This window comes from Acinetobacter lactucae, from assembly GCF_013122135.1.
Classification (GTDB): Bacteria; Pseudomonadota; Gammaproteobacteria; order Pseudomonadales; family Moraxellaceae; genus Acinetobacter; species Acinetobacter lactucae.
In genome coordinates this window covers 288,017-403,359 of sequence record NZ_CP053391.1, presented here as the reverse complement: position 1 = coordinate 403,359, position 115,343 = coordinate 288,017, and the positions used below count along the sequence as shown (strand labels likewise).

The 115,343-nt window shown below is 39.1% G+C and carries 108 protein-coding genes and 4 tRNA genes (2 of these 112 running past the window's edge); 40 read left to right on the top strand and 72 right to left on the bottom strand.

What is annotated here, in order from left to right:
* On the bottom strand, positions 1-1,031 hold the 5' portion of the coding sequence (locus HLV59_RS01910; protein ID WP_171429232.1) for a putative DNA modification/repair radical SAM protein. Its footprint begins 232 nt before the window's first position; 1,031 of the gene's 1,263 nt are visible here — the first part of the coding sequence; it begins with the start codon at positions 1,029-1,031; its stop codon lies off the left edge, out of view.
* 109 nt (positions 1,032-1,140) lie between these two features.
* Positions 1,141-1,557: a lysozyme inhibitor LprI family protein gene (locus HLV59_RS01905; protein ID WP_171429231.1), complete on the bottom strand. Its 417-nt coding sequence runs from the start codon at positions 1,555-1,557 to the stop codon at positions 1,141-1,143.
* A 28-nt stretch (positions 1,558-1,585) separates the two neighbouring features.
* Here HLV59_RS01905 and HLV59_RS01900 point away from each other — a divergent pair, with 28 nt between their 5' ends.
* From HLV59_RS01900 to HLV59_RS01885, 4 genes are all read left to right on the top strand, one after another.
* On the top strand, positions 1,586-2,011 hold the full coding sequence (locus tag HLV59_RS01900) for a hypothetical protein (protein WP_171429230.1): 426 nt from the start codon (positions 1,586-1,588) through the stop codon (positions 2,009-2,011).
* A gap of 89 nt (positions 2,012-2,100) precedes the next feature.
* A complete protein-coding gene (glyQ, locus tag HLV59_RS01895; RefSeq protein WP_002044989.1) occupies positions 2,101-3,078 on the top strand; it encodes a glycine--tRNA ligase subunit alpha in 978 nt (325 codons plus the stop codon).
* On the top strand, positions 3,078-5,147 hold the full coding sequence (glyS, locus tag HLV59_RS01890) for a glycine--tRNA ligase subunit beta (RefSeq protein WP_171429229.1): 2,070 nt from the start codon (positions 3,078-3,080) through the stop codon (positions 5,145-5,147). The genes glyQ and glyS overlap by 1 nt, the downstream gene beginning before the upstream one ends.
* Positions 5,148-5,370: 223 nt before the next feature.
* Positions 5,371-6,201: a hypothetical protein gene (locus HLV59_RS01885; protein WP_163119947.1), complete on the top strand. Its 831-nt coding sequence runs from the start codon at positions 5,371-5,373 to the stop codon at positions 6,199-6,201.
* A 67-nt stretch (positions 6,202-6,268) separates the two neighbouring features.
* On the opposite strand, the gene HLV59_RS01880 is transcribed toward HLV59_RS01885, so the two are convergent.
* On the bottom strand, positions 6,269-6,553 hold the full coding sequence (locus tag HLV59_RS01880; RefSeq protein WP_163119948.1) for a YciI family protein: 285 nt from the start codon (positions 6,551-6,553) through the stop codon (positions 6,269-6,271).
* A gap of 67 nt (positions 6,554-6,620) precedes the next feature.
* Entirely contained in the window at positions 6,621-7,523 is a 903-nt protein-coding gene (locus tag HLV59_RS01875; protein WP_171429228.1) for a DMT family transporter, read from the bottom strand.
* Between the two features lie 108 nt (positions 7,524-7,631).
* Between HLV59_RS01875 and HLV59_RS01870 the strand changes: the two genes are divergently transcribed.
* The 3 genes from HLV59_RS01870 to HLV59_RS01860 all read left to right on the top strand — a co-directional run bounded on the left by HLV59_RS01870 (position 7,632) and on the right by HLV59_RS01860 (position 9,598).
* Entirely contained in the window at positions 7,632-8,498 is an 867-nt protein-coding gene (locus tag HLV59_RS01870) for a LysR family transcriptional regulator (RefSeq protein WP_171429227.1), read from the top strand.
* A gap of 147 nt (positions 8,499-8,645) precedes the next feature.
* Positions 8,646-9,065: a hypothetical protein gene (locus tag HLV59_RS01865; protein WP_057106044.1), complete on the top strand. Its 420-nt coding sequence runs from the start codon at positions 8,646-8,648 to the stop codon at positions 9,063-9,065.
* 95 nt (positions 9,066-9,160) lie between these two features.
* Positions 9,161-9,598: a hypothetical protein gene (locus HLV59_RS01860; protein WP_016143603.1), complete on the top strand. Its 438-nt coding sequence runs from the start codon at positions 9,161-9,163 to the stop codon at positions 9,596-9,598.
* Positions 9,599-9,700: 102 nt separating this feature from the next.
* On the opposite strand, the gene HLV59_RS01855 is transcribed toward HLV59_RS01860, so the two are convergent.
* Together HLV59_RS01855 and HLV59_RS01850 are read right to left on the bottom strand one after the other, a co-directional pair.
* Positions 9,701-11,047 carry a S8 family peptidase gene (locus HLV59_RS01855; protein WP_171429226.1) on the bottom strand — a complete coding sequence of 449 codons (1,347 nt, stop codon included), beginning with the start codon at positions 11,045-11,047 and terminating at the stop codon, positions 9,701-9,703.
* A 74-nt stretch (positions 11,048-11,121) separates the two neighbouring features.
* A complete protein-coding gene (locus tag HLV59_RS01850; protein ID WP_171430565.1) occupies positions 11,122-11,430 on the bottom strand; it encodes a hypothetical protein in 309 nt (102 codons plus the stop codon).
* 592 nt (positions 11,431-12,022) lie between these two features.
* On the opposite strand from HLV59_RS01850, the gene HLV59_RS01845 reads away from it, so the two are divergent.
* On the top strand, positions 12,023-12,823 hold the full coding sequence (locus HLV59_RS01845; protein ID WP_062850189.1) for a hypothetical protein: 801 nt from the start codon (positions 12,023-12,025) through the stop codon (positions 12,821-12,823).
* 62 nt (positions 12,824-12,885) lie between these two features.
* Here the strand turns inward: HLV59_RS01845 and astE are convergent, their stop codons facing one another.
* The 8 genes from astE to HLV59_RS01805 all read right to left on the bottom strand — a co-directional run bounded on the left by astE (position 12,886) and on the right by HLV59_RS01805 (position 24,530).
* Positions 12,886-13,860 carry a succinylglutamate desuccinylase gene (gene astE / locus HLV59_RS01840; RefSeq protein WP_171429225.1) on the bottom strand — a complete coding sequence of 325 codons (975 nt, stop codon included), beginning with the start codon at positions 13,858-13,860 and terminating at the stop codon, positions 12,886-12,888.
* A gap of 12 nt (positions 13,861-13,872) precedes the next feature.
* Positions 13,873-15,216 (bottom strand): N-succinylarginine dihydrolase, encoded by a 1,344-nt coding sequence (astB, locus tag HLV59_RS01835; protein WP_171429224.1) that lies wholly within the window; start codon positions 15,214-15,216, stop codon positions 13,873-13,875.
* Between the two features lie 18 nt (positions 15,217-15,234).
* A complete protein-coding gene (gene astD / locus HLV59_RS01830; protein ID WP_171429223.1) occupies positions 15,235-16,704 on the bottom strand; it encodes a succinylglutamate-semialdehyde dehydrogenase in 1,470 nt (489 codons plus the stop codon).
* Positions 16,704-17,735 carry an arginine N-succinyltransferase gene (gene astA, locus HLV59_RS01825; RefSeq protein WP_061876017.1) on the bottom strand — a complete coding sequence of 344 codons (1,032 nt, stop codon included), beginning with the start codon at positions 17,733-17,735 and terminating at the stop codon, positions 16,704-16,706. Before astA ends, astD begins: the two co-directional genes overlap by 1 nt.
* A gap of 18 nt (positions 17,736-17,753) precedes the next feature.
* Positions 17,754-18,968, bottom strand: a complete 1,215-nt coding sequence (locus tag HLV59_RS01820) for an aspartate aminotransferase family protein (RefSeq protein WP_171429222.1) — start codon at positions 18,966-18,968, stop codon at positions 17,754-17,756.
* A 133-nt stretch (positions 18,969-19,101) separates the two neighbouring features.
* Complete coding sequence (locus HLV59_RS01815) at positions 19,102-20,373, bottom strand: Glu/Leu/Phe/Val family dehydrogenase (protein WP_171429221.1); 1,272 nt, start codon at positions 20,371-20,373, stop codon at positions 19,102-19,104.
* Between the two features lie 1,032 nt (positions 20,374-21,405).
* Complete coding sequence (locus HLV59_RS01810; protein WP_171429220.1) at positions 21,406-22,839, bottom strand: amino acid permease; 1,434 nt, start codon at positions 22,837-22,839, stop codon at positions 21,406-21,408.
* A gap of 413 nt (positions 22,840-23,252) precedes the next feature.
* Positions 23,253-24,530: a hypothetical protein gene (locus HLV59_RS01805; protein ID WP_016143614.1), complete on the bottom strand. Its 1,278-nt coding sequence runs from the start codon at positions 24,528-24,530 to the stop codon at positions 23,253-23,255.
* A 127-nt stretch (positions 24,531-24,657) separates the two neighbouring features.
* Here HLV59_RS01805 and HLV59_RS01800 point away from each other — a divergent pair, with 127 nt between their 5' ends.
* Positions 24,658-25,446 carry a class I SAM-dependent methyltransferase gene (locus HLV59_RS01800; RefSeq protein ID WP_087089554.1) on the top strand — a complete coding sequence of 263 codons (789 nt, stop codon included), beginning with the start codon at positions 24,658-24,660 and terminating at the stop codon, positions 25,444-25,446.
* A gap of 27 nt (positions 25,447-25,473) precedes the next feature.
* The gene (locus HLV59_RS01795; RefSeq protein WP_016143616.1) at positions 25,474-26,007 is read left to right on the top strand and encodes a hypothetical protein; all 534 of its coding nucleotides are present in this window, start codon (positions 25,474-25,476) and stop codon (positions 26,005-26,007) included.
* 50 nt (positions 26,008-26,057) lie between these two features.
* Here the strand turns inward: HLV59_RS01795 and HLV59_RS01790 are convergent, their stop codons facing one another.
* Together HLV59_RS01790 and HLV59_RS01785 are read right to left on the bottom strand one after the other, a co-directional pair.
* Positions 26,058-26,621, bottom strand: a complete 564-nt coding sequence (locus HLV59_RS01790) for a hypothetical protein (protein ID WP_057105825.1) — start codon at positions 26,619-26,621, stop codon at positions 26,058-26,060.
* Positions 26,622-26,760: 139 nt separating this feature from the next.
* Positions 26,761-27,228 (bottom strand): Holliday junction resolvase-like protein, encoded by a 468-nt coding sequence (locus HLV59_RS01785; RefSeq protein ID WP_031949477.1) that lies wholly within the window; start codon positions 27,226-27,228, stop codon positions 26,761-26,763.
* Positions 27,229-27,388: 160 nt separating this feature from the next.
* Between HLV59_RS01785 and HLV59_RS01780 the strand changes: the two genes are divergently transcribed.
* The 4 genes from HLV59_RS01780 to yccS all read left to right on the top strand — a co-directional run bounded on the left by HLV59_RS01780 (position 27,389) and on the right by yccS (position 32,326).
* Positions 27,389-28,033 (top strand): ParA family protein, encoded by a 645-nt coding sequence (locus HLV59_RS01780; RefSeq protein ID WP_031949478.1) that lies wholly within the window; start codon positions 27,389-27,391, stop codon positions 28,031-28,033.
* Positions 28,034-28,157: 124 nt separating this feature from the next.
* Complete coding sequence (locus tag HLV59_RS01775; RefSeq protein ID WP_125698010.1) at positions 28,158-29,276, top strand: AI-2E family transporter; 1,119 nt, start codon at positions 28,158-28,160, stop codon at positions 29,274-29,276.
* Positions 29,277-29,401: 125 nt separating this feature from the next.
* Entirely contained in the window at positions 29,402-29,971 is a 570-nt protein-coding gene (sodC, locus tag HLV59_RS01770; protein WP_079748571.1) for a superoxide dismutase family protein, read from the top strand.
* Positions 29,972-30,175: 204 nt separating this feature from the next.
* Entirely contained in the window at positions 30,176-32,326 is a 2,151-nt protein-coding gene (gene yccS / locus HLV59_RS01765; RefSeq protein WP_171429218.1) for a YccS family putative transporter, read from the top strand.
* A gap of 40 nt (positions 32,327-32,366) precedes the next feature.
* Here the strand turns inward: yccS and craA are convergent, their stop codons facing one another.
* A complete protein-coding gene (gene craA, locus HLV59_RS01760; RefSeq protein ID WP_171429216.1) occupies positions 32,367-33,596 on the bottom strand; it encodes a chloramphenicol efflux MFS transporter CraA in 1,230 nt (409 codons plus the stop codon).
* Between the two features lie 368 nt (positions 33,597-33,964).
* On the bottom strand, positions 33,965-34,333 hold the full coding sequence (locus HLV59_RS01755) for a hypothetical protein (protein WP_086399350.1): 369 nt from the start codon (positions 34,331-34,333) through the stop codon (positions 33,965-33,967).
* A gap of 237 nt (positions 34,334-34,570) precedes the next feature.
* Between HLV59_RS01755 and HLV59_RS01750 the strand changes: the two genes are divergently transcribed.
* A complete protein-coding gene (locus HLV59_RS01750; protein WP_171429214.1) occupies positions 34,571-35,158 on the top strand; it encodes an NAD(P)H-dependent oxidoreductase in 588 nt (195 codons plus the stop codon).
* Positions 35,159-35,171: 13 nt separating this feature from the next.
* A complete protein-coding gene (locus HLV59_RS01745) occupies positions 35,172-35,486 on the top strand; it encodes a putative quinol monooxygenase (RefSeq protein WP_057105819.1) in 315 nt (104 codons plus the stop codon).
* A gap of 47 nt (positions 35,487-35,533) precedes the next feature.
* Here the strand turns inward: HLV59_RS01745 and HLV59_RS01740 are convergent, their stop codons facing one another.
* Positions 35,534-35,902 carry a hypothetical protein gene (locus tag HLV59_RS01740; protein WP_062850201.1) on the bottom strand — a complete coding sequence of 123 codons (369 nt, stop codon included), beginning with the start codon at positions 35,900-35,902 and terminating at the stop codon, positions 35,534-35,536.
* A gap of 94 nt (positions 35,903-35,996) precedes the next feature.
* Complete coding sequence (locus HLV59_RS01735) at positions 35,997-37,406, bottom strand: FAD-binding oxidoreductase (protein WP_002116692.1); 1,410 nt, start codon at positions 37,404-37,406, stop codon at positions 35,997-35,999.
* A gap of 380 nt (positions 37,407-37,786) precedes the next feature.
* Here HLV59_RS01735 and serA point away from each other — a divergent pair, with 380 nt between their 5' ends.
* The 3 genes from serA (at position 37,787) to HLV59_RS01720 (ending at position 40,956) form a co-directional block, all read left to right on the top strand.
* Positions 37,787-39,019 carry a phosphoglycerate dehydrogenase gene (gene serA, locus HLV59_RS01730; protein WP_016143629.1) on the top strand — a complete coding sequence of 411 codons (1,233 nt, stop codon included), beginning with the start codon at positions 37,787-37,789 and terminating at the stop codon, positions 39,017-39,019.
* Positions 39,020-39,117: 98 nt separating this feature from the next.
* Positions 39,118-40,002, top strand: coding sequence for an EamA family transporter (locus HLV59_RS01725; RefSeq protein WP_057105828.1), 885 nt, complete (start codon positions 39,118-39,120; stop codon positions 40,000-40,002).
* 90 nt (positions 40,003-40,092) lie between these two features.
* Complete coding sequence (locus HLV59_RS01720; protein ID WP_061875216.1) at positions 40,093-40,956, top strand: EamA family transporter; 864 nt, start codon at positions 40,093-40,095, stop codon at positions 40,954-40,956.
* 7 nt (positions 40,957-40,963) lie between these two features.
* On the opposite strand, the gene HLV59_RS01715 is transcribed toward HLV59_RS01720, so the two are convergent.
* From HLV59_RS01715 to truB, 3 genes are all read right to left on the bottom strand, one after another.
* Positions 40,964-41,407: a hemerythrin domain-containing protein gene (locus HLV59_RS01715; RefSeq protein WP_001019905.1), complete on the bottom strand. Its 444-nt coding sequence runs from the start codon at positions 41,405-41,407 to the stop codon at positions 40,964-40,966.
* A gap of 219 nt (positions 41,408-41,626) precedes the next feature.
* Positions 41,627-42,403, bottom strand: a complete 777-nt coding sequence (locus HLV59_RS01710; RefSeq protein ID WP_016143633.1) for a sulfite exporter TauE/SafE family protein — start codon at positions 42,401-42,403, stop codon at positions 41,627-41,629.
* Between the two features lie 19 nt (positions 42,404-42,422).
* Positions 42,423-43,328, bottom strand: a complete 906-nt coding sequence (truB, locus tag HLV59_RS01705) for a tRNA pseudouridine(55) synthase TruB (RefSeq protein ID WP_032004865.1) — start codon at positions 43,326-43,328, stop codon at positions 42,423-42,425.
* A 153-nt stretch (positions 43,329-43,481) separates the two neighbouring features.
* Here truB and HLV59_RS01700 point away from each other — a divergent pair, with 153 nt between their 5' ends.
* Positions 43,482-44,513, top strand: coding sequence for a lipase secretion chaperone (locus tag HLV59_RS01700; protein WP_171429213.1), 1,032 nt, complete (start codon positions 43,482-43,484; stop codon positions 44,511-44,513).
* 115 nt (positions 44,514-44,628) lie between these two features.
* Positions 44,629-45,570, top strand: coding sequence for a lipase family alpha/beta hydrolase (locus tag HLV59_RS01695; protein ID WP_171430564.1), 942 nt, complete (start codon positions 44,629-44,631; stop codon positions 45,568-45,570).
* A 51-nt stretch (positions 45,571-45,621) separates the two neighbouring features.
* Here HLV59_RS01695 and rplS read toward each other — a convergent pair whose 3' ends face one another.
* The 12 genes from rplS to ispH form a co-directional block, all read right to left on the bottom strand.
* Positions 45,622-45,990: a 50S ribosomal protein L19 gene (rplS, locus tag HLV59_RS01690; RefSeq protein ID WP_002116654.1), complete on the bottom strand. Its 369-nt coding sequence runs from the start codon at positions 45,988-45,990 to the stop codon at positions 45,622-45,624.
* A 219-nt stretch (positions 45,991-46,209) separates the two neighbouring features.
* Entirely contained in the window at positions 46,210-46,965 is a 756-nt protein-coding gene (gene trmD, locus HLV59_RS01685; RefSeq protein ID WP_057105812.1) for a tRNA (guanosine(37)-N1)-methyltransferase TrmD, read from the bottom strand.
* A gap of 42 nt (positions 46,966-47,007) precedes the next feature.
* A complete protein-coding gene (gene rimM, locus HLV59_RS01680; protein ID WP_002116736.1) occupies positions 47,008-47,556 on the bottom strand; it encodes a ribosome maturation factor RimM in 549 nt (182 codons plus the stop codon).
* Between the two features lie 19 nt (positions 47,557-47,575).
* Entirely contained in the window at positions 47,576-47,827 is a 252-nt protein-coding gene (gene rpsP, locus HLV59_RS01675) for a 30S ribosomal protein S16 (RefSeq protein ID WP_000260334.1), read from the bottom strand.
* Positions 47,828-47,974: 147 nt separating this feature from the next.
* Positions 47,975-48,400, bottom strand: a complete 426-nt coding sequence (locus tag HLV59_RS01670; protein ID WP_171429211.1) for a type IV pilin protein — start codon at positions 48,398-48,400, stop codon at positions 47,975-47,977.
* Positions 48,397-48,879: a type IV pilin protein gene (locus tag HLV59_RS01665; RefSeq protein WP_171429209.1), complete on the bottom strand. Its 483-nt coding sequence runs from the start codon at positions 48,877-48,879 to the stop codon at positions 48,397-48,399. The genes HLV59_RS01670 and HLV59_RS01665 overlap by 4 nt, the downstream gene beginning before the upstream one ends.
* Positions 48,880-48,889: 10 nt before the next feature.
* Entirely contained in the window at positions 48,890-52,744 is a 3,855-nt protein-coding gene (locus HLV59_RS01660) for a PilC/PilY family type IV pilus protein (RefSeq protein ID WP_171429206.1), read from the bottom strand.
* An 11-nt stretch (positions 52,745-52,755) separates the two neighbouring features.
* Positions 52,756-53,565 carry a PilX N-terminal domain-containing pilus assembly protein gene (locus HLV59_RS01655; protein ID WP_171429205.1) on the bottom strand — a complete coding sequence of 270 codons (810 nt, stop codon included), beginning with the start codon at positions 53,563-53,565 and terminating at the stop codon, positions 52,756-52,758.
* Positions 53,562-54,563 carry a PilW family protein gene (locus tag HLV59_RS01650; protein WP_171429203.1) on the bottom strand — a complete coding sequence of 334 codons (1,002 nt, stop codon included), beginning with the start codon at positions 54,561-54,563 and terminating at the stop codon, positions 53,562-53,564. Before HLV59_RS01650 ends, HLV59_RS01655 begins: the two co-directional genes overlap by 4 nt.
* Positions 54,563-55,123 carry a type IV pilus modification protein PilV gene (gene pilV, locus HLV59_RS01645; RefSeq protein ID WP_079748555.1) on the bottom strand — a complete coding sequence of 187 codons (561 nt, stop codon included), beginning with the start codon at positions 55,121-55,123 and terminating at the stop codon, positions 54,563-54,565. The genes HLV59_RS01650 and pilV overlap by 1 nt, the downstream gene beginning before the upstream one ends.
* On the bottom strand, positions 55,117-55,590 hold the full coding sequence (locus HLV59_RS01640; protein ID WP_031949497.1) for a pilus assembly FimT family protein: 474 nt from the start codon (positions 55,588-55,590) through the stop codon (positions 55,117-55,119). Before HLV59_RS01640 ends, pilV begins: the two co-directional genes overlap by 7 nt.
* 170 nt (positions 55,591-55,760) lie before the next feature.
* Positions 55,761-56,711, bottom strand: coding sequence for a 4-hydroxy-3-methylbut-2-enyl diphosphate reductase (gene ispH / locus HLV59_RS01635; protein ID WP_016143645.1), 951 nt, complete (start codon positions 56,709-56,711; stop codon positions 55,761-55,763).
* 122 nt (positions 56,712-56,833) lie between these two features.
* Here ispH and gmk point away from each other — a divergent pair, with 122 nt between their 5' ends.
* From gmk to bfr, 7 genes are all read left to right on the top strand, one after another.
* Positions 56,834-57,463: a guanylate kinase gene (gmk, locus tag HLV59_RS01630; RefSeq protein WP_125698033.1), complete on the top strand. Its 630-nt coding sequence runs from the start codon at positions 56,834-56,836 to the stop codon at positions 57,461-57,463.
* Positions 57,464-57,535: 72 nt separating this feature from the next.
* Positions 57,536-57,814, top strand: coding sequence for a DNA-directed RNA polymerase subunit omega (gene rpoZ, locus HLV59_RS01625; protein WP_002116990.1), 279 nt, complete (start codon positions 57,536-57,538; stop codon positions 57,812-57,814).
* A gap of 38 nt (positions 57,815-57,852) precedes the next feature.
* Positions 57,853-58,008, top strand: a complete 156-nt coding sequence (locus HLV59_RS01620) for a hypothetical protein (protein WP_014207816.1) — start codon at positions 57,853-57,855, stop codon at positions 58,006-58,008.
* 15 nt (positions 58,009-58,023) lie between these two features.
* A complete protein-coding gene (locus HLV59_RS01615) occupies positions 58,024-60,129 on the top strand; it encodes a RelA/SpoT family protein (RefSeq protein WP_057105808.1) in 2,106 nt (701 codons plus the stop codon).
* A gap of 146 nt (positions 60,130-60,275) precedes the next feature.
* Positions 60,276-60,659 carry a RidA family protein gene (locus tag HLV59_RS01610; protein WP_002116996.1) on the top strand — a complete coding sequence of 128 codons (384 nt, stop codon included), beginning with the start codon at positions 60,276-60,278 and terminating at the stop codon, positions 60,657-60,659.
* Between the two features lie 219 nt (positions 60,660-60,878).
* Positions 60,879-61,073: a bacterioferritin-associated ferredoxin gene (locus HLV59_RS01605; RefSeq protein ID WP_000289091.1), complete on the top strand. Its 195-nt coding sequence runs from the start codon at positions 60,879-60,881 to the stop codon at positions 61,071-61,073.
* A gap of 243 nt (positions 61,074-61,316) precedes the next feature.
* Positions 61,317-61,781, top strand: coding sequence for a heteropolymeric bacterioferritin subunit Bfr (gene bfr, locus HLV59_RS01600; protein WP_016143648.1), 465 nt, complete (start codon positions 61,317-61,319; stop codon positions 61,779-61,781).
* A gap of 44 nt (positions 61,782-61,825) precedes the next feature.
* Here bfr and HLV59_RS01595 read toward each other — a convergent pair whose 3' ends face one another.
* From HLV59_RS01595 to HLV59_RS01515, 17 genes are all read right to left on the bottom strand, one after another.
* Positions 61,826-63,454, bottom strand: a complete 1,629-nt coding sequence (locus HLV59_RS01595; RefSeq protein WP_171429201.1) for a PglL family O-oligosaccharyltransferase — start codon at positions 63,452-63,454, stop codon at positions 61,826-61,828.
* Positions 63,455-63,557: 103 nt separating this feature from the next.
* Positions 63,558-64,871: an O-antigen ligase family protein gene (locus HLV59_RS01590; protein ID WP_125698037.1), complete on the bottom strand. Its 1,314-nt coding sequence runs from the start codon at positions 64,869-64,871 to the stop codon at positions 63,558-63,560.
* A gap of 53 nt (positions 64,872-64,924) precedes the next feature.
* Positions 64,925-65,353 (bottom strand): pilin, encoded by a 429-nt coding sequence (locus tag HLV59_RS01585; RefSeq protein WP_171429200.1) that lies wholly within the window; start codon positions 65,351-65,353, stop codon positions 64,925-64,927.
* A 349-nt stretch (positions 65,354-65,702) separates the two neighbouring features.
* Positions 65,703-66,263 carry a TPM domain-containing protein gene (locus HLV59_RS01580; protein WP_171429198.1) on the bottom strand — a complete coding sequence of 187 codons (561 nt, stop codon included), beginning with the start codon at positions 66,261-66,263 and terminating at the stop codon, positions 65,703-65,705.
* Positions 66,257-67,339 (bottom strand): TPM domain-containing protein, encoded by a 1,083-nt coding sequence (locus HLV59_RS01575; RefSeq protein WP_171429197.1) that lies wholly within the window; start codon positions 67,337-67,339, stop codon positions 66,257-66,259. Before HLV59_RS01575 ends, HLV59_RS01580 begins: the two co-directional genes overlap by 7 nt.
* A 21-nt stretch (positions 67,340-67,360) precedes the next feature.
* Positions 67,361-67,951, bottom strand: coding sequence for a LemA family protein (locus HLV59_RS01570; protein ID WP_039765214.1), 591 nt, complete (start codon positions 67,949-67,951; stop codon positions 67,361-67,363).
* Positions 67,952-68,081: 130 nt separating this feature from the next.
* On the bottom strand, positions 68,082-68,969 hold the full coding sequence (locus HLV59_RS01565) for a metal-dependent hydrolase (RefSeq protein ID WP_171429196.1): 888 nt from the start codon (positions 68,967-68,969) through the stop codon (positions 68,082-68,084).
* Positions 68,970-69,142: 173 nt separating this feature from the next.
* Positions 69,143-70,564, bottom strand: coding sequence for a glutamate synthase subunit beta (locus HLV59_RS01560; RefSeq protein ID WP_002117101.1), 1,422 nt, complete (start codon positions 70,562-70,564; stop codon positions 69,143-69,145).
* 69 nt (positions 70,565-70,633) lie between these two features.
* On the bottom strand, positions 70,634-75,109 hold the full coding sequence (gene gltB / locus HLV59_RS01555; RefSeq protein ID WP_171068065.1) for a glutamate synthase large subunit: 4,476 nt from the start codon (positions 75,107-75,109) through the stop codon (positions 70,634-70,636).
* A gap of 461 nt (positions 75,110-75,570) precedes the next feature.
* A complete protein-coding gene (locus HLV59_RS01550; protein ID WP_171429194.1) occupies positions 75,571-76,452 on the bottom strand; it encodes a hypothetical protein in 882 nt (293 codons plus the stop codon).
* Positions 76,453-76,468: 16 nt separating this feature from the next.
* Complete coding sequence (gene aroB / locus HLV59_RS01545) at positions 76,469-77,551, bottom strand: 3-dehydroquinate synthase (protein ID WP_171429192.1); 1,083 nt, start codon at positions 77,549-77,551, stop codon at positions 76,469-76,471.
* A 28-nt stretch (positions 77,552-77,579) separates the two neighbouring features.
* Entirely contained in the window at positions 77,580-78,149 is a 570-nt protein-coding gene (gene aroK, locus HLV59_RS01540) for a shikimate kinase AroK (RefSeq protein WP_016142884.1), read from the bottom strand.
* Positions 78,150-78,160: 11 nt separating this feature from the next.
* Positions 78,161-80,326, bottom strand: a complete 2,166-nt coding sequence (gene pilQ, locus HLV59_RS01535) for a type IV pilus secretin PilQ (protein WP_171429190.1) — start codon at positions 80,324-80,326, stop codon at positions 78,161-78,163.
* 62 nt (positions 80,327-80,388) lie between these two features.
* Positions 80,389-80,916: a pilus assembly protein PilP gene (locus tag HLV59_RS01530; protein ID WP_171429189.1), complete on the bottom strand. Its 528-nt coding sequence runs from the start codon at positions 80,914-80,916 to the stop codon at positions 80,389-80,391.
* A gap of 11 nt (positions 80,917-80,927) precedes the next feature.
* Positions 80,928-81,707: a type IV pilus inner membrane component PilO gene (locus HLV59_RS01525; RefSeq protein ID WP_061875199.1), complete on the bottom strand. Its 780-nt coding sequence runs from the start codon at positions 81,705-81,707 to the stop codon at positions 80,928-80,930.
* Entirely contained in the window at positions 81,704-82,345 is a 642-nt protein-coding gene (locus tag HLV59_RS01520) for a PilN domain-containing protein (RefSeq protein WP_016143661.1), read from the bottom strand. The genes HLV59_RS01525 and HLV59_RS01520 overlap by 4 nt, the downstream gene beginning before the upstream one ends.
* A complete protein-coding gene (locus HLV59_RS01515; protein WP_016143662.1) occupies positions 82,345-83,403 on the bottom strand; it encodes a pilus assembly protein PilM in 1,059 nt (352 codons plus the stop codon). The genes HLV59_RS01520 and HLV59_RS01515 overlap by 1 nt, the downstream gene beginning before the upstream one ends.
* A 160-nt stretch (positions 83,404-83,563) precedes the next feature.
* Here HLV59_RS01515 and ponA point away from each other — a divergent pair, with 160 nt between their 5' ends.
* On the top strand, positions 83,564-86,125 hold the full coding sequence (gene ponA / locus HLV59_RS01510; RefSeq protein WP_171429187.1) for a penicillin-binding protein PBP1a: 2,562 nt from the start codon (positions 83,564-83,566) through the stop codon (positions 86,123-86,125).
* Positions 86,126-86,140: 15 nt separating this feature from the next.
* On the opposite strand, the gene HLV59_RS01505 is transcribed toward ponA, so the two are convergent.
* From HLV59_RS01505 to HLV59_RS01465, 9 genes are all read right to left on the bottom strand, one after another.
* The gene (locus HLV59_RS01505) at positions 86,141-86,965 is read right to left on the bottom strand and encodes a putative RNA methyltransferase (protein WP_171429186.1); all 825 of its coding nucleotides are present in this window, start codon (positions 86,963-86,965) and stop codon (positions 86,141-86,143) included.
* A gap of 2 nt (positions 86,966-86,967) precedes the next feature.
* Positions 86,968-87,300 (bottom strand): DUF7709 family protein, encoded by a 333-nt coding sequence (locus HLV59_RS01500; protein WP_016143665.1) that lies wholly within the window; start codon positions 87,298-87,300, stop codon positions 86,968-86,970.
* A 59-nt stretch (positions 87,301-87,359) separates the two neighbouring features.
* Positions 87,360-88,478, bottom strand: coding sequence for a phospho-N-acetylmuramoyl-pentapeptide-transferase (gene mraY / locus HLV59_RS01495; RefSeq protein WP_031949516.1), 1,119 nt, complete (start codon positions 88,476-88,478; stop codon positions 87,360-87,362).
* Positions 88,479-89,879: a UDP-N-acetylmuramoyl-tripeptide--D-alanyl-D-alanine ligase gene (locus HLV59_RS01490; protein WP_171429184.1), complete on the bottom strand. Its 1,401-nt coding sequence runs from the start codon at positions 89,877-89,879 to the stop codon at positions 88,479-88,481.
* 8 nt (positions 89,880-89,887) lie between these two features.
* A complete protein-coding gene (locus tag HLV59_RS01485) occupies positions 89,888-91,387 on the bottom strand; it encodes a UDP-N-acetylmuramoyl-L-alanyl-D-glutamate--2,6-diaminopimelate ligase (protein ID WP_171429182.1) in 1,500 nt (499 codons plus the stop codon).
* A gap of 3 nt (positions 91,388-91,390) precedes the next feature.
* Positions 91,391-93,223 carry a penicillin-binding protein PBP3 gene (ftsI, locus tag HLV59_RS01480; RefSeq protein ID WP_031949519.1) on the bottom strand — a complete coding sequence of 611 codons (1,833 nt, stop codon included), beginning with the start codon at positions 93,221-93,223 and terminating at the stop codon, positions 91,391-91,393.
* An 11-nt stretch (positions 93,224-93,234) separates the two neighbouring features.
* A complete protein-coding gene (gene ftsL, locus HLV59_RS01475; protein ID WP_016142872.1) occupies positions 93,235-93,567 on the bottom strand; it encodes a cell division protein FtsL in 333 nt (110 codons plus the stop codon).
* Positions 93,567-94,490 (bottom strand): 16S rRNA (cytosine(1402)-N(4))-methyltransferase RsmH, encoded by a 924-nt coding sequence (rsmH, locus tag HLV59_RS01470; RefSeq protein ID WP_016143670.1) that lies wholly within the window; start codon positions 94,488-94,490, stop codon positions 93,567-93,569. Before rsmH ends, ftsL begins: the two co-directional genes overlap by 1 nt.
* 231 nt (positions 94,491-94,721) lie before the next feature.
* Entirely contained in the window at positions 94,722-95,723 is a 1,002-nt protein-coding gene (locus HLV59_RS01465; RefSeq protein ID WP_016143671.1) for a sulfate ABC transporter substrate-binding protein, read from the bottom strand.
* Positions 95,724-96,122: 399 nt separating this feature from the next.
* On the opposite strand from HLV59_RS01465, the gene HLV59_RS01460 reads away from it, so the two are divergent.
* From HLV59_RS01460 to HLV59_RS01425, 8 genes are all read left to right on the top strand, one after another.
* Positions 96,123-96,422, top strand: coding sequence for a DUF4179 domain-containing protein (locus HLV59_RS01460; protein WP_171429181.1), 300 nt, complete (start codon positions 96,123-96,125; stop codon positions 96,420-96,422).
* Positions 96,423-96,538: 116 nt separating this feature from the next.
* Positions 96,539-98,047 carry a glutamate--tRNA ligase gene (gene gltX, locus HLV59_RS01455; protein WP_057106348.1) on the top strand — a complete coding sequence of 503 codons (1,509 nt, stop codon included), beginning with the start codon at positions 96,539-96,541 and terminating at the stop codon, positions 98,045-98,047.
* A 57-nt stretch (positions 98,048-98,104) separates the two neighbouring features.
* Positions 98,105-98,180, top strand: a tRNA-Ala gene (locus tag HLV59_RS01450).
* A gap of 25 nt (positions 98,181-98,205) precedes the next feature.
* Positions 98,206-98,281: transfer RNA gene (locus tag HLV59_RS01445), tRNA-Glu, on the top strand.
* 128 nt (positions 98,282-98,409) lie between these two features.
* Complete coding sequence (locus HLV59_RS01440) at positions 98,410-99,831, top strand: amino acid permease (RefSeq protein WP_171429179.1); 1,422 nt, start codon at positions 98,410-98,412, stop codon at positions 99,829-99,831.
* A 120-nt stretch (positions 99,832-99,951) separates the two neighbouring features.
* The gene (locus HLV59_RS01435) at positions 99,952-100,851 is read left to right on the top strand and encodes a lipase family protein (protein WP_016143675.1); all 900 of its coding nucleotides are present in this window, start codon (positions 99,952-99,954) and stop codon (positions 100,849-100,851) included.
* Between the two features lie 121 nt (positions 100,852-100,972).
* Positions 100,973-101,048: transfer RNA gene (locus HLV59_RS01430), tRNA-Glu, on the top strand.
* Positions 101,049-101,077: 29 nt separating this feature from the next.
* Positions 101,078-101,153, top strand: a tRNA-Glu gene (locus HLV59_RS01425).
* Between the two features lie 92 nt (positions 101,154-101,245).
* On the opposite strand, the gene HLV59_RS01420 is transcribed toward HLV59_RS01425, so the two are convergent.
* Complete coding sequence (locus HLV59_RS01420) at positions 101,246-102,193, bottom strand: hypothetical protein (RefSeq protein WP_016143676.1); 948 nt, start codon at positions 102,191-102,193, stop codon at positions 101,246-101,248.
* A 275-nt stretch (positions 102,194-102,468) separates the two neighbouring features.
* On the opposite strand from HLV59_RS01420, the gene HLV59_RS01415 reads away from it, so the two are divergent.
* A complete protein-coding gene (locus tag HLV59_RS01415) occupies positions 102,469-102,807 on the top strand; it encodes a hypothetical protein (RefSeq protein ID WP_002117013.1) in 339 nt (112 codons plus the stop codon).
* Between the two features lie 18 nt (positions 102,808-102,825).
* On the opposite strand, the gene HLV59_RS01410 is transcribed toward HLV59_RS01415, so the two are convergent.
* From HLV59_RS01410 to HLV59_RS01370, 9 genes are all read right to left on the bottom strand, one after another.
* Positions 102,826-103,776 carry a cation diffusion facilitator family transporter gene (locus HLV59_RS01410; protein ID WP_031949525.1) on the bottom strand — a complete coding sequence of 317 codons (951 nt, stop codon included), beginning with the start codon at positions 103,774-103,776 and terminating at the stop codon, positions 102,826-102,828.
* A 132-nt stretch (positions 103,777-103,908) separates the two neighbouring features.
* Positions 103,909-107,067 (bottom strand): efflux RND transporter permease subunit, encoded by a 3,159-nt coding sequence (locus HLV59_RS01405; RefSeq protein ID WP_171429177.1) that lies wholly within the window; start codon positions 107,065-107,067, stop codon positions 103,909-103,911.
* Positions 107,057-108,274, bottom strand: coding sequence for an efflux RND transporter periplasmic adaptor subunit (locus HLV59_RS01400; RefSeq protein WP_171429176.1), 1,218 nt, complete (start codon positions 108,272-108,274; stop codon positions 107,057-107,059). The genes HLV59_RS01405 and HLV59_RS01400 overlap by 11 nt, the downstream gene beginning before the upstream one ends.
* Positions 108,275-108,276: 2 nt before the next feature.
* On the bottom strand, positions 108,277-109,692 hold the full coding sequence (locus tag HLV59_RS01395) for a TolC family protein (RefSeq protein WP_171429175.1): 1,416 nt from the start codon (positions 109,690-109,692) through the stop codon (positions 108,277-108,279).
* Between the two features lie 54 nt (positions 109,693-109,746).
* Positions 109,747-110,145, bottom strand: a complete 399-nt coding sequence (locus tag HLV59_RS01390) for a cation efflux protein, CzcI-like (RefSeq protein ID WP_171429174.1) — start codon at positions 110,143-110,145, stop codon at positions 109,747-109,749.
* Between the two features lie 198 nt (positions 110,146-110,343).
* Positions 110,344-110,517 carry a hypothetical protein gene (locus HLV59_RS01385; protein WP_171429173.1) on the bottom strand — a complete coding sequence of 58 codons (174 nt, stop codon included), beginning with the start codon at positions 110,515-110,517 and terminating at the stop codon, positions 110,344-110,346.
* A 145-nt stretch (positions 110,518-110,662) separates the two neighbouring features.
* On the bottom strand, positions 110,663-111,280 hold the full coding sequence (locus HLV59_RS01380) for a methyltransferase family protein (RefSeq protein WP_171429172.1): 618 nt from the start codon (positions 111,278-111,280) through the stop codon (positions 110,663-110,665).
* Entirely contained in the window at positions 111,271-111,465 is a 195-nt protein-coding gene (locus tag HLV59_RS01375) for a hypothetical protein (protein WP_031946965.1), read from the bottom strand. The genes HLV59_RS01380 and HLV59_RS01375 overlap by 10 nt, the downstream gene beginning before the upstream one ends.
* A 56-nt stretch (positions 111,466-111,521) precedes the next feature.
* Positions 111,522-111,920, bottom strand: coding sequence for a cation efflux protein, CzcI-like (locus tag HLV59_RS01370; protein WP_216606751.1), 399 nt, complete (start codon positions 111,918-111,920; stop codon positions 111,522-111,524).
* 158 nt (positions 111,921-112,078) lie between these two features.
* On the opposite strand from HLV59_RS01370, the gene HLV59_RS01365 reads away from it, so the two are divergent.
* The gene (locus HLV59_RS01365) at positions 112,079-112,771 is read left to right on the top strand and encodes a YidX family protein (protein ID WP_171430562.1); all 693 of its coding nucleotides are present in this window, start codon (positions 112,079-112,081) and stop codon (positions 112,769-112,771) included.
* 59 nt (positions 112,772-112,830) lie between these two features.
* On the opposite strand, the gene ettA is transcribed toward HLV59_RS01365, so the two are convergent.
* On the bottom strand, positions 112,831-114,492 hold the full coding sequence (gene ettA, locus HLV59_RS01360) for an energy-dependent translational throttle protein EttA (RefSeq protein ID WP_005067029.1): 1,662 nt from the start codon (positions 114,490-114,492) through the stop codon (positions 112,831-112,833).
* A gap of 295 nt (positions 114,493-114,787) precedes the next feature.
* On the opposite strand from ettA, the gene HLV59_RS01355 reads away from it, so the two are divergent.
* A protein-coding gene (locus HLV59_RS01355) for an O-acetylhomoserine aminocarboxypropyltransferase/cysteine synthase family protein (protein WP_031949531.1) crosses the window boundary here: on the top strand, positions 114,788-115,343 show its start. 722 nt of this gene lie beyond the right edge of the window; 556 of the gene's 1,278 nt are visible here — the first part of the coding sequence; the start codon lies at positions 114,788-114,790; its stop codon lies beyond the right edge, outside the window.

Here is a 115,343-nt window from a genome sequence, read left to right as displayed (position 1 = left end):
CCAATGCCCGGTACACGCAAAATCATTTGATAGTCGGCACGATTTAAATCTACTGGAAACTGCTCGGGATGCCTTAACGCCCAGCTTAATTTCGGGTCAACATCAAGGTCTAAGTTTGGGTGTTTTTCATTGACGATTTCATCAACCTGAAAGCCATAAAAACGCATCAGCCAATCGCTTTGATAGAGACGATTTTCACGCAGCAAAGGCGGTGCAGAACCCACTGCCGGCAAGTAATTATTTTCGGTATTAATTGGTATATAACCCGAGAAATAGACGCGTTTGAGTTTAAATTCTTTATAGTGCTTGTCTGCCATAAACAAGACATCTTGGTCTGACTCTTGATGGGCGCCAACCACCATTTGAGTAGTCTGCCCTGCTGGTACATATTTCGGCACATGCTTAATAATTTGTCGCTCATCTTTAAGCTGAATCAGCCTATCACGGACCAAACCTAAATCTTTTTGCACTTCCTGATGTGATTTTTCTGGGGCAAAAGTTTTTAGCCCTACCTCGGTCGGCATCTCTAAATTAATACTCATCCGGTCAGCATATAAACCTGCCTCATGAATCAGTTCAGGCGATGCTCCCGGAATCGTTTTTAAGTGAATATAACCATTAAAATTTTCTTCAAGGCGCAACTTCTTTACGACTTGAAGCATACGCTCCATCGTGTGATCTGCCGATTTAAAAATGCCTGAGCTTAAAAATAAGCCCTCAATATAATTACGGCGGTAAAAATTAATGGTTAAATCCACCACCTCTTGCACCGTAAATGCTGCACGCTGGACATCATTAGAACGACGTGAAACACAGTAGGCACAGTCAAAAATACAAACATTACTAAATAGAATTTTTAAGAGAGACACACAGCGGCCATCTTCAGTATAGCTATGGCAAATACCTGAATGACTGGCATCTCCCAAACCTTTATCTTTATTTTTACGGTCACTGCCACTTGATGAACAAGACACATCATATTTAGCAGCATCAGCAAGAATCTGTAGTTTTTCTCGAATGCGATCAGACATATCAAACGACTCATTTATGGCATCGTTTAAAAAATATCATTTTGCATGCGTAAATTTAATCTAGTGAAGTACGCTCGGCGTCATGAGGTGACGTTTAAAATAATCTGTCTTAATTAACGTATTCTTCTAGTTGCTTTATACGCTCGGCATATTCTTGCATTGGGCAATATGAATACATCGGTGAGCCAATGTATGAGCCTGCATTATTACATTCCTGATCTACATACGCTTTCCAAAGTCGCTGAGATTTTAGAATATCTTGGTAACGCTCTGGCTGTTTGTATTCTTCGCTTTGTGTGCGAATTTGATCAATCAGAGCAACTATTTTTTCCTCATAAGTCTTTTTAGCTTGTTCAGAACAACTATGCACAACCATGTTGTTAATACTTTCAAGCTGCATTTCCTTAATGGTCCGCTCTACACATTGGTTGTATTCATCTTGCTCATCAGCATCGGTCTGTGCATAAAGCCATGTACTACAAAAAAGGCTGGATAAAACAAGGAGTTTGCAGCAAAATTTCAGCATAATTTTTCTCGATTCTATAATTTTTAATATGCTTCAATATAGCAAAAAAACGATTATTCGCGCACTTGCGCTAGCTCCCATCCCTTTGTTGAGTATATCCGCCTTAGGAATAATTATATTAAATGCAGAATTTAGCCTTTATTCGGTTGCAGCTATTTTTCTAGCCCATTTCTTATTTTATTTACTTTCTTATGGCCTTCTGGTTATTCCTTTCGCATATATCACTTCATATTTTCTCGCGCGTAAAAATCGTTTAAATCTGATGAGTATTTTTATCTGCGCAACTGTCATCTGGATTTTGATTAGCCCTATTGTACGCTTGATTTTTGTCGGTTCATTCCCTTCTCCTTGGTGGCATATTTATAAGATATACAGTTTTTACCTTATGATTTTATTTACTAGCTTTTGCTACTGGCTGAGCTTGAAATGGTTGAGGCGAAAACAAATAGGCTAATCACACATTCCTATGATTAAGCCTTTGCCACTCCCCCACAAAATCCTTATACTTAGTGGCAATTTTTCTCATAAATTCGTGGATGCTACATGAGTCGCGCCATCTCGCACATTGATACATTTCAGGGCTTAATTCTTGCCCTACAAAACTATTGGGCCGAACAAGGCTGCGTCGTACTACAACCTTACGACATGGAAATGGGCGCTGGAACATTCCACACCGCAACATTCTTACGTGCTTTAGGGCCTGAGACTTGGAACGCGGCATACGTTCAACCTTCACGTCGTCCAAAAGATGGCCGCTATGGTGAAAACCCGAACCGTTTGCAACATTACTATCAGTTCCAAGTGGTACTTAAGCCAAATCCAGACAACATCCAACAGCTTTATCTCGATTCTTTAAAAGCAATCGGGATCGATACGCTTACTCACGACATCCGCTTCGTAGAAGACAACTGGGAATCTCCGACGCTAGGTGCTTGGGGCTTAGGTTGGGAAGTTTGGCTTAACGGTATGGAAGTGACTCAGTTCACTTACTTCCAACAAGTCGGTGGTGTTGAATGTTACCCAGTAACAGGTGAAATCACTTACGGTTTAGAACGTCTTGCAATGTACCTTCAAGGTGTTGACTCGGTTTATGACCTTGTTTGGACGAAAGGCCAATTTGGTACTGTGACTTACGGTGACGTATTCCATCAAAATGAAGTTGAGCAATCAACTTACAACTTTGAATACGCTCCAGTTGAAAAACTATTTGAACTGTTTGATTTTTACGAATCAGAAGCAAACCGTTTAATTGAAGCAAAACTTTCTCTTCCTGCGTATGAGCAAGTTGTTAAAGCGTCTCATACCTTTAACTTGCTAGATGCACGTGGCGCAATTTCTGTGACTGAGCGTCAACGTTACATTTTACGTGTACGTACTTTAGCGCGTGCAATTGCACAAAGTTATGTACAAGCACGCGCAGAGCTTGGCTTCCCAATGGCAGAACCACACTTACGTGATGAAGTATTGGCACAGCTAAAAGCACAAGCTGAAAGTGAAGCAGCAAAGGCGGAGAAAAACTAATGAGCAAGCATACTGTTTTATTCGAACTTGGCTGTGAAGAGCTTCCACCAAAAAGCTTAAAAACGTTACGTGATGCTTTACAGGCAGAAACGGTAAAAGGCTTAAAAGATGCGGGCTTAAACTTCGCATCAATTGAAGCTTATGCTGCTCCACGTCGTTTAGCGCTTAAAATTGTTGATATCGATGCTGCTCAAGCAGACACACAAAAACGTTTTGATGGTCCTGCTGTTCAAGCGGCTTATGATGCAGAAGGCAAACCGACTAAAGCGCTCGAAGGCTTTATGCGTGGTCAAGGCATTACTGTTGATCAGCTTTCTACTTTCCAAGCAGGTAAAGTTGAAAAAGTTTGCTATCTAAAAGATGTGAAAGGTCAAAGCCTTGACGCTTTACTTCCACAGATTTTACAAACTGCATTAGACAATTTACCAATTGCGAAACGTATGCGTTCTGCTGCAAGCCGTACCGAATTCGTACGTCCAGTGAAATGGGTTCTCTTACTCAAAGACGACCAAATTGTTGACGCAACTATTCAAGATCACAAAGCTGGTAATGTGACTTATGGTCACCGTTTCCATGCACCTGAGGCTGTGACTTTAGCGCATGCAAATGACTACTTAGCCGCTTTAGAAAAAGCTTACGTCGTTGCTAACTTTGAAAAGCGTCAAGCGACTATTCAAGAACAAGTGAAAAAGTTAGCTGATGAAGTGAATGCAACTGCGATTGTTCCAGCTGACTTACTTGATGAAGTAACAAGTCTGGTTGAATGGCCTGTGGCGTTACGTGCAACTTTTGAAGAGCGCTACTTAGCTGTTCCTCAAGAAGCTCTTATTACGACGATGCAAGACAACCAGAAGTATTTCTGTTTGATCAATGCGGAAGGTAAATTACAGCCTTACTTCATTACTGTTTCAAACATTGAGTCTAAAGATCCAACTCAAATTATTGAAGGTAACGAAAAAGTCGTTCGTCCTCGTTTGTCTGATGCTGAGTTCTTCTTCTTACAAGATCAAAAGCAACCACTTGCATCTCGTAAAGAAAAATTGGCAAACATGGTATTCCAAGCACAGCTTGGTACGCTTTGGGATAAATCAACACGTATTGCAAAACTTGCTGTTGCATTATCTTCAATCACTGGTGCAAACCCAGCCGATGCTGAAAAAGCTGCATTACTTGCTAAATGCGACTTAACCTCTGAGCTTGTTGGTGAATTCCCAGAACTTCAAGGTATTGCTGGTACTTACTACGCACGTATTGAAGGTGAAAACACTGAAGTTTCAGAAGCTTTAGGTGAGCAATATTTACCAAAATTTGCGGGTGATGTTTTACCTAAAACCAAAACTGGTACAACGATTGCCCTTGCTGACCGTTTAGATACACTTGTTGGTATTTTCGGTATTGGACAAGCGCCTACAGGTTCTAAAGACCCATTTGCGCTTCGTCGTTCAGCAATTGGTATCTTACGTCTAATCATTGAAAATGAGCTAGACGTAACAATTGAAGAATTAGTTAATCTTGCACTTCAAGGTTATGGCGATATCGTTAAAGACCACGATAAAACTCGTGCTGATGCTGTTGCATTCTTGGAAGGCCGTTACCGTGCTAAGTACGAAGACCAAGGTGTTGCTGTTGACGTACTTCAAGCCGTTCAAGCTCTTGCACCAAAATCTCCACTTGATTTTGACAAGCGTGTAAATGCAGTAAATCACTTCCGTACATTACCTGAAGCTGCTGCACTTGCTGCTGCGAACAAACGTGTTGCTAACATTCTTGCCAAAGAAGCAACTCCTGAAGGTTCTGTAGTTGAAGCAAACTTGGTTGAAGATGCTGAAAAAGCATTATTTGCTGAACTTCAAGCAGTGACACCTGTAGTTGAACCATTACTTGCAGCAAAAGACTACACTGCTGCTCTTTCTAAGCTTGCAGCACTTCGCGCGCCGATTGATGCATTCTTTGATGGTGTAATGGTAATGGCGGATGATGCTGACCTAAAAGCAAACCGTTTACGTTTATTGGCTCAGTTACGTAACTTGTTTACTGCTGTAGCTGATGTGAGTGTGTTGCAGGGTTAAGATTATATAGAAATTAATTTTCGTATAATTAAAGCTTATTAAAACCATGTTTTCATTCTAGTTGGAAACATGGTTTTTTTATTGAAGAATTTCATTCGATATAATTATAAATGATTATTTTGCAGCCAATTAATAAATAAGAATTATTTACTTCCTTCACATTTCATCCATAGTTCAATAAACTAAAACAAATAATTACCAAACTTCACAAAGTACCAATGCAATGAAAAATTTAAATTTATTACTTATATCAACATTATTATTTACTGGATGTGCAACGACTAAATCGATTCAATATCCAGTTGCGGGTAAACAAACCTCTCTTTCTGTTTCTTCAGAACAATTATCGTCAATGACTGAATCAGGTGCAGGTGATTACTTTGTAAAAGACAGCCAAATATTAGTTGGTGATTCAAGCAATGCTTCGGCCAGCCCAGTTTCTGGAATGTTCGGTCTTATCGGAGTAGGTGTTGCAATGGCAATTGATAAAAATGCAAATAGTTCAGCCATTGAAAAAAGCTCTCTTAATCAACCTATTAAATTTGACCAGTTAATACATCAAAAAATTAACGATTCTTTCGCCCAAAATAAAGCAGATCCAACACTTAAACTACTTGATTTAAATCAGGCATCTGAAGTTAAAATTGTGCCTTATTCACGTCTTTCTTTCCGTGAAAAGCCAGTTGTAAAAGTGAATTTTGGTTTAAAGACCCAATTTAAAAATGCGGCAGACAATAATGCAGATACAAAACGCTTATATCACTATGTAAGTAAGGAACGTATTTCTTTATCTGAATGGGAAGCCCAAAATAATTTATTATTTATGAAAAAAGCAGATCAAGCATTTAGCGCTCTTAGCCAAGTATTCACTTTAGATTTACAACATCAATTAAATTTAAAAGCATTTGATGAGAACAAGCAAAAGAGCTGTAAAACTAATGCAGATACATCCTTAGTTTCTTTTATTCAAACCCCTGACAATTTATGTGTTGGCGTAGTTAAAACAAGCAAAGGCGAGGTATTTCAAAATAGTATTTATATCGTTGAACAATAATAAAAACTACTAATTAACATCAAATAAAAGAGAGAACTACTTAAGCTTAAGTAGTTCTCTAATGTAGTTAAATAAACGCTTTAATTTCTTCTAAACTTTTCGATGGCTCAAACCACATAAAATCATAATCGGCCACATCATGAATATAAAACGGGTCATTTTTCATGATTTCTTCAGCTTCTTGAATCGAAGAGCTTAGAACTAAAATTACCCCACCTACTCTATTTTCTCGACGTCCAGATGCCAGAAATTTCTTTTGCTCATAGTAATGGTCTAAAAATGCAATATGCTCTTTGAGTACAGCATCAACTTCGGCTAATGGTTTTTTATAGGTTAGGGTAACAACAATCATCTCATTCTCTTAAAATAAGCAGCACATGACAGAACATCGATCTACAGATAGTTTAATGATCTATAGCTTATTCGATAGTACGCCTATTCCCCCAATTCATCCACACCAAACTCCCCACAATAATTACTCCACCTAGCAGCACCATCATGGATGGTTTTTCATTTAAGAAAAGCACTGCCAAACTCATTGCGACAATAGGCGAGCAATATAAAAAATTCGATGCAATCGTTAACGGCATATTTTTAAGTACATAGCCCCAAAGCACATAAGCCATCGCACTTGGGAAAAGACCCAGCAAGACAATCGACATATTGGCTTGCCAAGTAGCATGTAAAATTTCACTAGGTAAATGAGCACTATAAAATAGTAAAGGAATAGTCCCGAACCAAATGATGTAGCACATCATGCTTAAAGCATCATAATTTAAAGCAAATTTCTTATATAAATTAAAGTAGAGACCCCATGCAATTGCAGCTAAAACAATCAATAAACTATAAGGACTCGGTACACCAAAACCATGATCTCCACTGACCACCAATACGGCACCGCAAAGTCCTAGCAAAATACACAACCACTGCTTAAAACTGATTTTTTCTTTAAAAAGCAAAGCTGAAATAATAAAGGTAAATAACGGAATAGATTGACTTAAAATGCTGGAAGCAACTGCAGTCACATATTGTTGGCCTGTATTTATTAGCAAATGATGCAGCGTCACAGAGAAAAAACCTAATACAGCAAGCGCAGGAGCATCTTTCCACTTTAAAGGCTGAATGCCTTTTTTCATGACCAAAAGCAGTAAAAAAAACGATGCAATCAAAAAGCGGAGCAAGGCAATGTGCTGCGGTGTATATGAATGCAAAGCACTATGTACACCAATAGGTGAATAGCCCCAACAAAAAACGGTCACAGCAATACATAAATAGAGCTTAAATGCTGGAGGCTGAGTTACGGCAGCAAGAGAAATTGCCATGTTAAATCTGCACTAACGAATTGGAACTCTTTCATCATATGCGCATGGATAGTTGAATAAAATTAACTTATATTAAGTTAAATATTCATTAAAAGTGAATGATAAAACATGGATATCGCTCAGTTAAAAATGTTCCAAACCGTGGTTGAATGCGGAACAATGGCTAAAGCATCAATGCAACTGCATTGCGTACCATCCAACATCACAACACGGATTAAACAACTCGAAGAAGAACTGGGTGCACCGCTGTTTTACCGAGAAGGGAAAAGTTTAAAACTCACCCCATCTGGAGAAATCTTCCTCAATTATTGCCATAAAATTTTAGCGCTATGTGATGAGGCAAAACGTAGTATTCACCCTGATGCCCCACCTTCTGGCCCATTAAAAATTGGAGCAATTGAATCTTCTGCCACAACTCGCCTACCTAATTTGCTGGCGAAATACCATCAACGTTTTCCAGAAGTTTCCATTCAAATTATTACTGGCACGTGGAAACAGTTATTACTCGATATTTCTCAGCATAAACTTGATGGTGCGATTGTCGCGGGTAATATTGATTTTCCAATGCTTAATAAACTCAGCATTTACCAAGAAGACATGGTCTTAATCGCATCTCACTCTTTGGGAGAGATTCATTGCCAAGAAGACCTGATTGGTAAAGAAATTTTTATGTGGACTGAAGGCTGTCCTTACCGTGCAGCCCTCGAAGAATGGCTTAAACTGAAAAATATCTCTCTTCCCATTACTAGCATTACCAGCTATGCCACGATTATTGGCTGTGTGAGTGCAGGCTCAGGGGTGGCCTTAGTACCTAAGAGTATTTATGAGCAATATAAGAATTTAGCCCATATTCAAAGTTATAAGTTTGAATATCTTTCCTTTATGCAAAATCACTTTTTCTGGCACAAAAATGTGAGTAACCATAAAGCTCGAGATATGTTTATAGAATTAATTAAGTCTGAATTTTGTTTGTGAGTCCTTGGTCTCATTGTTTTACTGCTATTAAATGATGATTTATCGTAATCAAATCGTATGGGTTTTATCTCATTGCAGTACAAGCTTTATTTTTAACAGTAAGATCACCACTTCATCTTTTGATTCTGGTTGGGGAGATTGATCCATATGAAAACCTTACAAGTGTTATGCGTTGCAAGTTCTATATTGGCTTCATCAACCTTATTTGCAGAAACAACACAGCCACAACAAGTTGTTGAAACGACACCCAAAACACAACCTTATGGTGACAATCCTAGCTTAGGGCGCGTACTATTGTATAAAACAGGCAAAGGCATACAAAATTTAGGAAACTCTATTCAAGGTGCTTCTGAAAAAACATCGAATAAAATTAGTGAGAAATGGCAAGACACCAAAGAATTTACTGCTGAAAAAGCAGAAGTCGTTCAACAAAAAGCAGATACAGCCAAAGTATTTACTGAACAGAAAATAGAGCAAGCCAAACAAAATATGACCAGTAGCCGAAATGGTGAAAATATTCCGATCGAGCAAGGTGAATTAAGTAAGTCGAGCACAACAGCTAACTAATTTTTTGGATAGCGCGATAACTTCGCGCGCTTATAAACACAGATATTCATCTAGAAATAATGTCATTAACTATAAGAAAGCTAGGAATCTGCCCTATGAATAGTCAAAAACTCCTCTTTTCAACATTATGCTGTTTAGCATTAACTGCATGTGCGACCTCTGCACCTCCTTCTTCTTCCTCTTATTCTCAAGCGCAAGTTTTAGAACAAGATACGAATATTGAGGCTTATCCATCCACCACAGGTAATGTAGCCAAACTCATTAAACAAGATAAACAAGCTTGTATGATTGAATTTACAGGATACTTAGGAGGTGGACATGTGACTGAACACTGGGTATTTAATGATAAAGGACTAATTTCAGCTACATCTTTCACCCAACAATACCCTGATGAGTCAGGCATATTAAATCAAGCAACAAACTCTACAACCAAAAGCTCAACCACTTTTAACATTCAAGATCCAGAAATTCAGAATAATTTTAAAAAGCTTCAAAACAACTTTAATCCCGCGAATTTAGAAAAGTGTCATTAATACTTTTTCATAAAAAGCCCGTTGCAGAAGTTACCTTTTGCAACGGGTTATAGCTATTTTAAAAATTTCTTGGACCTTATTTTAAAAATTATAAATAAGCTATTAATTAATGGTTAAACCATTTGTTGCTGCCAGTAAATCAATACGAGGGAAAACTAAGCCTGTTCTTGAATCAGTAACTGGCTTACCTGTCGTTTTTAAACGGCTAATGGTTTGATCAATAGTTTCTGCTGGACTCACACTATTCGCTCGTAATAAAGCAAACGTACCTGCCACATGTGGTGCCGCTTGAGATGTACCGCCCATGGTATAGCCCCCTGCGGTAATCAATGCACCTGGGGCTAATAAAGTCACCAGCTTACCTCCATTACTAAAGCATGTTACCTTGTCGGCTGCTGTAGTTGTATCCGTACAATTACTCCATGATAAACCACCTAGGTTACTGTCATAGACAGCACCCACTCTTACTGCGCCAGCAACACAAGCAGGAGATGAAATTCCATCTGAAAATGCATCATTACCTGAAGCTACCACCGGGACCACGCCTGCAGCTCTCGCATTAGAAAATGCGGTTGCATAACTGCTATTACTACACTCTGAAGTGTATTTAACGCCCGGTACGCCCAGGCTTAAATTCACCGCTTTGATGTTATAAGTTTGGGCATTATTTACAGCCCAGTTAATCCCCGCAAGAATATCACTATCATAGGCAGTACTAACCCATTTACCTTGGGATCTGACCTTTCTAAAAACATCAATGCCTATAATTTTAGTCTTAGATGCAACTTTAGAGACAATCCCTGAAACATTACTACCATGACCATCATCATCTAAAGTGCTGTCATCTGGTGCACTATCAAATGAATAAGCAACCCGACATGTGTTTGATGGTGTATTTACTGCCGTACACCCAAAGTCAGAGTGAAGATAATTTACGCCTGTATCAATCACTGCCACACTAGAGCCCTCACCCGTAAAACCATTGGTGTTTGCTTGTGGTTGATTAATTAAAGGTAAACTTTCATTGGTTGTAGTACGGTTAATACGATTTGGATAAACCGCTTTAACATTCGGATCATTTAATAAAGAGACTAAAGCTTCGCGATTACTAATCCGATAAAAAGCTAAAGGCAGATTATTATAGTCTCGAAGCACTTGGATGCCGCCAGCCCGGTTAAATCTTGCCTGTATATTCTTTTTATTCGTTGCAATATAACTTCGCCGTTCTAAACCGGAAGGCACACTCACCGAAGGAATATTATATTCAACAATTAAATCATTAGATTCATTGGTGACCAAGGCATCTAAATCGATTTTACCCTGAAGCACTTTTTGTTTTGCTGCCTGATTTAACTGCTGTTTGGCTCCCTTAGAATCCAAAGGAAGAGCGAAAGCTGTTGTACTTAATATTGTAGATAGACCTAATAGTAATAACGTTTTACTTTGCATTATTTTTCTCCGCAGTTCTCTGGTAAAGAACATTTGAACGTCTAGTATTTCTTGGATAAAGAAGACTAGATTATTTAAAGTGTTTTAATTTCATTAGCAGGATCTTTTTCTGGAGCAATCGGTTGAATAGAAAGATCACTTTTTGTGTCATAAAAAGGAACAGTATCTGCAGATACTGGTTTAGGTTGTGTTGAATTTAAAGGTACGTTTTTAAGTTGAGTAGGCTCCTTAAGTTTAGAATGTAAAGATGAAGTGTCTGATTGTGATGAATTCGGCTTGTGTAAAGCAGAATTGAACACATCAGATGCACCGCTTGATGGCTTAAAATAGAGAACAACGGCGACTAAGCCGAGTAATACGACAAGGGAAGCAATAATTTTCATCATTTAAGATCTCTGTTTTTTTGTTTATAGACATCTATTTTTATTTTTGATTATTCGAAATAAAGTGCTATTTCTTTAGATACATTTCATGTGAAATTTCTATTTCATAAAATATAAACATTAGAAAAGCTAAAGTACCTTTTCCCGAATAAGCAAAAATATAGTTCTGCCCTGTGCATTTATATTTCTGGCAGAATATGGTTCAAAAAAGTGCTAAAAACGCTTTATTCACATAATAAGCAATAACTATGCCGTTTCCACTAACAAATAATGAGACTCAAATCATAATTAGAGATATAGGTACAGGATAATAAAGAAGAGTAATTTTCAGAAAAGTTAAAATTTGCTGTTAAAAAGAGAAAAGACAAAATTAGACCAGTTTAATTAGCATAACTAACAAATAAACATTCTTTTTCACTTTATTATTAATTTTTATTAATCTTCACAATTTATCCCTAGTCTGTTTACTAAGCGTAACACTGTTGTAACATTTTGATGAAGTGAGTTCCCAAGCCTATATCACCTTGGCTATGATTCGTTTGCGTTTATGAAATACCTCACTAAAAAGGTATATTCTTTGAAGGATATCGCAATGAAAATGATGAAAACAGCTATCGTTACTGCAAGTGTTCTTGCTTCTGCCTCTATTTTTGCACAAAGTGCAGGCGTTAATGCAGGTGCTTCTGCTCAAGTAAATGTACAACCGGGTGGTCTTGTTAGTGGCGTAGCCAATACAGTCAAAAATACTGCACACACTGTAGGTAGCACAGCTAAGCATGCTGGTCATGTAGCTGCTGACACTACGGTTAAAGCAACTAAAAAAACAACAGGAAAAGTGACTGAACTTTCTTCTAAAGCTGCAAATGGCACTAAGCATTTTGCTAGCGAAGCTGCGACAGGTACTAAAAATGTAGCAACTAAAGCTGCAACTGGTACTAAACATTTTGCTACCGAAGCAGTAACAGGAACTAAAAATGTAGCGACTAAAGCTGTAAACGGTACTAAAAATCTAGCAGTTGAAGCAAAAGCTGATACAAAAGCAAGTGTTGATGCTGTAAAAGCTAAAGTTGCAGAAAAACAAGCTGACCAAAAAGAATTTACTGCTGAAAAACAAGCTAATGCTCAAGCGCATGTAGATGCAGTAAAAACTCGTGTAGCTCAAAACCAAGCTGAGCAAAAAGAATTTGTAGCTGACACTAAAGCTGATGCTCAAGCAAAGTTAAATGCAGCTCAACCAGCACATGCAATTAACGCTCAAACTGGTGTAAATGTGGGTGTTAACGTTGGCCCTGTTGGTGTTAACACCAACGCAAATGTAAATGCTGGTGCTCAAGCGTCTACACAAAAAGCTGAAAAGAAATCTTGGGTTAAAGGTCTTTTCGGTACTAACTAATAAATCACATAAATAAAAAAGGGCAATTCATTGCCCTTTTTTATTTCTCAAAAATCAAGCATTCAACTCATTTCAGTTAAAACTAAACCCGCACGCAAACCAATTTTCACATTTGGATTTGGAAATAAAATCCAGACCTGATCTTGCTCAACCACATAATTACCAGAAGGTTGAGTCGCAATGATTTCGCCTTTAGTAAAAGTCGAAAAATTTGGAGCCTCAGCCGATAAATTCATCTGAAAATCTTCATCTTTTTTAATTAAAGAATCAGATACTTTAAAGACCCGAATTTTTGTTTTATTACGTGGTGGCAAAGCTTGATCAGAAACCACATGTCGAATAACTTCATCAATTGCTGCAAACTGGCTCAGGTCATTTTGTCCAAATGGTAAGGCTTTGCCTAACTCTAAAGTTGCACTCGCAGCCTTAAAATTTTCACTCGTAAAATGTGTAAACGTTTTACCTACCGCATTGTGATAAACCAAAGCATCTAAATCAGCTGCTTCCAGACTTGCTTTTAAATCTGCATCATAGCCATGCGTTTGATATGGAAATAAAGCGAAAGTAGGCAATAAAGAGGCACGAATTGCGGTGTGCAAATCATAGTGATAACGTTTTGCCTGACTCGAACTTTCCTGAAAGAAAGTGGCAACTGTCTGCTCTAAAACTTCAGCGCGCTTAGATTCTTCAGTCACAGGCAGATTTTTATACCCACCACAGAACATGCGGTTTACATCGTCATGCACATAGCGTTTGCCTTGACGCATTGCATAAGGGTTACCCAATACAAGCAGCAACCTCACAGCAAGCTTTAAACGTCCTGCGAATAAATCTGTGCAAAGATGAGATAATAATTCAATTGGTGCTGTTTCATTACCATGTACTCCAGCTGACAGTACGACGGCTTTGTCGTACTGTGTGTTTGGCGTACATTCAAGAAGTCCCTCACCCAGCCAACGCCAAGAAAAATTATCTTGTTTTCCTTCGCGGGTTGTAGGCTGCTCACCTTGTAAGGTTAATGCTAGAAAATCTTGCATGTCACCTCCTCATTATTTTTGGAAAGGATAAACCGAACCCAAACCTAAAATTTTGGTTAGCTCGTCAAGTGCCATACGGCTTTCCATTAACAAATGCGGATCAGCCAAATCTTCTTGTGCTAAACGATCACGATAATGTTTATCTACCCATTGATTGAGCGTGCTAAACAATTGATCATTCATTAGTACTTTTGGATTTACAGCGTTTAACTCAGTTTCGTTTAAAGCTACACGTAAACGTAAGCAAGCCGGACCACCACCATTACGCATACTTTCACGTAAGTCATATACCTGAATAGCATCAATTGGTGTGCCCATCTGAATCATGTCATTCAAATAGCCCCACACTGCTGCATTTTGACGAGACTCTTCTGGTACAACAATGGTCATTCCCCCATCTGGACGAGTCAAAATTTGGCTATTAAATAAATAGGTTGCTACGGCATCATCAACGGTAACACGGTTTTCAGGGACTTCAATTGAAATAAAGTCTTCACCGATGCTTGCCATTTTTTGACGAATTTCAGCAAAAGCCTGATCTTGATTTAAAAAGGCATGTTGATGATGGAATAAAACCTGTTGGTTACTTACTGCGATCACATCGTTATGGAAAACGCCCTGATCAATCACATCAGGATTTTGCTGAACAAAAACGGTATATGCATCATCTAAACGGTGCAAACGTGCAATTGCTTCACTCGCCTCGCGCGTCTGACGAGCCGGATAACGTTTTGGTCCCGGTAGGCCATTATTTAAATGTTGTTGACCATAAACAAACACCTGAACACCGCGCTTAGCATAATCACCACCTAAACGATTGTGATTTGCTGCACCTTCATCACCAAACAAAGCCACTTGTGGCAATGCTTCATGGTGTACAAAGTGGCGTTCATTTTTAAAGATGGCTTGTAAAACTTGGCTTGTAGTTTCAGCTTCAATTGAACGATGAAACTTATTGTTCAGGTTCGCTGCTGTAAAATGCACGCGCTCATCTTGACTATCTGCCGAAGGTGAAACAGTAGCTGCATTGGCAGTCCACATTGGAGAAGCAGAACTTAAAGATGATAATAGTTCAGGTGAATGACGCATTGCTTGAGCAATAACACTAATGTCATCTCCCGTAAAACCTAAACGACGTAACATTGGAACATGTGGACGCTCATGCGGAACAAGTACACCTTGTTTCATTCCCATGTCAGCCAAAGCTTTCATCTTTAGCAAACCTTGTTTAGCTGCTAATTTGGGGTTCGAGGTATTATTACGGTTTTTCGTCGATGCTTCATTACCAAAAGACAAACCCGCGTAGTGATGCGTTGGCCCCACTAAACCATCGAAATTTACTTCATATCCTTTCATTTTTTCTTTCCTTAGTGTTTAAGGCAACACAATCCCTGGAGATAATTTTTCTGGTAAGGTTAAGCTGTCACTTTCAAGTGATGCCATCGGCCAAGCACAATAGTCAGCAGCGTAAAAAGCACTCGCGCGGTGATTACCAGATGCTCCGACACCACCAAATGGTGCAGCACTTGAAGCACCAGTTAATGGCTTATTCCAATTCACAATACCTGCACGCGCTTCAATGAGTAAGTCATCAAACAGTTCACGCTTTGGAGAAACCAAACCAACCGACAAACCAAAACGAGTTGCATTAGCAATTTTTAATGCTTCTTCAAAGTTGTCATAACGCTGAATTGTGGTAAGCGGACCAAAATATTCTTCATCCGGAATATCTTTCACGCCTGTGACATCAACAATACCCGGGGTAAGTAATGAGCTCTCTTGTTGTGGACGCGTCATTGCTAGTAAACTTTTTGCACCAAGCTCAAGTAACTTTTGTTGAGCATTCATCATGTTTGTTGCAGCAACTGACGAGATTACCCCACCCATAAATGGTTGTTGCTCATCGTTCCAACGACCAACTTTTAGGTTTTTAGCAACTTCAACAAAACGTTGAATAAATGCATCACCTTCAGCACCATTTTTTACCAAGATGCGACGCGCACATGTACAACGCTGACCTGCCGAAACAAAAGCAGATTGAATCGCAAGATTCACTACAGCATCGACATCAACAATTTCATCAATAATCAATGCATTATTGCCGCCCATTTCAAGCGCAAGAATTTTTTCAGGTGCACCCGCCATTTGTTTGTGTAGGTGATAACCTGTGTTCGCACTTCCGGTAAACAATAAACCATCAATTTCATGTGAGGCAGCCAAGGCTTCACCTGTGGTGCGTCCACCTTGCACCAAATTCATCACACCATTTGGCAGACCAGCTTGTTGCCAAAGTTTTACAGTTTCTTCAGCACTCCAAGGCGTTAATTCACTTGGTTTAAAAACAACTGTATTGCCAGCAAGCAATGCAGGAACAATATGCCCATTTGGTAGATGGCCCGGGAAGTTATATGGACCGAAAACTGCAAGTACACCATGCGGACGATGACGTAAAGATGCTACACCATCGGCCATTTCAGTTGAGCTTTCGCCTGTACGCTGGTGGTAAGCACGAATTGAAATCGCAACTTTACCAATCATTGATTGAACTTCAGTTAATGTTTCCCAAAATGGCTTACTGGTTTCTTGGCTAATGACTTCTGCTAAATGCTTTTTATTTTCTTCAAGCAAAGCCGCGAATTTTTCAACAATCGCCACACGCTCTGTAAGTGGTAAACGCGCCCAAGGTGGAAATGCAGTACGCGCTGCCTGACAAGCTTGCTCTACATCAGCAGCAGTAGCCTCGGCACCTGACCATACAGTTTGGTTATCAACTGGATTTGTTTTTTCAAATGTTGCACCGCTGCCTTGTAACCAGACACCGTTTATAAATAAAGAGTTTGACATCAGGATACTTCCATTGGATTTAGTGATAGCACACGAACAACGTGACCTTCTTGTATACCGAGTTTGTCAGCTTGTTCATGTGTTAAATTTATTGTGTTATCAACAAGATCAAGCTTTAACAACATTGCCTTGTAGTCATGATAATTATCATTGGCAACGAGATATTGGGTCTTACCGACCGCAGCTTCACTTGTAATTTTGACGTTTAGTAACTGACTTTCTTTTACTGCTCTCAATTCATCAATATTGGCTTCAATGGTTGGACCCGCATCAAAAATATCGACATATCCTTGATAGCGTAAGCCTTCCGACTCAAGCACATGATAAGCAGGCAAAGTTTGTGGATGCATTTTTCCAATCACCTCTTGCGCGTCTTTTGGCAAGAGATCTACATAGACTGGAAAACGAGGCATAAGCTCTGCAATAAATACTTTTTGCCCAATTCCACTCAAATAGTCTGCTGTTGAGAAATCCATATTAAAGAAATGGTGACCAATCGCGTCCCAAAATGGAGAACATCCATTTTCATCTGAGAAACCGCGCATTTCAGCAATTAATTTTTTCTCAAAATATTGTTTAAAGGCAGCGATAAACATAAAACGGATTTTCGATAAGAATTTACCGTTTTGGTTTTCACGACGCTCTGGATCTAAAAATAATGTACAGAGTTCGCTACTACCTGTTCTGTCATTACTTAAAAATAAAGTAGGGAGTGACTTATAAACATTTAATGCTTTTGAAGCGTGTACCTGAGTACCAACATGAAAGTTGTACCAAGGTTCAATGAGCCCTACAGCAACTTCAATTGCACTTAACCCAATAACACGTTGAGCTTCTGTATCTTCAAGAACAAACAGATAGCCTTGTTCACTTTTATGGACATTGCCATTTAAAGTATTGCGAGTACGTGAAATTCGAGCCGAAAGTGTATCCATATTTTGTGGCAAGGAAGTCAGGCCTACACCCGACTTACCTGCTAATTTATAAATATCTTCAAGGTCTCGAAACTCGGCATGACGGACGATCATCATGGCTAGCTTTCCTTTTTTTTATTTAGCCAACTTTGCCAATGCGCGTTTTAAACGAGCAATTCCTTCATCAATATCTTGTTCAGGAATAATCAGAGACGGTGTAAAACGAACTACATTCGGGCCTGCAATTAAAGCAAGTAAACCTTCTTCACCTGCCCAAGTCGTAATATCTTTCGCTTTCCCTGCATATTCAGCTTTTAATTCACAACCAATCAGTAAGCCTTGACCACGAATTTCTTGAAAAATCGGGTATTCAGCATTTAATTTATTTAATGCGTCAAGGAAATATTGATGGCGGTGCCTTACACCTTCAAGTACTTCCGGCGTATTAATAAATTCAAATACTGCACCCGCAACCGCACTTGCTAGCGGGTTACCACCATAAGTCGTACCATGTGTGCCTACAGAAAAATGCGGAGCAAACTTATCTGTTGTTAGCATTGCACCAACTGGGAAACCGCCACCTAGCGCTTTTGCAGTGGTTAATACATCCGGAATAACACCAGAGTTCATGTAGGCATAAAGTGCACCTGTACGGCCTACACCCGTTTGTACTTCATCAAAAATCAGTAAAGCACCGAACTGATCACACAGTGCACGCAAACCTTTTAAAAATTCGATATCAGCAGGAATAACGCCGCCTTCACCTTGGATCGGTTCAACAATCACGGCACAAGTTTGCTCATTAATGACCGCTTTTGCAGCTTCTAAATCGTTAAAGGCAACGTGGTTAATTCCGTTTGGAAGTGGTGCAAAGTCTTGTGAATATTTAGGTTGACCACCCGCTGAAACGGTAAATAAGGTACGGCCGTGGAAAGCATTATTAAATGCCACAATGCCACTTTTGCCAGCAACACCGCTATCTAAACCAACTTTACGAGCCAGTTTTAATGCAGCTTCGTTCGCTTCAGCACCTGAGTTACAGAAGAAAACCTTGTCTGCAAATGTATTTTCGGTGAGTTGTTTTGCAAGGCGTAGAACAGGTTCATTGGTATAACCGTTACCTACATGCCAAAGTTTTGTTGCTTGTTCTGTTAAAGCATTCACTGCCACTGGATGCGCATGACCTAATGCGTTTACTGCAATCCCGCCTGCAAAATCAATATATTCTTTATTTTCTTGATCCCAAATACGTGAACCTTCGCCACGTACCGGAATGAAATTTGCCGGTGCAAAAACTGGAACCATCCAGTCGTTAAAGTTGCTTCGAGTTACAGAAATTGGCTGTTCCATGCTTACCTCAGTATTTATTTAATATATTCGATAACACTTAAATTTGAATAATTTAGAAAAAGGGAGTGAGCAAATAAACCCTATAACATCCTTTATTTGCTCAAACCACTTTTTCTAAAGTAATTTCCGCAGATTAGCCTGGGAAAATACCGCGCTCTTTACGAGCTTTTAAGATACGCTCACATGCCAAGATGTAAGCTGCTGTACGTAAAGTACAAGCGTTGCTGTTTGCTGTATTCCAAACGTCCTCCATAGCTTGAACCATCAATTTGTCTAAACGCTCATTGATTTCTTCTTCAGTCCAGAAGTAGCTCGCCATGTCTTGAACCCATTCGAAGTAACTTACAGTTACACCGCCGGCATTACATACCACGTCAGGAACGACAACAATGCCACGCTCAACTAAAACGTCTTCAGCTTTCGGATAAGTCGGGCCGTTTGCGCCTTCTAAAATCAACTTAGCTTTAAGTTTTTGAGCACGTTCAACAGTGATTTGGCCTTCCAATGCAGCAGGAACAATAATGTCAACTTCAGCTGTCCAGAAATCTTCATCAGCAATTGATTGAGCACCAGCAAAGCCACCAACACCTTGGTTTGCATTTACGTGATCACGTAATGCTTCAAGATCAATACCATCAGCATTGAAAATTGTGCCAGTGTGGTCTTGAACATGTGTAACTTTCGCTTTTGATTCAACAAATAAGAAAGCCGCTTCACTACCTACGTTACCAAAACCTTGAATAGCGATTTTCGCACCTTCAATTGGTAAATTGATTTTTGCAGCTACTTCACGACCTGTAACGAACACACCACGACCAGTCGCTTTTACACGACCTAAAGAACCACCTAAGTGAACTGGTTTACCAGTTACAACACCTGTTACTGTATAACCTTGGCTTGTAGAATAAGTATCCATCATCCAACCCATGATATTGGCATTCGTACCAACGTCTGGAGCAGGAATATCTTTTTGAGGCCCAATAATGTGACCAATTTCAGTCGTATAACGACGAGTCAAACGCTCTAATTCACGATTAGATAATTTACGTGGATCAACACGAATACCACCTTTCGCACCGCCAAATGGCAAGTTCAAAACAGCAGTTTTAATTGTCATCCATGCAGACAACGCCATCACTTCATTCAAATCAACATTTGGATGGTAACGAACACCACCTTTACCAGGACCACGAGACAAGTTGTGTTGTACACGGTAGCCTTCAAAATGTTGGATAGTACCGTCGTCCATTACGATTGGCACGTCTACAATAAGTGCACGTTTTGGACGTTTTAAAGTGTCGATAAACTCAGCTAAGTGGTCTAAGTACGGAGCAACACGGTCAATTTGTGCCAAGTAAGTTTGCCATGCATCGCTGTGTTCGTTTACGTATGAAAGATCTGACATCTTTTTTCCTATATACCTTCATAGACTCAGATTTGATAAATCCGTAGTCTTTATTATTCAGCAACCAAAACCTTGCAATAACAAAGTCTTAGTTTATTTACTAAACCTTCTGCTCTTCTAAAGCATTTGGTTTTTTAAATTCCATTTGTTGATACTAAAAGTATGATCTACTTTTATATATCGATATCTTTTACAAGCTTTCTTTCATTTAACTTACTGTTTATAAAGCTATCTTTATAAAAGCAAAGTTTAACCACAACCCACTTAATCCAGTCGGCTGAAATATAAATACAAAAGAAATGGCATAACCGTTTGGGAGTTAAAAAGAACGATGATTTATCAAAAAATCAGTGTCCATAAAAATTATTTTGACTAATCGATAGATCCCTCCATTAGTCTTTTTAAAAATAAACATTGTTCAATAATGCTACAGATTAATTATCTCTACAGATACCAACTAAAATTGAGGTGGCACATAGCGATAAAATCTTCCAATAAATATAGCATATAGCACACTCATTTAGAACATTTTAAAATAAATAAGCAGAGAAAAAATAATCAAATCGCACTGTTTCTTATAATAAAAAAACAACAAATATTAAAAAAACCTTAACTTTAATAAAAAAATTTTATAGAAAACATAAAATCATAATTTAAAAAAATACACCAAATTAAAATTATAAATAACAATAACTTAAAAATTATTCACCATTATTAAATTGTCAAAAATTTATACCTCCTCTACATTAAATCTATAATAAGTCCATTTCTAATTCATATTTCATAAAATCCAAAAAACCGCTTTATCAAATAACCAAGCTAAACATAGACTTAATCAAATATTAATAATAAATAAATATTAATAAGAATCCGATAAATGGTAATTTTATAAAACAATATTTGTTTTCATGATTAAAAATAAAACTTCATTTTTAAAAAAAATACAGAAACTCTCTCTTTTGTAGTTCCTGTAAGGCACAAAAAAGGCCCCTTTCGGGACCTTTAAAAACACATTTTTTCAACTAAAAAAGCTTAGTCTTGCACTAGATCTTTTTTTCGATAAAAAATGAAATAGCTTGCATAGCAAAGAAGAATAAAAATAATGCAACTAATAAAACCAACGTGCATGGATGGATCAAACACCATACTGATACAGGTAATGATACAGAATAGCCCACCCACAATTGGAGTAAGAGGAAAAAGAGGTGCTGCGAAACGTAAATCTTTTGCTGTTTTGCCTGACTTATACCATTGTCTACGGAAGTTAAATTGTGAAACACAAATCGCAATCCAAACCACAACCATTGTAAAAGCTGCAACACCCAACAAATTCTTAAAAATTGTTTCTGGTGCAAATTGTTCTGAAAGCAAGCCAGGGATTGCCCCAAACATAGTTACAGTAATTGCAACAATAGGTGTTCCCGAAGGAGTTAATTTAGAAAATATTTTTGGTAATTGATTTTTTGCAGAAAGTGACCACATCATGCGTGAGGCAGCAAACAAACCAGAATTTGCAGCAGAAAGTAAAGCGGTAATAATTACAAAGCGAATAATGTCTTCTGCGTAGGGAATACCAATATAATTAAATACAGTCACAAAAGGGCTATTACTTACCTCATTCGCACTAAGTCCTGCGAGTTGGTACGGTAGTAATGAACTAATCACCACAATTGTACCCACAAAGAAAATTAGTAGACGCCAAATAGCTGCGTTGATTGCCTTAGGAACTGTCTGTGCTGGATTCTCAGCTTCCCCAGCCGCCACTCCAATTAATTCTGTACCGGAAAAAGCAAAGTTAACAATAAGCATGGTGGCAAAAATTGGGAAGAGACCATTTGGAAACCAACCGTGAGCAGTTAAGTTACTGAATAATGGCGCTGTCTCATGTCCTTGGTAAGGAATGAAACCGAATATCGCCAATAAACCCAAACCAATAAAACAGATAATAGTGACAACTTTGACGAGGGCCAACCAGAATTCAGATTCGGCAAATAATCGAGTTGAACTGATATTAAGAAAAAAGACTAAGGCGCCAAAAAAAAGAGTCCAAGCCCATACCGAGGTAGATGGAAACCACTCCTGTACCAATAAAGCCGCAGCGGTAAACTCAGTTCCTAAAGTTGCAGTCCAAGTTAACCAATAGAGCCAAGTAATCATATAGCCCGTACCTGGACCGATATAACGACGAGCGTACTCCCCAAAAGAACCCGATTCCGGCACATGGACCGCCAGTTCACCAAGACACAACATCACGGTATAGGCAATTAAACCGCCCAAAAAATAAGAAATAATTGCGCCAATTGGGCCTGCTTGGGAAATTACATCACCAGACCCTAAAAAAAGACCTGTACCTATGGCACCGCCAAGGGAGATCATCACCAAATGTCGAGTACTCATTGCTCGTTTCAAAGGTGCAGAACTTCCATGTTGCGATGCATCATTATTCCGATAATTTAATGATTGCATATAAAAAACTGTAACGACAATTTAGTAAAAAATCATTTTAGGAGAAAAAAATAAATATGCAATTATCTTTGAATAGTGAACTTATTTTAACCAAAACCTCCACGTTAAAATAAAATATATATTAAAAACATCTATTTATATATTTTTATAGTTATAACTGTATTTTAATTAACCCTGCATTATTTCTTCAATTTATATCACTTAAAAACCCATTTATTTCCAAATATAATATTTATATATATTACTAGATATGACTACTTTTAATACGCTGAATATGCACACAATAACCGTACTATTTATTTAAATAATGAATTTAAAAAAAATATATAAATAAGTTTATAAAAAAATATTTTTTAAGCAAAAAATAAAGCTCAAACCTAAAGGTCTGAGCTTTATTTAAACACTATCAAGTTTTAATAGTTGATGGTGGTCAACTGTTCTGTAGATTGAATCGAACCTTCTGTAAATTCACACAGCCCTTGTTCATCACAAGATAAATTTAGTTGCTTATAGCTAATCGCAAAAGAGTCAGAATATTTTTTGACTACAAACGGGCTCATATCCGACGTTAAAGGCTCTTCACTCTTGAACAATTTAATGATCTTACGGTCATTCATCGCTAACAAATAAATTTCATTATTTAATTCAATATGCACTACACCTGTGTGTTCAGCCACAATTGGAACCAAATAAGATTTATTCACCAGCAGAGTATCTACCATATAACTTTCAATCTTTGAATTGATGAGGTTGAATACCAAAACTGAACCAAAGCTGGTCTGCAGACCTTCTTTATAATTTGCAGCTTCTTGAATTCGCTGTACTTTAATACCCAATTTTTGAAAGTCTAGCTCAGTTGCTTGCTTCGTCTTTATCAGGCTACGCGTAATAGCCTGTTTAAGCGGGTTATCAAAATAACGTTCCTCGAGCTGAAAATCGTTCTGACGCAATATTTTTAACAACATTTCGTCATGATGGGTAAGAACATGCGCAAGTACATTACGGAAGTAAAATTTACTTTGCTTTTTGACCTTACGGACCTGCTGATAAAAATAGATTTCATCAAAGTCATGTTCAATAAAATCATGTAATAAACTTGAACTTGCCAACACAGACAATGCTTCATGACCAGTAAATGGCAAATGAATCGTATGTAAGTTTGGTAGCAGCTCTTTTATTTTTAGATAATGTTCACGGTCAGTCGCAAAATACGGATCATAAACAATAACGTATTCACGTGCAGCATCCACATCTTGTGGCTGGATTTGCATGTCTTTGTTTGCTATAGCATCAAAAAACTCGGCATAGCGTCGATCTTCAACCTGCTCAGGATCAATTGAATATTGAGGCACAAATGCAATCACACGATTCATATTCAATAAATTAGAATATTTGATTGCTGCATAGCCGCCCATTGAACCGCCATAACCTACAATATTTTTAAAACCTTCTAAAATAGGCGTAATCGCTTTTGCCAGCTCAATCATGCTCGCTTGAGGAAACCATGATTTTTGTTTTGGCATTACCCCGATAACATTATATTGGTATTTAATTAGGGACTTTTCAGCATTGATAGATAAGCCACTCGCTCGGGTAATCAAATCGCCAAAAGAGAGAACCAATGTATTAGAATCGCCTGGTAAAAAAATGGCTCTAATGTGTTCGTCTTCAAAAATAATTTGCTTATCCATGCTCACACCGAAAGAAAATTTACTCCCACATACAACGTCAAAAATGAAACAAAATAGGTGTTTTGCCAATTTATGATTGCGGAGTATCTTATTTTATAGATGCCAGTCAGATTAAAAAGCGCAAAATATGACACAATCCTTACATCCTGCCGCTCAAAAAGGCTTCAGCTCAGCTGCTGAACTTTATCAGCAAGTTAGACCCAATTATCCCGCAGAAATAGTAAGTTGGCTGCAAAATTGCCTACAAATACAGGAAAACTCTACTGTTATCGATCTTGGATCAGGTACTGGCAAATTCTTACCCTACTTAAAACAAACACATGCTGATGTTATTGCAGTTGAGCCAATTGGCGAGATGTTACAGCAGCTTCAACAAGTTTATCCTGATATCAAAACATTACAGGCTTTTAGCCATTCAATTCCTGTAGCAGACCATGAAATTGATGCGATTATTTGTGCACAATCTTTTCATTGGTTTGACAACCTCGATACCCTAACAGAAATGCATAGAGTATTAAAACCAAAAGGTCATTTAGGGCTCGTTTGGAATCAACGCGACGAACGTACGGACTGGGTAAAAGCCTTAGCTGATTTTCTACTTCCACTTGAAGGAGACACACCTCGTTATCATAGTGAAAAGTGGAAACGTGTATTTGAACAACAAGATTTGTTTGTATTTGATAGCCTACACACATTCACACAGTCACAACACGGTTCTGTCGAACAAGTCGTGAGTAATCGTTTACTCTCTACGAGTTTTATTGCTGCAATGACTGAAAAAGATCAATTACAACTCAAAGCACAGTTTGAAAAAATTGTTTATGATTTTACGGGATTAGGTCCTCAAGATCAGATTGATTTCCCATATGTTACATATGCATATCACTTTCAGAAAAGTACGTTACCCGTTAAATAATTAGTGAATAGGTTTGGTTGAAAAGTTATGAAGAAGAAAACATCTCAAATCATTTTAATGTCTTTGCTTTGCTCTAGCCTATTTCTTACTGCTTGTAAAAAAGCAGATGAGCCTGCTAAGACGGAGCAACCTTCTGCCACCTCATCTACCGATCAGGTGTTAGAAAAACTGAATGAAAGACCTGTTAAGACATTCCCTGCCACTGCTGATGATGCACACGATATTGCACTGTTAGAGGATTATGACCGTCGCTTTACAGAAATGAGTGACGAGATGGAAAGTGAATTAGCAAAAATGCATGAAGCTGGAACCCTGACTACAGAGTTTGAGCAACAACGTACTCTTGATAATGTGCGCTCTTCTCTGACCATGTTAAAAGATCTAGATTTAAAAACTGAACAAGGCCGTTACATTCAGGGTCTACTTTATCAATATTGGGAAAACCAAGAAAAACACTTGAGTGATAAGCAAGCCAATAAAGATGAACAGATCAATGATCTTGCCGACTATTTACAAGCGCAAAATCAATTAAAATATTGGAAAGCATCGCAACAGAAATAAGCAATATAGTGCTTATAAAAAAGCCTTCATATTTATGAAGGCTTTTTAAATTATATATTTTGCTTTTCAACCCAATGAATAGATTGCACACGAAATAGTTCACAAGCACCATCACCTGTATCAGTCGGCGTAAGCGACGATTTCCAGACTAAATTTTTGTCTTTAATCTCGACAAGGTCACCTTTTAGATAAACTAAATCACCACGTTTAACTTGTTTAATCTGCTGAGCAATCTCAGGATTTGCAGGAATGATGTGCATGTTAGACACCATTTGCATTGCTTGCTCTGCTGGAACAGGTAATTTAGGAATTTTCCAGTTTAAATAACGGTCATATTGTTTCACTGAAATATGACGTGCGATTTCAGGCTGGGCAAACAATCCCCAACTTACTGCATAGTCGATAGGAGAAAATTTAGCTTGTTCATCATTTTGATAAACTTTTGAACCCAGGATTCTGAAATTTCCTTGAAAAGGCTGTAATACAGAAATAGATTGGTCTTTTTCTATCGGGCTCAAACCGTTGGCAATATTGTATGCGCTTGAGGTCGATGCAAATGCTGAACTCATGCCAATAGCAGCTAGTAAGCCCATCATCAAACGTTGTTTTTTCATCGTGTTACACCTCAAATATTGCTAGATCAAAATTAATAGATCTTCAATTTATAATAGCTTTAAGCGATGAAAAAAATATCGAAATTTAGTAACAATACAGATCAATTTCGTCTATTTTTGTGCTGAATTAAACAGCTTGTTAATCTTCGAAATCTATTCTCAAAGTCTCAAATCGAACCCTACCTTGTTGTACAGCTTGAGCAATTGCCTGTTGGCCTTTCGTAAGTCTAGCACCGCCACTTTTTACATCGAGTAAAATAATATTGATGTCTTCTGCCGTACCATCGCCATCGCGAAAATCGGTATATCCATCAAAAATAATATAGTCCACCGGATCACCCATGAATTTTGCATCACTTGGTAAATATTGAAATTCAGGTAAAACTGGAGCAAATTGTTCTGCCATTTTTCCTTTCAATACCGCACGACTTGTATTTACACTTCTCTTTTGCGCTTGAGTAAGGGCTTGTTGATGCTCTAGTTCAAGTTCAGCGATATATTGCTCATATTCAGCCCGAATTCGTCCATTACGTGTATTTGATAAAATAAGAGTCGTGAGAATAATTCCAATACCAGCACCAATAAGCATGGCAAGCCATACAGACATAAATTTTCCTTAGCAAACACAAATCAACATGACAGATCTGCAATCATATCTAAAATAACGAAACAGCTTAAACTTTTGTCAAATGCGGTCATCTACTTCTAACAAAAAGATGCTAAGGTATAAAACATAAACAAATGTGCTGCTGAAAATAATTGGATTTATGAAAACGATACTTATTGCAAATCAAAAGGGCGGATGCGGAAAAACCATGACGGCCATTACGTTGGCAACGGCATTGGCACAAAAAGGATATAAAGTAGCATTAGCAGATTCAGATAATCAGAAGTCAGCTTTACAATGGTTAAAACAGCGCCCTGATACAGTTGCGGCGATCCAAAGCCTAGACTGGCGTCATGAAAAATCAATTGGCGATGCTCCAAAAAATCTGGACTATTTAATTATTGATGCACCTGGTGCTCTTTCAGGTGAACATGCTGAACAGCTCATTAGTGAAGCTCACGCCATTATTACCCCACTTCAGCCTTCATTTTTTGATATAGATAGTACTCGTCGCTTTTTGAAGCATTTACAAGATATTAAACGTATTCGCAAAGGCAAAGTTCAGATTTTACTTCTTGCTAATCGCGTAAAACCGAATAGTGCCAGCTCAAAAGATATTCAACAGTTTTTTGAAAAAATTGAACAAGAACCTGTGGCATGGATTGCTGAACGCACTGCATATGGCAGTTTGGCAATGCAGGGCTTGAGTATTTTTGATAAACCGCAAAAAAACTTTATTACTATTCAAAATCAATGGCAACCCGTTCTAAACAAGTTGATTGAAGATAAAGCTGAATGGTTTTAAAAGACTTTTGTCCTCTAAAACTGCATGTATAAGGTTCTTTACATTAGAGCCTTAAAATTTGCCTCAGGTTATTTTTCAGTTAATATGACTTTATTCTATGTAGAAAATTAGAGAAATATTGTTCGTGCATCCATACGCTCCTAATTTACAGCGCGTTTTATTGTTTGGGCTGTTTTTTATTTTGATTTTTTTAGGATTTAATATCCTGAAATATTTTATTGTTCCTGTACTTTGGGCTGCCATCATTGCTTATATGACTTGGCCTATTTATTTAAGAATTCAGCGTTTTTTTGGAGAAAGCCGTAATACTTTAAATGCAACACTCATGATTAGTCTGGTCATTTTGGTTGTTGGTATCCCTTTTACATGTGCTATTTTCATTTTACAGCATGAAGGACGCAACTTATATTTTGACTTACAACGTCAGGTTTTTTCTGGTCATTTAAGCGTTCCGGATTTTATACGTAACCTTCCTTTTGTCGGTAAAGAAATTTCTCGTACACTCAATGAGTTAAATAACGATCCTAATAGTACGATTCAAAATATTGCAGCTTGGGTACAAAGCCATTTAAGTTATGGCCGCGTGTTGCTCGGTGAAATTAGTAAAAATATTGTCAAACTTGGCTTTGCCGTATTTAGCCTATTTTTCTTCTATCGTGATGGTCAGCTCATTTTATCTCAGGTGAGCAAAGCTTTAGAGATGATCATTGGCCCACGAATTCATCATTATCTTGATACGATTTCCGAGACAACTCGTGCAGTCGTTTATGGGGTAGGTTTAACTGCTATTGCTCAAGCTGTTTTAGCTGGATTAAGTTACTTCGTAGCAGGTGTACCAAACCCTATGGTCCTCACCATTGCTACTTTCTTATTGGCTTTAATTCCATTTGGTACTCCAATTTCCTATTTAGGTGTTGGCTTATGGTTGTTCTCTCAGGGACAAACTATGGAAGCGATTGGTGTTGTCGTTTGGGGTGTATTGATTGTCAGTAGTTCAGATAATGTTATTAGACCACTTGTGATTTCTGGTGCCACCAAAATTCCATTCTTATTAATTATGTTTGGTGTGTTGGGTGGTATTGCGAGTTTTGGCTTAGTAGGTCTATTTATTGGTCCTGTAATTTTAGCTATTTTATTAGCAATTTGGCGTGAATGGCTACATGAAACGATTGAGCCTGAACCTATGCCAAAAACCACCATGATTTATGATTCTGATAATGAGTCTTCAACTGATAAAGAGTGACTTCATTATTTAATTTAAAAATGTTTCTAGATACAAATTAACTATTTAAATTAACTTGTAGGTTAGACCTGCGTTTGTTTGAATCAAACAATCATATAAATTTATAAGGACATCCAATCATGCAGATGTTTAATAAAATTGGTGCAGTTTGTGCGCTTACGGCTCTTTTCACGGTTGGCTGTAGCTCAGTCACAAAAACTGTATCCGATACGGCTCAAGCATTAACCACAATGCATACAAAAAAAGTGGTTGATGTAAATGAAGTAACTGCTAACGGTATTGGTAAAAAAATAGGTACGATTAGCTTTCAAGATAGCGACAAAGGTTTAATTATCACCCCTGCTCTTGCTGACTTACCAAGTGGTACTCGTGGTTTCCATATTCATGAAAACGCCTCTTGTGCACCTGCTGTAAAAGATGGGAAACCTGGTGCTGCTTTAGCTGCTGGTAGTCACTATAACCCGAACCAAGCACCTCATCACGGTACTCCAACCACTGGCCATTTAGGTGATCTACCTGTTTTAGTGGTCGACAACACAGGTGTTGCGACAACTGCCGTAATCGCACCTCGATTGAAACTTGCTGATATTAAGGGTCGAGCTATTATGATCCATGCGGGTGGCGACAATTACTCAGACTCACCTCAACCTCTTGGCGGTGGCGGAGCACGAATTGCGTGTGGTGTGATTAAATAATTGATGCCCTTATTTAATTGTGGGTATCTAAAAAGATATCCACAATTTTGTTAATTTATTAATCGTTACAACTTGGTTTAAGCCTTATAAAATTTTAAAAAATGACTGACTTTTGTAGATAAAAAGAATAATATTTTTGAAGTAATAAAAATTTAAAGTTACATACTGCTTTCTCACGTATTCTCTAATTTAGAACAAAAAGCCGTGAATTATCTGACCCAAATATTTAATAGCTTTAAGACAAACTCTATTTTAATTTATTGCCTGCAAATTCTGATTGTACTCACTGGCACAACTTTAGGTTTGCTTTGGCTGGGCTATAATCAACTGATTGTTCCAGTAACCTTAGGGGCAATTGCAGCAGCATTAACAGACTTTGATGATCGCTTAAGCATTCGATTACGCAACTTGGTCTATGTCTGTCTGCTCTTTTTTACAGTCAGTAGTATTCTCGGCTTTTTAGCTCCTTACAAAATTTTCTTTATTTTATATCTCTCTATCTCAAGTGCTTTTTTCATATTACTAGGCGCATTAGGGCAACGTTATGCCACGATTTCTTTTGGTACAATTTTGCTTTCTATTTATAGTATGTTCGGTTTAGGCGAATATGTTCATTGGTACCAACAACCCACCTACTTTGTTTATGGTGCTCTGTGGTACGGTTTAACTTCTATTTTATTTTTTATTATTAAACCTACACTTCCCTTACAAGACAAACTCTCACAAATCTTTCAAGAAATTTCTGCTCTACTGCAAGCGAAAGCACGTTTGTTTGATCCAGACAATAAAGAGAATGTAGAACAGCTTTTATATGAACTGTCCTTACAAAATACGCAAGTTGCCCAAAGTCTTAATCAAATACGCAGTTCACTCCTTACTCGACTCAAAGCTTCAAGAGTCAGTAATAAAAGTATCTATTGGCTAAACCTATATTTTTTCGCACGAGATATTCACGAGCAAGCAACTTCAAATTATTTACATTACGAACATATTCAACAGAATTTTAGCCGTAGTGATCTTATTTTCCGTTTCCAGAAAAATCTACGCTTACAAGCACAAGCGTGCCAAGATCTAGCTCAGTGTATTTTGCATAATCGACCATCTCAGCCATCGCTAGAAAGCCGAACCGTATTAAACCATTTAGAAAGTTCTTTAAAGGACTGGATACAACAGCATCCACAAAATTTTGAAGTTAAAAATTTAAAACTTATTTTTGATAATTTAAAAGGAATGCATGAACAGTTTGAACAACTACAATATGCACAACCCGTCCCTGAAAATAATACCCAAACAAGACAAGAACACTTAAATTTACTTGATGATGATATTCAAGGATTTTCAGATCTTATCTTAAAACTTCGGCAACAACTTACGCCGCAGTCAGCCCTGTTTAGACATGCCATACGGATTGCTGTGGTTTTTGCCGCAGGTTATGCGATTTCGTTATTACCCTTTGCGCAGCATGGATACTGGATTTTACTGACCAGTTTGTTTGTTTGTCAGATTACTTATTTTGCGACTAAAAGCCGACTTAAATTAAGAACGATTGGTACCGTACTTGGTGTTTTATTAGGAATACCTATTTTATATTTTGTACCGAGTATTGAAGGCCAGCTCATTCTTACCATTATTTGTGGAGTTAGCTTTTTCTACTTACGCCAGAAGAAATATGCTTTAGCCACAGTCATGGCTACCCTTATGGTATTGCTCATTTTCAACTTAAAAGGTGCAGGTTACAGCATTATTTTACCTCGCCTAATCGATACCTTATTAGGCTGCTTTATTGCATGGCTTGCCGTAAACTTTATTTGGCCCGACTGGAACTTTCGAAACATCCCCAATAATATTAATAAAAGCAGCAAAGCCACATTAGATTATTTCAATGTGATTGTTGAACAATATCAATATGGAAAAAATCAGGATATAGAGTACCGCCGAATTCGTCGTGCTGCGCATAATGCTCAAATCGAGCTATCCAACATGATTTCGAGTTTAAGTGCTGAGCCCAACCCGAACCCTCAACTCATCCATTATGCCTTTCGTTATTTGGTTTATAGCCACAGCCAACTGAGTTATGTGGCAGCGTTAGGAAGTCAGCGTCAAAAAATTGATGATGAGCAGATTTTGCAATTATTGTTACGCTGCCAGCAAATTATAAGCCAGAGTGTTCTTGAGCAGTCACTTCCCGCCCCGAAGCTTATTGAACAAACCTTACAAGAAATTCAAAGCATAACTGAACATGAACACCTTTCTGAAAAATATATATTAGTCTTGAAACAAATCACTTTATTGTTAGAAACTTTGCCTGAATTATTAACGCTTAAAGGCAAACTTTTAGAACAAGAGATTAAGTAGAATAAAAAATACCGGAATATAAATTCCGGTATTTTTTTATTTAATTATTGCCTTGTTGCAGCCTTTCTTGCATTTCCTGCTTTAAAGCACTTCGCGGTTGGTTAAACCAAAGAGCAATAAAGGAAAATGCAGACAATGCAAAAGCCCATAAATGAAATTGCGTATAGAGATAACGTACTAGCTCAATCATTGCAAAGAAACTCATCATCAGCAACATCGAAACTGCTGCGGCAACCGTTCCTTTTGATACTTCAGATGACATGAGTGCAAAACGATATAAGACTGAGAAACTAATCCCTTCACCAAAACAAATCAGAGTCATACCTGTAAGCAAACAAGGTATGAGATAGGTTTGCCATACCACACCTAGTATTAAAATAAGTGTACCCAACAGCATAATAGGCAAACCCATCATGACCGTTCTACCCAAAGGCAAACGGTCAATAATTTTGATTAAGACAATGTTGCCTACAATTAAACCCAAAAATACGGGGAATTGAGCTAAGCCATATTGCACACTGGTGAGCTTTAATTCATCTACTAAAATGATTGGAGATAAAGCAATCCATAGCATTAAAGGCATGCCCACTAAGGGTAATGCAAGGCTTAGACCCAAAAAACGGCGGTTGGTAAACACCTTCTTAAAGTCATCAAAAAGATAACTAAAGGGTTGCTTAGTTACACTGACTTGCTGGCTTGGCATCTGTTTTTTCAACCCGATCCAACTGAGTAATGCCAATACAGCGATGGCGACAAAGCCCCAATGCCATGACACATAATCAATTAAGAAAGCGCCAAGTACAGGTCCGAGCAAGGGCGCAAGCAATGAGATATTTGCCATGAGTGCCATGACTTTAATTGCATCACGCTCAGCAAAACTTTCTTGAATGGCCGCATAACCAACAGCTGAAATTACGGTTAAGCCAATTCCTTGCAAAAATCTTAAAGCTAGAAATTGCTCGATTTGCGTCGTAAGTAAAATTAAAAAGCAGCATAGAGCAAAGAATAAAACTCCTGCTAATAGTACTTTTTTACGTCCGAGACGGTCCGACAAAGGTCCAAGTAACCATGCAACTGTAGCGCCGCCTAATAAATAAAATGACATTGAAGAGGGTGCCCAAGTTGCACTTACACCAAAATCTTCAGTAATTGCCAACATGGCTGGCTGAATCAGGTCATTACCAATATAAACCGCAAATTCAAATAGCACTAAGGCCAAAGGAAACATCAACGTTGTACGGTTCAACGTTGCCGTTTGAATATTTTTCATGAGTTGTACACTTCAAAATAGCAGCCATATGTCTCTATGACTACCTATAAAATAAGATGTAGTCATGACGATGACATGTATGGTCAATCAATCTTTAGTTAAGTTGTTATATGCCGTGAGAGTGCATGTTTAGAGTGTGAAACACCGTATTCACAAGGTGTCTAAAACGAGAAAAAATATATGACGTGAGATTCGGTAATTTTTACCAATTGGCACAATTGCCGAGCGCAACAATAGCACTTTTTAAATTGATCAGCAATCATGCAATTTCAAGAAGCTTAAATTTCAGTTTTTTACACAAAAAGGCATGCAAATTATGGTTGTGCACAAACTCAAAGTTATCCACATATTTGATAAAAAATTAAGCATCATGGACAAGGGTTAACTTGAAAGTCTGTAGTTTCCTCCCCTTTTGTACATTGATAGCTTTGCTTTTTATTCACAATTTTCCAAACTTGCTGATCTCGTTTTAATAAATATTCAGTACGTGTTTTCGAGACAGCATCTGGACTAGGCTCTGTTTGTAAAATAGTAACTTGCGCATTGGAAGGATCATCTGCAGCATTCATTTGCTGTGAAATATCTAAATTGGTTGCATCATTTAAAAGATCTGGTTGATCAAGTAATACAGCCTGTATCGGACTATCAGCAAGTTGAGTTGAAGAATTTTGAGGCGGAGCACAAGCCGTTAATATGCTTAAGCTGAAAATAATCAACAAACAATTTTTTTTCATTATCCTACCCCTCTATTTACCCAAAATTAATGCTAAAGCTAATAGGCCACTTTTTCCTTTTGAGCTTTGTAAACATCCATAAAATGATTAATATGAAAGAGATAGGAAGTTTTTAAAAAGAAAAAACTTAGTAATTATTGATTTTTAATCAATAATATTTTTCCAATTCATGCATTTTTCTACAACAGTAAATCCCATAGAGTATGTCTCAAATACAGGAATTTAATGAGAGCAACTCCCATGAGTAAGATTTTAGTGATTAATGGCGCTAAACAATTTGCCCATTCGAATGGTGAATTAAATGACACATTAACCACACTCGCAACAACCCATCTCACTGAACTAGGCCACGAAGTTCAAGTCACCCGTGCAGATAGCGATTATGATGCTGAAAGTGAAGTTGAAAAATACTTGTGGGCAGATGTTGTTATTTACCAGATGCCAGGCTGGTGGATGGGTGCACCATGGACAGTTAAAAAGTATATTGATGATGTCTTTACCACGGGCCATGGTTCACTTTATGCAAGTGATGGCCGTAGCCGCTCTGATGCCTCGAAGAAATATGGTTCAGGTGGTCTAATTCATGATAAAAAATATATGCTCTCACTCACCTGGAATGCACCGATGGAAGCATTTGACGATGCAGATCAGTTCTTCCATGGCATAGGGGTAGACGGCGTTTATTTACCATTTCATAAAGCCAATCAATTCTTAGGCATGAGTACGCTTCCAACGTTTATTGTAAACGACGTAATTAAAATGCCTAACGTTGATAGTTATGTTGAAGAATATAAAGCACATTTAAATACTGTATTTGCAGCAGCCTAATAAGGAGAAATCCATGCTAACCATTATTGCGGAAATTCGTACTCAATCGGGTGGACAACATCGCCAGAATGTATTGGATGCCTTTCAAAAAATCATTCCCACTGTTTTAGCAGAAGATGGTTGTCATGGTTATGAACCTTTAATTGATCACATTTCAAATGCGAGCTTCCAGACTCAAGAACCTGATACGATTGTCATGCTAGAAAAATGGGAAAGTGTTGCTCATCTTGAGGCACATTTGGCTACACCTCATATGCAAGCACATCATGCAGCTGTTAAAGATGATGTTGTGGATGTCAAAATTAAAATTTTGGAAAGTGGCGTATAACTTAGCCTATAAAAAAGACGATATATTTATCGTCTTTTTTTTATATTTTAAGAACAAAGCTGGGTTTGGAACCCTCTAGAGCCTTTCCCTCTCGCACATTGGTAGCTCTTTTGCTTATTTTGCAATTGCCACTTTTCATCAATCAATTTAAATGAATATTCTGTTCGGATTGCAGAAACAGAATCATCCATTAAACCAGTTTGAATCACGGTAATACGGGAAACAGTTGGAGATTCTACGCGGTTAAATACTTGCTGAACTGATGTATTGTTGTGCTCTTTTGCAATCTCGGGTTGAGCTTTAAGTACTTGTTGCATTGGGGTATCAGAACCCACAAAAGGAATTAATTTACTGGTCGTCGCACACCCAGTGAAAAGTCCAGCACAAAGCGCTGAAATTAAAAATAAACGTTGCATTCTTATCACCAAAAACAAAAGCCATAGCTTTATGATGCTATGGCTTTGTCGGTTACTCTGTAGAAACTATGTAGTCCTACAAAATAGATCTAATTTAAAGATCAAATAATTTACCTGGGTTCATCAAACCATTTGGATCAAATACTTTCTTCAAAGCTTTCATATATTCAATTTCTTCAGGCGAACGTGAATATTCCAAATATGGCTTTTTCGTCATACCGACACCATGTTCAGCAGAGATTGAACCGTCATATTTTTTGACGGTATCAAACACATATTTATTCACAACCTGACATTTCGCAAAGAACTCATCTTTGGTTAAGTTTTCAGGTTTTAAAATATTTAAGTGCAAGTTACCGTCACCGATATGACCGAACCAACAGATTTCAAAGTCTGGATAGTTTTCTTGAACAATCGCATCAATTTCACGAATAAATGCAGGCACGTGAGTAATTAATACTGAGATATCGTTTTTATATGGAATAAACGGCGCGATTGATTCAGAGATATCTTCACGTAAACGCCATAAACTTTCTACTTGGTCAAGGCTCTGGCTCATTACGCCATCAAGTACCCAACCCTGCTCCATACAATGCTCGAAAATTTCCATTGCTTTATCGAGAATCGGCTCATATGGTGCTTCAAACTCAAGTAATACATAGAACGGACATTGAGTTTCAAATGGGCGTTGTACATGTCCATGATCTAAAACTTTTTGCATTGCAAGTTCACCAAAGAACTCAAATGCCGTTAAATCGATATCTTTTTGGAACGCATGTAATACAGGCATTACTGCATCAAAGTCAGGAACACCTAAAACTAAAACTTGTAAGTTTTGTGGTTGACGCTCAAGTTTAATTTCTGCTTCAGTGACTAAACCTAATGTGCCCTCACCACCAATAAACAAATGCTGTAATGCATAACCAGTTGCATTTTTAACCATACCTTTGTTTAAACGTAGAATATCGCCTTTACCAGTCACTACGGTTAAACCAAGCACCCAGTTACGTGTCATGCCATATTTAATAACTTTAATCCCACCAGCATTTGTTCCGATATTACCGCCAATCTGGCTAGAACCTGCTGACGCAAAGTCCACTGGATAATACATGCCTTGTTCTTCTGCATAATTCTGCAATTGCTCAGTCACAACACCAGCTTGTACACGAACCATACGATCTGCCGGGAAGAACTCAAGAATTTGGTTCATTTTGTCCATGCTAATGACAATTTCACCATTGGTTGCTACCGCACCAGCAGAGAGACCGGTACGACCACCTGACGGTGTAATCGCAACATTAAACTGATTCGCAAGCTTTACAACTGCCTGAACTTGTTCAGTGGTTGATGGAAAAACGATGACCGATGGGTTCGGATTAAAATGCTTGGTATGATCTTTACCCCAGTTTTCGAGACTATCAGCATCGGTTTTAATACGGTTTTCACCGACGATTGCTGTTAATTGGGTGAGTAACTCAGGTGTTAAAGCGACTGGAGCATTCATCGTTTGCAGACCTAGCAAGAAGTAAACTGTGGTGGGACTATGACCTTATAATTCTCAAGGTTCTCACCTGAGCAAAGCCATAATGTTCAAGGAACTCCTATATTCTACATGTATCCGCGCAAGCGATAAAGTTCAGAATAGAGATACTGTCACTACAAAACATGTTTAACGTAAATAAATACTTCCTATGGGGGTTTCAGAGAAAAATCACATTTAAGTAACAACCAAAGCATATTTTAAAATGCTCGACAAGCCCATAAACAGAAGTGATTAGACATAGATAAAATTGCCATAAGGCGATGGTATAAACGAAATATCTATAGCGCTGCCCAGTATGTTATTATACCGCCACCAAATTTGGCCTTTGTAGCGGAGCCGTAATGAGCCAACATCTTTCACTACCTAAAGATAAAATCCGTTTCCTTTTGTTAGAAGGCGTTCATCAAAACGCAGTCGATACTCTAAACGCTGCGGGTTACACCAATATTGACTATCGTAAAACTGCTCTTGAAGGCGAAGCGCTTAAAGAAGCAATTAAAGAAGCTCACTTTATTGGTATTCGTTCGCGTACCCAATTGACTGAAGAAGTTTTCGAAGCTGCAAATAAATTGATCGCTGTAGGTTGTTTCTGTATCGGAACAAACCAAGTTGATCTTAAAGCAGCGATGGCACGTGGTATTCCTGTATTTAACGCACCGTATTCAAATACGCGTTCGGTTGCAGAGCTTGTACTTGCCCAAACAATTCTTCTTCTTCGCCGTGTTCCTGAAAAATCGGCGGCTTGTCATCGTGGTGGTTGGGACAAGTCTGCTGTCGGTTCTTTTGAAACTCGTGGCAAAACTTTAGGTATTGTGGGTTACGGTTCCATCGGTTCTCAACTTTCAGTTCTTGCTGAAAGCCTAGGTATGCATGTCATTTATTATGATGCAGTAACTAAATTACCAATGGGTAATGCTCGCCAAGTTGGTTCTCTAGATGAGCTTTTAGCAACTGCAGATGTTGTAACGTTACATGTGCCAGATGTTCCATCTACACGCAACTTCTTCACTAAAGAACAATTTGCGAAAATGAAAGAAGGCGCAATTTTCTTAAATGCTGCACGTGGTACATGTGTAGTGATTGAAGATTTAGCTGATGCAATCAAATCTGGTCATATTGCTGGTGCAGCGGTTGACGTATTCCCGAAAGAGCCAAAAGCAAATGGTGAAGAATTCCAGTCTCCACTTCGCGGCTTAGACAACGTGATTTTAACTCCTCACGTTGGCGGTTCAACTATGGAAGCGCAAGCAAACATCGGTTTAGAAGTTGCAGAGAAATTTGTTGCTTACTCTGACAAAGGTATGACACTTTCTGCGGTTAACTTCCCAGAAATCGCATTGCCATTGACAGCTGGCCAACACCGTTTATTGCACATCCACAAAAACGTGCCAGGCGTATTGTCTAAAATCAACAACTTGTTTGCTGAACAAGGCATCAACATTTCTGGTCAATCACTTATGACTAAAGGTGACATCGGTTACTTGGTCATGGACGTTGACGCTTCTGCTTCTCAAGAAGCTTTAGATATGTTGCATGAAGTTGAAGGTACAATTCGCGTGCGCGTATTGTTCTAATACGAACTGTAAATTAAAAAGCCACAGCAATGTCTGTGGCTTTTTTATAGGCATTTACATTATCATGTGAAAAGTATACCAATCGATCAAATAATAAAATGTCTAGTTCGACTCAGAAATCTCAGCTACATGCTTTGGGCTTTCTTATTCTCGCTATGCTAAGCGTACAAAGCAGTGCATCTTTAGCAAAAATTCTGTTTCAGAACTTTCCTGTGCTCACTGTCTCTGCAATGCGCTTATGTCTAGGTGCAATTATTCTTGCCTTTATTTTTAGAATTTGGCGAATTAATTTTAGTCAGGTTCGTTGGAAAGCAATCTTGGCTTATGGATTTGCGCTTGCAGGAATGAACGCACTATTTTATCTATCGATCGAACGCTTACCGATTGGAATTGCGGTTGCTTTTGAATTTATTGGCCCTTTAAGTGTGGCGTTATACCACGCACGCCAAAAATATGATTTTGTTTGGGTGAGCTTCGCAATTATTGGGCTGATTTTACTTTTTCCTTTCAATCAGGCTCATAGTCTAGATTGGATCGGCGTCTTATTTGCCATTAGCGCAGGCGCGTGTTGGGCACTTTATATTATTGCTGGGCAAAAACCTTCTGGCATTTCAGGCAATCATACGGTGTGTTTGGGAATGAGTGTGGGTGCATGCATCTTATTACCCATTACCTTTTTTTCAGGGTCAATTGCACAAGTTATAGAACTTCCCAATCTTTTTTATTTTATTGGTTTAGCCATTTTAGCCAGTGCTCTCCCATTCTCTTTAGAAATGTTGGCACTCCGCAATTTGACGCCCTTAAGTTTTGGAACATTGATGAGCCTAGAACCCGCAGTTGCAGCGCTATCTGGTTTTATCTTTTTAGGCGAATATCTGTTATGGAACCAATGGCTAGCACTTGCAACCATTATTACAGCTTCCGTTGGTTGTACCATAACCACCCAAAAAGCTCGTCAAGAACGTGAAAAAACAGCAAGTTAATTTAATGAAATCTGCCAGCTAAAACACAGTATTCGTTATAATTGTCCGCCATTATTTTTAGATATCAGATGAAGCGCTAGAGTATTTTCCATGCAAAATCTTCCAATTATTGCTGTGCTGTATATGATTTTGTCGATGGTTTCATACCAAATCAGCGCTTCATTTGCTAAACAGCTCATTGCGACATTAGACCCGCTCACCGTTACAGTTTTGAGACTAAGCTTTGCAACAATCATAGTCGCGATCATGTTCCGCTCTTGGAAAATCTGGTCACGCTTACCCTATTTAAAATGGCGTGATTTATTGATGTACTGCGCTTCTTTAGGGCTAATGAATATCTTATTTTATACGTCGCTTGGAAAATTACCCCAAGGTATCGCCGTAGGCTTAGAGTTTATTGGTCCATTAGGTCTTGCGCTCCTTTCTATCAAACAAAAGAGTGATTACATTTGGGTAGCACTTGCCATGTTAGGCATTGCACTCATGGTACCTTGGCAAAACCCAGTTCAACACAATTTTTCCTATATTGGCGCAGCATGTGCGCTAGGGGCTGGACTTTGTTGGGCCTTCTATATTTATTTTGGTCATAAAGTTGTGACCCAAAATATCGGGATGCATGCATTAACAATTGGGATCGGTGTTTCTGCAATTGCCTTATTGCCAATTGGAATCTGGCATAATGCTCCTGCATTACTTGAGACACAGTACTGGGGTAAAGCCTTACTTATTGCTGTGTTAGCGACTGCAATTCCATATGCACTCGATTTAATGGCTCTCAAACAACTCAATAAATTAACTTATGGGACTCTAACGAGTTTAGCACCAGCATTGGCAGCATTAACGGGTTTCTTATTACTTCACGAAGAAATCAGCATGCTGCAATGGGTGGCTTTGGCTTGCGTAATGCTGGCCTCAATTGGTGTCACTTTAAGAAGTACTAAAAAAGCTGCATAGGTTTACTCTACTGCTGCTTTTTATACTTTTTATATTCCTTTAAATATTTATTACCCAGCGTTTCTTTTTCGCTGTCTTTAAGAATTTTTCCGGCTTGCTGGAAAAATTTATGTTCTTCTTCTTTTAAATGATGATGGACTTTTTCACTCAACTGTTTGGCGGTTGCTAACCAGCTTGGACTACTCATATCAGTTTTTTCAAGTTGTTCGACCAACTCATCCATTTCATGATGTTCGGATAAAGCATGTCTCGTAATATCTAGCCCCACATCATCAAACATTAAAGGAATATAGAGGTAACGGTCTTCGGCAACTGAATGGGCATAAAGTTCATTTTTTAATGCATCAAATAATTCTTTTCTTTCTTCGGTTAAACCGTGTGTCTGAATGAGTTGTTCAGAAAGGTTACGTTGATTTTCATGGCTTTCTCTTAATGCTTCGAAAATATTCATTCTCTTCCTCATTTTTTAGCTAAAAAATCTTTTTTATTTCAAAGTTTATCATACGTTGAAATTTATAATGTTTAAGTAGCTTAAAATGAGACTATTTTTTACACAGTTTTCTTTCTAGTAAATTTCTGTAATGATTTTTATATTTATAGCTTTAAATGATACATAAAAGTATGAACTGCTTTCTAAGATCAGCTCATACTTTTACTTTTTTTATTTGATTTAGCCTGTAACAAACATTTGATAGCCCAGACGGCAAATCAGGATACTCACCAAAATTAAAAAGATAATACGGACAAAACCACTACCGTATTTAAGCGCAGTACGTACCCCAACAATAGAACCTAGCACGTTAGCTACCGCCATCATTAAACCAATATGTAAAATCGCGTGTCCAGTTGGAATGAGGAAACTCAATGCAGCCAAGTTCGTCATAAAATTACCGATTTTAGACAAAGCTGAAGCATGTAAGAAATCAACTTGTAAAAAACGGATAAAGAAGAAAATAAAGAAGCTACCTGTACCCGGCCCAAAAATACCGTCATAAAAACCAATGGCCAAACTACCAATAGCAGCTAAAATTAACATTTTCGTGGTAATTTTTTGCTCGGTATGAACTTGACCGAAGTTCTTTTTAACTAGGGTATAAATTGCGATCACAATCAACATGACGAAAACGAAAGGACGCAATACAGATTGTGGAATAAGTGACAAACATGCAGCGCCGGCAAAAGAACTAATCAAGGCACAAATGGCAATAACGGCTAAAAGCTTCCATTGCAACTTTACTTTCTTAGCAAAGGTATAAGCCGCCGACGCCGTACCAAAAATAGATGAGACTTTATTGGTACCAATCACGGTAGCAGTCGACATGTTAGGAAAAGTACTCATGATCCCGGGAATCTGGATGAGTCCACCGCCGCCTACAGCAGCATCAATTGCTCCTGCAGTAAACGCAAAAAAGATCAAACTAAGGATAACATCCCATTCCATGCCCATGTTCTATACTCTACATCTACTACAAATTTAAGATACGCTTAGGTACCAACCGTTTTTTATCGGTAATCTCGGCTAAGCCTAAACAGCGCTCACCCGAAAACACCAAAACTTCTGCTTCTGCAGAATGTTCAATATTGCTTTCCAAACCGTTGCAAAAGTATTTTTCACGCCCTTCTGGAACCTGAATTTTCAAGAAATGGTCAACCGGAGCATAAACTGGAAGTAGCAAGGCTTCTCTTTGCTCTTCTGTTAAGCTTTCTAGATATTCAATGGTATAACTCGGTATAAGCTCAAAATGTCCTGTTTGAGTCCGGTTTAGCATCGTTAAATGCCCACCACAGCCAAGTGCCTCACCAATATCTTCACCTAATACACGGATGTATGTCCCTTTAGAACAGGTTACATCCAGAGTGATACTATTTTCGGTAAACTCAATAAGCTCTAAAGCATAAATCGTGACTGGACGCGCTTCTCGCTCAATCTCTATACCTTTTCTCGCCAACTCATATAACGGCTTACCTTCTTTTTTCAAAGCTGAATACATGGGCGGAACTTGTTGAATATCGCCTCTAAACTTTTCTAAAGTTTGTTCAATAAGCTCTTGGTTAAGAACAGGAATAGGGCGCTCTTGTAAAATCTCCCCTTCCACATCACCTGTTGTTGTGGTCTGTCCCAATCGAACAGTGGTTTGATAACGCTTTGTTGAGTCCAGCAAATAATGTGAGAACTTGGTCGCTTCTCCCAAACAAATCGGGAGCAAACCAGTCGCCAAGGGGTCTAACGCTCCAGTATGGCCTGCTTTTTGAGCGCGATATAACCAACGCACTTTTTGCAAAGCCGCATTTGAACTTAAGCCTAATGGTTTATTTAATAGAAATACACCACTGATATGGCGACGAGAAATTTTTTGATTTTTTGTCGTCATTTTTACTGGAACACAAAGCTAGAAAAAAGTGCCGACATGTTAGCAAATTCGGCAAGATATTTTCACAATATTTAGGTGCCTTTTCACTTATTTTATGGCACATTAATGATCGAGTAAAAAAACAACAAATTAAAACTTAAGGAAGATATCTTTATGCAAGGGATGCAGAAGAAGGTATTGTGGTGCGTGTTCGGATTTTTTATTCTGGGCCTCATTGCATGTGTATATTGGCTAAGCCCAGAATCAAAAAATACATCGACTCAAATAAATCAGGATGAAGCTAAAAGCTTAGCATCTGTTCCACCTACAAGTCATTCATCGCTAAATGCAGATGCTTACCATAGTAAAAGTCAGCAAGATACCCAAGTTAACTGTCAGTTAAAAATTGATAGTTCTCAACATTTGGTCGTTAATAGTCAAACACGTGACTGCTTTGAATATTTTATTACCCAATATGGAGAAAATGATTTAGAGCAAATTAAAAATCACTTTAGACAATTTATTCAGGGAAAATATTTAGAGCCAGCTCGCACACAGATTCTGGATTTATGGACCCGTTACTTAAAATACCGTGAACAGCTTGCTCAAATCCAAACACCTTCATCAAAACAACAAGATAAAAATTATTTTCAAAAGATTTTTAATTCAATTCAAGATCTAAGAAAACGTTTCTTTTCAACTTCTGAAATTGAAGGACTCTTCTCAACTGAAGATATCTATCAGAACTACACGTTAGATCGTATGCAAATACTTGAGGACTCGTCTTTAAGCGAAATTGAAAAGGCACAAAAACTTAAAGAACGCTTTGAACAACTACCAGAAGACTGGCAACAAAACCTACAAGAGCTCTCAAAACTTGATGATTTACATACACTGACCAAACAAATTAAAGCACGCAATGGTTCAGCAGAAGAACTTAGACAAATGCGTACAGCACTCGTTGGAGCTGAAGCAACGCAAAGACTAGAAACATTAGATACACAACGTAGTGCTTGGCAGCAAAGGGTCACAAGTTACCTGAGTGGACGAGATGAAATTATTAAAAGCAATATGAGTGATAGCGCTAAAAACCAAGCCATACAACAATTACGCCAACAACAATTTAACTCATCACAAGAACAATTAAGACTTCGAACTTTTGAAACGGTCCATGATCAGGGAGGTGAACTGCCATTTAATTATTAAGCCTTTCCTTTTAGGGACTGGCTAAAAATTCACTAGCAGTAAGAAGCTGCTTTTCATACAAAATAAAAATAGTGAGTAAAAAATGAAAAGGAAGTTAATGTATTTTTGCGCTGCGATGCTCTCAGGACTGAGTATTTCAGCGGCCCATGCCACAAATGCTGAACAAGTTAAAAACTCGTTCGTTTATTCATCTTACGCACAAACCAAATATCCAATGGTTTTTAACCATGGTATGGCAGGTTTTAACCGAGTTGGAACAGATACCCTTGGTCTCGATTACTGGTACCAAATCCTTCCAGACCTTGCTCGTAATGGAGGAAATGTTTGGGCGACAAGAGTATCCCCATTTAACTCAACAGAAGTGCGTGGAGAACAACTTGCCCAGCAAGTAGAAGAGATCATTGCCATTACTGGCAAACCTAAAGTCAACTTAATCGGTCATAGCCATGGGGGCCCGACAATTCGTTATGTGGCCGGTATCATGCCAGAAAAAATTGCCTCACTCACCACAATTGGTGCACCTCATAAGGGATCACCAATGGCAGATGTCATACTGAATGTTGAGGGTACTCCTCTTTCAGGCGTAGCAACGTTAGTAAACTGGTTTTCAGCAGCCATTACTTGGGCAGGAGGCTTAGATCCAACAAGCTATCCACACGATTCTTTAGCAGGCGCTCATAGCTTATCTACGCAAGGTTCTGCAAAATTTAATGCTCAGTTCCCAATGGGTATACCAACTACTTCTTGTGGTGAAGGGACATATCAAGAGAAAGGTATCTATATGTATTCTTTCTCAGGAAATAAAGCTCTCACCAATCCATTAGACCCATTTGATATTGCGCTAACTGGCAGTAGTTTAGTAGTCGATCCATTCGGTGATAATGATGGACTTGTTTCCCGATGCAGTGCCAAATTTGGTAAAACAATTCGTGATGATTACAACTGGAATCATTTAGATGAAGTGAACCAAGTACTTGGGGTACGTTCTATTTTTGCTTCCGATCCTGTCTCGGTTTACCGTCAACATGCCAACCGTTTAAAACTTCAAGGATTATAGTTTTTAAACAAAAAATGCGCCAAAAGGCGCATTTTTTTACTCGCTATAAGCTTACGCTTTACGAGCTGGTAATTTTTCACGAATACGTGCAGCTTTACCAGACAAGTCACGAAGGTAGTAAAGTTTAGCACGACGAACGTCACCACGACGTTTCACTTCGATTTTAGCAACAACTGGTGAATGAGTTTGGAATACACGCTCAACACCAACACCGCTAGAAATTTTACGTACTGTGAACGCAGAGTTCAAACCACGGTTTTTCTTAGCGATTACAACACCTTCAAATGCTTGAAGACGTTCACGATCACCCTCTTTTACTTTTACTTGAACGATGACAGTGTCACCAGGAGCAAAAGCAGGGATATCAGATTTTAACTGTGCATTTTCAACAGCTTGAACTAAAGGATGTTTACCACTCATTGTGGGAATCTCCAATATGTGCGGAGTCAGAAGAGGTCTGAATTTCCGCTGGGGATAGAGGCTAAAGCGCATATCAACCCGTTTATCTTTCCCTTTACGACAATATGTCTATAAAGAGCCTTTAAATTTACATAAAACTATTCATTAAATAGAATTATGCTTTAACTCGAAGCATTGCTTCTCGTCTTGTTGCAGAACTTTCGTTCTTGAGAATAACGATTAAGAGTTACCGCCATTCTCTTGCGTATCTTTTAGCCATTTTTTTTGCTGCTTAGTCAACTCAACCTTTTCGACCAACTCTGGTCGGCGCTCTAGAGTTCGTTGATATCGCTGCAAAAAGCGCCATTTTTCAATGTTGCCATGATGTCCAGATTTTAATACCTCTGGCACATCCAGCCCTTCAAAATGGTCAGGCTTTGTATATTGTGGACAATCTAAAAGACCGTCAACAAAAGAATCTTGTACTGCTGATTGTTCATCTGACATTACATTCGGCAAACGGCGAATAATACTGTCAAGTAACACCATAGCGGGCAGTTCACCACCAGATAAAACATAATCACCAATTGACCATTCTTGATCAACATAATGCTGGATCAAACGTTCATCTACTCCCTCATAACGTCCACACAGTACAATTAAGCCGTCATAATCGACAAACTGCTGTACTGCCTGTTCATTTAAGGTTTTGCCTTGTGGGGACATATACACCACAGGGACATGAACATGTCCTGCTTGTGAGGCAAGTTGTTTGGCATGTGCAATTGCTTTCGCCAAAGGCTCAGCCATCATCACCATACCGGGGCCACCACCAAATGGACGTTCATCCACTCTTCTGTAGTTTCCCTCAGCAAAATCACGAGGATTAATACAAGTGACTTGTACAATATCTCGTTTTGCCGCACGTCCGCTGATGCCGTAAGCTGTAATCGCTTCAAACATTTCAGGAAAAAGCGTAATGACTGCAAAAAACATTACAGACTCCTCTATTTTCCTGCTGTATTAATCCTAAAAGGATTAATAATCTACGCCCCAATTGACGTAAATACGACCAGCTTCAAGATCAACACGTTGTACTACATCTTTATGCCAAGGAATCATGCGCTCTTCTGAATCAATGCTGTCTGGGGTAGCATGCACCACCATCACATCATTAGCTCCAGTTTCAAACAACTCATGAATTTTCCCTAAGTTTACTTCCTGTTCTTCTTCATCAAGACCTAACACGGTTAAGCCCTTCAAATCTGACCAGTAGTACTCATCCACATCTGCTTTTGGCAGTTGAGACTTAGCAATCCAGATATTAGCGCCAACCAAGCTTTCCGCTCCAGTGCGATCACTCACACCCTTCAACGCGACAACTAGGCCTTTGCCATGGGGTTTCCAACGTTTTACATCTATTGTTTGCCAACCGGCCTTGGTCTCAATGTACCAAGGCAGGTAGTCAAACATGTTGCTCATAGGTTCTGTATTTGAATACACCCAGAGCCACCCATTCAATCCATAAGCTGAACGTAACTGTCCAATCTGAATACGATCTTCGGGAACATTCTGTGTTGATGTCATGGGCTACCTACTACAAAAATTATGCAGTAGCTTTTTTAGCTTGAGCAGCTAAAGAAGCAACACGTTCAGAAGGTTGAGCACCTTGAGAAACCCAGTGAGCAAAACGGTCAGCGTCTAAACGAAGTTTTTCTGCTTGACCTTGTGCAGTCGGGTTAAAGAAACCGATACGCTCGATGAAACGACCATCACGTGCATTGCGGCTGTCAGTCACAACGATTTGATAGAATGGACGTTTTTTTGCGCCGCCACGTGCTAAACGAATAACAACCATGATAAAAGCCTTATAATTCTTACGGATTATCCCTGCGCCGACCATCGGCAACACTTCAAACCCCTTTCATAGAGGGCGACATTCTACGTGATTTTCGCCCTGAAAGAAAGATTATTTTTTGAGTTATCCGCAGTTTTGAATTTAAAATTACTGTAGCCAATTTGATGTGGCAGATAATGCACAATCAGTTGCACCTTTTGCCCAAAATTTTTGCCCTTGATCATTAAGACAAATGATCCCATCACCAGCTTGAGAAGTAGTAGCAATAGGCGTAGCAGTTAACACCCAGCTTGAATCAGTTATGCTGGCAAAAGCTAAGTTATATAAAGCTTGGCCTTGTTGAGGACTGACACTAGAACCATAAATCGAAGTAATCGTCGCATTCGATGGATAGCGATTGTGAACTATTTTTTCTGCTTCTAATGTTTGGGCAATATTCATCATTTCAGATTGAACAGCTGTACGATGTCCTTTGCGTAAATACTGCAAATACGAAGGTGTCGCTATAGCTGCTAAAATTGCAATTATTGCGACTACTATCATGAGCTCTATTAAGGTAAAACCATTCTTCATTGCCAATTCTCACTATTTGTTTCACATACATTGCAAGTGACTGTTCCACCACAGTCATTATCAACAGCCGTAGCTGTTAAACTTTGGCAACGCAAACCTGAATTCTTAGCAATAAAATTAATGTTTCTTGAATCTGTAGTTGTCGCTTTAATGACCCATGTTTGCCCATTTGCAGCAGCATTCGTCAATAAATTTCCTGTCGTCGTATCATCACTAATTTCAATCGTATAACCACCCCGTGGCAAAGTTACAGATGTGGTGGTAAATCCTCTATAGGTAAAGTTCTTGGATTTATGCCGTTCCAACTGTTCCGCCAATTTTAGAATTTCGCCTTTGGCAGCAGAGGCGGTCGCTCTGCGGCTATAACTTTGATATGAAGGGATAGCAATCGAAGCAGAAATAGCGACAATCACGATGACAACCATGAGCTCAATCAAGGTAACACCCTGATTAAACCGCAGAATATAGTATTTATTCATCAGTCATCCCTTAGCGATAACGCTCATACCAGCGCGCAGGAACTAAGTGACTTGTACATTGCCACTCGCCCGTTCCACTCTCGTTTCCAGACAGTTGTAATTTCCCACAACTATTAGTCACTGGAGGTACATCTCTTTTTGGAACGAATGCTATGCCACGAATACCTGAGCCAATGATATTTGTATTACATTCAGAAGCTCCTACTGGGCAATTAGTACCAGTTTTTGTTCTGAATCCACTTCCATTCTCTTTATTCTGATCAATTGATCCATCAGAATTAAGGCAGGCGCCAAATGGTAAACAGAACGTCTGCTGGTCAGTTTCACCTACTACCCGAGGTAAACATGGGTCTGCCGCTACAATACCTGTTCCCTGTGGATCATAAACAGGCACAATTAAAGTCCCTGTAATTGCCATAGGCTCTTCAAAAGCTTTGAGACCTCCTTTAATACGGAAACTATTATTAGCTTTCTCGGTACCATCGCTCATACTAGAAAGTGAACGATACCAACCATTTTGTCCCGTCCCAGAGTTTGGAAAGAAAATCTGTGCTACTCGTGTTTCCCCAGATCGTAAAATTTGTGGATTTTTTCGAAGCGTCGATCGAGTAATATCTTTCGTTTCAAGCTCGCTATCCGTTAAAGACATTAAATTCTTTTTAATAAAATCTTTGTCGATAATTCCATAGATGTTGTTTACAGGTCTTCCGCTTAATGCTGTGCTTGGTGACATCCCCTCACGACCTGTAAGCGGATAAACATCTAAAGGTGTACTACGGTCACCTGACGCAATACCTACAGTAATAAAAGTGCGGATTCCATAATCGTGAATTGTCACTGTTGGCGGTTCATAAAAACGCGGCGCATTCCCAGCTGTATAGTCGTTCGAGCTATCATAAGTAGCATCATTCGTTGCCAAATTGGCTAATCGAACAACTCGAACCCCGAAACTGCTATAAGTCGAATTTGTTTTGGTCTGGTTATTATTAAGATCGATACGGAAAACTTGTCCACCTAAATCGCCAAAATATAAATGGTCTACTAAACCATCAGCATCTCGATCTAAGGTACTAATACGACTCACAATACTGTGCTTCATATTAGAGTTATCTACACTAGAGCCTGTATCACTAGTCCACCATAAGCGTTCCCCAGTTTTAGCATCAATAATATAGACAGCGTTTCCTTTTGCTTTTCCATTCGTAAAGCAAGAGTTACTCAAGGTAATATTCGGGTTTTCATAACATTGGTCGTAGCCACCACCAACAATCATGACCCGTTTAATCATCCCGTTATAACGTATATTTGCAAGTACAGGTTTAGACCAACTCTGCCCCATACGACTATAATCAGTTTGGTCTGCACCTACTCTAAAGAGGAGCTTAGGTGAAGCAGGATTTAAGACATTTAAGCCATAATAACTGCTGCCCCCCATTCGCATGCCACCATAAATATTCATTTGCTTTGCAGTCACTTTTGATACTGCGGAGCTACCACTTCCCGTTGTAGTAATACTATATGCAGGGTCAGATACCCAAGCCCCATCCATACCGTGAGCAGGAGCTGTAGCATCACTTTGACCAACAACTAAAGCTTTTGAAGCGACTGGATCATTTAAAATATCGGCAGGAACGAAAGCCATTTGTTCTATACCAGTTGAGGCATCCACAATATGCAAACCGCCTTCCATCGTTCCATAGAGAATGGATTGTTCACGCGCAGATGTTAAATTCCCATTTTCATCTAATGTTCCATTATAGGTAAGCTGTACCGGTAAAGAATGAATACTACCGCCCATCGATAAATAGGGTTCATTCGATGTAACTAATGAGGAAGGTAAAGTCGTAGCGCTAATATCAGTTGAATAACCTAGATAATTTAATATTTTTAATTTCAAGCTAATTGGGAAAGCTTTTAAAATATCTTGTCCAGTCGATGCATTAAATTTTCCTAAAACATAACTTGCTGTATTAGCCACACTATCAAAAGGATTAGTTCCTTCTGGTGGAGCAGCAGGGATTCTTAGCAAATTAGTTCCAGAAGTCGATATTTTCGTTAAGCTACCATCTGATGCAACGGCGGAAACATCAGTAAATAAGTTGCGGATTTTAGTTTGTACTGCGTAATAATATTTTATGATATTTCCATCTTCATCACGTGTTTCATTTTGTCCCACAATTGGTACAGGAACTTTCGCATATGAACCACCTAAAAAGACGTTACCTCCATCATTATAATTAGAGCTATTCCAATAATCTTTCGTACCCGTTCTAAAAGCACCAGTTGCGTTGTAAACCAACCCACCAGTGTTAGCTTCAAAAGCACCAGCATTTGTTCCCGATAAAACAACATGATATTTCTTTAAATTTCCACGCCATGTTAAGTAGGTGTTAGCTGGGTTTGGCTCTAAAGCCCGTAAGTAACCATATTCCTGTAAATTTTTAGGGTTTAGTGCATCATAAGGAACTGAGATAGCGCCAGTGGTTAAGGGCTGTAACGGAACTTTTTCTAAGTTATTAATAAATGCAATAACGCTGTCTGTTACACCTTGCGCACTTTGGGTAGGGAAAAAACCTCCATTCCCATAACCAGGTGCAGCGATCGCATTTGTGGTCTGATTGGGTGAACATGCATCATCTCCTTTTCGGTCAGATTGGGTTCTCGAACTTAAACGGCAGGCATTTTTTACATCAGAAGAACTTAAACTAGAAAAGTCACTACCAAAACCCACAAATGCTGTTTGAATAGAAACTCCGGCAGGATTCTTTGTTTTATCAAATAGTCGTTTTGCAAACTCCCCCATACAGGCCCAACCAGAGTCTGCTGTAGTGTTAGACAAACCTCCAGAACAAGTAAAATTTGCTCCTAAAGTAGTGCCTAAGGCCGTCGACATGACACTTGCCGAACGTGTATTTGTTGTATTGTTCGGCTCCCCATCTGATAAAAAGTAAATACCCTGCCCATCACAGCTTTGACGATTGGCCACTGCAGGTAAAGGAGATTGGTAAATAGCATTTAAGTTAGTAGCATTTCTATCTACAACAATATTTGGATTGCTTGTCGTATCATTTGTTTTTGATTTTGGAATGCCACTATCTGCGTTTGCTATCGCATAATTAAAAGTGGTGTAGTAATAAGTATAAGAATAGGTCCAATCCGACGAAGTATCATAAGCAGTTGCCGTATCCACACCCGGATTAGAAGTTGACCAGTTACTCCAATAGTTATTAGAACGACAAGGTTGCCATAGATTTGTAGTATCGATTTGTGAATCGCGATAATTCGTACAATATGAGTATTCCGTTCTATTATCGGATTTTCGCACACGCTTTACATAGCTATCTTTTCGAATAGTATAATTCGCCTCTGAATAGGTTGTTGTACCCATCAAATAAGCAGCAGCTTCTGCATAAGCATGCGCTGAAGGTGTTGACCCACCAGCAGTTAAATTTGCAACAGCCTGTTTTAATTTATAACGCTGAGAACCTACTGTATTTAAAGTACTCGCATCTCCTAAAGGAGCAGCAGCCACTAGAACCTGCCCACTTCGGCTATCACCATTGGCAGAGAAATTTCCCAAGCCCACACGAGTATCATTTAAAACAGGATTATTGCTGGCTAAAAAAGCATTCATACCATTTTTAAGCAGGGCCAAACGGTTTTCACCATAACTATTGTTGGTCATACTTCCTGATGTATCCAGCATCATCACAATGGTTTTTTTACCCGCTGTAGGGGAAGCATAAATTTGTAAATCACTCGCCTGCACCACAGAACTTGTCATTAGCCATGTAAAAGCAACCGAACTCGAACAGATGGCATACCATAAATTATTTGGCTTAAAATCCTTCAATTTTAGTTTCATGATATTCCCCATTATGAACCTGGTGCCGTAATTTGAGTGAGTTTATTGGTATAGTTAAATTCTTGAACTTGAGTACTAAAAGGCACGTTATGATTTGCCAAACACTCCGCCAATGTTTGTTTAGCCGCTAATGCGGTATCAAAATTGTCGCTAATTTTTGCGGAACTCGTGCTTAAGCAATCTCTTTGTAAAATTTCAATAGAGGTAGATGCATAGGCTGGCAAAAAAGCAGTTGTAATCACTCGAATACGTTGCATAGACAACATGCTTTTAGGAAGTTGCGTACCTTCCGAGGTGTTTGTTCCTCGTGGTAAATTTGAACCTGGAATATCGCTAGCAGCATCTGTTGGAATACTTACAGCAACTTGAGTAACCACTGCTTGGCGATTACTTCCATAGTCAGTTGTTAAATCACAGAAACCCGCTACTCCGCCACCTTCGACAACCGCATTATTGGCACTTCCTGCTCGAAGTAAACTTGCGCCTCTGGTCTGAGCAAAATTTGTTGATGTAGAAACAGGCTTATAACAAAAATTGTATTCTGCACCTGGGTTACTTTCATGCTCTTTAAGCGCGGCACCAATCACATTTGTAATATTAGTTAGGGTGGTAGGATTCATCTGCACAATGAGTTCTAAAGGAGTGTCAGATGACTGAAAATTTAATTGGCTAACTTGGCTATTGGTAGCAACTTTTAAAGAAACAATAGCCACTCTTATTGCTAAAACGCCTACAGAAATAACAATCAATAAAATAATAAGCACAACAATAAGGGTTGCCCCTTTTTCTTTAGACCTACTTTTATGAGTTAAATGGGTCATAGACTTTCCCCCATCGCATTTCGTAGAGCAATTGTTACGTTATAAGTACGGCGTAAGAATCGAGTTGTATTATCAGAAGCGTGCACAGTTTGATCTAACATAAAAAAAGACTGCGCCGGATCTATTGCTTTGTTTTGAGCATTATTAGTAGAGCGCGCTAATACAGATATTTGTATTGAAAGAATTCGTGGCGGCATCACAGATGGTGTGGCATCTCGGGCAGCCTGTGCAGCAGCGCGGTATTGGGGAATGGTATAGTAAGCAAAATTGCCAGCCGCATTTTTTGCACCAAACAGCACATGAAAATGATCAATACGCGGCAATACAATTTGACCAGCGTCGCCTAACCCAGCAATAGTTGTCGGTTGAGCTGTGGCTACAATAGAGGGAGTATTTGCATCACATGCGAGTGCATAATCTTGCTGTGAACTACCATTGCTATCAAGACGTAAAAAATAACGCTCTACAATTAAATCTCCTGCAAGTACATTCACACCTTCACAATTGGTCATATTCGTAGGAGAAATAAATTGGATAGTCAATTGATCACTTTGCACAGCTGCATTTGAACTGTTCTGTATATTTGAAAGACCTTTCCAGTGATTGCTCACTGTACTTACCGTATCTCCTGCGCCACGACTGAGTAATGTGTTAGCAATATAGGTATTTGCTCCGACATTAGGGACAAAATTAACAGTGTTATTATTAGTTGCTGTTGAACCAGTTAGCACAACGCCGCCCCAAGGCGTCATATCAGTTAAGATTGGGTTGGTTACATTTCCATAATTTAGAAGGCGTATATCACGGGCAATATATTCCAAACCAAAAATACCGCTATCTTGTATTTCAGCATTTGCTTTTTGTAGACGGCTTGATAAAAGTCCACCAATAAATAATTGAGTTGCTGCAGCTACTAAAATTAGGCCTAAAGCCAATGCAACCATAAGCTCAATTAATGTAAAGCCCCGTTGTTTCCACGATACAAATGAGTGAGCCATTAATATGCCTCCATCATCAAACAATTTGAATTATTGGCATAAACACCATCTGTACTCATACAACTCGACACATCCGCGCTAGTGACTCCTTCAGTTGTTGTAATTACTGGAGAGGTTTTTCCCCAAAAAACAAACAGACATTGTCTCTGCTGAGCCATTGTGCTTGTAACCCCAGGGCAATTTGTCATTGTGATTTTCATGCCAAGTTGATCAGCATTTCTTGCTGCTTGATATGCATCAAATTGAGCAAGTTGAGAAGGTGTACAAGCTGAATTGAAACAGGAAGTCGGAGCTGCGGTAGTAGATGAATAATTGCTATAACTACGAACAAACGCAGGATATTGACTAGCTTGAGCACTATTTACGCGAATGTTTTCTGCTAATCCTCTCATAATCATCATGGCTTGAGATTTGCTTAATGCCTCTGAAGAAGCATCCATAGCCCGGACTTGCAAGGCAACATATCCTAAAACCCCTACCGCAAGTAAAATTAAGGCAACCAACACTTCTAATAAACCCACCCCAACTTGAGCTTTTTGTTTAGAGCTCCGCATTAGCATGTCTCCTCAGCTTTAAAAATTAATGTGCCAAGCTTTGTTAAAATAAGAATTTTCTTTTTATTTGTTTTTGAATTACAAATAGATAAAAGTGTATCTTGGGTAATATTAGTCACCACTCCATTTGCATTAAAAGTTAAAGTCGTCGCTGTTGATGAGCTCTGTGTACCGTTAGCAGCGATATTTTTAAGCTCAAGAGTGCTATTGGAAGCAGCTTTCCAATTAAAAGAAGTTGGTGTATTTGAGGCTGTTGAATTCAGATTAATGGATACATCTTGTCGACCAAGTATCGCTTGAGTCTTTGCTTCCGACAAAGTATTGATCAGGTCTCGTTGATTTTCATCTAATCGTTTGCTTTCTAATAAATTCGACATAGATGGCGCGGCCATCATCGCGATAATAGCCATGACCGCAATCGTCACCATAAGCTCAACTAAGGTGAACCCGTCTTGCGGAATAATTCCCCTCATCCCCAGAACCCCAAATAAACTTAAAAATTTTTTATTTATTAATTAAATTTTACGCTTTATGTTTACAAAAAAAATACAAAGCAGATAAAGGGTATAAAAAAACAGATAACTGTCATATCAACAATTATCTGTTTAACTTTTTAAAATCAGTATGTTAAATAAGTCACACTTTATGCTTGAGTTACATGAATGCGTAATTCTTTAGGAAGACTAAAGGTTATGTTCTCTTCGCGCCCTTCTAATTCTTTCGGTGCTTGAGCACCCCAATCTTGTAAACGTTGAATAACTTGTTTAATCAAGATTTCTGGCGCAGAAGCACCAGCGGTAACACCAATCTTACAAGTCTCATTGAACCATGACTGCTCTAACTGATCAGCATTATCAACAAGATAAGCAGCTTTACCCATACGTTCTGCAAGCTCACGTAATCGATTTGAATTTGATGAGTTAGGTGAACCTACAACTAAAACCACATCACACTTCTCAGCTAAATCACGCACAGCATCTTGTCTGTTTTGTGTAGCATAGCAAATGTCATCTTTACGTGGGCCCTGAATATGCGGAAATTTAGCACGCAGAGCATCAATAACTTTAGCTGTATCATCAATAGATAGCGTTGTTTGTGTTACGAAAGCAAGTTTTTCAGGATGTCGTACGGTAAGTGCAGCAACATCTTCTTCATCTTCAACCAGATAAATATCACCGCCTTTTAATTTGTCATATTGACCCATTGTGCCTTCGACTTCCGGGTGCCCTTCATGACCAATTAAAATAGCTTCAGTACCTTCACGCGCATATTTAGTCACTTCAATATGAACTTTAGTCACTAAAGGACAAGTTGCATCGAAAACTTTTAAACCTCGGCGTTCAGCTTCTTGTTGAACTGCTTTTGAAACACCGTGCGCACTAAAAATTACAATTGAGTCATCTGGAACCTGATCTAGCTCATCAACAAAAACGGCCCCTCTCTGACGTAAGTCATCAACCACAAATTTATTGTGTACAACTTCATGACGTACATAAATAGGAGGGTTGAAACATTCCAAAGCCCGATTGACGATTGCTATGGCTCGATCAACACCGGCACAAAAACCACGCGGATTAGCTAACACAATTTCCATAACAGCCTCAAAATTAATAAAACAGGGGAATTTCTCTTGAATATTTGCAATTAAAACTATTCAGTTTAAACGCACGGTACACTACAATAGCGAAGATATTTTATCATATCAGGAAAAATATCATGTCGGGTCTATTGTTTGTCGTTTCTGCTGCATCAGGAACGGGCAAAACATCTTTGGTAAAAGCCCTGCTTGACCGTGTGAGCAATTTACATGTTTCAGTCTCGCATACAACCCGAGGTCAACGTCCCGGTGAGTTAGATGGTGTTCACTATCACTTCACTACAAAAGATGAATTCCTAGACCAAGTCAACCATGATGGTTTTATCGAATACGCTGAAGTATTTGGTAACTACTATGGCACTTCTCAAGCTACTGTAAAACAACAGTTAGCTCAAGGACACGATGTCTTACTTGAAATTGATTGGCAAGGTGCAGAACAAGTACGCAAACTTTTCCCTGAATCCAAACAAATATTTATTTTACCTCCGACTCAATTTGATCTGCGTCAGCGTTTATCTAATCGCGGCACTGACTCAGTTGAAGTCATTGAGCATCGTTTAAGCTGTGCAGTAGAAGATATGCAGCACTACACGAACTTTGATTACATCATTATCAATGATGATTTTAATAAAGCCTTACATGAGCTTGAAGCTGTGATTACAGCGAACCGTTTAGTGCTATCTCAGCAAGCAAAACGTCATCAAACATTAATCCAAGACTTGATTACTCATCAACCAAAACAGGAATAACTTGAGTCTAGATCGAAAGCCTTTTATACTATTTAGTCTGTTCAAATTCACCATTCCAAAACGAGAACTTTTATGGCACGCGTCACCGTTGAAGATTGTTTAGATCATGTAGACAACCGTTTTGAGCTTGTGCTCGTTGCAAGTAAACGTGCTCGTCAATTGGCACGTCAAGGCATGGAGCCAACTGTAGAATGGGATAACGACAAACCAACTGTAGTTTCTTTGCGCGAAATCGCGGCAGGGCACGTTACGAAAGAAATTCTTAAACAACGTGAGCAAGATTACCAAACTTCTAGTCTTGATCTTGCCCTTTCTACAAACAGCTTGAATTTAGAAGGTTTTTCTTTCTAATTCACTCTGTTTCATAAAAAAACCATCGTTTTTTTGCGATGGTTTTTTATTTGGCTTTGCGCCATATTCAAACATATTGGGAAAAGCAATTATTTTCATTGAAAAAAAAATACACTTTTTCAAATGAAAAAATTGACAAGTTCCGCAATATGCTTTTCATTAAGAAGCAGATAGATTTAGTTTTTCAGCAATAGGAAAAAGGGTGATTTATGCCAGGCGAAGAGGTCAGCCAAGCCAAGCAACAGCTCAAATTAATTATCGACCCTTACTTATCGGTAAGCGAAGTCGAAAAAGTGCTTGCTGCCTGCGATTTTGCCGATCTAGCGCACACTGGCATTACACGTAAAAGTGGCGAACCTTATATTTTGCACCCGATTGCGGTAAGCTGCATCCTTGCAAACATGCGTTTAGATGCTGAAACTTTAATGGCAGCACTTTTGCATGATGTTATTGAAGATACTCAATATACAAAAGAAGATATTATTGAGAAATTTGGTCTAACTGTTGCCGAGCTAGTCGATGGTGTAACCAAACTTAGTCAATCAAGCGATAAAGAATATAACAAGGCAGCTTCATTCCGAAAAATCTTGCAAGCGACCTTACAAGATCCACGTGTCATCATTATTAAATTAGCAGATCGCTATCATAATATGACAACTCTAGGTGCTTTACGTCCAGATAAACGTGCCCGTATTGCTCAAGAGACTTTTGATATATTTGTACCGATGGCAAGATTAGTCGGCATGAATGAAATGGGCGATAATCTAGAGAATCTCTGTTATCAAAACCTTGATCTAGATATGTTTGATAACGTTCAAAATGCACTACTTCAAACAAAGCCAGAACGCTGTAAATATCAAAGTATTTGGGAACAAAACCTCGCTGAACTTCTGCATAATTATCATATTCAAGGCCGTATTAAAAAGAAAAATAACAATATCGAATTATTACGCCATTTCGTTAAAAACGAGATGGATCTCCAAGAGCTTACCCATAGTCATGCTTTTGAAATCGTTTTACAGTCTATTGCCGACTGTGACCGCTTGGTAGAAGCATTAAGAGAAAACTTTCAGGTTATCCAGTATCAGGACCATATTCGTCGCCCATTACCCGGCGGCAACCAGTCTTTACTGATTAAACTAAAAGGCGAAAAAACGACGCTATCTCTTACTATTCAAACCGAGTTGATGCGTAAAGCTGCTCGTTTTGGTGTCGTGTTAGGCGAAAATGCGCCGCAAACTTGTCGCTCTGCCATTCAGGCTTCAATGCAAAACTTAAATACATTGATTGATGGCGAATGTGCTAAAACAACTTTTAATGATTTACTTGATTACCTACACCAAGAAAAAATCTGGGTATATACACCGCATGGTCAACTGCATGAGCTGCCACAAGGCGCCACCGTAGTTGATTTTGCTTATTCAGCAAGTTTATTTTTAGGTAACCATGCCGTTGGCGCAAAAGTCGATGGTGAGATTAAACCACTTTCTACCCCATTAGTTAGCGGTCAGGTTATTGAGATTATTACAGATGTTTTAGCCACACCGAACCCAGACTGGCTAAGTTTTATTAATACGCAGAAAGCTCGTCGTGCTTTACAGCATGTGCTTAAAGATCAAGATATCGAAGAACAACGTCTAGTTGGAGCACAAGCCCTTTCTCGTGCACTGAAACTCTTTAATCGTTCAATCAATGATCTTTCTGAAGCCGACTGGCTAGATCTATTGCAATGGCGTCATATCGATAATAAAAATACATTGTTTGAACAAATTGCGGTTGGCGATTTATTACCTCAACTTGTAGCAAATCACCTGTTTGCGCATGATAAACACCCACAAGTAGAAAACTCAGATCGACTTATTCAAAGCACTGAAGGAGTCGACGTTAAATATGCACACTGCTGCAATCCAATTTTAGGCGATCCAATTCAAGGACACTTAACACGTCGTGGATTAATTGTGCATCGCATCCGCTGTCATAACTTACTACATGAACAGCATCTACACCCTGAAAATATCATGCCGCTTCAATGGAAAGCAGATGATGTAGATGATGTCCGTTTTACTGCCTACCTTGCTATTTATATGGCGATGAATGATGAACAGGTATCAGATCTGATTTATCAATGCCGTAAAAATAACGCTGGGGTAGAGATGGTTCACTCAAATGAGCAAAGAACTTTTGTGAATATTGTAGTGAATAACCGTAAGCACATTGCAAAAGTCATTCGTGATTTACGCATGCACTATGGTTTCCCACGTATTGAACGTTTAGATGCCCCTGCTCCACAAATGGAAATTTCAAAAGTAAGCTAAGACTTTATAGAGACTAATGGCTATAAATTTTTGTTTCCTTAACAAAATCAAACTTTCCAATTCCACTTAATCAATTAAATCGATGATACTTTTGTCCAAAGCTATCATCGATTATGATGGAAATAGATTTAATCAAGGAGAACCAAATGTCCCGCCAAGTCATTCATACTGAAAATGCCCCTGCTGCTATCGGCACCTATTCTCAAGCTATTTTAGTAGATAATACGCTATATCTTTCAGGGCAAATTGGTTTAGACCCATACAGTATGGAACTTGTAGAAGGTATTGAAGCTCAAATTCGCCGTGTATTTGATAATTTAAAAGCAGTTTGTGAAGCTGCTGGTGGTTCACTTGCAGATATTGCTAAACTCAATATTTTTTTAACTGACCTATCAAATTTCCAACTTGTAAACCAAATCATGGGTGAATATTTTGCTCAACCCTACCCTGCACGTGCAGCTCTTGGTGTAGCAAGCTTACCAAAAGGTGCATTAGTTGAAATGGATGGAATTGTAATTATTAATCAATAAGGTATAAAAAATCAAAATATCTAGCTCTAAATATTTGGTTTTAAAAATATGAACCACCTTGGTGTAAAAATCTAATTTCTTCTTAGATTTCCGCTTAGGTGGTCTTTTTTTATCCAAAATCCCAATAAGGATAAATGAGATTTTAAATGAATTTCATTGACAAACGATAATAATTATCAATAATATCAATTATCGCATTTATATTTGGGGATCACTCCCATGTACGTTTGCTTGTGTCGTGGCATTACTGATCAGGATATTAAAGACGCTATCGAAAATGGCGCTGAAAGCTATCGTGAAATTCGCGACTTGCTTGATCTTGGTACATGCTGTGGACGCTGTGCACCAGAAGCTCGTGCTATCATTAGCGAAGAATTAGCAGAAATCGCTGCTCGCATTTCTGTAGCTGCATAATAAAAATGAATATTTAACAAAATTTATTGACTCCTCCACCGCTTTTTGCGGAACGTTCATAGTTCCTCATTCAAGCGGTTTTTTTTGGCATAAAAACCTTCTTTCTAATATTGTGTTGTTTTTGATTGCGATTTTCATTTGCTGTTCCATAAATTACTCGCCATCTCTATGATTGTTCACTAAAATGGATTTATAGATTGCCTTAATTAAATTTGAGGCAGAAATTGTTTTGGAGTAGCTACAATGAAAGGCAATCGTGATGTCATTAATCAGCTCAATCAAGTGCTGTATCATCATTTAACTGCAATTAATCAATACTTTTTGCATTCACGCATGTTTAATGACTGGGGAATTGAGCAACTTGGTTCTGCTGAATATAAAGAATCAATTCGTCAAATGAAACATGCTGATAAAATCATTGAACGTATTTTATTTTTAGAAGGTCTACCTAACCTTCAGCATTTAGGCAAGCTTTATATTGGTCAACACACAGAAGAAGTTCTGCACTGTGACATTCGTAAAGTAAAAGAAAATATAGAGGCAATTCAAAAAGCGGTTGCTTTAGCTGAAACAGAGCAAGACTATGTCACCCGTGACCTTGTTCAAGAAATTTTAGAAAAAGAAGAAGAATATTGGGACTGGTTAGATACTCAAATTGATCTTATTGGTAGTGTGGGTATTGAAAATTATATCCAGAGCCAAATGTAATTTTTCTTAAAAAAAATCCCCTTGAGTACAAGGGGATTTTTTTATTACTTCTCTTTTAATAACTCTGGTAGGGTTACTTTTTGCCTATAGAGATGCTGTAAAATTAGTATCTGCTGTTGTGCTTGCTGCACTTTCCCATTGTAAGCGAGAAGTTTTGCGTATTTACGTAAGTTGTATGGAGTTGCTTTATTCTTTACTAAATTCCCCCACTCCACTAAATCACTCTCAGATAAGGTAGTTTTAGGATTAAGTTCAATCCAACGTAAACGCTGCTCAAACTGCGTTAAAACAAAGATTTTACCACTTCCCATAAATTCAGCATTTGGACGCTTATTATTAAAGAGCAAATTACTATTTAAAACATAGACATTATAATCACGTAAAATCGCAATAATAAGCAGTAAACTTACAGCCGATGACAAACGAAGAAGATGCTTATTAAGAATGATTCCTTTAAGTACAGGAGTCTGCGCTTGAACAATACCCAGTAGGAACCCACAAGTAAGCAAGAAATAAGCGTAACGCTGTGGAAACTCAAACATTGCATGAATGAGCACTGCACAGACCATCATAATCGCTATCATCGAAATAGTATCTTTAGCCTGTTGATTTAACCACACAAACCAGCAAGCAAAGTAGGTAATGATTACAGCACCCAATGGAATACCATTCCAGATAATTAAATCCAGTATTACATTATGAGCACTATTAAACCATACATGCACTGTACCATATTGGATACTATCAACTACAGCGACGCTAGTTTGACTCCATCCATATCCCAGCCATGGCTGCTGAGCTATAGCATGTAATATTTGTATCCACATCCCTATACGCTCATGACCCGATCCCGCACGAGCAATAAATGAACTTGTTTCAGTAATTTCGGTATTTACAGATAATTCAATAAATTGAGTGATATAAGGTAAGATAAAGCCAGCAATTAGAAAAAAAGATAAGCTCCACAAGAGACCTTGAGTAAATCCAAATCTTTTTTGTTTTCCAAATTGTTTAACCATCCAGTAGATGAATAAGAATGGAAAAACGATCCATGAAGTGCGTGACTGACTCAATGCGATCGTAAACAAAATAATCAATGCTGAAGGCAATAATAACCATAGAGTTACTTTATTCTTTTCATATAAGTATAAACATCCTAACAACCCAATAATTAAAAAAGTTGCCATGTTGTTGGGTTGACCAAAATTACCGTAAGGACGGTTACCAATCAGATGAAGCGTATAAATTAGGTGAGATTCAATATTTAGCCACTGGAGAATTGCTATAAGACTGGTTAATAGCGAAGTAATAATTATCAGTAAACTAAAACCTGAAAAAATTTGATCTCTTTTTTGTTGATCTAAAGATAGGTTGTAACCTGCCAAGACCATGAACCAAAAGCCTAACAAGTAAAATGAACTTAGTAAGGCCGTACTCAAATCAAAAACCAGACCAAAACCCCACTGTACTAGCGGAACTAAAGTAAATGGCAACAATAAGAGCTGTGCTCTAGGAATTTTAATATTTTGTTGAATTAGGGCGGCTAATACGCACAACCCAGCCCCAAATGTACTCACTTCACTTGAGAACATGACCCAAGGGCTATAGTGAAATGGCGACAACCATGCAAAACCCAACAGGATTGCAGCGAGGAATAGGAAGAATACTTGCATAGCGATAGGTTAAAGATCAAAATTTGAGAGAATTATACATGGAACATCAAAGAACCGTTTAGATTCCCTATGTATGACTCTTTTGCATTCACACAACATATCGTTAAGGAATCTGATCAGCGGGAATGAGATGTTCGGCTCCACCATAAAACCAAAAATTTGGTGCCATCCTTCCGAAATAACTACCACACCCCCAGCACATTAAATCTTGTCCTAAATACATGATCGTAATATACAAAAATAAAGCTCCCCACAAACCAATTAATAGTTTTGTCGCTCTATAAGAATATTTCAAATATTCTTTAGACTGCTGCCGTTGAGAAAAAGCAAATGCTAAGAATAATATACAGGCCATTTGTGAAGCGGGATAAACCATACTTCCTGAGAACATCGCATCAAGTAGAATTGCAGCTAAGCCAGCTTTCGCAATAGGTAAAACATTCTTATCTCGAAACAACTTAACAACTTGATATATCATCCAAACTAAAAAAATCCATCCAACGACTCCCCATTCAAAAATTAACCTTAAATATAAGTTATGTATGTGATGTCCATATTTATATTGAATTTCTGAGAGATATCCTCCCCTCACTCCAGACCATGGGTTTTCTTTCCATTGCTCAAAAACGAAACTCCACATCTCTGCACGCATGGATGTCCCCACTCTCATTACGGTCATGATATTTTTATCAGCGAAATAAATCGTAGTTTTATAAACTAAAAAAGCTAAAAAAATGTAAATACAGCTTTGCAAAATGAGCTTTCGATTTTCTCGTGAGTATATAAAGAAAATCAACAATCCTATCGCTACAGCAAGTAAAGCGGATCTGGCTCCATCAAAAAACCATGCTAGAGCAAAAAAGAAACTAGCAAACGGATAAAAGTAATGAAAATAAGGATAGTTTTTATTTTTTAAAAAAATTAGAAAAAAGAATATAGGCACGATAACACTGTCATAAATTCGGATCGTGCCAGAGTTAAATTGCCAGTCAAACCATTGTTTGTACAAAATAAAATTAATGATAGAAATACAAATAAATAAACAAGGAATAAATGCTGAAACAACGATTAATGCTAAACCATGTTCTATCTTCTTTATATTCCTTAACTCATACTTTAAAGCAGAAAATATAAATAGTAATGCTATCGCAGACCAAAGTTCTTGAAACTGAAAAACACTATAAGTTGTTATCTGTATAGCAATTAATGCGCCAATCAGAAAAAAAATAATTTGAGTGAAAATTGAAGATTCTATTTTTCTTATAAAAATCAAAATTAATAACGCATATAGTCCCAATGGAAACTGTAATAAACGAAGTTCATCATATTGGAAAACTGACCAGCCAATTTGATAACCTAATAAAGCAGTAATAAGATAAAGTGCTATTAGCAGAAACAGTATATTTTTATTTAACATTTTTATTTTCTTCAATAAAAAGAGAGGTCTAAGCCTCTCTTTTTATTTTTAACTTATGAAGCTGTAAAAGATTGTGGAAGTAACTCAACTGGTGCATCCGTATCACTATTTTTTGTCAGGATACCTGTTTCACTTACATTCATTCCAATCTTTTTAGATGTAAGCTTATTTGATACACCTGAAGATTTAAATGTGTAGGTAATTGTACAGCTCGGAGCTGAACCACCAATCACTGCTTCCCCATATTTACCACCTACTTTATCAGCTGCTGTTGCTGCATTAGCGCCACCTGCAAAACAAGTTCCAGCTTGTAGATTAGTATTAATCGTTGTTTTCAATCCATCTGCTAAAGTAAATGCTTCAGATGCTTGAGATCTAGCAATATAATTTTGATACTGTGGAATCGCAATTGCTGCCAAAATACCAATAATGGCAACTACGATCATGAGTTCAATTAATGTAAAACCTTTTTGTGCATTCATAGCCTTTTCCCCAAAGATTGTATGTATGTTTTTATATAAGCTTTTTCAGCTATCAACTATAATGCAGCATCCATGCCAACTTTTATTTTAATTAAAAAACAAATACTTATATTAAAATTAACTATTCTTAAGTATTAAATAGGTGTAAGTAATTGACAAAAAATGTCATAGAGCTTTTTATAAAACCAAATCACAAATTAAAAAAAACAAATTACCCACTTCAAATTTTATATTTGTTTTTGTGAATAAAATCTCTTTAAAAATGAATAAATAAGTGACATTTTTTGTCAGTCATCTTTAAAAGTAAAAATTATGAAACTTAACTAATGTAGGAATGCGACAAGGCAAATCAATTAAGAATAATCGGAGTATTTTCTAATTCATTGGATTGATCAGGCATGTTTTCGTCATAAAACCGTGACATCACCTCTCCAATTTGTTGTACGCCCATCACTACAGCTTGTTGATATTTTTTTTGTTTAAGCTTTTGTACCATTGCTTCACAAATCTGTTGCCAGACTTGATCGTTAGTCGCATTTCGAATTCCACGATCAAATATAATTTCTACTGTTCGCTCACATAAATTTAGGTATAACAATACACCACTATTTAATGCAGTATCCCAAACACCTAATTCTGCAAATAATTGCTGTGCTCTTAAACGGGTATTTTGTCTATAGGCTTGTGACACCGGAATATGGCCTTCAATTACAACCTGTATTTCCCCAGCATGCCCATGTTCTGCTTGCTGTACAGCATCAGCAATAGCTTCTTTATCTTGTTTTGAAAAATATCGGCTACTGGCTGGCAAGTAACAAAAATGCTTGAACCAACGCTTTAGGCTAGGTTCTACAGATTCCTCAATTTTGGGCTGAGTAATAATTTGTGTTGTTTCTGATGTTGTTACCATGAGCCTGAAGCACCTCCTCCGCCAAAACGGCCTCCGCCGCCGCCATAGCCTCCGCCACCTCCGCCGAAGCCACCTCCGCGTCCACCGCCACCAGAACCACTTAAAATAGCCTGTAAAATAAGTTGGGCAATAGAAGTAATGAGTAAAAAGAAAATACCAAAACCAAGTAGTAAGCTAGTGACTAGCCCTGCGCCATTTACAAAACCTGTTACCGCGGCAGCAACACCTGCAGTAGATGCGCTAAGAGGTCGTCCCACAATAAATGAACCCACAATTCCAGCAACAAGAATAAATAAAGCCATTGTCAGCGTTGTTTGCTTCGCCTGTTGTTCTTCAGCAGCTCGATGCTGACGTTCTTTTAAATCTTGCGCAGCTTGCTGAGCGACTTCTGGGTCAAGATTTAAAATTCTTCCGATTTCATCAAGACCTGCACTCAGACCTTGTGCATATTGAGCTTGTTTAAAATAAGGTGTAATTTGGTTTCGAATAATCCTACTTGCCACAATATCAGGCAACACGCCTTCTAAGCCATAACCAGTTAGTATTTGTATACGGCGGTCATTTACAGCGACTGCAATCAGTAATCCATTGTCACGTTTAGCTGAACCTAATTGCCACTTTTCACCAACACGTAATGCATAATCAAAGATATCTTCTTGACCAGTTGTGGGAACAATCACAATACCAATCTGCGCTTTGCCTTGTTGGTATAAACTTAGAATTTTTTGATCAAGTTGCTGCTTCTCAGCCTCGCTTAAGATATTGGCTTGATCAATCACAGGCTGGTTTAAAGTTGGCAAACCACGAATTGATTCACCATCAGCCATATCATTAGCAACTTGGACTTGAGGCGCAGCACTTGAAGCAGCTTGCCCCTCTAGTTTAGTTGCAGAAGCTTGAGTTTGTTGCTTTTGAATAAGTTTGCCAGCAACTACTGTATCAGTCTCATCCGTAGCAGTTGCAATATTACTTTCACTCCATGCCGTATTCTGAAAAAGAACACCACAACACAGCAAAATCAAGGTCGAAATAAAGACCTTAATTTGCTTTGATTGAAGCAATAGAGTATCTCTCATACGGCACTTCCTTGATTTAAATTAATCAAAAGAAACTTTTGGAGCCTGTTGAGCAGATGCTTCTGCAGAGAAATTGGCTTTTGGATGCATACCAATTACTTTTGCTGTTACTGCCTGCGGGAACTGACGCACATATGAGTTATAGTCTTGTACTGTTGTAATATAACGATTACGTGCAACAGCAATACGGTTTTCAGTACCTTCAAGCTGAACTTGTAATTCTTGGAATTGAGTATTGGCTTTCAAGTCTGGGTAATTTTCCGAAACAGCAATGAGTCGAGATAATGCCCCTGTTAATTGACTTTGAGCCTGTTGATATTTTTCAAGTAAAGCTGGGTCTTCTAAAACTTCTTTATCAACTTTTAAACCTGCAACATTAGAACGTGCCTGAGTTACTTCGGTTAATACTTGCTCTTCGTGCTTAGCATAGCCTTTCACTACGTTCACAAGGTTTGGTACCAAATCTGATCGACGTTGATATTGGTTCTGTACTTCAGACCACGCTGCTGTTACAGCCTCATCTTTTACTTGTAGAGTGTTATAGCCACATCCCGAAAACAGTAAGGTACTGGCAAGTGTTGTTGCGATCGCAAATTGTTTCAACATTTTCATCGTCACATTATCCTCAAGTTTTTCTTTATATTTTTAACCTCTTTACCTGATTGTATGATGAATTTGGCAATATTGTGTTGCTTTTATTTTATTGATTTTAAAAAACCGGATTTTTAAATCCGGTTATCTATTAGCTCAATCTTTGATGTTTTTCTTGTTCAAAGCTTGCCATTTGATGTTCTTCTGCTAAAGAGCTTTTCCAATAATTAACCATCCTGCCATAATCTTTTTGACTCGGATGGAAGTCTTTTTTGTAATATACGAAATATTCAGGCATTAACTGAACGAGCATCTTAGCCAGCAAGTACAATCCAAATAAATTCCCTCCAATTTTAGGTAAACTGTTCCATTTATCTTGCCAAAATAAACGTGTTGTCCCATAAAAAGCGAGACTCGCAAATCCTGTAGTGACACTACGCATCAATAAACGACGGATACGATCATCACCATATACATGTTGATAGACATCAAATGCGACCGAACGGTGTTCAATTTCTTCAATCGCATGCCATACCCAAAGTTTTAGCGCATCTTCATCTAGCGTTCTTAATAGCTCTGGATGCTGCAATATATATCCCCCAAGTAAAGCAGTGAAATGCTCAAATGCACAGGTGAGTGCCAATTGCAGCTTAGGTGAAATTGTTCTTAAATATTTATCGCGCTCATTTAGCCAATTTTGAAAACTGTCCAGATTATAATCATCACGTCGCCACGCTTCATTAAATTCGCCATGTGCTTTGGAATGCATGGCCTCTTGTCCAATAAAAGCTGCAATTTGTGCTTGTAGTTGAGGATCTGAGACTTTATCACGCACATTACGTACGCTATTTACAAAAAATTGCTCACCCACCGGAAACGTTGATGAGAGTGCAGTTAAAAAATGCGACATGACGGGTGAATTTGCAAAATAGTGCCGCTTAATCGCCTTTGGATTAAATTCAAGACGACGCACTGTAATACCCAACGCTTTTCGACGATTTAAATATGATTTTTCTGCCGTCATACCTGCGATGTTCATATTCAACACCTACTGTATTGAAGAAGGAAGTTTCGAGTATGTCGCGAGCTTTAAACGCTAAAAAGGGCAAAAAAGCTTATTATATTTGCCAAAAACATCAAAGTGACTAATGGTAGACAATAAAAAAGCCTACTTGAAGTAGGCTTTTTTTAGTCATTTAACAAATGTCTTTATTAAACACCAAGATAATCCAAAATGCCTTCAGCAGCTTGACGACCTTCCCAAATCGCAGTCACGACAAGGTCTGAGCCACGTACCATATCACCACCAGCAAAGATTTTCGGGTTTGATGTTTGGAATTTGAATTCTTGCTTTTCAGCTGCGACAACACGGCCTGAACCATCAAGATTGATATTCACATTACCAAACCAGTCTGCTGGGCTTGGGCGGAAACCGAAAGCAAGTAAAACCGCATCAGCTGGTAATACTTCTTCAGAACCAGGGATTGGCTCAGGGCTACGACGGCCACGACTATCTGGTTCACCCATTTGTGTCGTTACCACTTTTACGCCTGTCACTTTGCCATTTTCACCAACAATTTCGACTGGTTGACGATTGAATAGGAATTTCACACCCTCTTCGTAGGCATTTTTTACTTCACGCGCAGAACCTGGCATGTTGCTTTCATCACGGCGGTATGCACAAGTTACATCGTGAGCACCTTGGCGTAAAGAAGTACGGTTACAGTCCATAGCGGTATCACCACCACCAAGAACAATAACTTTTTTACCATCTAGGCTAATGTATTCACTTGGATCTTTTTCCCAACCTTGGCAACGATTCACGTTAGAGATTAAGAAATCAAGTGCATCATAAACACCATCAAGATCTTCACCTGGGAAACCACCTTTCATGTAGGTATAAGTTCCCATACCCATGAATACCGCATCATATTCTGCAAGTAATTCATCAATCGTGATGTCTTTACCAATTTCAGTATTCAAACGGAATTCGATGCCCATACCCGTGAAAATTTCACGGCGGCGTTTCATCACATCTTTTTCCATTTTAAATTCTGGAATACCGAATGTAAGTAAGCCACCAATTTCAGGACGCTTATCAAATACAACTGGTTTAACGCCACCGCGAGCTAGAATATCCGCACAGCCTAAACCAGCAGGACCAGCACCAATAATTGCAACTTTTTTGTCAGTCCATTTTACGCCTGACATATCTGGACGCCAGCCTAAAGCAAAAGCTGTGTCATTGATATATTTTTCAGCATTACCAATGGTTACTGCACCAAAACCATCATTTAATGTACAAGCACCTTCACATAAACGGTCTTGTGGGCATACGCGACCACATACCTCAGGCAATGTGTTCGTTTGGTGACAAAGCTCAGCAGCTTGGAAAATTTGGCCTTCAGCGATCAGTTTTAACCAGTTTGGAATGTAGTTATGTACAGGACATTTCCATTCGCAATATGGGTTACCACAGCCTAAACAACGGTGAGTCTGATTAGTAACAGTTTCCGATGTAAAAGGCTTATAAATTTCCACAAATTCTGCTTTGCGGACAGTAATATCTTTTTTCTCTGGATCTTGACGTGGTACATCCAGAAATTGAAAGTCATTATTTAGGCGTTCTGCCATGTCTCTCTCCGTGGGTAGGCGCGGATTTCCTTGTTGCCCGCACCTGCCTATGTCTTTGCAGTCGTGGAATTATTGTGGGTCAGCTTGTGTTGTTTTCAAAAGCGTTTGCAAGTTAGCAGCTTTTGGTTTCACAAGCCAGAATTTACGGCTGTAGAAATCGAACTCATTGCGGATTTTATAAGCCCAAGCACTACCAGTTTCTTTGATGTGCTCATCGATAATACGCAACAAGAACTCTTTATGATCTTCCATAGATTCTGTTGAAATACGATTTAAATCAATCAACTCGTGGTTGTAGTAATCTACGAAGTCATTATCGAGGTCAAGTACATAAGCAAAACCACCAGTCATGCCCGCACCAAAGTTATGGCCTACTTTACCAAGTACAGTCACAACACCACCTGTCATATATTCACAGCAGTGATCACCCGCACCTTCGATTACAGCAAATGCGCCAGAGTTACGAACTGCAAAACGCTCACCCGCTGTACCTGCTGCAAAAAGCTTACCGCCAGTTGCACCATACAAACAGGTGTTACCAATAATTGCTGTGTTTTGTGTTTGGAAAGGTGAACCTTGTGGTGGGAAAATCGAAATACGACCACCAGCCATACCTTTACCTACATAGTCGTTTGCATCACCTTCAAGACGGATGTGTAAACCACCAGCATTCCAAACACCAAGAGACTGACCAGCTGTACCAGTTAAGTTCATTACAACTGGATGTGCTTCCATACCCAAGTTGCCGTAGCGACGAGCAATTTCACCTGACACACGAGCACCGATTGAACGGTCACAGTTCACGACGTTGAAGTTGAACTGACCACCAGCACTTGACTCAATTGCAGGAAGCATTTCAGCAACCATTTTCTCAGCCAATACACCTTTATCAAATGGTGCATTACCTTGTACCTCACAGTACTGTGCTTTACCTTCAGCAGAAGGATGCGAGGTTAACAATGCACTTAAATCAAGGTGAGCATGTTTTTCAGTTTCACCCGGTAATACTTCAAGCAAATCAACACGACCAATTAAGTCTTTCAATGAAGAAACACCTAATGCAGCCAACCATTCACGAGTTTCTTCCGCAATAAAATGGAAGAAGTTGATGAGCATTTGCGGCTCGCCAATGTAGTGTTCTTGACGTAAATGATCTTGCTGCGTTGCAACACCGGTTGCACAGTTATTTAAGTGACAAATACGGAGGTATTTACAACCTAAAGCGATCATTGGTGTTGAACCAAAGCCAAAACTTTCAGCACCTAAAATTGCTGCCTTGATCACATCAAGACCAGTTTTTAGACCACCATCTGTTTGTACACGTACTTTCCCGCGCAAATCGTTTACACGAAGTGCTTGATGTGCCTCACTAAGACCCAATTCCCATGGAGAACCCGCATGGTGAATTGAAGAAAGTGGAGATGCTGCTGTACCACCGTCATAACCTGAAATGGTAATGAAGTCTGCATAAGCTTTTGCAACACCAGCTGCAATTGTTCCCACACCCGGTTCAGATACCAATTTCACAGATACCATTGCTTTCGGGTTAACTTGTTTCAAGTCAAAAATTAACTGAGACAAGTCTTCAATTGAGTAAATGTCGTGATGTGGCGGAGGTGAAATTAGCGTTACACCTGGTACCGAGTAACGTAAACGCGCGATTAAGCCATTTACTTTACCACCTGGTAACTGACCACCCTCACCTGGTTTTGCACCTTGAGCAACTTTAATTTGCAATACTTCAGCAGAAGTTAGATATGCAGGAGTTACACCAAAACGACCAGATGCGATCTGTTTGATTTTCGAGTTACGAATTGTTCCATAGCGAACAGGATCTTCACCGCCTTCACCAGAGTTTGAACGGCCGCCAATCGTGTTCATCGCAATTGCAATCGCTTCATGCGCTTCTGGAGAAAGCGCACCTAAAGACATCCCCGCCGAGTCAAAACGAGGCAAGATATCTTCAACTGATTCAACTTGCTCAACTGGAATTGAATTCGTTGTTTTTAGCTTAAATAAGTCACGGATTGTCGCTACTGGACGGTTATTTACCAACTCAGCATATTCTTTAAAGTCTTCGTATTTACCAGACCGAACTGCTTTGTGTAATGAGTTAATCACGTCTGGATTGAACGCATGATACTCTTTATCAAATACGAACTTAAGCAAACCACCTTGATCAATTGGCTTACGATTTGACCAAGCTGTCGCTGCTAATTTTTTCTGGTCTTTTTCAAGGTCAGCAAATGTTGCGCCCTGAATACGGCTTGGAACGCCCAAGAAACATTGATCAACAACTTCAGATGACAAACCTACCGCTTCAAAAAGCTGACCACCGCGATAAGAAGCAACTGTAGAGATACCCATTTTTGAAAGAACTTTTAATAAGCCTTTCTCAATACCTTTACGGAAGTTTGCTTGCGCATGGATTGGATCACCTAAAAGCTCACCTTTAGCAATCAAATCATTGATCACGTCATATGCAAGGTATGGATAAACTGCGGTTGCACCAAAACCAAGTAATACCGCAAATTGGTGCGGATCACGTGCAAAACCAGTTTCAACCATGATGTTTGCATCAGTACGTAAACCAGTTTTGATGAGGTAATGGTGTACTGCACCTGTTGCAAGTGCTGCATTTGCTGGCAATAAACCTTGACGGATATTTTTATCTGTTAAAACGATTAAAGTCTTGCCGTCACGAACTGCTTGTGCTGCTTCTTCACAGATACGTGTGATTGCAGCTTGCAAACCTTCTTCTTCAGCATAGTTTAAATTGATATCAACTGCTTCATAACCCGGACGCTCAATGCTACGGATTTGCTGCATTTTTGAATTTGACAATACAGGGCTAGAGATGATGATACGGTCAGCATGCTCAGGACCTTGCTCAAATACATTCTGCTCACGACCCAAACAGGTTTCGAGCGACATTACAATTGACTCACGTAGCGGGTCAATTGGCGGGTTTGTCACTTGAGCAAACTGTTGACGGAAATAATCTGTCACGTGGCGTACTTGACGAGACAATACAGCCATTGGCGTATCATCACCCATAGAACCAACAGCTTCTTGTCCGCTCTCAGCGATTGGACGTAACAACTGGTCACGCTCTTCAAATGTCACCATAAACATTTTTTGAGCCGCTTTTAAAGCATCGCCAGTTAAGCCTTTATCGACTAATTGTTCTTCAAGTTCTGGGTTTGCATTTAAACGAATCGCATGATCACGTAACCACTCACGGTACGGGCGCATGTTTTTCAAATGCGTACTAACATCTTTAGTATCAAGTACTTTACCTGTTAAGGTATCAACTACCAAAATTTGACCAGGGCCTACACGGCCTTTAGAAACTACATCTTCAGGCTCATAACCCCAAACACCTATTTCAGATGCCAAGGTAATGTAATCATTTTTGGTAATTACCCAACGCGCAGGACGCAAACCGTTACGGTCAAGCATACAGATCGCATGACGACCATCTTGAATAACAAGACCAGCTGGGCCATCCCAAGCTTCCATATGTTTAGAGTTGAACTCATAGAATGCGCGTAAGTCTGCATCTAAAGTTTCTACGTTTTGCCAAGCTGGTGGTACGAGCATACGTAAGGCACGGAATAAATCCATACCACCACCCACCAAAATCTCAAGCATGTTATCTAAGCTTGAAGAGTCCGAACCTGTACGGTTAACGATTGGGTTAAGCTCAGTAAGACCAGGTAATAATGGGTTTTCAAATTTAGGAGTACGCGCCAACGCCCAGTTACGGTTTGCTGTAATTGTGTTGATTTCACCATTATGAGCAAGGTAACGGAATGGTTGAGCCAAAGGCCAACGCGGTAATGTATTGGTAGAGAAGCGTTGGTGGAATACCACAATATGTGATTTTAAACGCTCATCTGCCAAGTCTGTATAGAACTCAGCAATTGCAGCCGGCATCATCAAGCCTTTATAGCTGATCACTGTCGAACAAAGCGTAGTCACATAAAATAATGGATCATTTTGTAATTGTTGTTCTGCACGGCGACGTGCCAAGAATAATTTACGGTTAAACTCAACCTCAGTTACTCCCATTGGACAGTTCACAATAACCTGTTCAAAAGCAGGGAGAGATTGAAGTGCAATTTCACCTAGTGCATCGTTATTAGTCGGGACAACACGCCAAGCCAGTACGCGTAAGCCTTCTGCCTCAATTTCTTTATTTAAAATATTTTTAGAATGTTGCGCTAATGCCGGATCAATATTTAGAAATACCGTACCTACAGCAAAAATCTCACTCAGTGTAATATCACTCAGTTTTTTTGCTTCATCACGAAAAAATTGCTTTGGCATCGCCAATAATAAGCCGCAACCATCTCCCGTCTTGCCATCTGCGGCAATACCACCACGGTGCGTCATGCAACTTAAACTGTGAATCGCGGTTTCTACAAGATGATGACTTGATTCACCCTTCATATGGGCGATCAGTCCAAAACCACAGTTATCCTTAAACTCATCAGGCTGATATAAACCTTGAGCGGGAGCTACAGTATTAGGCGATGGCATGTGCATAGCGTACCCTTCTTTCAATAAGGCTCTTTCGAGCGTCAAACAAACAACTTCTTTTTGCGATAGTGCCTACGGACGACAGTTAGCTCAATGTTTCACAAAAAAAATTTTTGGGCTGATAAGCCAATATACGCTGTTCCATTTTTACGTACACTGGTTTTTGCTAGAAAAATGTTTTGACTTATTTCGCACTCTTTTAAAGCAGTTCGACCCCACGACTCTGCATAGAATTCACTCTTTAGAGCGCCAAAATAGTTTACAGCACATTAATAAGCACAAGAATAAAGCAAAAACTATGCCAATATGATTTTTATAATTTAAGTATTTATTTTTGTTAAAAATAGCTAGGTTTTATTCGCGTTATCATTTTAATAAATGACTAAATATGCACCACAGAAGATCAAAAAATATATGCTCGCTCTCTTTTTGCACTATATTCGTGCAACTTATGCTTATAATTAATTGCCTCGTGTGCCCTCATTTGTTGCATTTTTCGTAGAAGCTTCAGTTGCACGATTTTGTTGAACCCTTTTAGCCGCATCAGCAGCCGAATTAGACTGATGTACATCCACAACATTCCCTTCAGCATCTCGACGAATAATGGTTGTTCGAGTTGTAGAGTTTGTTGCAGGAGCAACCACTTTAGGTGGTGTATTCACAGCTCCACCTACCCCAGTCCCTATGAGCAAAGACTCATCAATTTTAGGTAAGGCAGCGGGACGTAACCGCACTTCATAAGTTTGGCTAATGCCACCTTTCATCTCATCCGCCCCTAAATCATTGACTAATGGCGCATAGGTAGAGAATTGTTGCGGTTGAGGTTTAATTGATTCAGGTAAATCAAGATTAAGTTGGGTTAACTGCTGAATTGCATCTTCAGAACGTTTAAACACCCCATATGTCAAAACATATTGTTCAGATTGCTTCTCCCCACTTAAACGGAAGTAGATAAATTTATTACGATCAGTACGATTTTTTAAAAAGTTCTTAATAATATCTTCATCCGACGCGCGGAAAAGCTCAAGCGTCCATTGTTTCTTGTTTTCATTAATGAACTTTGTACCACGAAACTCAGCCTCGTGCTGACCTGAAGCGACTGTACGGGTTGTTAAATCAAGAGGCCTAACTTCATCAGCTAAAGCCCCTAAGTTAGCCGTTGTTGCTACTTTTTCTGGCTGAATTTGCACTGGCGTATCTGAATCAGCTGCTTTTTCAACTTCAACAAGCTTCTTACTATCGGTCATGACCCAAAAAATAAAAGCCAAAAACAAGCAGACGATACCACCCACCAACCAGATATATTGTTGAACATTCTGCCAAAGTGTACGTGATACAGTCATGTGTTACCTTAATTTATTATCCGTGTTGATTCGCCAAAATAGCTTGTTTCATGAGCTCAACATCAAAGTCTTTGGTAATTACTGCTTTTCCAAGTTGCTTTAACAACACTAAACGTAATTGACCATTGAGGACTTTCTTATCATGCGCCATATATCCAAGGAATTCATCCAATGGAATTTTTGGACATGATATCGGCAAATTAGCGCGTTGAATAATTTTTTTTGTACGCTCTACATCATCGCTTGAAATCCAACCTAAACGTTGTGATAAATCGGCTGCCATCACCATGCCAGTCGCTACTGCTTCACCATGCAACCAAGTACCATAACCAAGGTAAGATTCAATCGCATGACCAAAAGTATGGCCTAAGTTCAGTAAAGCTCTTTCGCCTTGCTCTTTTTCATCGTTGGCAACAATTCGTGCTTTATGAGCACATGAACGATAAACAGCTTCTGCTAAAAGTTCAGCATCTCGTCCAATTAACCCATCCATATTCTGCTCTAACCAAACCAGAAAATCAGCGTCGCCTAACAAAGCATATTTAATGACTTCTGATAATCCAGCAGATAACTCTCGATCAGGTAAAGTATCGAGTTGAGCCATATCAGCCAAAACAACTTGAGGTTGCTGAAATGCACCTAGCATATTTTTACCAAGGGGATGATTAATACCTGTTTTACCACCCACACTTGAGTCTACTTGTGAAAGGAGCGTAGTTGGAACTTGAACAAAATAAACACCACGCTGGAAACATGCCGATGCAAAGCCGGCCATATCACCAATAACACCGCCACCTAAAGCTAAAACCGTACAATCACGATTAAAACCAGCTTCAAGCAAAGCATCAAAAATCAAATTTAAATGTTGAATATCTTTATATTTCTCACCATCTGGCAAAATGCAAGTCGCTACAGTTTTACCTAAACTTTTTAAAGCTTCTTGATAATGAGATAAATATAAAGGAGCAACCGTTTGGTTACTCACGATCATAACCTGTTGACCATGAAGATAAGGCTCAAGCAACTGCTTAGGATCAAGTTGACTGCCAATAAAAATAGGATAACGGCGTTCGCCTAATTCAACATGTAAAGTTTGCATGAGTTTATAAAACCACAAGTAAGTTTGGCTATTTTAGCGGGTTGGACAAAATAAGTTGCAAAATCTTTTGAGCAAGATCACGAGCAGCACCCTGATTGGTTTCAATCGTGTAATGCGCAACTTCACGATATAAAGGGTCACGTATTTTTAACAAATCACGTAATTTTTGTTCAGGGTTTTCAACTTGTAATAGAGGTCTGTTTTTATCACGATAAGTTCGTTGTAATTGTAATTCTACGGGGGTGTACAGATAAACAACTATACCACGTTGCTTTAGAAATTCGCGATTGGGTGCTTGAGTAATCGCCCCTCCTCCTGTCGCTAATACTAAGGCCTTACGGGAAGTCAACTCATTTATGACTACGGTTTCACGAGTACGAAATCCAATTTCCCCTTCTTTCTCAAAAATCCAGGGAATAGTGGCGCCTGTTTTGCGTTCAATTTCATGATCACTATCTAAAAATTCACGCCCTAATAGTTCGGCTAAATGACGTCCAACGGTTGTTTTTCCTGCCCCCATGGGCCCTACCAAATAAATATTTGGCAGGGTTTCAAACGCTTTGCTTGGCAAGGCGCCACCTATTTCAATTGCTTTCATTAAAAAATATATTAATGATTTCTCACCAAAGTGTCATTAACAATTCGTGGCGTAACGAAAATCAGTAACTCTTGCTTATCATCAGATTTCACATCTTTTCTAAATAAACGTCCAACTACAGGAATGTCTCCAAAGAAAGGAACCTTGGTTTGTGAGTTAGAAGTCGTCTGCTCAAATACTCCTCCTAAAATAACAGTTTCACCATTATTGACGAGTACATTGGTATTAATCTGATTCTTATTTAAAATTAACTCACCATTAGGAGCCGCGCCAGCAACAGAATCCTTTGAAATATCCAATTTCATTTGAATTTTGCCATCAGGCGTAATGCTCGGGGTAACATCCAAACTTAAAAGCGCATCTTTAAATGATGTACTTGCTGTAGCGCCAGCAGCAGAATTCGTCGTGGTTTGATATGGGACCTGTTGGCCTGTTGCAACTTTTGCAGGTTGCTTATCTGCAGTCATCACTTTAGGTGTGGAAATCACCTCACCATAGCCATCAGCTTGTAGGGCAGAAAGTTCGAGATCAAGCATAAAATCCGACATACTAATCAAGCCAAAGGCAATACTTCCAGCTGGATTAGTTACCCCTAAATCAACATTTAAATTATCTGGGCGTTCAATCGTATATTTATAACCCCCTGTGGTTTCATCTTTTTTAGGTTCTCTTAGATTCCACAAGGTCGTTTCACTACCACCAACTAACAAATTATTATTGTTAGTAATCCCTTGCGATAATATGCCCCATTTAACACCAAGCTCTTTCGTAAAAGAAGTAGAGGCTCTTACGATACGTGCCTCAACCATAACTTGTTTAACTTGTACATCCAGCAAATCTATCATTTTACGAATTTGATCAATCGACTGAGCCGTATCATTAATAATTAAGGTATTGGTACGATCATCTTGAGTAATTGTTCCACGTGGACTCAATAAACTTCCTACATTATTCCCTAAACTATCAACACCCGTATTTAAATTGGTTGAGGTTGAAGTACCCCCGCCAGACGTACTCTGCAAACCATTACTATTGTTTGAGCCTTTGGTAACTAAGCTCATAATATCTTGAGCTCGTGCATATTTCAGTTGAATATACTCAGTTTGCAATGGCGCTAATTTCACACTCTGTGCAACAGCTTTCGCCTCTTCTTCTTCGGCCTTAATCAATTCTGTAACTGGAGCAATCCAAATTACATTTCCATTTCTGCGTTTATCTAAATTTTTAGTTTTTAAAATAATATCAAGTGCTTGGTCCCACGGAACATCTTTTAAACGCAAAGTAATATTACCTTGAACGCTGTCAGCCGCAACCATATTAATGCCAGTAAAATCTGCCAATAATTGTAAAACGCGACGGACTTCAATATCTTGGAAATCAAGAGAAAGCTTATTCCCAGAGTAATTAGGTGTCTTATATAAAGAGGTTACATTTTTGTCCTGCGGACGCTTTAAGCTAATGGTCAATTTATTTTCCGCCTGATAAGCCATATATTCATAGCTACCAGTGGATTGGATTGTAATAACACCATTGCCTTTTTCATTATAAGATTCAATTGTCGAAACAGGCGTCGCAAAATCATTTACATTTAAACGTTTAGCTAAATGCGCGGGAATTTTAGAGCCTAGTGTTTTTACTACAACTTTGCTACCTTGTTGCTGCACATCAACAGGGGTATTGCTACCTAGCAAATCGATAACAATAAGGCCTTCTCCTTGACCACCGCGCTGAAAGCCAATATTTAAAACACCTTGGAGTTGCATCACACTTGTTTGTGCGGGCTTCACTATAGCTTGAGCTGTATTAATTTTTAAAATAAAAGTATTGCCTTCAATACGAGTAGTAAAAGCACCTGCTTCTTTTAAATTGACAGTCAAACGTGAACGCTGATCATCAGAGCTCACATCGACCGAGCTCGCCTCATTCGTTCCAATCGCTACTTTTGTCTGTGTGAGATTCTGCTGCGCTTTATTAAAATCTAAAATTAAACGTGAAGGATTTTCAAGTTGATATGCTTGTGGTTGCGGCGGCAAACCATTAAACATCACTCGAATTTCCGTACCCTGACCAGCTATTTGCGTCGGTACAATATTGGTCATGCTGACCTGTGCAGATGCAACCTGCATAATTGCAATCGCTACAGCCCCCATAGAAAACTGACTGAATACGTGATTCATTGTCTAACCATCCCCAATTAAATAATCTTTAAAAATACTTTTTCTTTGTTATTCCCTAAATTTTAGGGTGCAGGTCCAATCAACACCAAGGTTCTTGGTCTTTCCACATAGCCTTCTCGTCCATCAGGGACAATTTCCACCAGATCAATCTGAGTCGGACCAATATGGGTAATTCGACCTTGATTCATCCCGATATAGTTCCCGACCTGTACTCGCTCAATTTGATGATCAGGTGTTTGGATCAGAGCCATGACTTGCCCACGGTTGTTACGCATGCTGCCTTTCATATTTAAGGATTCTAATGCATAGCTTTCGAGGGGTTGAGGTGCTCGTGAGAAATTCGGATATACCCGTTTTCCCGCCATAATCTTGAGTTCAGCAGCAAGCGAGCTTGGTAAAAATGGGCTCTTTAACTGATGGGCTACATAATTAAACTGTGGGACAGGTGTAAAAACAGGCGCTGGCTCTATAGCTTGTGGAGGCTGATTACGTATGTCGGCCATTTGTTGATTTACGGCATCAATTCTCGAGTCGCATCCGACTAAAACCAAGCCCACCCCAAGAGAAAGTAAAATTTTCTTTAGTTTCATTAATTATCCTCCTACTTTCGCTTTGACTTCTTGATAGAAGGAATATTTACATTATGGCTATCGGAGGTGTTGGCTTGCGTCTCACCATTTCCCCCTTGTGGGTCATTATTATTTTGGTTTTCCCCAGCGCCCATATAGCGATAAGTTTTTGCTTTGATAGAATAATTAAGCACAGGAATATCTGATTTACTATCCTTAACAGGAGCAGCTTCAACAATAAAATCATGCATCGTCACAATACGCGGTAATGCCGCAATACTGCTCACGAAAGCACCGAAAGCGTGATAATCGCCTGTTGCCTCAATCGTAATCGGCTGTTCAATAAAAATTTCCTGCTTCACTTCATCTTCTAAGCGGATATTTTTAAACTTCAGACCAGAATTCACCCCCGTTAAGTTAATATCTTCAACTAAACTTGGAATTTCGGTTTCTTTTGGCAATTGTTCTAACTGCTGGTTGAAGTTGGCTTGCATTTCTTGAAGTTGAAGCTGATATTGCTGCAAATTACGTAATTTTGAGTCTTTTTCTCGAAACTCATTTAATAAATTACTTTCTTGTGCCTGAGCATTATCAATTGCTTGGAGCTTTGGCTGAATAGCAACAAAATAGCCCAAGGCCAATACAGCAAAGAAAATAAAAATCCAACACGTAATTTTCACAGATAATGGCCAACTACCATAGCTGTTCATATCGAGTGTATTAAATTGCTGAAGAAATTTTTCTAAAGTGATCTTTTTTTTCTTAGATGGAGCTTGTTCTAAAGACAGCTCATGAAGTTCATGAGGACTCATTTTGCTACCTCCTTATCCGTACCTACAGACGTATTGGCGGTATCATCTGTTGTAGTCACTCCCATTTCCCCTACATCAACAGTAACAACAAAACTGCCATAGCTATCTTCTACTCGAGGAAGCAAAGAACTTACAGCCTTATCTTTTTTCTCTTCAGTCGCTAAGAAAGAATTCATAAAAGCGTTGCGATACCATGGTGATGCTTCGAGATTACGTAATAACTCTGCAACTGTATTTGGACTTTCCGCTTTACCTTCAATGGTAAATTTATCTCCAGTTCGGCTGAATTTAGTCAAATACATGGCTGCTGGAGTCACGCGTACCAATTCATCCACCAAACGTACAACGACTGGACGCTGACTTTGTAATCCTTGGATGAGCTTCATACGCTCAATAATTGCGTCACGCTGTTCTTGCAAGCCATTTAAGGTTTTAAGCTGTTGATCTAGATTCTGGTTTGTACTGATAATGAGTTGATTCGCTTGTTCTTGATCACTGAGTTTTTGATTCAAATAAAACCACCCAGAAAATACAGTGGTTATCCCCAAAACAACGACCCCAAAACATAAAATAATAAATTGTTTTTTGCGCTGCTCCCGAAGCCCATCACGCCAAGGGAGTAAATTAATTGTTGCCATTAATCAAAACTCCTTAAGGCCAAGCCACACGCCACCATTAATGATGAGGCATCATTTTCAATTTTTTGAATATCGACTTGAGGAGAAAAGCCCATTTGTAAAAACGGATTAGCAATAGTGACTCGGTAACCAAGTTTTTGCTGCAACAATTTCGCAAGGCCTGGAATATTGGCATTACCACCTGCAAGCAAAATATGATCTATTTCATTGAATTGGGATGAAGAGAAGAAAAATTGTAGAGATCTAGCAGCTTGCTGCACTACAGCATCTAGAAATGGTTCTAAGATTTCGATGTCATAATCATCTGGTAAAGAACGTTCTTTTTTAGCCCGTCCCGCCTCTTCTAATGACAAACCATAACGGCTTTGAATTTCGAGAGTAAGCTGTTTACCGCCAAAGACTTGTTCACGGGTGTAAATGATTTTGCCATTTTGCATAACCGATAATGTGGTCATGGTATGGCCAATATCTAAAATACCAATGGTACTTGCACCCATGGGTAAGCTATCAGCAAACACACTAAAAGCACGCTCGACAGCATAACTCTCGACATCAGCAAGTTTAGGCGTTAAATCTACCAGTTCCAGTACTTCTACGCGTGTTTCAACATTTTCTGTGCGCGTTGCGACTAAAAGTACATTCACACGATTTGGATTTGGCAGTCGATCTGGTAAAACCTCAAAATCAAGGCTCACCTCATCCAAAGGGAACGGTATATATTGCTCCGCATCTAATCGAATCTGAACTTCACGCTCATCATCGTTCATATCTGCATCCATTTCGATAGTTTTATGAATAACCGTCGATGTTGGAACAGCAATTGCAGCATTACTGGTTTGGGGATTTGCTAAATTCATCGCCCTTTCCAAAGCTTCTGCAACTGCTTCAGGATTCAAGATATTTTTTTCAACTACACTGTTCTCAGGTAAAGGTGTTAAAGCATAGCTTTCCACCCAATATTTACCGTTCTTAACAGAGAGCTCTAACAACTTAACAGAAGTCGAACTAATATCGACACCCATTAACCCCTTATTCGGTTTACGATATAACCTGAGCACACTATTGTCCTATTATTTTTTTATCCCCAAAAAAATTACAAACCAATAATCTCGATCTTTATTTTTACACGGATACAATATCTCATCTAACAATCCGCATGTCTAAAGGCTATACTGACCGCAATTAGTTTGTATTCGATCTTATTAAAGCTTACTTATCATGAAAAAGCTATCCAGTTTGGGCTTCGTGCGTCCAATTTTTTTGATCATTATTATTATCTTAGTCTCACTTCCGATGGGCTTTTATGGCATGTATCTCTATATCGCCCCATCGCTTCCAGAAATGAGTTCACTAAAAAAAGCTCCGCTTTTAAAACCACTACAGGTCTATACTTCAGATAATCAACTGATTGCGGAGTACGGTGGTAAGCTTTCTATTCCGGTTGAATACAAACAAATTCCTCCTGCTTTCATCCATGCATTTTTAGCAGCAGAAGACTCTTCTTTCTTTGAACATAGCGGGATCAGTTTTAAAGGCTTAGGTCGAGCTCTGAGCGAAAGTGTGACAGGTTCAGATGTGCAAACTGGTGGTTCAACGATTACCATGCAAGTTGCAAAGAATTATTATTTGAGTCCAGAAAGAACCCTAAAGCGTAAAATAACCGAAATCTTTTTGGCTCGAAAAATTGAGCAGAATTTATCCAAAGAAGAAATTCTAAGTCTCTATGTGAATAAAATCTTCTTAGGGAAAAATGCGTATGGTATCGCGGCTGCAGCCAAAATTTATTACAACAAAAGCATTAATGAGCTTAGCATTGCTCAAATGGCCATGATTGCAGGTTTGCCAAAAGCGCCTTCTAAATACAACCCTGTAGTTAATCCAGAACGCGCACTCGAACGACGCAACTGGATTTTAGGCCGTATGTTACAGCTGGGTTATATTTCTCAAGCAGAATATCAAAAAGCAGTTGCAGAGCCGATTAATTTAAACATGCCCAATCGGGATTTAAATAATATTCATCCCTATGTTGGGGAAATGGTTCGTTCAGAACTTGTAAAGCATTTTGGTGAACAAGCGATTGATTCTGGTTATAAAGTTTACACAACAATTAATGCTAAACGCCAAGCAATTGCAGAAAAAGCTGTGCAAGATGGTCTTGAAGCGTATGACCGTCGTCATGGCTGGCGTGGTGCAGAAGCACATGATAAACCGTTAACTGAATTTAGAGCCTATGCCAACACTTATCCCGCACAAGTCACTAAGGTAAATAGCAGCTCTTTTGAAGCATTAATGCAAGATGGCTCAACCGTTACTGTACAGTGGTCAGGCATGTCATGGGCACGTCCCTATCGTAGTGCAAATAGTGTAGGTGGGGCTCCTTCACGTGCATCTCAAATTGTGAAAGTTAAAGATATTGTTCGCTTACGTCCAAATGACAATAAGACCGCATGGTCTTTAGTCCAGGTTCCAAAAGTTCAGGGCCAACTCATTGCCATCAATCCTAACAATGGTTCAATTGAAGCAATTGTAGGTGGCTATAACTTCTACCAATCAAAATTTAACCGTGCCCTACAAGGCTGGCGTCAACCGGGTTCTACCATTAAGCCATTCCTCTATGCTTTAGCATTAGAAAGAGGCATGACACCGTATAGCATGGTGAATGATAGTCCAATTACGATTGGTAAATGGACACCACGAAATTCTGATGGGCGTTACTTAGGTATGATCCCATTACGTCGTGCTTTATATTTGTCTCGTAATACTGTATCAGTAAGACTTCTACAAACAGTAGGGATTGAACGTACTCGCCAATTATTTATGGATTTTGGTTTACAAGAAGATCAAATTCCACGTAACTACACCATTGCCTTAGGTACTCCTCAAGTATTACCAATTCAAATGGCAACTGGTTATGCAACGTTTGCAAACGGTGGCTACCGTGTTCAACCGCATTTCATTCAACGTATTGAAGATGCTTACGGCAAAATCATTTATGAAGCCAAACCAGAATACGCATGTATTCCATGTATTAATGCACCTGACACAACGGATGATGAGCAAAAACCTAAAACGACTGATGATGAAGTCATCGAAGTTACGAATAAAGACATAGAACAGAAAGAAAACGCAGCTAAGCAGCTTAATCTTAAACAGACTGACAAAAACAATAGTCAATATCGCCAAGCTCAACGTATTTTAAAATCAAGCTCTGCTTATGATATGGCGAATATCTTACGTGATGTAATTGAGCATGGTACAGGTCGTGCAGCACTTAAAATTGGCCGTAGTGATTTAGGTGGTAAAACAGGTACTACGAATGATGCAAAAGATGCATGGTTTGCAGGCTTCAACGGCAAGTTAGTGACTGTAGCATGGGTTGGTTTTGACCAACCGACTACGCTTGGCCGCCGTGAATATGGTGGTATTGCTGCATTACCAATCTGGATTAATTTTATGGGTCAAGCATTACAAGGTACGCCAGCAGCTTGGGTTCGTTTAGATAAAGATGCTCAAGGCCCTATTTCTCGTGACAAACAACAAACCGTTACTGAAGTAGGCGATAAGAAAACTTATCGTGCAGCTCCCCCATTAGCACGTCCACTCTATCGCCCAGCACCTCCACAACCGAAACTGAGCAATGACAATGACTTCTCTGATTTACCGGGTGAAGAAATTGTTATTCCATCTAAGGCTGCACCTCCCGCTATGAAACCTTCACAGGAGCCTGCGCCTAAGCGTGAAAAAGATGAATTAGAAAATCTGATTAATCAGATTGAATAATAGAAAAAGCCATCGTTAGATGGCTTTTTTATTGCGCTTCTGAAAGACATAAATTTGAAAAGATGCTGTTACTTCTAATTGCGCTTGCCGCTCTAACTGCAAGCGACGCTCAGGAGAAGCTTTGTAAGCATAAGGCGTCATAGCAATCAGATTTCTTAAAGCCTGTTGATCAAGCACAAAAGGCGCATCAATAATTTGCTCTTGTTTTAGCTCAAACAAATCTTGTAGTTGCTCTACAAACTTTTCTGGCGTGTGAGGATTCACTTGTTCAAAAAGAGCTTCACGCATGGCATACAAATGTTCCGAGGCAGGCGTAACAACTATTAAATAACCCTCATCTTTTAAAACACGCGCAATTTCTGTTTGTGGAATCGGACTAAATAAACTGGTGCAGGCATCCATACTCTGATCTAGTACAGGTAAAGTCGCTCCTGTCCCTACAACCCAAGTTACCTCATTATTCAGCTTTGCTGCGCGCTGTACGGCATTTTTTGCAATATCAACACCAACACACTGCTCAACGACTTGCTGCATAGCACTTGTATAGTAGCCCTCGCCACATCCGATATCGAGTATCGCTTTTACATTGAGTTGCTTTAATAAAGCGACTACAGCCTGCTGTAAAGGCTGATAATAACCACCTTGTAAAAAAGCTCGGCGCGCATCTACAGACTCGGGCGTATCCCCTGGGTTTTTACTATGTTTATGTTGCACAACATGTAAATTGACATAACCTTGTTTAGCCACATCATAACTATGTCCTTGCTCACATCGCCAAGTTCTTTCAGTTAAATTTAGGGACTGACGACACACAGGACACATTAAAATTTGCTTAGCCACTTTTAATTATTCTCTTGTTCTTTTTGTTGTAAATAAGCCTTTGCATGCAGTCCAACAAAGGTACGGCCTGCATTTGTACCACTAATCCACTCATCTACCTGAAACAAATCAAACAGACCCACTTTGACCAAGGTTGGAATTGCGATCTTTAACTCTTCCTCAATTTGTCCCCTTTGCCCTGCATTATATAATTCAATATTGTGCAGCATTGTGGCTACAGTTCCTGTTTGAACCTGACTTCCATCTTTAAGTACAACTTGAGGTAATACTTCGCCCTCTCCAACTACTTTTTGATTAATCACAGATAATTGATCTAGACCAGCAACTTTTGTCATTCACCTCTCCAATAAAAAAAGCCAGTAGAACTGGCTTTATATTGACACTAAAATAAGATCTATCGCAATTTTAAAGTCATTAGGCCTAAAACTACTAATATAATTGTAATAATCCAAAAACGGATTACAACTTGCGTTTCTTTCCAGCCCTGCTTTTCATAGTGATGATGCAGCGGCGCCATTAAGAACACACGTTTATTACGCATACGCAAGGAGCCGATTTGTAAGAATACAGATACTGCCTCCATTACAAATACACCGCCCATAATTGCAAATACGATTTCTTGACGAACCATAACTGCAATTGTTCCAAGCATCGCACCTAAAGCTAAAGCGCCGACATCACCCATAAATACTTGAGCAGGATGCGCGTTATACCAAAGGAATGCTAAACCTGCACCAATCATGGCAGAACAGATTACTACGAGTTCAGATGTATATTTCACATATGGAATATGTAAATAGTTAGCGAAACGGATGTCACCAGATAAGTAAGCAAATACGCCTAAGCCCGTAGCTACCATGACAACCGGCATAATTGCCAAGCCATCTAAACCATCTGTTAAGTTAACTGCGTTAGAAGCACCATTAATCACCAGATAGGTAAATATAATAAATGCCAGACCTAACGGAACAATTGAGAGTGGAATTGAAAGATTCTTAAAGAATGGAATCAATAAATCCAGCATGTTTGCCGTATGTTCTGCATTGGACTGTTGAGTTGCGATTAAATACAACGCAATACCAGCACCCAGCGATGCAACAGAAGTCCAGAAAAACTTCTTACGTGCAGGTAAACCAGCATTGTCTTTATAGCGAATTTTAATCCAGTCATCTGCCCAGCCTACAGCACCGAATACAACCATTACACCAAGCACAATCCAGACATAAGGGTTAGATAAATCAGCCCATAGCAAAGTACTAATACCAATTGAAAGCAGAATTAAAATTCCGCCCATGGTTGGTGTACCCATTTTTTTAGCATGATTTTCAGGAGCAAACGAACTTACTGCCTGACCGTATTTTAACGCTTGTAATTTACGAATCATGATCGGCCCAAGGACCAGACCAATGGTCAGTGAAGTTAATACACTGAGTAAAGAACGTAATGTTAAATAACGAACGACCTGAAACGAGCTGTGATAGCCCGCAAGTTGTTCAAACAACCATAACAGCATTTAAAGTTTCTCCATCAAATCAGCCATCAACGTTTCCATATGAGTAAAGCGAGAACCTTTAAACAGGAAACTCATGGACTGGGGTTGATGTGTTTGGATTAGATTGATTAAAAATGGAAGCGCCTCAGCTTGTGTCTGAAATGCTTTCACTTTATTAGAATGAGAGTCTGCACCCTCGATAGCTGCTGGAGCGAACTGTCCAACAGCAACAATATGGTCTAAAGGAAGCTCAGCAAGATCACGACCCAAATCATGATGCTCTTGCCAACTGCTATCACCTAATTCACCAATATCCCCCATGACCATCACTTTTATGCCTTGTTGCTGCAACAACACTTGTGCAGCAGCGCGCATAGAAGTCGGATTGGCATTGTAGGTATCATCAATAAATAAGTAAGGTGATTTATGAATAAAGTTAAGACGACCTTTGGCTCCCTGAGCTTGCTCTAAGCCTTGGACAATATCTTCTAGTCCAATACCAATCGCTAAAGCAAAAGCTACAGCTGCGGTCGCATTTTGAACATTATGCTCACCCGCAAAAGGAAGCTTAACTGCACTGCTACCTTGCGGTGTATGAAGATTAAAATTCGTTGACTGAGGTAATAATTCCACATCTGTTGCATAGACATCGCCCCCTACACCAAATGTAGAAATATGATGAGCTTTTGCAGCATCAAGAATTTCGGCAGTGAAGTCATCTTGTTGCGGCACGATTGCAACGCCATTTGGTAAAATATGACGATAAATTTCCGATTTTGCGCGGCAAATACCTTCACGACCACCAAACTCGCCTAAATGAGCTGTACCAATATTTAATATGCCCGCAACATGAGGCTGAACGAGTTTTGATGTGTAATCAATCTCACCTTGATGGCTTGCACCCAACTCCATCACCGCATATTGATGTTCCTTGCGAAGCTCTAGCAACATCATTGGTACACCAAGGTCATTATTTAAATTGCCTCGGGTGATTAGTGTCGGTGCTAAGCGCGACAATATACTTCCCAGCATTTCTTTGGTTGTAGTTTTACCACTACTCCCCGTTAAGGCAATCACCTTTAATTGTGAGTTTTGCTCACGGCGATAAGCACCGAGTTGCCCTAAAGCCAATCGGGTGTCAGCAACAACGAGTTGTGCAATATCTACATCTAGAGGACGTTCAACAATAGCTATTTGACAACCATTTGCAGCAACTTGCGCAACGAAATCATGCGCATCGAAACGCTCACCTTTTAGTGCTAAAAAGGCATCCCCAGTTTCCGCATGACGAGAGTCCGTCAAAATACGTTTAATTTCAGTTTGAGGGATTTGGTCTTTATGCCAGTAGCCCTGTGTTGCCTGTTGTAATTGTTGAGCTGTCCACGGTTCCAAAGGCACGGTACTGGTGGTTGAAGTATGCATAATTTGTCCTATTGTGCAGGGTAAGCAGCGTCTACAGTGTGATGTTGTGCATCAATCGCAGAACGCACTTCAACAACATCATCAAACCAGTGACGTACGCCATTAATTTCTTGATAATTTTCATGTCCTTTACCGGCAATCACAACAATATCACCAGCCTGAGCCTGCTGTGCAACAAATTTAATTGCTTCACGGCGGTCATGAATTTCATGCATACGGTGCCCTGAAAAGTCGATTCCTTGCTTCATGTCAGCAAAAATTTGTTCAGGGTCTTCTGTTCTTGGGTTATCCGACGTCAAAATAACTGGATTTGCACCGTCTAAAGCTGCTTGAGTCATTAATGGGCGCTTACCGCGATCGCGGTCCCCGCCACACCCAAATACAGCCCAAAGTTGATTAGACACATGACGTTTTAAGGTTTTAAGCACTTGAATTAATGCATCTGGTGTATGCGCATAATCAACAACAAATAAACGCTCACCATCACGAATAACCTGCATTCGGCCAGGTGCACCAATCAGTTTAGGAACAAAGCTAACTAATGGTTCTAAATCAAAACCTGCTTGCTCAGCAGCAATAAGTGCTGCAACCAAGTTTTCGACATTAAAATGCCCTAACAATGGACTTTGCACAGCAAAAGAACCTTGCGGGCTCACTAAATTAAATGTCGCTCCCCCTAAACTGTAACTCAGGTCAGTAATATAATAATCAGCAGTATTTTGAGTAAGTGAATACGTTAAAATTTTCGGTTGAGCAGGATTTTGCTTTGCCGCATTGATCATGAGAGCAACATGCTCATCATCTAAATTAATAACGGCTACTTTTAAAGAACTAAAACGGAATAAAAGAGCCTTAGCTTCTGCATAAGCCTCTAAAGTTCCATGATAATCCAGATGGTCACGACTCAAATTGCTATAAACAGCAATCTCAATTGCACAACCATTTAAACGACCTTGTTCCAAACCATGTGAGCTTGCTTCTAAAGAAGCAAAAGTCGCACCTTGTTTTGCATAATCATGCAATGCATTTTGCAGTTGTAAAGCATCAAGCGTCGTGTGAGTTGATGGTGTTAAGTCTGGCAAAATACCATTGCCTGTAGTACCCATCACAGCACAGCGCTGTTGTTGTGAGCTAATTAATTCAGCCACTAGACGCGAAATTGTGGTTTTACCATTTGTACCAGTCACTGCAATAATACGAACTGGTGTTACGGGATCTATAAGCTGTAAATAACGTTCTTGCCATTCACCCATACGTTGACGCACATCAGAACACACCCACTCATTCACTACGCCTAACTCAGTCTCGCTAATAATGGCAAGTGCACCATTCGCTAAAGCTGACTCAGCAAAAGCGCGTATTTTTTCAGGTTGGCTATAACTGGTCAAAGCGATAAAGATCTGACCTGATGCCACCTTACGACTGTCTAAACTAAAGCCCTGAAAAGGTTGTTTAGACCACTGTGCATCGATCTTGACTGGATTAATTTCTTGGAAAGAAACAGACATAGCTTACCTGCGAATAGGATTTTCTGGAGTATCAAGAGGCTTATCAAGCGGTACATTCATTAAGCGCAATGATTCTTGCATAATGCGTGCAAAAACAGGAGCTGCAACCAAACCACCGTAATAACGACCTTGTGGATTTTCAACAACGACTATAACTGCTAATCGAGGGTCACTAATCGGAGCTACGCCTGCAAATAAAGCACGGTATTCATTATTTGAATAACCTTTACGGTCTGCTCGAAGTTTATGAGCAGTACCTGTTTTACCACCAACACGATAACCCGGAATATTAGCTTGCTTTGCAGTACCACCTGGCATCGTCACTTGCTCGAGCATGAGTAAAACCTGATCAGCAATTTTGGGAGCAAGAACTTGCTCACCTTTAGGTGCTTGATCGAGCTTATGCAAGCTTAGAGGCATTTTTACGCCATGGTTTGCAAGCATTGCATAGCCTTGCGCCAACTGAAGAATAGTTGCATTTAGACCGTAACCATAAGCCATGGTCCCAAGTTGAGAAGAGTTTAATTTGCTTACAGGAAGTACTAAACCAGAGCTTTCGCCAGGGAACTTCACAGCAGAACGTTTACCAAAACCAGCACGGTTAAAGAAGCTTGGTAATGTTTCTTTAGGAAGTGACAACGCAATTTTTGCCGAACCCACGTTTGATGACTTAATAATTACGCCACTAACAGTCAAAGCGCCATAATTGTGGGTATCACGAATGGTATGCCAGCCTAAACGCATTGAACCTGGTGAAGTGTTGACAATTGTATTTGGCGTATATTGTCCAGTTTCGAGTGCGGCAGAAACTGTAAAAGGTTTCATGGTAGAACCCGGCTCGAACATATCAATCGCGCCGCGGTTACGCATGGCATCTTTATTAGATAAACCGTTTTTATCATTCGGGTTATAAGAAGGCCAACTGGTCATGGCCAGAATTTCGCCTGTTTTAACATCTACAGCAATAGCTGTCGCCGAACGGGCATTATTTGCAACACCAGCAGCCGTTAACTCACGGTACATAATATATTGCAAACGAGAGTCGATACTTAAAGTGATGTTTTCGCCCGGCTCACCTTCACGAATAACTTCTGAAACTTTTAAGCGATTACCACGTTTATCACGAATAATTTTTTGTTCGCCATCTACACCAGACAGTTGCTTATTCAACTGCATTTCCAAGCCTTCAATCCCTTGACCTTCACTATTGGTTAAACCAATAATCTGAGCATTTGGCTGTGGTTGAGGATAATAACGCTTATATGTTTTCTCAGCATAAACGCCTTGGAAGTTACCCTTTGTAATCAGATCGGCCTGTTGTGGCGGCACTTCTTTTTTCAAAACCAAATAACGAGACCGTGGACGTGCATTCATCTGTTTTTTTAGGTCTGCACGATCTAAACCAACCACATCCGCCAACTCATCAAGGTTTAGGTTTTTATCTGGTAATTGTCGTTTCAACTTACGATTATTTGGATCTTTTTTTAGTTCCGCTGTGATTTCTTCATATAGGTGCTTAGTATCAAAGTAATCACGTGGATCAATGACAATTTTCATAATCGGCGTACTAATTGCCAAAGGCACGCCATGACGGTCGCTAATCACCCCACGCATTGCCTCAATACGTTCTGTACGCAAAATATTGGCATTGGCCTTGTTTTGTAAAAAGTCTTTATTAATCACTTGTACATAAAATGCACGTGCAATTAATACAACAAAACAGAGCAGTACTGTTGCCCAGAGCAGATAAAACCGCCACATATCAAAGGCAAGAGTTGGTTTTTCCGAAATAGACTGCTGTTTTTTCCGTGTTTGCTTTGTTCGCTTATCTACCATACAGCAAGGCCTTACTTATTTTGCTCTGAGGTCATCGGTAAAGAAATTACCACCGTTTCTGCAGCAGGTGGCGAAAACATGCGTAGTTGGGTTACAGCACGCGTACCAATCTGTGCTGTTGCACCGAAGGTTTGTTGCTCAATAAGCAAACGTCCCCATTCAGCATTGAGATCATCACGTTCACGCATATAAGAGCTAAGCTCTCTATAATCATGACGATATTCAAATACTTGAAATACCACCATCATGGCACTGATAAAAACAAGCGCCACTAATACGGTGTATACCACAACTTTTTTCACCACTTTATTTTCGGTGGTTTCAATTTCATCACTGCTTTTCATTACGCGCCTTTTTGTTCCAAGCGTTCAGCAACCCGAAGCCATGCACTACGTGAACGTGGGTTCGCTTTTACTTCTTCTTCACTCGCACGGACCCGTGAAATTTTCTTTAACCTTCTTGTATCTACCTGTTGCTGTGGCATTCCCCAGCCGAAATCTTCTGCCAAAGTCGATTCTTTTTGAATAAATTGTTTGATCAAGCGATCTTCAAGAGAATGAAAGCTAATCACAGACAAACGTCCTTTTGGTTTTAATAAGTCTACAGCTTGCGGTAAAAATACTTCAATATCATCTAGTTCTTTATTAATTGCAATACGAATTGCCTGAAATGTACGTGTTGCCGGATGCTTATGTTTTTCCCATTTTGGATGAGCTGTTTTAACAAGTTCTGCCAACTGGGCTGTCGTATCGAGTTTTCCAGCCTGTTTAATGGCTTTCGCAATACGTCGACTATAACGTTCTTCGCCATATTGATAAATAATATTTGCTAATTGTTCTTCTTCAATTTCAAGTAACCACTCAGCTGCAGTTAACCCCTTGGAATTATCCATTCGCATGTCTAGCGGACCATCCTGCATAAAACTGAAACCACGTTCAGCTTGGTCGAGTTGAGGAGATGACACTCCTAAGTCAGCCATAATGCCATCAACACTCATCACACCAATTTCCTGCATTTTTTCTTTAATATCAGCAAAACTGGCATGAATAATGGTAAATCTCGGATCTTCTTGCGCCAAAGCAGCCGCAACTTCCAAAGCTTGAGGGTCTTTATCAAATGCATATACTCGTGCATTTTCATCAAGTTTCGAGAGCAATAAACGTGTATGCCCACCTCGTCCGAAGGTTGCATCGATATACACCCCTGTTGTGCGATCTGCCAATAAGCTCTCAACGGTCTCAAAAAGTAAGACAGAAATATGCGACATAGGTGTTAAATCATTGCGTAAAAATGTAACTGCACATTATCACCTTGTTTATGACCAACGCCAAACGGCTTTTTGTAGGAAAATATTAATTTTTCATAGATAAAACCGTTTTGTTAGCATTTTTTAAGCAAAAAAAGAAAGCAAGCTCACTTTTTTAAGTTTGCTTGCTTTCCCTATGAATATTTAGCTTTTAAATTTTCTATTTCGTCTACTATTTTTAAAACATTTTATTTACTGCTTGCCACCATAAATTTGATCAAAAATAGCGCCATTGGCAAAGTGAGTTTTCTGAGCTTTAGCCCAGCCACCGAACACATCATTAATGGTAAATAATTTAATTTTTGGGAATTGCGCTGCATATTTCGACGCCACTTGAGCATTACGCGGTCGGAAATAATGCTTAGCCGCCAATTCTTGGCCTAAAGGTGAATATAAAAAGTTCAAATAGCCTTTTGCTAGTGTTCTATTCCCATCTTTATCTACGGTTTTATCTACAATCGCAACAGATGGTTCTGCCAAAATTGAAATTGATGGGTAAACAATTTCAAATTTATCTTTATCAAGTCCTTTCGTTGCCAATAAAGCTTCATTTTCCCAAGACAACAAAACATCACCAATGCCACGTTCGGCAAATGTCGTAAGTGAACCACGCGCTCCCGAATCTAGAACTTTTACATTGTGATAAAGCTTTTTCACTAACTCTCGAGCTTTAGCATCATTTCCACCTTGCTGTTTTAAAGCATACCCCCATGCAGAAAGATAAATCCATCGCGGTGCTCCACCTGTTTTAGGGTTAGGAGTGATAATTTCCACACCCGGTTTTGTTAAATCATTCCAGTCGCGTATATTTTTTGGATTACCCTTTCGTACTAGAAATACGACAGTTGAAGTATACGGGGCAGAATTATTCGGAAATTCTTTTTGCCAATTTGGCTGAATAAAACCAGCTTTCACAATCTCATCAATATCATTTGCTAGCGCTAACGTTACTACATCAGCTTCAAGTCCAGTGGCTACTGCGCGAGCCTGTTTACCAGATCCACCATGTGACTGTTTAAATTCAACATCTTGCCCTGTCCGCTGTTTCCAAAACTTACCAAATGCTTGGTTATATTCTTGATAAAACTCTCGAGTTGGGTCATAAGAGACATTTAAAAAAGAGGTAGCTGCTTGAGCCGCTGTTACCGCCATTCCCATATACAAAGCGACTGCTATTATTGATATTTTTTTCATTTACAAAATCCATCATTCGTTTTAGTTTTACTATATTTTTAATTTTATTTTTTACAATCAATTACTTATATTTATATCTTTTTTACTAATCTTTTTTAGATATATAGCTTAGAATGTCTAAGTTATTTCATTTTTGAAAAATTTTGTAATTATTCTTATAACTTATTTAGGACCTTCACTTTATCTACACATTAATTTGTTAAATAATGAAGCGTAAAGGATACATATGGTTTACATTTGAGTCGACCAGATTAAAATATAGGTAAATTTTGTAAAAAGTGTGACATAGTTCAACTTTTTTATTAAGATTTATGTTTAAATCGTAGCATTACCGTAATTTTACATTTTGTTAAATTCATAAAATAGATGAAATGTAATAAACAGAGGGGATGATTAACAATGAAAACTCATTATGGAAAAGCGTTAAGCTTAAGTTTGGTGCTGGGTTTGGCATCACAGTTCTCTGCAGCAGCTGTACTTAAAGAGATTCCAAACAAAACAGGTTCAGATAAGCAAACTTCGCTTATTGAAAAAGCTTTAGATCAGCAGAAACGTAACCCTGTTGTGTTACCTTCTACAAATGATGAGCTTAAAGTTCTAAATACGATTCGCGTTACACCAACTCAAAATTTTCTTGCTGCACAACACGAACGTTTTTCACGTTTCGTTCAGGCAATCTTCCAGCCGCATGCTTCTTAAAATCTGAAACATCCCCTCTTCGTTTCAGTTTTAGCCCAGACTGACGTTAAATAAAACGTCAGAATACTGGGCTTTTTCGTTATAATAGTTTCAATTTTTATTCTGACCCTTTATCTATGAAAGTTCGTACTCGTATTGCACCTTCCCCTACTGGTTTTCCTCATGTCGGCACAGCCTACATTGCTTTATTTAACATGTGTTTTGCGAAACAACATGGCGGAGAATTTATTTTAAGGATTGAAGATACAGACCAACTTCGTTCTACACCAGAGTCTGAAAAAATGATTTTGGATTCATTACGTTGGTTAGGTTTGAATTGGTCTGAAGGTCCAGATGTAGGCGGTCCGCACGCACCATATCGCCAATCTGAACGTATGGGAATTTATAAGCAATACGCATTAGAACTTGTTGAAAAAGGTCATGCTTTTTACTGTTTTGCAACAGCAGAAGAACTTGATCAAATGCGTGCTGAACAACAAGCACGTGGCGAAACACCAAAATATGATGGCCGCGGTTTAAAACTTTCTCAAGAAGAAGTAACTCGCCGTCTTGAAGCGGGTGAACCTCATGTCATTCGTATGAAAGTACCTGAAGAAGGTGTTTGTAAATTTAATGACTTGCTACGTGGTGAAGTTGAAATTCCTTGGGCACAAGTCGATATGCAAGTCCTTCTTAAAACAGATGGCTTACCAACTTATCATTTAGCTAACGTTGTTGATGACCATTTAATGGAAATCACTCATGTATTGCGTGGTGAAGAATGGCTTCCATCTGCACCGAAGCATCAGTTGCTTTACCAATATTTTGGTTGGGACATGCCAACACTTTGCCACATGCCATTGCTACGCAACCCAGATAAATCAAAACTATCTAAACGTAAAAACCCGACATCGATTAACTACTACCGCGACATTGGTGTATTACCAGAAGCCTTGTTAAATTATTTAGGCCGCATGGGTTGGTCAATGCCAGATGAAAGAGAAGTTTTCACATTACAAGATATGATGGATAACTTTGACATTCAACGTGTATCACTAGGTGGACCAATTTTTGATGTTGAAAAATTGAACTGGCTTAATGGTCAATGGATCAAAGGGTTAACTCCAGGTCAATTATTAGACCGTTTATTAACTTGGAAGAGTGACCGTAGCACTTTAGAAGATATTGCTGCCGCTATTCAACCACGTATTAATCTACTTTCAGAAGCTGTGAATTGGGCTGGTTTCTATTTTAACCATATGCCACAAATTACTGCTGAAATGTTTGAAAGTAAGAAATTGACTCAAGAGCAAGTTCGTCAAAGTTTACAATTTGCAATTTGGCGTCTTGAAGGTCAGTTTACTTGGAATAATGACACCGTTAGCCAAACTCTAATGGATCTTGCGAATCAGATGGGCATTAAATTACGTGATTTTATGCCAGCGTTCTTTATCGCAATTGCAGGCTCAACGAGCTCAACGCCAGTGATGCAGTCAATGGTTACGCTTGGGCCTGACTTAACTTTCGCTCGCTTACGTCATGCCCTAGAAATTGTGGGTGGGCCAAGCAAGAAAGAAGTTAAAAATTGGGAAAAACTCAATGAGAGCTTAAAATTGCCGAAAAATGACGCAACTAGCGAAGTTTAATTCATTTTTTTGTTGACGTGTGAGCGCATTCACCCTAAGATTGCGCTCACACAAACTGGGGTCATAGCTCAGTTGGTAGAGCGCTACAATGGCATTGTAGAGGTCAGCGGTTCGATCCCGCTTGACTCCACCACGCTCCTTTGTGTTTGCCTCATCAAGTCCCTATCGTCTAGAGGCCTAGGACATCGCCCTTTCACGGCGGTAACCGGGGTTCGAATCCCCGTAGGGACGCCATATTCTGCTTTAATAATTATTAAAAGACTCTATCGTCACCTTACTGTTTATTCTTTATCTCTTTCTAGATTGCACATTTGTCTATTTTATCTAAAATAGCGTCTTTCTTAATTCTCTCAATGTGTAATATGCAGCCATCTGACAATCAACTAGATGCTCATCAGCATCAGAACAGTACTGCACCTTTAAAAAGAGCCATGAGTACTCGCCATCTTGTGATGTTATCACTGGGCGGAGCAATCGGAACTGGTTTATTTTTAGGTTCAGGGGAAGTCATTTCACAAACTGGAGCTATTGGCGCAATTATTGCCTATATTCTTGGTGGCGCGATCGCTTATATGGTCATGCTCTGCCTAGGAGAACTCGCTGTACACATGCCTGTTTCAGGTTCTTTTGGTGCCTATGCCAAAAAATATATCAGTCCAAGTACTGGCTATATGATTTCTTGGATGTACTGGCTCACCTGGACTGCAACACTTGGAACCGAATTCACTGCCGCAGCTCTACTCATGCAAGAATGGTTCCCACAGATTTCCATGTGGATTTGGACAATTATTTTTGCAGTTACTATCTTTGGCTTAAATATTAGTTCAACACGTATTTTTGCTGAGTCTGAGTTCTGGTTAGCCCTCGTTAAGGTTGTTACGGTCATTGCCTTTATTGTGCTCGGCTTATTAGCAATTTTTGGTTTAATTCCATTCCATGACACTCAAACTGCTCCGCTATTTAGCAATCTGACAGCTCAAGGCTGGTTCCCTCATGGTTTAATTCCTATTTTTACGACCATGTTAATTGTTAATTTTGCTTTTTCAGGAACCGAATTAATTGGTGTAGCAGCTGGTGAAACAAAAGATCCGGCTCAAAATGTACCAAAAGCAATTAATGCCGCGATCTGGCGCCTACTTATTTTCTTTGTCGGAACCATCATTGTTATTAGTGCCTTACTTCCTTTCCAACTTGCGGGTTTAGGCGGTGACGGTGTAAGTAGCAGTCCTTTTGTTACTGTATTTAATTATATTGGCATTCCATATGCGGATGACATTATTAGGTTTGTAATTATTACAGCTCTACTTTCAGCAGCGAATTCTGGCCTATATGCAGCTTCACGTATGATGTGGTCACTGTCGGAACAGAAATTACTACCTAGCGTATTTGCTACCCTATCAAAAAGTGGAACACCAATCGTAGCTCTAGTAGTAACTATGTTCGGTGCAATTCCAGGTTTGTTATCAGAGCAATTTGCACCTGAGACTATTTTTAAGAATTTGCTTGGCGTAGCAGCTTTTACCATGGTTATTGTATGGATGAGCATTTGTTTAAGTCAGTTCAATTTCCGCCGCCAATGGTATAAATCAGGCCATACGGTTAAAGATTTACAATATGCTGCTCCTTTATTCCCTATTGTGCCAATTTTAGGTTTCGTTTTCTGTTTTATTACTTGCTTAAGTATGGCAGCAGACCCTGAAATGCGTTCTGGTTTTGTAGGCTGTCTAATTTTCACAGCTTTATGTTATGTCAGTTATTTTATTTTTTATCGTAATAAAGAATAAACCAGCCCTTATTCAATTAAAGTGTAGCAAAAAGCTACACTTTTTTTTGCCTGCATACTGGTTTTAAACAACATACCGTTGTAGATTAAAATTTATATTAAAAACAAAATCTTGTATAGAATGAAAATTATATTTATCCACGGGATGAATCAACAAAACTACACAGCACATCGCTTGAAAGAGCATTGGTTAAAAGTGTTTAAGCTCGGCCTAAAACAAATGCCTTGCAAAATTAATGTCCGCGATCTTCATATCCATATGCCATTTTATGGCGATTTAATGACCAAATATCAACTCAGCAATCAATTAGATCTTACAACTTTGTTACCTAAATCATTTTTAAATAATTATTTGCCAATCCATTTACATGAGAATAATCCTCCAACGAAAGAACATACTCCATTTATACCTTTATTATCACCTTCAACTGACCAAGCTGAAAAAAGCTTTTCAGAACGACTGTATCTCACCTCTCAACTCGTAAAAGATCGGGTACTCAAAGAGTTGGTTGTTCTTTTAAATAACTTCCCTAAATTACATGAGAGCTTGATTCAACAGTTTCTGATTGAAACTTATATGTACTTATCTAATCCTGAATTTATGCAGGAAGTGAATGAGCGGATTTTAAAGAAAATGCGGGAGGACGAAGATTATATTATCGTTGCCCATTCTCTCGGCTCAGTTATTGCCTTTAATCTTTTTTCAAACCCTGCATATCGGTTTTCAGTTAAACGATTTATAACGCTAGCTTCTCCTTTATCTTTCCGCGTGATTCAGAGCAAGCTTCCGAGTCCAATTTCTAGACCACCATGCATCTACGGTGATTGGTTTAACTTTTACTCTCAGGATGATTTTTTGACTGCTTTTCCATTATGCGAAGCCCCTTTTAATTTTGATCCTGCCATTATCAATCAGAAAATTTATACTTTTGCCAATCAGCCCCATGAGATTTTAGGGTATTTACAACACCCGTCAGTTATAAAGACAATTATTGAGCCTTTTCAGAAAAATGAAGGCTAAATGTATATATTTTCTACAATTTGAGTTATTTTTAATCGCTTGACTGTTTTTTTTAATATTTCTTCAGAAAACTATTTGACACTTTTATTAAATCGACCTAATATACGCCCACCTCTGAAACGTCCCTATCGTCTAGAGGCCTAGGACATCGCCCTTTCACGGCGGTAACCGGGGTTCGAATCCCCGTAGGGACGCCAATATTTTTTCAGATGTATGCCTCATATAAGTCCCTATCGTCTAGAGGCCTAGGACATCGCCCTTTCACGGCGGTAACCGGGGTTCGAATCCCCGTAGGGACGCCAAATTCTAAAAAGCCACTGCATAACGCCAGTGGCTTTTTTCTTGCCTAAAAAAATAAAAAAGCTAATCAATGATTAGCTTTTCATATGTTCTATTACCCCGCAATTCCTACTTGTACTTCCAGACGACCAGACTGTACTCGAAGTCCCCTAATTTCAAACTGATCTACGAGCTGCTGCACAAGCTCGCGACTTTCTCTCAAAATATTCAAGCCTGGTAAAATACTAAAATCAGTCAGACTTAAAAGCTTTTCAACCATCCATGAACGGTTGTTAATAAAGTCAATAAATCCTGCTTGCTCTAGGTCAATAAACCACATGCGGTGGCCATCGCGTTGGATTCCGGGAATATCACCAATCAAATGATTAATGAGTGATGGAATAGGTAACATATTTACCACTTCGAAACCAACTCGACCAATACGACGCACAGCCCAATTTGACAAGGTACCGCCATGTCGAATCTGAACATCGAGACTTTCATCCATTTGACGTAGGCGTAAGAATTTTTCCTGCCCAATACGACATTCCAATACTTTAAAATCTAAACTCAAACGATACATGAAGCGATGATAATGCCCATCGATTTCGACTTGGAAACTGTCATTGCCGCATTTAATTTTAATATCATCAATTTCGGAGCGGTCAATGCGCTTACGAATTTGATTATTTAATAACATTTCGGGTAAGTACAACGTTAAGGTACTTTTGCCCAAAAAAGTACGCGCCATAATCAACGCGACTTGGCGTGCTGTCTCACTGGTTTCAGACACCATATCTCTTACAGTGCCTGCTGCCAGATTTGTCATTCCGACAACTCCACGTCTCGTATGAGTAGTGACTTGGTCGAGCGCATCCAAAGCAGCGTCAGCAACCTCTGCGATATTACGTGTTGTGTCACTTGCAAACCCAACTGCATCTTGGGCATGTTGTAATGTCTTATGCAGTAATCGACGAGATAATGACGGTTTTGCGGTATCTGGAGTAGCTAAAACCGATGCTGTCGTTGCAGGCTGCGACTTATTGTCATCTTGTTGACCCAAGTCCCTCTCTCCTTTTTATATTTATTCCACATCCTATTTACGAGTATTTAAGCTCATTTATTGTGCTAATCACACTTCATTTTTCTGTAGATTAGCATGCTCTACAATATTATTTTAATTTTTATGTGTACGGATAAATCATCAGTTTTTTATATTTCTTTGTTTATTCATAAGTAATTTTTATGGTAACTCAAAGCATCTCATCGATATCTTACAAATTTTTTTCTTTCTACACATTTCCGTTAGAATAGATTCAAACTAAATGTGGAGTTCCCATGCAATATCGTTGCCCTAAATGTCAAAGTGTTAAAATTATGCCTGTGAGCCAAGGCGTTAACAGCGCAAAACCTGTCGTTCCTAAAAGTCTGGTTATCTTGATTCCTGCAATTTTTGTGCTTTTGCTCTTAGTAGTGATTAGCATTTTTATGTGGATTTTTGGCAATGGTGCAGGTAGTTCTCTTCAAATTGCAACTGTCGTTGCTTTTGTGGTTACTGTAGGGGCAGGTTTTATGTTCTGGCGTGATTTGCCTGACTTTAAATTGTCTATGCAAGCATTTATGCAGTCACAAAAACACTGGAAATGTCGTGATTGCAATAACGAATGGGAAATCTAATGAATTACTCACATCAGCTTAATGCTGATGTGAGTGTTTTTCGTCAGCATGTTCATGTGAAGCGTGTTGATTAATATGCTGACAATTGATCTCGGCATCATCCTCAATTTGCAATGTCACTTCACCAATACCATGTTCATGAGAAAGCATTTCAACAGCATCTTGATATAACTTGGTACGGTCAGCTTGCGGTGCAAATAAGTGAACCGTTAAATGAATATTTTTCGAAGTAATTGCCCACACTTTAAGTTGGTGAATACTCTCCACACCATTTAACGAAAGTAGATCGGCACGCAGCTTCTCAATATCAACCTCTTCGGGTACACCTTCGAGCAAAATATTAATACTCTGTTTAAGTAAAACCCATGTTCTTGGTAATACCCAAAATCCAATCAGTACTGCAATAAGCGTGTCTATCCAGTACCAATTGGTGAAGTAAATAATAATTGCACCAATAATTACCCCTACCGAGCCTAGCGCATCACTTAGTACTTCTAGGTAAGCACCTTTCACATTTAGACTGTTATTGGCACTCGACATGAGGATTTTCATTGAGATGAGATTAATCACCAAACCAATGGTCGCGACAATCAACATTCCCAAGCTTTGAATTTCAGGTGGCTTAGAGAAGCGGATATAGGCTTCATATAAAATATAAATTGCCACCACAAAAAGCATGAGCGCATTAAATAAAGCGGCCAGAATTTCAAAGCGCTGATAACCGAAAGTACGTTTATTATCGGCAGGACGTTTGGAAATTTGAATGGCAACCAAAGCAATTGCTAAAGCCGCTGCATCTGTAAACATATGTGCAGCGTCAGACAGCAATGCCAAACTTTGAGTGATTAAACCTGCAATGACCTCAACAATTAAAAACGTCGTGGTAAGAGCTAAGGCAATCGTTAATTTCTTAGCATTACCTTCAGTCACTACAGCATGACTATGGTCATGACCATGATGTCCACCCATTTTGCGGACTCCTTATTATTTATCTTTATGGTGAGTTAAAGGTAGTGATGAAGACACCTTTACCTTTAACTCTTACAAACACTTTTTCGACTTAAATTTTGTAATCAAAAAAGATATCTCAAATCGATGACATTATGAATGCTCAACGCTTTTTGTCTTGCCTTCATTCATCCATCGATAAATGACTGGTAATAAAACCAAAGTTAATATCGTAGATGAAATAATGCCACCGATTACTACCGTTGCCAAAGGTCGCTGAACTTCTGCACCAGTTCCCGTAGCCAAAGCCATTGGAATAAAACCAAGTGACGCAACACAAGCTGTCATGAGAACAGGTCTTAAACGTAAGATCGCTCCATTCCACGTGGCTGTTTGAATATCAAATTTTTCTCTAAGCTCTTTAATAAAGCTCAGCATTACCAGACCATTCAAAACAGCAACTCCTGATAAGGCAATAAACCCAACACCAGCAGACATGGACAGCGGAATATCTCTTAGCCAAAGCGCAATCAGACCACCTGACAAAGCAAACGGCACGCCGCTAAAGACCAACAAGCTTTCTTTAACATTATGAAATACAGCCATGAGCAGAATAAAAATCATAGCAAGCGCTAATGGAACAACAATTTTCATTCGTGCAGCAGCTGAAGCTAGATTTTCAAATTGACCGCCATATTCCAACCAATACCCAGCTGGCAGTTGTTCTTTTGCGAGTGTTGTTCTTAACTCTTGAACAAATGATCCTAAGTCACGGCCTTCTACGTTTGCAGTAATAATGACACGGCGCTTCCCATTTTCACGTCCCATCTGATTTAAACCTGAGGTACGTTCAACTTTAGCAACATCTTGAAGCTGGATCAGTCCACCATTTGGTAGCTGAATCGGAAGTTGAGCTAAGTTTTGGATGGTGCGCTGCTGATCTTCTAGGCGAATTTCAAAATCAAATCGTCTATCGCCTTGTAAAATCTGTCCAACATTTTGTCCACCGACACTTGCCGCCACAATATCTTGAATGGCTTTGGCAGATAGTCCGTATTGCGCAGCCAGAGGTCGGTTAATTTCGACACTCAGCACCGGTAAACCGCTAGTTTGTTCTACCTTAACTGCAGTAGCACCTGAAATTTTTTGTACTTTCTGAGCGAGTGCTTGAGCCTGCTCATTGAGTACTTGCATATCATCGCCAAAAATCTTGACGCCAATATCACTCCGGATCCCTGAAATTAGCTCATTAAAGCGCAGCTCAATCGGTTGAGAGAACTCACTGTTATTACCCGGTAATGTCGCTAAAAAAGCTTCCATACGTGAACGCAGCTCAGCTAGCGTCTCTTTAGAGTTTGGCCATTGGTCATGTGGTTTCAGTAAAATGACAGCATCAGAGATATTAGGCGGCATCACATCCGTTGCAACCTCAGCCGTTCCTGTTCGTGCAAAAACAGCTTTTACCTCAGGAAAGTTTTTCAAAATGAGCTTTTCCGTATTTTCCTGCATTCGCAGTGATTGCTCGAGCCCAGTACTCGGTGAACGCATTTGCTGCAAGGCAAAATCACCTTCGCTGAGTTGCGGTGCAAATTCACTGCCCATTTGGGTAGCTAACACACCTGTGAGCACTAAAATACTTAATGCAAAACTAACAACCACTATCTTAAGTTGATAAGCCTGATCGAGAATATTTTGATATTTCTGCTTTAAAAGCTGCATCCAACGGGTTTCTTTTTCTTTCACTTCACCCGTAACAAAAAGAGCAACTGCCGCAGGTACAAATATCACAGAAAGAATCATGGCACCCAATAATGCCATCACCACTGTCATCGCCATTGGATGAAACATTTTGGCTTCAACACCAGATAAAGCAAAAATAGGGAGATAAACCACTAAAATAATCATTTGCCCAAAAATAAGTGGTCGACGAGCCTGTTTTGCTGCAAGGAAAACTTCTTTGAATCGCTCAGCTCGTGTAAGGGGTCGATGTAAAGCATGCTGTGCTTCTGCTAGACGTCGAATACAGTTTTCTACGATAACAACTGCACCATCTACAATAATCCCGAAATCAAGCGCACCTAAGCTCATTAGGTTGGCACTAATGTTTTGTTCAGCCATACCTGTCAGGGTAAATAACATCGAAAGTGGAATAACACAGGCTGTGATTAAAGCAGCTCGAAAATTTCCTAGGAAAATAAACAAAATCACAATAACCAGAATTGCACCTTCAACAAGGTTCTTCTGTACGGTTGCAATTGCTTTGTTGACTAAACTTGTTCGGTCATAAACCGTTTCGATTTCTACACCTTTAGGTAGGGTAGGCTGAATTTCCTTAATTTTGGTATCAACCGCCTGAGCAACGGTACGGCTATTTTCTCCCATCATCATCATGGCAATGCCAAGAACGGTTTCCTCACCATTGTAAGTTGCAGCTCCTGTTCTTAAATCATGCCCAATAGAAACATTTGCTACATCGGCCACGCGAATTGGTAACCCATTTTTGGTGCTCACAGTAATATTTTGAATATCTTCAACACTACTTAGCATGCCAGGCACACGAACGGTAAGTTGCTCTCCGTTTTCTTCAATAAAACCTGCACCACGGTTTTCATTATTTTCTTGCAGAGCAGTTTGAAATTCATTAATTGAAATTTGAAGCTGCTGCAAACGTTTTAAATCAGGCGATACAATATAGGTTTTATTGTAGCCACCAATACTATTAATTTCGGCCACGCCTTTCACACGCTGTAACTGAGGGCGCACAATCCAGTCCTGAATTTCACGTAAATCCATGGCTGTATAGGCTGTACCATCTGCTTTCTTAGCACCTGATTTTGCTTTTACCACCCATTGGTAAATTTCACCTAAACCTGTAGAAACAGGAGACATGACTGGATCGACTGATTCAGGCAGTTGCCCGTCCGCCTCTTGTAAACGTTGGTTAATCAGTTGTCTTGCCCAATAAATATCGGTTCCATCTTTGAAAATGATGGTGACTTGGGAAAGCCCATAACGTGAAATAGAACGAGTCTGCTCCAGATTAGGGATACCAGCCATCGCATTTTCAATAGGATAGGTAATCCGCTGTTCAACCTCTAAAGCGGTATATCCATTGGCTTGAGTATTAATCTGGACTTGCGTATTAGTAATATCTGGAACTGCATCAATAGGAAGCTTTTGATAACTCCAGATCCCAACTCCAATCCAAGTCAGTACAAATAACATGACCCAAATAGCATTTTGAATAGCAAACTGAATAACTCTATCAAACAACCCTTCTGGTTTGGGTAGCTCAGGTTTATTAATGTCCATGCTCCGCCTCTCCCTTTTCCAATTCGGACTTCAGCAAGAAGCTGCCTTCTGCAACATAGCGCTGGCTTGGATTAATACCTTTTACAACTTCGATCCACTGACCGTCTTTAGAGCGTTGTCCCAACTGCACAGTCACAGGTTCAAATTCAAAGCCTGATTTCACCATTTTTGGGGTAAAGATAACGTCTTTACCTTCGACTTGTTGAATCGCCTGAGCTTTTACACGGGTGACTTTTTGTGTTGAACCTGAATTCAACTCAACGTTAACCATCAAGTTTGGACGTAATTCACTGCTATTTGCCAAAACCTTCGCGCGAACTTGTAAACGCCCCGTTTGAGCATCGGCTTCGGTTGTTAAACTTTGAACCTGAGCATTAAATACATTCCCAGTTTGCAAAGATTTAAATTCAATCTGCTGATTCGGCTGTAAATTCAGATTTGCAGTGCTTGGTAAAATAAACTCAAGCCATAACTGATCAAGCTGATTAATAATAAAAAGCTGATCTGCCAGCTGTACATTTTCACCCACCACAATATCTTTATTACTCACCACTCCTGCAATTGGCGCTGTTAAGGTGTAGCGCCCTCCTGAGCCTGAACCCGCCCCGAAAGCACTTAAGCGCGAGCGAGCTGCTTTAACTTGAATTTGGGCTTGTTGATAGGCGTTATAAGCTCTTTGATAATCTTGTTTGGCAGAAATTCCTTGAGACCATAAGCTTCGCTCGCGTTCATAATCCTGACGCGCTAAATCAAGATTAGTCTGGGCAATTTGCAAATTGGCTTGTTGATCGACTAGATCTGGAACCAATAAGCTTGCGAGAGCCTGCCCTTTTTTAACCTGTTGCCCCAATTCAACATAGACCGCCTCGACACGACCACTAAAACTTGGTGAGACATGGGCTTGTCGGTCTGTATTCACCACCAGTTTTGCTGGATAAGTTTGAAGTTGAGGCACTTCACCTAGTTCAGCTTGTTCAATTTTTAAATTTTGTTCCTGCATTTGCTGAGCAGTGAGTAGCAGTGGTTTTTCACCTTCTTCATGGTGTTCTTCACCCTCTTCTTCAGCATGCCCGTGACCTTCCGATGCTTCTGAAGAATTAGATTTATTTTTTGAATTTAAAACCAGTAAACCAATTAATAGTGCAGTGATTGCAGCAATCACCCCGACCCAAAGCCATTGAGAATTTTTCTTTAAATTTGTCGACATTATTATTCTCCTGCCTGAGTTGGGAATGTTTGACTTTGTTGCCAAGCACGTTGATTGAGTTGCATTAAGGCATCTTTCGCCATGATCTGTTCTGGTTCTAACCCAAGACGCAAACTTTGAATTTCAATTGAATTTTGCCAAGCCTGTTTTAATAGCTCGACTTTACGTAAGCGCACGTCTTGCAATTGCATGGTGGCTTGCTGAACATCGGTAACAGCGAACTTACCCAAACGGAAACCTTGTAATGTTTTTTGCTGAACCTGAACGGCAAGAGGAACTTGTTGATCATTCAGTTGTTTAAACTGGAGGCGTAAACCTTTTAACTCTGACATTAGGGTTTCAATATCAACTTGATTTTGCTGTCGATAAAAGCTTTGCTGGCGTTGAGATAACTCTTGTTTAGCCTGAGCAATCTTGATTCCGTATTGCTGGCGATTAAAAAGATTTAAAGGAATTTCCACACCTAATCGGATTTGATTATCCGTACTCTGTTCTGGTGAGCGTGTGTTGTTCATCCCCAAAGTTACGGTAGGTTGTGGTCTTGCTTTTGCTTTAAGCTGTTGAATATTGGCTTGCTGCGCAAGAGAATCTAACTGGAAAGAGCGCTCTAATAAATTATTTTGCGCATCTTGGCTTGGTTCCACATCCGCTGCCAATGCCCATAACTGATGTGGACTTTGGAATAGCTGAAATTGACTTGAACTCCCCCCCCATAAGTTCACCATCTGTTGTTTCGCAACTTGAAGTTTTAAATCAACTTGTTGATATAAACGCTGATTTTCCAAGTGAGACATCCGCACTCGGTCTACATCAACTTGGGCAATACTGCCCGCTTGATAACGCTTTTCTGATGCTTGTAAATTTTCTTGACTCACTTCTAGTTGCTCGCCAATGAGAGACTTTTCAAGCTCAAGCAAAGCCACTTGTGACCAGAAATATTTAACGATTAATTCAAGCTCAGCCTTATAACGCTGTTCGGCTAAATCAATTTTTGATATTTCCACTTTTGCTAAATTTTGCGCAGCCTTGCGTTGCCCAAAAATATCTAGTGGCTGAGAAACACCTATCGCGAGTTCTTTTTCTTGATCACTCTGAAAGCCCGTTTGTTCAATGGAAAGACTTGGGTTAGCCCATAAACGACTTTGCTTTAAATTGGCCTCAGCCATTTGCTGTTGTACTTGCCAAGTGCCTTGCTGACTTTGATAATTTTTTACCTGCTCTAAAGCTTGGTCAAAAGTAAAGGCTGCTTTTTGAATATAACGTTCTTGTTGAATCTCAGACTGAGCCATCGCTACTTGTCCAGCCAATAGCATAGCAACAGATAGGCTTGAGATTGTTAAAACCTTTTTTAACGTTATCTTAACGTTACTCTCCAAGTGAGAAGTAGAACTCACTCGAGTTGAAAAAATAGAAGACATGTTTTTGCCCCGCAATAAATAAGAAATGCGGTGGGCTTGTTTTGGCTACCCCACCTATAGCGGGGTTAAAACAGGAGGCGGTTTTAAAGTACCGAGATGCGGAGACTGATAAGAATTTGACCAATGATAAATTTGCGAAAGCTCATGTACATGCACTACAGGCGCCTGAGCTTGTTTTTCAACTTCTGTCATCACAATATGAAAGCAGGTTGGCAAATGGTCATGATGATCTTGCAAGTTTAAAGGCGCTTTATGAGAAGTATTTTCCATATCGCTTTGTTCACTATGAGCATGAAAAGAGGCTTGATATACATTCAAAGCCGTATGATGCCCAAAATGATGTAATGCTTTTTCCTGATTTTCATGCGTGCAAAATGCCGCTGCCACATTCCATAAACTTTGGAATATGAGCAAACTAAACAAGATGGACATAAAAACTGCGGAACGTGGCAAAAGCACACCATTAAACTAAAAAGTTGAACAGAGCCACTATAACAGGCTGTAGGCATGTAATAAAATTACATCTATAAGTAGCAGTATAAAAACGATTCTAATTTCGCCTGAGTAAAGATAAGAATAAATCATTAAGAATCTTTATCTTTACTCATAGGAAACTAATTATTAAGTAATTAGTTTCCTAAAAAATAAAAATTATTTACGCTTACAAGTTAAATGAGGTTTCTTATCTTCTTGAGCTTTAGCTTTTGTTTCTTGCTGAGACTTAATATTCTTTTCGAGGAATATTAACCCTCCATCAGCATGAACCAAACTTGTTGAAAGAAGTAAAACCATCAAAACCGCTTTTGTAGTTAGTTTAATAGACATAATAATCACCAGATCTAAATATTCCGAATTTATTTAAGGACTTAATCCAGAAATAAAATTAATTTTTCGCATGCTTTAGTTAATCAATTCAGGACAAATCTTCTGAGTCCCTAAGAAGCATGCGGATATACTTTCATTTCATTTTTTAGAACCAACTAAACAATGAAGGGAGAACACCGTGTAGTCGCAACTCATCAAAAAGTTGAATTAAGGCCGCAACCCAGATAAACCACACCACCTGCGTCAAAAAAATACGGAAATGCTTCGGCGAAACCTGATAGAACTCAGGCTCTTTAAAATTTTTGAAACTTGGTAAAAAGCGTGGAATTGTCTTTATATAATCTGAATATACAGTTCCATATTTTTCACTGAGGAACGCTTCTTCTTGACGTATAACAAAATGGTAGTAACAGAGAAAATAAAGCGTGAATATTATTGGGAAGATAAACGTCTCTGTAATCAACATGATCCCGACTCCACCCAGATAACTAAACAGATAGAGTGGATTTCTACATAAAGAATAGGGACCGTCTGTCACCAACTTGGCATTCTTAAATCCAGAAATGTAAAGACTGCACCATATTCTTCCCATTACTCCGATGCCCACAAAAAACCATCCAAAGAACCATAAAATATGTTCTATAAATGCCTCTTGGAAATGCCATTTACTAAAACTTAAAGCAAGAATAATAGCTAAAATCAGCCCAATCACTCGGGAGCTCACAGTTCTAACACGGGGGGTAAATAAAATATTCATTTCCATAAACCTCCATCACTGTGAATCATCAGAGATGAGATAACAGATTCATTAAAATGATATTTTTGTTTTCCGGAAAAATTTGACAGAACCTTATATCCCGCCTTGTCATTAACATAAAGACGTGAATGTTTAAGCGAGTAATCTACATAGAAGATTGCTGCGCTTTGTTTGCACATATAATTAAGCATAAGATAACCCTTTGAAATAAATAAATTTCTGGTGGGTTATTTTTCGGCTACCCCACCTATAGCAGGGTTAAGACAGGAGGGGGATTTAAAGAGCCCAGATACGGGGACTGATAAGAATTAGACCAGTAATAGATTTGTGAAAGCTCATGTACACGCACAAAAGGTTCTTGAGCTTGTTGTGCATTTTCAGTCATCAATACATGAAAACATGAAGGTAAATGATCGTGATGATCTTGCCAGCTTAATGGAGCATTATCAGAATTTTCTACAATACCAACATGTTCAGTCTGCATATGGTATGAAGATTGATATACATTTAAATCTGCATGATGACCGAAATGTTGTAATGCCTTTTCCTGATTTTTATGCACGCAAAATGCTGCCGCCACATTCCATAAACTTTGGAATATGAGCAAACTAAACAAGATGGACATAAAAACTGCGGAACGTGGCAAAAGCACACCATTAAACTAAAAAGTTGAACAGAGCCACTATAACAGGCTGTAGGCATGTAATAAAATTACAAAACGTCAATTCACCAATTCACATCTTTTAATTTAAAACTTCTCTCACATTAGTCGAGATAAAAATAATTTCTTTTTGAGTAATCATGATGTACAAACTTTTTTCTGTATCGATATTAACAATGTGCCTTGGATTAACAGGCTGTGCAACGAATCTATTGTCCGCCGCTTTACCAAATGAAACAACTGAAATTAAAACCACCGTTTTAAAAAATGATCAAATTATTGCCTTAGGTCAAACAGTTAAAAATGACCAAGAAGAAGGTTTTGTATTTGTGGGGAAAGACTATAACTATTTAATGACTGACGGTAGCTCAAACCTTTTAAATATTATTAAAAGTATTCCAGCAGAACAGAGAACCTTAAAGACACCATCACCGCTTGTACTTGAAATGGATGATGCTACTCATTTTCATGGCGAGATAACGATTCGTTATAATATTCCCACTTATCAAATAGATGAAAAACAAAAAGAACTTTTAAATACATTAGGTTTTAAAAATCAATTTATGGCGATGGAAAATCAAAAACAAGTTTTCTATCCTTTCACCATAATCCGCTTTAAAGGAAAGATTTATCAAAAAGCAGATAATCAAAAGATTCAACAACAGCTCCCAACTCCCTACCCAGTCGCTCTACAACAAAAAGATGAAATAACCAAGAAACATCCGTTTAAACGTGTAACACGCATGGCTTTGTATCCTCTAGCAATGACCTTTGACGTAATTACAGTAGCCCCATCATTAATCTGGTCAGATTTGCATGGTGACTTTAACAAATAAAATCCTTCACTCTTAAAATAAAAAACCAGCCCGTAGGCTGGTTTTTTTATTAACAGAAATTATCCGCTAATTTTTTTGTATTTAGTACGTTTTTGAACAGCATCTTCACCTAAACGTGACTGACGATAAGCTTCGTATTCTGCATAGTTACCTGTGTAGAATTCTGGCTGTTCATTTTCAAATGACAAGATGTGTGTCGCGATACGGTCAAGGAACCAACGGTCATGCGATACCACCATTACTGTGCCTGGGAATACAAGAATTGCATCCTCAAGCGCACGTAAAGTTTCAATATCCAAGTCGTTTGATGGCTCATCCAGTAAGATAACGTTTGCGCCTTGCTGTAAAATTTTCGCAAGTTGTAAACGGTTACGCTCACCACCAGACAATTCGCCTACGCGTTTTTGCTGGTCTTGGCCTTTGAAGTTAAAGCGACCGATATAAGCACGTGAAGCAATTTCATAATCGCCCACTTTCAAGATATCTAAACCACCAGAAACTTCTTCCCAAACAGTTTTGTTATTGTCTAGGGTGTCACGAATCTGACCTACGTAAGCCACTTTAACTGACTCACCTAAAGTCACAGTACCTGTATCAGGTTGCTGTTCGCCAGTCATCATACGGAATAATGTGGTTTTACCCGCACCGTTTGGACCAACGATACCCACAATTGCTGTTGGAGGTACAGTAAAAGATAAGTTTTCGTACAATACGCGGCCGTCAAATGATTTGCTGATCCCTTCAACTTCCACAACTTTATTACCCAAACGAGGGCCAGGTGGAATGTAGATTTCAGACGTCTCATTACGTTGCTGGAATTCTTTAGAGTTAAGCTCTTCAAAACGCTCCATACGCGCTTTGTTTTTCTTTTGCTGACCTTTCGCATTTGAACGAACCCATTCAAGTTCTTTCTTCAATGCTTTAGCAAAAGATTCTTCTTGCTTCTGCTCTTGTTCTAAACGAGCATTTTTCTGTTCCAACCAAGAAGAGTAATTACCTTGGTAAGGAATACCGTGTCCACGGTCAAGCTCCAAGATCCACTCGGCCACGTTATCTAAGAAATAACGGTCATGCGTAATCGCAACGATTGTGCCAGGGAAATCTTTCAAGAAGCGCTCTAACCAAGATACAGATTCTGCATCTAAATGGTTCGTCGGTTCGTCAAGAAGCAACATGTCTGGCTTTGAAAGCAATAAACGGCAAAGTGCTACACGACGGCGTTCACCACCTGAAAGCTTAGTTACATCTGCATCCCAAGCTGGAAGATTCAAGGCATCCGCCGCGATTTCAAGCTGGTTGTTTAGGTTGTGCGCATCCCAAGCATGGATAATTGATTCTAATTTTTCCTGCTCTTTTGCAAGTGCATCAAAATCAGCATCTGGGTCTGCATATTCTGCAAATACCTGATCAAGACGTTCTAAAGCATCTAAAGCTTCACGTACGCCATCTTCAACGTTACCACGAACGTCTTTAGTCGGATCAAGTGGCGGCTCTTGCTCTAAATAGCCGATTTTAATTCCAGGTTGTGCACGAGCTTCACCAGAGAAATCTTTATCTACGCCAGCCATAATACGAAGCAAGGTAGATTTACCTGCACCGTTCAAACCGAGTACACCAATTTTGGCACCCGGGAAAAATGATAAAGAGATGTCTTTTAAGATTTCGCGCTTTGGCGGAACCATCTTAGACACTCGGTTCATCGTATAAATATATTGGGCCACGCAGGACTCCTCAATTGAAAAACCAATACATCGCATAAGCGATAAATAATCGCGCGTATTATACGCTGAAAACCCCAACAACTTGAAGTTATGATTTCCATCGTACGGATTTATCAAACAATTTTCTTTTTCAATAAGTTGCAAAATGTTTATGGATAAGATTTATACAGCGTTTCAGCGTATATTTTTCTATCTTTATTCCTAAAATTAGAAAACAAACCAGAATTTCTGCAATTTTCTATTTAACTTTTAAGCTAGACTCGCTCAATATTTAACTCACGAAGATGAAGTAATCATGACTTATAAAGATGAAACCTTAGCCATTCACGCAGGCTACTCACCCGAAGCGACAACAAAAGCAGTTGCGGTCCCTATTTATCAGACGACTTCTTATGCATTTGATAATACACAGCACGGTGCCGACCTTTTCGATTTAAAAGTTCAGGGCAATATTTATACCCGGATTATGAACCCGACCACTGCTGTACTTGAACAACGCCTTGCTGCACTTGAAGGTGGAATTGGTGCGTTAGCCTTGGCTTCTGGAATGGCAGCAATTACCTATGCCATCCAAACGATTACAGAAGCAGGAGACAACATTGCCTCAGTCTCAACTTTATATGGCGGGACGTACAATCTATTTGCCCACACATTACCAAAACAAGGCATTGAAGTTCGCTTTTTTGATTATCAACAACCAGAAAGCTTACGTAATTTAATTGATGATAAAACTAAACTTGTTTTTGTTGAATCGATTGGTAATCCACTTGGAAATATCATTGATTTAGAAGCAATTTCAAAAATCGCACATGAATATGGGGTGCCTGTTATCGTCGACAATACTGTTGCCA

Excerpts from the sequence above, each read along its gene's own strand:
- HLV59_RS01605 (WP_000289091.1), top strand. The coding sequence starts at position 60,879 with ATGTACGTTTGCTTGTGTCGTGGCATTACTGATCAGGATATTAAAGAC.
- HLV59_RS01740 (WP_062850201.1), bottom strand. The coding sequence starts at position 35,902 with ATGCAACGTTTATTTTTAATTTCAGCGCTTTGTGCTGGACTTTTCACT.
- ftsL (WP_016142872.1), bottom strand. The coding sequence starts at position 93,567 with ATGAAAAGCAGTGATGAAATTGAAACCACCGAAAATAAAGTGGTGAAA.
- ispH (WP_016143645.1), bottom strand. The coding sequence starts at position 56,711 with ATGGAAATTGTGTTAGCTAATCCGCGTGGTTTTTGTGCCGGTGTTGAT.
- HLV59_RS01710 (WP_016143633.1), bottom strand. The coding sequence starts at position 42,403 with ATGGGCATGGAATGGGATGTTATCCTTAGTTTGATCTTTTTTGCGTTT.
- rplS (WP_002116654.1), bottom strand. The coding sequence starts at position 45,990 with ATGAGTGGTAAACATCCTTTAGTTCAAGCTGTTGAAAATGCACAGTTA.
- HLV59_RS01660 (WP_171429206.1), bottom strand. The coding sequence starts at position 52,744 with ATGAAACTAAAATTGAAGGATTTTAAGCCAAATAATTTATGGTATGCC.
- bfr (WP_016143648.1), top strand. The coding sequence starts at position 61,317 with ATGAAAGGCAATCGTGATGTCATTAATCAGCTCAATCAAGTGCTGTAT.
- HLV59_RS01665 (WP_171429209.1), bottom strand. The coding sequence starts at position 48,879 with ATGAATAAATACTATATTCTGCGGTTTAATCAGGGTGTTACCTTGATT.
- gltX (WP_057106348.1), top strand. The coding sequence starts at position 96,539 with ATGAAAGTTCGTACTCGTATTGCACCTTCCCCTACTGGTTTTCCTCAT.
- HLV59_RS01435 (WP_016143675.1), top strand. The coding sequence starts at position 99,952 with ATGAAAATTATATTTATCCACGGGATGAATCAACAAAACTACACAGCA.
- HLV59_RS01395 (WP_171429175.1), bottom strand. The coding sequence starts at position 109,692 with ATGTCTTCTATTTTTTCAACTCGAGTGAGTTCTACTTCTCACTTGGAG.
- HLV59_RS01415 (WP_002117013.1), top strand. The coding sequence starts at position 102,469 with ATGCAATATCGTTGCCCTAAATGTCAAAGTGTTAAAATTATGCCTGTG.
- pilV (WP_079748555.1), bottom strand. The coding sequence starts at position 55,123 with ATGCTAATGCGGAGCTCTAAACAAAAAGCTCAAGTTGGGGTGGGTTTA.
- gmk (WP_125698033.1), top strand. The coding sequence starts at position 56,834 with ATGTCGGGTCTATTGTTTGTCGTTTCTGCTGCATCAGGAACGGGCAAA.
- sodC (WP_079748571.1), top strand. The coding sequence starts at position 29,402 with ATGTTTAATAAAATTGGTGCAGTTTGTGCGCTTACGGCTCTTTTCACG.
- trmD (WP_057105812.1), bottom strand. The coding sequence starts at position 46,965 with ATGTTTTTTGCAGTCATTACGCTTTTTCCTGAAATGTTTGAAGCGATT.
- HLV59_RS01650 (WP_171429203.1), bottom strand. The coding sequence starts at position 54,563 with ATGGCTCACTCATTTGTATCGTGGAAACAACGGGGCTTTACATTAATT.
- HLV59_RS01785 (WP_031949477.1), bottom strand. The coding sequence starts at position 27,228 with ATGTCTGTATGGCTTGCCATGCTTATTGGTGCTGGTATTGGAATTATT.
- HLV59_RS01800 (WP_087089554.1), top strand. The coding sequence starts at position 24,658 with ATGACACAATCCTTACATCCTGCCGCTCAAAAAGGCTTCAGCTCAGCT.
- HLV59_RS01745 (WP_057105819.1), top strand. The coding sequence starts at position 35,172 with ATGCTAACCATTATTGCGGAAATTCGTACTCAATCGGGTGGACAACAT.
- HLV59_RS01870 (WP_171429227.1), top strand. The coding sequence starts at position 7,632 with ATGGATATCGCTCAGTTAAAAATGTTCCAAACCGTGGTTGAATGCGGA.
- HLV59_RS01365 (WP_171430562.1), top strand. The coding sequence starts at position 112,079 with ATGTACAAACTTTTTTCTGTATCGATATTAACAATGTGCCTTGGATTA.
- HLV59_RS01615 (WP_057105808.1), top strand. The coding sequence starts at position 58,024 with ATGCCAGGCGAAGAGGTCAGCCAAGCCAAGCAACAGCTCAAATTAATT.
- HLV59_RS01750 (WP_171429214.1), top strand. The coding sequence starts at position 34,571 with ATGAGTAAGATTTTAGTGATTAATGGCGCTAAACAATTTGCCCATTCG.
- HLV59_RS01530 (WP_171429189.1), bottom strand. The coding sequence starts at position 80,916 with ATGAAACTAAAGAAAATTTTACTTTCTCTTGGGGTGGGCTTGGTTTTA.
- HLV59_RS01640 (WP_031949497.1), bottom strand. The coding sequence starts at position 55,590 with ATGAGGGGAATTATTCCGCAAGACGGGTTCACCTTAGTTGAGCTTATG.
- HLV59_RS01520 (WP_016143661.1), bottom strand. The coding sequence starts at position 82,345 with ATGGCAACAATTAATTTACTCCCTTGGCGTGATGGGCTTCGGGAGCAG.
- HLV59_RS01670 (WP_171429211.1), bottom strand. The coding sequence starts at position 48,400 with ATGAAGAATGGTTTTACCTTAATAGAGCTCATGATAGTAGTCGCAATA.
- aroB (WP_171429192.1), bottom strand. The coding sequence starts at position 77,551 with ATGCAAACTTTACATGTTGAATTAGGCGAACGCCGTTATCCTATTTTT.
- HLV59_RS01380 (WP_171429172.1), bottom strand. The coding sequence starts at position 111,280 with ATGGAAATGAATATTTTATTTACCCCCCGTGTTAGAACTGTGAGCTCC.
- HLV59_RS01485 (WP_171429182.1), bottom strand. The coding sequence starts at position 91,387 with ATGTCTGTTTCTTTCCAAGAAATTAATCCAGTCAAGATCGATGCACAG.
- HLV59_RS01855 (WP_171429226.1), bottom strand. The coding sequence starts at position 11,047 with ATGCAAAGTAAAACGTTATTACTATTAGGTCTATCTACAATATTAAGT.
- HLV59_RS01695 (WP_171430564.1), top strand. The coding sequence starts at position 44,629 with ATGCTCTCAGGACTGAGTATTTCAGCGGCCCATGCCACAAATGCTGAA.
- gltB (WP_171068065.1), bottom strand. The coding sequence starts at position 75,109 with ATGCCATCGCCTAATACTGTAGCTCCCGCTCAAGGTTTATATCAGCCT.
- mraY (WP_031949516.1), bottom strand. The coding sequence starts at position 88,478 with ATGCTGTTATGGTTGTTTGAACAACTTGCGGGCTATCACAGCTCGTTT.
- ftsI (WP_031949519.1), bottom strand. The coding sequence starts at position 93,223 with ATGGTAGATAAGCGAACAAAGCAAACACGGAAAAAACAGCAGTCTATT.
- ponA (WP_171429187.1), top strand. The coding sequence starts at position 83,564 with ATGAAAAAGCTATCCAGTTTGGGCTTCGTGCGTCCAATTTTTTTGATC.
- HLV59_RS01880 (WP_163119948.1), bottom strand. The coding sequence starts at position 6,553 with ATGATTGTTGTTACCCTAACCTATAAAAAACCATTAGCCGAAGTTGAT.
- truB (WP_032004865.1), bottom strand. The coding sequence starts at position 43,328 with ATGACGACAAAAAATCAAAAAATTTCTCGTCGCCATATCAGTGGTGTA.
- HLV59_RS01885 (WP_163119947.1), top strand. The coding sequence starts at position 5,371 with ATGAAAAATTTAAATTTATTACTTATATCAACATTATTATTTACTGGA.
- HLV59_RS01490 (WP_171429184.1), bottom strand. The coding sequence starts at position 89,879 with ATGCATACTTCAACCACCAGTACCGTGCCTTTGGAACCGTGGACAGCT.
- HLV59_RS01570 (WP_039765214.1), bottom strand. The coding sequence starts at position 67,951 with ATGAAAATGTTGAAACAATTTGCGATCGCAACAACACTTGCCAGTACC.
- craA (WP_171429216.1), bottom strand. The coding sequence starts at position 33,596 with ATGAAAAATATTCAAACGGCAACGTTGAACCGTACAACGTTGATGTTT.
- HLV59_RS01795 (WP_016143616.1), top strand. The coding sequence starts at position 25,474 with ATGAAGAAGAAAACATCTCAAATCATTTTAATGTCTTTGCTTTGCTCT.
- HLV59_RS01865 (WP_057106044.1), top strand. The coding sequence starts at position 8,646 with ATGAAAACCTTACAAGTGTTATGCGTTGCAAGTTCTATATTGGCTTCA.
- rimM (WP_002116736.1), bottom strand. The coding sequence starts at position 47,556 with ATGACATCAACACAGAATGTTCCCGAAGATCGTATTCAGATTGGACAG.
- HLV59_RS01560 (WP_002117101.1), bottom strand. The coding sequence starts at position 70,564 with ATGGCAGAACGCCTAAATAATGACTTTCAATTTCTGGATGTACCACGT.
- HLV59_RS01725 (WP_057105828.1), top strand. The coding sequence starts at position 39,118 with ATGTCTAGTTCGACTCAGAAATCTCAGCTACATGCTTTGGGCTTTCTT.
- HLV59_RS01410 (WP_031949525.1), bottom strand. The coding sequence starts at position 103,776 with ATGGGTGGACATCATGGTCATGACCATAGTCATGCTGTAGTGACTGAA.
- HLV59_RS01715 (WP_001019905.1), bottom strand. The coding sequence starts at position 41,407 with ATGAATATTTTCGAAGCATTAAGAGAAAGCCATGAAAATCAACGTAAC.
- HLV59_RS01550 (WP_171429194.1), bottom strand. The coding sequence starts at position 76,452 with ATGACTGTATCACGTACACTTTGGCAGAATGTTCAACAATATATCTGG.
- HLV59_RS01850 (WP_171430565.1), bottom strand. The coding sequence starts at position 11,430 with ATGAAAATTATTGCTTCCCTTGTCGTATTACTCGGCTTAGTCGCCGTT.
- HLV59_RS01720 (WP_061875216.1), top strand. The coding sequence starts at position 40,093 with ATGCAAAATCTTCCAATTATTGCTGTGCTGTATATGATTTTGTCGATG.
- HLV59_RS01500 (WP_016143665.1), bottom strand. The coding sequence starts at position 87,300 with ATGACAAAAGTTGCTGGTCTAGATCAATTATCTGTGATTAATCAAAAA.
- HLV59_RS01700 (WP_171429213.1), top strand. The coding sequence starts at position 43,482 with ATGCAAGGGATGCAGAAGAAGGTATTGTGGTGCGTGTTCGGATTTTTT.
- astB (WP_171429224.1), bottom strand. The coding sequence starts at position 15,216 with ATGAAAGGATATGAAGTAAATTTCGATGGTTTAGTGGGGCCAACGCAT.
- HLV59_RS01810 (WP_171429220.1), bottom strand. The coding sequence starts at position 22,839 with ATGCAATCATTAAATTATCGGAATAATGATGCATCGCAACATGGAAGT.
- HLV59_RS01585 (WP_171429200.1), bottom strand. The coding sequence starts at position 65,353 with ATGAATGCACAAAAAGGTTTTACATTAATTGAACTCATGATCGTAGTT.
- HLV59_RS01845 (WP_062850189.1), top strand. The coding sequence starts at position 12,023 with ATGAAAATGATGAAAACAGCTATCGTTACTGCAAGTGTTCTTGCTTCT.
- HLV59_RS01385 (WP_171429173.1), bottom strand. The coding sequence starts at position 110,517 with ATGTCTATTAAACTAACTACAAAAGCGGTTTTGATGGTTTTACTTCTT.
- HLV59_RS01655 (WP_171429205.1), bottom strand. The coding sequence starts at position 53,565 with ATGACCCATTTAACTCATAAAAGTAGGTCTAAAGAAAAAGGGGCAACC.
- HLV59_RS01620 (WP_014207816.1), top strand. The coding sequence starts at position 57,853 with ATGGTTTTTTATTTGGCTTTGCGCCATATTCAAACATATTGGGAAAAG.
- HLV59_RS01465 (WP_016143671.1), bottom strand. The coding sequence starts at position 95,723 with ATGAAAAAAATATCAATAATAGCAGTCGCTTTGTATATGGGAATGGCG.
- HLV59_RS01575 (WP_171429197.1), bottom strand. The coding sequence starts at position 67,339 with ATGAGAGATACTCTATTGCTTCAATCAAAGCAAATTAAGGTCTTTATT.
- rsmH (WP_016143670.1), bottom strand. The coding sequence starts at position 94,490 with ATGTCGCATATTTCTGTCTTACTTTTTGAGACCGTTGAGAGCTTATTG.
- HLV59_RS01610 (WP_002116996.1), top strand. The coding sequence starts at position 60,276 with ATGTCCCGCCAAGTCATTCATACTGAAAATGCCCCTGCTGCTATCGGC.
- HLV59_RS01590 (WP_125698037.1), bottom strand. The coding sequence starts at position 64,871 with ATGTTAAATAAAAATATACTGTTTCTGCTAATAGCACTTTATCTTATT.
- pilQ (WP_171429190.1), bottom strand. The coding sequence starts at position 80,326 with ATGAATCACGTATTCAGTCAGTTTTCTATGGGGGCTGTAGCGATTGCA.
- glyQ (WP_002044989.1), top strand. The coding sequence starts at position 2,101 with ATGAGTCGCGCCATCTCGCACATTGATACATTTCAGGGCTTAATTCTT.
- HLV59_RS01790 (WP_057105825.1), bottom strand. The coding sequence starts at position 26,621 with ATGAAAAAACAACGTTTGATGATGGGCTTACTAGCTGCTATTGGCATG.
- HLV59_RS01860 (WP_016143603.1), top strand. The coding sequence starts at position 9,161 with ATGAATAGTCAAAAACTCCTCTTTTCAACATTATGCTGTTTAGCATTA.
- HLV59_RS01805 (WP_016143614.1), bottom strand. The coding sequence starts at position 24,530 with ATGGATAAGCAAATTATTTTTGAAGACGAACACATTAGAGCCATTTTT.
- HLV59_RS01875 (WP_171429228.1), bottom strand. The coding sequence starts at position 7,523 with ATGGCAATTTCTCTTGCTGCCGTAACTCAGCCTCCAGCATTTAAGCTC.
- HLV59_RS01900 (WP_171429230.1), top strand. The coding sequence starts at position 1,586 with ATGCTTCAATATAGCAAAAAAACGATTATTCGCGCACTTGCGCTAGCT.
- HLV59_RS01595 (WP_171429201.1), bottom strand. The coding sequence starts at position 63,454 with ATGCAAGTATTCTTCCTATTCCTCGCTGCAATCCTGTTGGGTTTTGCA.
- astE (WP_171429225.1), bottom strand. The coding sequence starts at position 13,860 with ATGCAAGATTTTCTAGCATTAACCTTACAAGGTGAGCAGCCTACAACC.
- HLV59_RS01405 (WP_171429177.1), bottom strand. The coding sequence starts at position 107,067 with ATGGACATTAATAAACCTGAGCTACCCAAACCAGAAGGGTTGTTTGAT.
- HLV59_RS01815 (WP_171429221.1), bottom strand. The coding sequence starts at position 20,373 with ATGTCAGATCTTTCATACGTAAACGAACACAGCGATGCATGGCAAACT.
- aroK (WP_016142884.1), bottom strand. The coding sequence starts at position 78,149 with ATGAAAGCAATTGAAATAGGTGGCGCCTTGCCAAGCAAAGCGTTTGAA.
- HLV59_RS01820 (WP_171429222.1), bottom strand. The coding sequence starts at position 18,968 with ATGGAACAGCCAATTTCTGTAACTCGAAGCAACTTTAACGACTGGATG.
- serA (WP_016143629.1), top strand. The coding sequence starts at position 37,787 with ATGAGCCAACATCTTTCACTACCTAAAGATAAAATCCGTTTCCTTTTG.
- HLV59_RS01525 (WP_061875199.1), bottom strand. The coding sequence starts at position 81,707 with ATGAGTCCTCATGAACTTCATGAGCTGTCTTTAGAACAAGCTCCATCT.
- HLV59_RS01780 (WP_031949478.1), top strand. The coding sequence starts at position 27,389 with ATGAAAACGATACTTATTGCAAATCAAAAGGGCGGATGCGGAAAAACC.
- HLV59_RS01565 (WP_171429196.1), bottom strand. The coding sequence starts at position 68,969 with ATGAACATCGCAGGTATGACGGCAGAAAAATCATATTTAAATCGTCGA.
- HLV59_RS01905 (WP_171429231.1), bottom strand. The coding sequence starts at position 1,557 with ATGCTGAAATTTTGCTGCAAACTCCTTGTTTTATCCAGCCTTTTTTGT.
- HLV59_RS01580 (WP_171429198.1), bottom strand. The coding sequence starts at position 66,263 with ATGGTAACAACATCAGAAACAACACAAATTATTACTCAGCCCAAAATT.
- rpoZ (WP_002116990.1), top strand. The coding sequence starts at position 57,536 with ATGGCACGCGTCACCGTTGAAGATTGTTTAGATCATGTAGACAACCGT.
- HLV59_RS01460 (WP_171429181.1), top strand. The coding sequence starts at position 96,123 with ATGAAAACTCATTATGGAAAAGCGTTAAGCTTAAGTTTGGTGCTGGGT.
- glyS (WP_171429229.1), top strand. The coding sequence starts at position 3,078 with ATGAGCAAGCATACTGTTTTATTCGAACTTGGCTGTGAAGAGCTTCCA.
- rpsP (WP_000260334.1), bottom strand. The coding sequence starts at position 47,827 with ATGGTTGTTATTCGTTTAGCACGTGGCGGCGCAAAAAAACGTCCATTC.
- astD (WP_171429223.1), bottom strand. The coding sequence starts at position 16,704 with ATGTCAAACTCTTTATTTATAAACGGTGTCTGGTTACAAGGCAGCGGT.
- HLV59_RS01400 (WP_171429176.1), bottom strand. The coding sequence starts at position 108,274 with ATGTCGACAAATTTAAAGAAAAATTCTCAATGGCTTTGGGTCGGGGTG.
- HLV59_RS01375 (WP_031946965.1), bottom strand. The coding sequence starts at position 111,465 with ATGCTTAATTATATGTGCAAACAAAGCGCAGCAATCTTCTATGTAGAT.
- astA (WP_061876017.1), bottom strand. The coding sequence starts at position 17,735 with ATGATGATCGTCCGTCATGCCGAGTTTCGAGACCTTGAAGATATTTAT.
- HLV59_RS01440 (WP_171429179.1), top strand. The coding sequence starts at position 98,410 with ATGCAGCCATCTGACAATCAACTAGATGCTCATCAGCATCAGAACAGT.
- HLV59_RS01735 (WP_002116692.1), bottom strand. The coding sequence starts at position 37,406 with ATGAATGCTCCAGTCGCTTTAACACCTGAGTTACTCACCCAATTAACA.